98 protein-coding genes and 1 pseudogene (2 of these 99 running past the window's edge) are annotated in these 115343 nt (G+C 71.4%); 33 read left to right on the forward strand and 66 right to left on the reverse strand.

What is annotated here, in order from left to right; translation table 11 throughout:
• From rsfS to ACF08B_RS10310, 5 genes are all read right to left on the reverse strand, one after another.
• Window positions 1-190, reverse strand: partial view of a ribosome silencing factor gene (rsfS, locus tag ACF08B_RS10290; RefSeq protein ID WP_392316950.1) — the 5' end (the start) only. Its footprint begins 254 nt before the window's first position; 190 of the gene's 444 nt are visible here — the first part of the coding sequence; it begins with the start codon at window positions 188-190; the stop codon falls past the left edge of the window.
• Between the two features lie 99 nt (window positions 191-289).
• The gene (locus ACF08B_RS10295; protein ID WP_392316951.1) at window positions 290-2017 is read right to left on the reverse strand and encodes an LCP family protein; all 1728 of its coding nucleotides are present in this window, start codon (window positions 2015-2017) and stop codon (window positions 290-292) included.
• A gap of 16 nt (window positions 2018-2033) precedes the next feature.
• Window positions 2034-2720: a nicotinate-nucleotide adenylyltransferase gene (nadD, locus tag ACF08B_RS10300; RefSeq protein ID WP_093477721.1), complete on the reverse strand. Its 687-nt coding sequence runs from the start codon at window positions 2718-2720 to the stop codon at window positions 2034-2036.
• Window positions 2721-2776: 56 nt separating this feature from the next.
• The gene (locus tag ACF08B_RS10305) at window positions 2777-2941 is read right to left on the reverse strand and encodes a hypothetical protein (protein WP_392162285.1); all 165 of its coding nucleotides are present in this window, start codon (window positions 2939-2941) and stop codon (window positions 2777-2779) included.
• 165 nt (window positions 2942-3106) lie between these two features.
• Window positions 3107-3271 (reverse strand): hypothetical protein, encoded by a 165-nt coding sequence (locus tag ACF08B_RS10310; RefSeq protein WP_392316952.1) that lies wholly within the window; start codon window positions 3269-3271, stop codon window positions 3107-3109.
• Between the two features lie 100 nt (window positions 3272-3371).
• Between ACF08B_RS10310 and ACF08B_RS10315 the strand changes: the two genes are divergently transcribed.
• Window positions 3372-4457, forward strand: a complete 1086-nt coding sequence (locus ACF08B_RS10315; RefSeq protein ID WP_392316953.1) for a M48 family metallopeptidase — start codon at window positions 3372-3374, stop codon at window positions 4455-4457.
• Window positions 4458-4490: 33 nt separating this feature from the next.
• On the opposite strand, the gene ACF08B_RS10320 is transcribed toward ACF08B_RS10315, so the two are convergent.
• From ACF08B_RS10320 to ACF08B_RS10405, 18 genes are all read right to left on the reverse strand, one after another.
• Window positions 4491-5558 carry a hypothetical protein gene (locus ACF08B_RS10320; RefSeq protein ID WP_392316954.1) on the reverse strand — a complete coding sequence of 356 codons (1068 nt, stop codon included), beginning with the start codon at window positions 5556-5558 and terminating at the stop codon, window positions 4491-4493.
• Window positions 5559-5624: 66 nt separating this feature from the next.
• Entirely contained in the window at window positions 5625-6251 is a 627-nt protein-coding gene (locus ACF08B_RS10325) for a hypothetical protein (protein ID WP_392316955.1), read from the reverse strand.
• Between the two features lie 94 nt (window positions 6252-6345).
• Window positions 6346-7632 carry a glutamate-5-semialdehyde dehydrogenase gene (locus ACF08B_RS10330; RefSeq protein WP_392316956.1) on the reverse strand — a complete coding sequence of 429 codons (1287 nt, stop codon included), beginning with the start codon at window positions 7630-7632 and terminating at the stop codon, window positions 6346-6348.
• A gap of 121 nt (window positions 7633-7753) precedes the next feature.
• Window positions 7754-8179: a hypothetical protein gene (locus tag ACF08B_RS10335; RefSeq protein ID WP_392316957.1), complete on the reverse strand. Its 426-nt coding sequence runs from the start codon at window positions 8177-8179 to the stop codon at window positions 7754-7756.
• Window positions 8180-8347: 168 nt separating this feature from the next.
• Window positions 8348-9481 (reverse strand): glutamate 5-kinase, encoded by a 1134-nt coding sequence (proB, locus tag ACF08B_RS10340; RefSeq protein ID WP_392317281.1) that lies wholly within the window; start codon window positions 9479-9481, stop codon window positions 8348-8350.
• Between the two features lie 117 nt (window positions 9482-9598).
• Window positions 9599-10759, reverse strand: a complete 1161-nt coding sequence (locus tag ACF08B_RS10345; RefSeq protein WP_392317282.1) for a glycosyltransferase family 2 protein — start codon at window positions 10757-10759, stop codon at window positions 9599-9601.
• A 315-nt stretch (window positions 10760-11074) separates the two neighbouring features.
• On the reverse strand, window positions 11075-13165 hold the full coding sequence (locus ACF08B_RS10350; RefSeq protein WP_392317283.1) for a hypothetical protein: 2091 nt from the start codon (window positions 13163-13165) through the stop codon (window positions 11075-11077).
• A 212-nt stretch (window positions 13166-13377) separates the two neighbouring features.
• Complete coding sequence (locus tag ACF08B_RS10355) at window positions 13378-14874, reverse strand: D-ribitol-5-phosphate cytidylyltransferase (protein WP_392316958.1); 1497 nt, start codon at window positions 14872-14874, stop codon at window positions 13378-13380.
• Between the two features lie 1071 nt (window positions 14875-15945).
• A complete protein-coding gene (gene obgE, locus ACF08B_RS10360) occupies window positions 15946-17394 on the reverse strand; it encodes a GTPase ObgE (protein ID WP_392162295.1) in 1449 nt (482 codons plus the stop codon).
• A gap of 122 nt (window positions 17395-17516) precedes the next feature.
• Window positions 17517-17771: a 50S ribosomal protein L27 gene (gene rpmA / locus ACF08B_RS10365; RefSeq protein WP_093477705.1), complete on the reverse strand. Its 255-nt coding sequence runs from the start codon at window positions 17769-17771 to the stop codon at window positions 17517-17519.
• 14 nt (window positions 17772-17785) lie between these two features.
• Entirely contained in the window at window positions 17786-18106 is a 321-nt protein-coding gene (rplU, locus tag ACF08B_RS10370; RefSeq protein WP_030653874.1) for a 50S ribosomal protein L21, read from the reverse strand.
• A 229-nt stretch (window positions 18107-18335) separates the two neighbouring features.
• The gene (locus tag ACF08B_RS10375) at window positions 18336-22511 is read right to left on the reverse strand and encodes an Rne/Rng family ribonuclease (protein WP_392316959.1); all 4176 of its coding nucleotides are present in this window, start codon (window positions 22509-22511) and stop codon (window positions 18336-18338) included.
• A gap of 262 nt (window positions 22512-22773) precedes the next feature.
• On the reverse strand, window positions 22774-23550 hold the full coding sequence (locus ACF08B_RS10380; RefSeq protein ID WP_392316960.1) for a TIGR03936 family radical SAM-associated protein: 777 nt from the start codon (window positions 23548-23550) through the stop codon (window positions 22774-22776).
• Between the two features lie 46 nt (window positions 23551-23596).
• On the reverse strand, window positions 23597-24709 hold the full coding sequence (locus ACF08B_RS10385) for a hypothetical protein (RefSeq protein ID WP_392316961.1): 1113 nt from the start codon (window positions 24707-24709) through the stop codon (window positions 23597-23599).
• A 100-nt stretch (window positions 24710-24809) separates the two neighbouring features.
• Window positions 24810-25307, reverse strand: coding sequence for a hypothetical protein (locus ACF08B_RS10390; protein WP_392316962.1), 498 nt, complete (start codon window positions 25305-25307; stop codon window positions 24810-24812).
• Window positions 25308-25373: 66 nt separating this feature from the next.
• On the reverse strand, window positions 25374-28013 hold the full coding sequence (locus ACF08B_RS10395) for a SpoIIE family protein phosphatase (RefSeq protein ID WP_392316963.1): 2640 nt from the start codon (window positions 28011-28013) through the stop codon (window positions 25374-25376).
• A 150-nt stretch (window positions 28014-28163) separates the two neighbouring features.
• Window positions 28164-28883: a hypothetical protein gene (locus tag ACF08B_RS10400; protein WP_392316964.1), complete on the reverse strand. Its 720-nt coding sequence runs from the start codon at window positions 28881-28883 to the stop codon at window positions 28164-28166.
• Between the two features lie 160 nt (window positions 28884-29043).
• Window positions 29044-29607 (reverse strand): ATP-binding protein, encoded by a 564-nt coding sequence (locus ACF08B_RS10405; protein WP_392317284.1) that lies wholly within the window; start codon window positions 29605-29607, stop codon window positions 29044-29046.
• Between the two features lie 183 nt (window positions 29608-29790).
• Between ACF08B_RS10405 and ACF08B_RS10410 the strand changes: the two genes are divergently transcribed.
• Window positions 29791-30390 carry a TetR/AcrR family transcriptional regulator gene (locus ACF08B_RS10410; protein ID WP_392316965.1) on the forward strand — a complete coding sequence of 200 codons (600 nt, stop codon included), beginning with the start codon at window positions 29791-29793 and terminating at the stop codon, window positions 30388-30390.
• Window positions 30391-30457: 67 nt separating this feature from the next.
• On the opposite strand, the gene ACF08B_RS10415 is transcribed toward ACF08B_RS10410, so the two are convergent.
• The 3 genes from ACF08B_RS10415 to ACF08B_RS10425 are packed head-to-tail and all read right to left on the reverse strand — an operon-like array spanning window position 30458 to window position 34995.
• Window positions 30458-31243, reverse strand: a complete 786-nt coding sequence (locus tag ACF08B_RS10415) for a ribonuclease BN (protein ID WP_392316966.1) — start codon at window positions 31241-31243, stop codon at window positions 30458-30460.
• A complete protein-coding gene (locus ACF08B_RS10420; RefSeq protein WP_392316967.1) occupies window positions 31240-33969 on the reverse strand; it encodes a cation-translocating P-type ATPase in 2730 nt (909 codons plus the stop codon). The genes ACF08B_RS10415 and ACF08B_RS10420 overlap by 4 nt, the downstream gene beginning before the upstream one ends.
• Window positions 33970-34014: 45 nt before the next feature.
• Entirely contained in the window at window positions 34015-34995 is a 981-nt protein-coding gene (locus ACF08B_RS10425) for a polyphosphate kinase 2 family protein (RefSeq protein ID WP_392316968.1), read from the reverse strand.
• A gap of 174 nt (window positions 34996-35169) precedes the next feature.
• Here ACF08B_RS10425 and ACF08B_RS10430 point away from each other — a divergent pair, with 174 nt between their 5' ends.
• Entirely contained in the window at window positions 35170-36312 is a 1143-nt protein-coding gene (locus ACF08B_RS10430) for a PP2C family protein-serine/threonine phosphatase (RefSeq protein WP_392316969.1), read from the forward strand.
• 27 nt (window positions 36313-36339) lie between these two features.
• Here the strand turns inward: ACF08B_RS10430 and ACF08B_RS10435 are convergent, their stop codons facing one another.
• A complete protein-coding gene (locus ACF08B_RS10435; protein WP_392316970.1) occupies window positions 36340-37299 on the reverse strand; it encodes a DUF4331 family protein in 960 nt (319 codons plus the stop codon).
• A gap of 180 nt (window positions 37300-37479) precedes the next feature.
• On the opposite strand from ACF08B_RS10435, the gene ACF08B_RS10440 reads away from it, so the two are divergent.
• Complete coding sequence (locus ACF08B_RS10440; protein WP_392316971.1) at window positions 37480-38163, forward strand: DUF899 domain-containing protein; 684 nt, start codon at window positions 37480-37482, stop codon at window positions 38161-38163.
• 59 nt (window positions 38164-38222) lie between these two features.
• Here ACF08B_RS10440 and ACF08B_RS10445 read toward each other — a convergent pair whose 3' ends face one another.
• Entirely contained in the window at window positions 38223-38900 is a 678-nt protein-coding gene (locus ACF08B_RS10445) for a GAP family protein (protein ID WP_392316972.1), read from the reverse strand.
• A gap of 409 nt (window positions 38901-39309) precedes the next feature.
• Between ACF08B_RS10445 and ACF08B_RS10450 the strand changes: the two genes are divergently transcribed.
• The 4 genes from ACF08B_RS10450 (at window position 39310) to ACF08B_RS10465 (ending at window position 43597) form a co-directional block, all read left to right on the forward strand.
• A complete protein-coding gene (locus ACF08B_RS10450; RefSeq protein ID WP_392316973.1) occupies window positions 39310-39537 on the forward strand; it encodes a ferredoxin in 228 nt (75 codons plus the stop codon).
• Window positions 39534-40928, forward strand: coding sequence for an NAD(P)/FAD-dependent oxidoreductase (locus ACF08B_RS10455; RefSeq protein WP_392316974.1), 1395 nt, complete (start codon window positions 39534-39536; stop codon window positions 40926-40928). Before ACF08B_RS10450 ends, ACF08B_RS10455 begins: the two co-directional genes overlap by 4 nt.
• A gap of 13 nt (window positions 40929-40941) precedes the next feature.
• Window positions 40942-42162, forward strand: a complete 1221-nt coding sequence (locus ACF08B_RS10460; RefSeq protein WP_392316975.1) for a cytochrome P450 — start codon at window positions 40942-40944, stop codon at window positions 42160-42162.
• Window positions 42163-42232: 70 nt separating this feature from the next.
• A complete protein-coding gene (locus ACF08B_RS10465) occupies window positions 42233-43597 on the forward strand; it encodes an FAD-binding oxidoreductase (RefSeq protein ID WP_392316976.1) in 1365 nt (454 codons plus the stop codon).
• Window positions 43598-43644: 47 nt separating this feature from the next.
• Here the strand turns inward: ACF08B_RS10465 and ACF08B_RS10470 are convergent, their stop codons facing one another.
• Window positions 43645-45102: an APC family permease gene (locus ACF08B_RS10470; protein ID WP_392316977.1), complete on the reverse strand. Its 1458-nt coding sequence runs from the start codon at window positions 45100-45102 to the stop codon at window positions 43645-43647.
• 255 nt (window positions 45103-45357) lie between these two features.
• Between ACF08B_RS10470 and ACF08B_RS10475 the strand changes: the two genes are divergently transcribed.
• Window positions 45358-47118: a SulP family inorganic anion transporter gene (locus tag ACF08B_RS10475; protein WP_392316978.1), complete on the forward strand. Its 1761-nt coding sequence runs from the start codon at window positions 45358-45360 to the stop codon at window positions 47116-47118.
• Between the two features lie 26 nt (window positions 47119-47144).
• On the opposite strand, the gene ACF08B_RS10480 is transcribed toward ACF08B_RS10475, so the two are convergent.
• Entirely contained in the window at window positions 47145-48761 is a 1617-nt protein-coding gene (locus ACF08B_RS10480) for an MFS transporter (protein WP_392316979.1), read from the reverse strand.
• A 178-nt stretch (window positions 48762-48939) separates the two neighbouring features.
• Between ACF08B_RS10480 and ACF08B_RS10485 the strand changes: the two genes are divergently transcribed.
• Window positions 48940-49389 carry a VOC family protein gene (locus ACF08B_RS10485; protein ID WP_392316980.1) on the forward strand — a complete coding sequence of 150 codons (450 nt, stop codon included), beginning with the start codon at window positions 48940-48942 and terminating at the stop codon, window positions 49387-49389.
• Window positions 49390-49483: 94 nt separating this feature from the next.
• Here ACF08B_RS10485 and ACF08B_RS10490 read toward each other — a convergent pair whose 3' ends face one another.
• Complete coding sequence (locus ACF08B_RS10490) at window positions 49484-50758, reverse strand: vanadium-dependent haloperoxidase (RefSeq protein WP_392316981.1); 1275 nt, start codon at window positions 50756-50758, stop codon at window positions 49484-49486.
• 319 nt (window positions 50759-51077) lie between these two features.
• Between ACF08B_RS10490 and ACF08B_RS10495 the strand changes: the two are divergent.
• The 3 genes and pseudogenes from ACF08B_RS10495 to ACF08B_RS10505 form a co-directional block, all read left to right on the forward strand.
• Window positions 51078-51473 (forward strand): annotated as a pseudogene (locus ACF08B_RS10495) (ferric reductase); the annotation flags it as partial.
• Window positions 51474-51517: 44 nt separating this feature from the next.
• A complete protein-coding gene (locus ACF08B_RS10500) occupies window positions 51518-52120 on the forward strand; it encodes an FMN-binding protein (RefSeq protein WP_392316982.1) in 603 nt (200 codons plus the stop codon).
• Between the two features lie 485 nt (window positions 52121-52605).
• Window positions 52606-54267 carry a SpoIIE family protein phosphatase gene (locus ACF08B_RS10505; RefSeq protein WP_392316983.1) on the forward strand — a complete coding sequence of 554 codons (1662 nt, stop codon included), beginning with the start codon at window positions 52606-52608 and terminating at the stop codon, window positions 54265-54267.
• A 291-nt stretch (window positions 54268-54558) separates the two neighbouring features.
• On the opposite strand, the gene ACF08B_RS10510 is transcribed toward ACF08B_RS10505, so the two are convergent.
• The 5 genes from ACF08B_RS10510 to sigE form a co-directional block, all read right to left on the reverse strand.
• Complete coding sequence (locus ACF08B_RS10510; RefSeq protein ID WP_176985585.1) at window positions 54559-55224, reverse strand: hypothetical protein; 666 nt, start codon at window positions 55222-55224, stop codon at window positions 54559-54561.
• 259 nt (window positions 55225-55483) lie between these two features.
• Window positions 55484-55915, reverse strand: coding sequence for a sec-independent translocase (locus ACF08B_RS10515; RefSeq protein WP_093474954.1), 432 nt, complete (start codon window positions 55913-55915; stop codon window positions 55484-55486).
• 84 nt (window positions 55916-55999) lie between these two features.
• Window positions 56000-57982, reverse strand: coding sequence for a trypsin-like peptidase domain-containing protein (locus ACF08B_RS10520; RefSeq protein WP_392316984.1), 1983 nt, complete (start codon window positions 57980-57982; stop codon window positions 56000-56002).
• Between the two features lie 134 nt (window positions 57983-58116).
• Complete coding sequence (locus tag ACF08B_RS10525) at window positions 58117-59139, reverse strand: anti-sigma factor family protein (RefSeq protein ID WP_392316985.1); 1023 nt, start codon at window positions 59137-59139, stop codon at window positions 58117-58119.
• Window positions 59136-59843, reverse strand: coding sequence for an RNA polymerase sigma factor SigE (gene sigE / locus ACF08B_RS10530; RefSeq protein ID WP_073889272.1), 708 nt, complete (start codon window positions 59841-59843; stop codon window positions 59136-59138). The genes ACF08B_RS10525 and sigE overlap by 4 nt, the downstream gene beginning before the upstream one ends.
• Window positions 59844-60077: 234 nt before the next feature.
• Here sigE and ACF08B_RS10535 point away from each other — a divergent pair, with 234 nt between their 5' ends.
• The gene (locus tag ACF08B_RS10535) at window positions 60078-60776 is read left to right on the forward strand and encodes an O-methyltransferase (RefSeq protein WP_073889271.1); all 699 of its coding nucleotides are present in this window, start codon (window positions 60078-60080) and stop codon (window positions 60774-60776) included.
• A gap of 87 nt (window positions 60777-60863) precedes the next feature.
• Here ACF08B_RS10535 and ACF08B_RS10540 read toward each other — a convergent pair whose 3' ends face one another.
• The gene (locus ACF08B_RS10540) at window positions 60864-61031 is read right to left on the reverse strand and encodes a DUF3117 domain-containing protein (protein WP_018544333.1); all 168 of its coding nucleotides are present in this window, start codon (window positions 61029-61031) and stop codon (window positions 60864-60866) included.
• 372 nt (window positions 61032-61403) lie between these two features.
• On the opposite strand from ACF08B_RS10540, the gene ACF08B_RS10545 reads away from it, so the two are divergent.
• Window positions 61404-62207 (forward strand): enoyl-CoA hydratase/isomerase family protein, encoded by an 804-nt coding sequence (locus ACF08B_RS10545; protein WP_392316986.1) that lies wholly within the window; start codon window positions 61404-61406, stop codon window positions 62205-62207.
• Between the two features lie 20 nt (window positions 62208-62227).
• On the opposite strand, the gene ACF08B_RS10550 is transcribed toward ACF08B_RS10545, so the two are convergent.
• Complete coding sequence (locus tag ACF08B_RS10550) at window positions 62228-62827, reverse strand: DNA-3-methyladenine glycosylase I (protein ID WP_392316987.1); 600 nt, start codon at window positions 62825-62827, stop codon at window positions 62228-62230.
• Complete coding sequence (locus tag ACF08B_RS10555; protein WP_392316988.1) at window positions 62824-63177, reverse strand: DivIVA domain-containing protein; 354 nt, start codon at window positions 63175-63177, stop codon at window positions 62824-62826. The genes ACF08B_RS10550 and ACF08B_RS10555 overlap by 4 nt, the downstream gene beginning before the upstream one ends.
• 137 nt (window positions 63178-63314) lie before the next feature.
• Between ACF08B_RS10555 and folP the strand changes: the two genes are divergently transcribed.
• On the forward strand, window positions 63315-64175 hold the full coding sequence (gene folP, locus ACF08B_RS10560; protein ID WP_392316989.1) for a dihydropteroate synthase: 861 nt from the start codon (window positions 63315-63317) through the stop codon (window positions 64173-64175).
• Between the two features lie 28 nt (window positions 64176-64203).
• On the opposite strand, the gene ACF08B_RS10565 is transcribed toward folP, so the two are convergent.
• Together ACF08B_RS10565 and dapE are read right to left on the reverse strand one after the other, a co-directional pair.
• Window positions 64204-64962, reverse strand: a complete 759-nt coding sequence (locus ACF08B_RS10565) for a TIGR00730 family Rossman fold protein (protein WP_392164995.1) — start codon at window positions 64960-64962, stop codon at window positions 64204-64206.
• 102 nt (window positions 64963-65064) lie between these two features.
• Window positions 65065-66144, reverse strand: coding sequence for a succinyl-diaminopimelate desuccinylase (gene dapE / locus ACF08B_RS10570; RefSeq protein ID WP_392316990.1), 1080 nt, complete (start codon window positions 66142-66144; stop codon window positions 65065-65067).
• Window positions 66145-66238: 94 nt separating this feature from the next.
• On the opposite strand from dapE, the gene ACF08B_RS10575 reads away from it, so the two are divergent.
• Both ACF08B_RS10575 and ACF08B_RS10580 read left to right on the forward strand, forming a co-directional pair.
• Window positions 66239-67231, forward strand: a complete 993-nt coding sequence (locus tag ACF08B_RS10575) for a heavy metal transporter (RefSeq protein WP_392316991.1) — start codon at window positions 66239-66241, stop codon at window positions 67229-67231.
• Window positions 67232-67516: 285 nt separating this feature from the next.
• Complete coding sequence (locus tag ACF08B_RS10580) at window positions 67517-67969, forward strand: ATP-binding protein (RefSeq protein WP_073889257.1); 453 nt, start codon at window positions 67517-67519, stop codon at window positions 67967-67969.
• 88 nt (window positions 67970-68057) lie between these two features.
• Here ACF08B_RS10580 and ACF08B_RS10585 read toward each other — a convergent pair whose 3' ends face one another.
• Window positions 68058-69149, reverse strand: coding sequence for a bifunctional succinyldiaminopimelate transaminase/glutamate-prephenate aminotransferase (locus ACF08B_RS10585; protein WP_093697449.1), 1092 nt, complete (start codon window positions 69147-69149; stop codon window positions 68058-68060).
• Between the two features lie 125 nt (window positions 69150-69274).
• Complete coding sequence (gene fdxA / locus ACF08B_RS10590) at window positions 69275-69595, reverse strand: ferredoxin (RefSeq protein ID WP_018561461.1); 321 nt, start codon at window positions 69593-69595, stop codon at window positions 69275-69277.
• A 140-nt stretch (window positions 69596-69735) separates the two neighbouring features.
• Here fdxA and ACF08B_RS10595 point away from each other — a divergent pair, with 140 nt between their 5' ends.
• Both ACF08B_RS10595 and ACF08B_RS10600 read left to right on the forward strand, forming a co-directional pair.
• Complete coding sequence (locus ACF08B_RS10595; RefSeq protein ID WP_392316992.1) at window positions 69736-70800, forward strand: GNAT family N-acetyltransferase; 1065 nt, start codon at window positions 69736-69738, stop codon at window positions 70798-70800.
• A 29-nt stretch (window positions 70801-70829) separates the two neighbouring features.
• Window positions 70830-71696 (forward strand): tetratricopeptide repeat protein, encoded by an 867-nt coding sequence (locus ACF08B_RS10600; protein WP_392316993.1) that lies wholly within the window; start codon window positions 70830-70832, stop codon window positions 71694-71696.
• Window positions 71697-71699: 3 nt separating this feature from the next.
• Here the strand turns inward: ACF08B_RS10600 and ACF08B_RS10605 are convergent, their stop codons facing one another.
• The 8 genes from ACF08B_RS10605 to ACF08B_RS10640 form a co-directional block, all read right to left on the reverse strand.
• Window positions 71700-72314, reverse strand: coding sequence for a response regulator transcription factor (locus tag ACF08B_RS10605; protein ID WP_093474974.1), 615 nt, complete (start codon window positions 72312-72314; stop codon window positions 71700-71702).
• A complete protein-coding gene (locus ACF08B_RS10610; protein WP_392317285.1) occupies window positions 72311-73504 on the reverse strand; it encodes a sensor histidine kinase in 1194 nt (397 codons plus the stop codon). Before ACF08B_RS10610 ends, ACF08B_RS10605 begins: the two co-directional genes overlap by 4 nt.
• Before the next feature lie 5 nt (window positions 73505-73509).
• Window positions 73510-74250 carry an ABC transporter permease gene (locus ACF08B_RS10615; protein ID WP_392316994.1) on the reverse strand — a complete coding sequence of 247 codons (741 nt, stop codon included), beginning with the start codon at window positions 74248-74250 and terminating at the stop codon, window positions 73510-73512.
• Window positions 74247-75176: an ABC transporter ATP-binding protein gene (locus ACF08B_RS10620; RefSeq protein WP_392316995.1), complete on the reverse strand. Its 930-nt coding sequence runs from the start codon at window positions 75174-75176 to the stop codon at window positions 74247-74249. Before ACF08B_RS10620 ends, ACF08B_RS10615 begins: the two co-directional genes overlap by 4 nt.
• 138 nt (window positions 75177-75314) lie before the next feature.
• Complete coding sequence (locus tag ACF08B_RS10625) at window positions 75315-77705, reverse strand: hypothetical protein (RefSeq protein WP_392316996.1); 2391 nt, start codon at window positions 77703-77705, stop codon at window positions 75315-75317.
• Window positions 77706-77901: 196 nt separating this feature from the next.
• Window positions 77902-78318, reverse strand: a complete 417-nt coding sequence (locus ACF08B_RS10630) for a DUF6113 family protein (RefSeq protein WP_392316997.1) — start codon at window positions 78316-78318, stop codon at window positions 77902-77904.
• Window positions 78315-79169 (reverse strand): N-acetyl-1-D-myo-inositol-2-amino-2-deoxy-alpha-D-glucopyranoside deacetylase, encoded by an 855-nt coding sequence (mshB, locus tag ACF08B_RS10635; RefSeq protein WP_392316998.1) that lies wholly within the window; start codon window positions 79167-79169, stop codon window positions 78315-78317. The genes ACF08B_RS10630 and mshB overlap by 4 nt, the downstream gene beginning before the upstream one ends.
• Window positions 79170-79204: 35 nt before the next feature.
• Window positions 79205-79399, reverse strand: a complete 195-nt coding sequence (locus ACF08B_RS10640) for a hypothetical protein (RefSeq protein ID WP_031163587.1) — start codon at window positions 79397-79399, stop codon at window positions 79205-79207.
• A 165-nt stretch (window positions 79400-79564) separates the two neighbouring features.
• Between ACF08B_RS10640 and ACF08B_RS10645 the strand changes: the two genes are divergently transcribed.
• Complete coding sequence (locus ACF08B_RS10645; RefSeq protein WP_392316999.1) at window positions 79565-81697, forward strand: alpha/beta fold hydrolase; 2133 nt, start codon at window positions 79565-79567, stop codon at window positions 81695-81697.
• 110 nt (window positions 81698-81807) lie between these two features.
• Here the strand turns inward: ACF08B_RS10645 and ACF08B_RS10650 are convergent, their stop codons facing one another.
• The 5 genes from ACF08B_RS10650 to ACF08B_RS10670 are packed head-to-tail and all read right to left on the reverse strand — an operon-like array spanning window position 81808 to window position 87401.
• Window positions 81808-82902 carry an ABC transporter ATP-binding protein gene (locus ACF08B_RS10650; protein WP_093474984.1) on the reverse strand — a complete coding sequence of 365 codons (1095 nt, stop codon included), beginning with the start codon at window positions 82900-82902 and terminating at the stop codon, window positions 81808-81810.
• On the reverse strand, window positions 82886-83869 hold the full coding sequence (locus ACF08B_RS10655; RefSeq protein WP_392317000.1) for an ABC transporter ATP-binding protein: 984 nt from the start codon (window positions 83867-83869) through the stop codon (window positions 82886-82888). The genes ACF08B_RS10650 and ACF08B_RS10655 overlap by 17 nt, the downstream gene beginning before the upstream one ends.
• Window positions 83870-83876: 7 nt before the next feature.
• Entirely contained in the window at window positions 83877-84857 is a 981-nt protein-coding gene (locus tag ACF08B_RS10660) for an ABC transporter permease (RefSeq protein ID WP_392317001.1), read from the reverse strand.
• Window positions 84850-85773, reverse strand: a complete 924-nt coding sequence (locus ACF08B_RS10665) for an ABC transporter permease (protein WP_392317002.1) — start codon at window positions 85771-85773, stop codon at window positions 84850-84852. The genes ACF08B_RS10660 and ACF08B_RS10665 overlap by 8 nt, the downstream gene beginning before the upstream one ends.
• 5 nt (window positions 85774-85778) lie before the next feature.
• Window positions 85779-87401 (reverse strand): ABC transporter substrate-binding protein, encoded by a 1623-nt coding sequence (locus ACF08B_RS10670; protein ID WP_392317003.1) that lies wholly within the window; start codon window positions 87399-87401, stop codon window positions 85779-85781.
• Window positions 87402-87908: 507 nt separating this feature from the next.
• Between ACF08B_RS10670 and ACF08B_RS10675 the strand changes: the two genes are divergently transcribed.
• From ACF08B_RS10675 to ACF08B_RS10700, 6 genes are all read left to right on the forward strand, one after another.
• Window positions 87909-88937, forward strand: coding sequence for an ABC transporter permease (locus ACF08B_RS10675; protein ID WP_392317004.1), 1029 nt, complete (start codon window positions 87909-87911; stop codon window positions 88935-88937).
• A gap of 80 nt (window positions 88938-89017) precedes the next feature.
• Window positions 89018-90775 carry an ABC transporter substrate-binding protein gene (locus ACF08B_RS10680; RefSeq protein ID WP_093697440.1) on the forward strand — a complete coding sequence of 586 codons (1758 nt, stop codon included), beginning with the start codon at window positions 89018-89020 and terminating at the stop codon, window positions 90773-90775.
• A 95-nt stretch (window positions 90776-90870) separates the two neighbouring features.
• Complete coding sequence (locus ACF08B_RS10685) at window positions 90871-91851, forward strand: ABC transporter permease (protein WP_093474995.1); 981 nt, start codon at window positions 90871-90873, stop codon at window positions 91849-91851.
• Between the two features lie 46 nt (window positions 91852-91897).
• The gene (locus ACF08B_RS10690; protein WP_392317005.1) at window positions 91898-92935 is read left to right on the forward strand and encodes an ABC transporter ATP-binding protein; all 1038 of its coding nucleotides are present in this window, start codon (window positions 91898-91900) and stop codon (window positions 92933-92935) included.
• Between the two features lie 23 nt (window positions 92936-92958).
• A complete protein-coding gene (locus ACF08B_RS10695) occupies window positions 92959-94002 on the forward strand; it encodes an ABC transporter ATP-binding protein (RefSeq protein ID WP_392317006.1) in 1044 nt (347 codons plus the stop codon).
• Between the two features lie 257 nt (window positions 94003-94259).
• Window positions 94260-95000, forward strand: coding sequence for a class I SAM-dependent methyltransferase (locus tag ACF08B_RS10700; protein ID WP_392317007.1), 741 nt, complete (start codon window positions 94260-94262; stop codon window positions 94998-95000).
• Window positions 95001-95035: 35 nt separating this feature from the next.
• Here ACF08B_RS10700 and ACF08B_RS10705 read toward each other — a convergent pair whose 3' ends face one another.
• Window positions 95036-95464: an ankyrin repeat domain-containing protein gene (locus ACF08B_RS10705; RefSeq protein WP_392317008.1), complete on the reverse strand. Its 429-nt coding sequence runs from the start codon at window positions 95462-95464 to the stop codon at window positions 95036-95038.
• 336 nt (window positions 95465-95800) lie between these two features.
• Here ACF08B_RS10705 and ACF08B_RS10710 point away from each other — a divergent pair, with 336 nt between their 5' ends.
• Window positions 95801-97246 (forward strand): hypothetical protein, encoded by a 1446-nt coding sequence (locus tag ACF08B_RS10710; RefSeq protein WP_392317009.1) that lies wholly within the window; start codon window positions 95801-95803, stop codon window positions 97244-97246.
• Between the two features lie 29 nt (window positions 97247-97275).
• On the opposite strand, the gene ACF08B_RS10715 is transcribed toward ACF08B_RS10710, so the two are convergent.
• From ACF08B_RS10715 to ACF08B_RS10745, 7 genes are all read right to left on the reverse strand, one after another.
• Complete coding sequence (locus ACF08B_RS10715; protein ID WP_392317010.1) at window positions 97276-98418, reverse strand: ABC transporter ATP-binding protein; 1143 nt, start codon at window positions 98416-98418, stop codon at window positions 97276-97278.
• A gap of 19 nt (window positions 98419-98437) precedes the next feature.
• Complete coding sequence (locus ACF08B_RS10720) at window positions 98438-99502, reverse strand: ABC transporter ATP-binding protein (protein WP_392317011.1); 1065 nt, start codon at window positions 99500-99502, stop codon at window positions 98438-98440.
• A 10-nt stretch (window positions 99503-99512) separates the two neighbouring features.
• Window positions 99513-100493, reverse strand: coding sequence for an ABC transporter permease (locus ACF08B_RS10725; RefSeq protein ID WP_392317012.1), 981 nt, complete (start codon window positions 100491-100493; stop codon window positions 99513-99515).
• Window positions 100494-100580: 87 nt separating this feature from the next.
• Window positions 100581-102389 (reverse strand): ABC transporter substrate-binding protein, encoded by a 1809-nt coding sequence (locus ACF08B_RS10730; RefSeq protein WP_392317013.1) that lies wholly within the window; start codon window positions 102387-102389, stop codon window positions 100581-100583.
• Window positions 102390-102514: 125 nt separating this feature from the next.
• Complete coding sequence (locus tag ACF08B_RS10735; protein WP_392317014.1) at window positions 102515-103549, reverse strand: ABC transporter permease; 1035 nt, start codon at window positions 103547-103549, stop codon at window positions 102515-102517.
• Window positions 103550-104117: 568 nt separating this feature from the next.
• Entirely contained in the window at window positions 104118-106025 is a 1908-nt protein-coding gene (gene typA, locus ACF08B_RS10740; protein WP_392317015.1) for a translational GTPase TypA, read from the reverse strand.
• A 141-nt stretch (window positions 106026-106166) separates the two neighbouring features.
• Window positions 106167-108359, reverse strand: coding sequence for an ABC transporter family substrate-binding protein (locus ACF08B_RS10745; protein ID WP_392317016.1), 2193 nt, complete (start codon window positions 108357-108359; stop codon window positions 106167-106169).
• A gap of 314 nt (window positions 108360-108673) precedes the next feature.
• Here ACF08B_RS10745 and ACF08B_RS10750 point away from each other — a divergent pair, with 314 nt between their 5' ends.
• The 4 genes from ACF08B_RS10750 to ACF08B_RS10765 are packed head-to-tail and all read left to right on the forward strand — an operon-like array spanning window position 108674 to window position 112535.
• A complete protein-coding gene (locus ACF08B_RS10750; RefSeq protein WP_073889206.1) occupies window positions 108674-108964 on the forward strand; it encodes a hypothetical protein in 291 nt (96 codons plus the stop codon).
• A gap of 27 nt (window positions 108965-108991) precedes the next feature.
• A complete protein-coding gene (locus tag ACF08B_RS10755; RefSeq protein WP_392317017.1) occupies window positions 108992-109813 on the forward strand; it encodes a hypothetical protein in 822 nt (273 codons plus the stop codon).
• A 23-nt stretch (window positions 109814-109836) separates the two neighbouring features.
• Window positions 109837-111768 (forward strand): fumarate reductase/succinate dehydrogenase flavoprotein subunit, encoded by a 1932-nt coding sequence (locus ACF08B_RS10760; protein WP_392317018.1) that lies wholly within the window; start codon window positions 109837-109839, stop codon window positions 111766-111768.
• Window positions 111765-112535, forward strand: coding sequence for a succinate dehydrogenase/fumarate reductase iron-sulfur subunit (locus ACF08B_RS10765; protein WP_392317019.1), 771 nt, complete (start codon window positions 111765-111767; stop codon window positions 112533-112535). Before ACF08B_RS10760 ends, ACF08B_RS10765 begins: the two co-directional genes overlap by 4 nt.
• Window positions 112536-112823: 288 nt before the next feature.
• On the opposite strand, the gene ACF08B_RS10770 is transcribed toward ACF08B_RS10765, so the two are convergent.
• Entirely contained in the window at window positions 112824-113798 is a 975-nt protein-coding gene (locus tag ACF08B_RS10770) for a phosphotransferase (protein ID WP_392317020.1), read from the reverse strand.
• Window positions 113795-114916 (reverse strand): hypothetical protein, encoded by a 1122-nt coding sequence (locus tag ACF08B_RS10775; RefSeq protein WP_392317021.1) that lies wholly within the window; start codon window positions 114914-114916, stop codon window positions 113795-113797. Before ACF08B_RS10775 ends, ACF08B_RS10770 begins: the two co-directional genes overlap by 4 nt.
• An 80-nt stretch (window positions 114917-114996) precedes the next feature.
• Between ACF08B_RS10775 and ACF08B_RS10780 the strand changes: the two genes are divergently transcribed.
• Window positions 114997-115343, forward strand: the start of a protein-coding gene (locus tag ACF08B_RS10780) for a hypothetical protein (protein ID WP_392317022.1). It continues 1252 nt past the right edge of the window; only the first 347 of its 1599 coding nucleotides appear in the window; it begins with the start codon at window positions 114997-114999; its stop codon lies off the right edge, out of view.

Raw genomic sequence — 115343 nt, forward strand, 5'->3', positions numbered from 1 at the left:
GGAGGCGCTCCTCGATCTCGTCGACGATGGCCCTGACCTGGCGGTCGTTGGGCGCGGAGGCCAGCAGGAAGGCGTCGGTGATCGACAGCACGTCGCTCACGTCGTAGGCGATGACGTCATGGGCGAGCTTGTCGGCCGCCGCCTGCGCGGCGGTGTGGATGAGCTCAAGGGAACGGTCGGTGGCGGTCACTGCGTGGCTTTCCGTCGGCGGTCGTTAGACCTCAAGGGTCTCACGGACCGCCCTGGGCACCCCACGCGATTACGGCGGCGCGGGGTGCCCGGGCCGCCGTCAGGAGGCGGCGGGGGCGTAGTCGGCGCCGAGGACGACCGAGACGTCGGCCCCGGAGGAGACGGTTCCCTTGGCCACGGAGCCCGCGGGCAGGCCCAGGGTCTTGGCGACCTCGGTGGCGTCCGCCTTGTGGGAGGCGTCCGCGTAGGTCACCTTCGAGACGGGCCGGGTGCCGTCGGCGGTGCCGCCCTCCAGGAAGGTGAAGCCGCCGTTCAGGAGCGCCACGCGCGCCTTGCCGCTGTCGTCCTTCACGCCGGTGGCGTTCTGGACGGAGACCCGGACCGCGGAGCCCGCGCCGGGGCTCTTCGCGGTGCCGCCGAGGATGCCCTTGACCACGCTGTCGCCTGTTTGGGCGCTCAGCGTGCCGTCCGGCTGCACGGGCAGCAGGGCGGTCCGGTAGTCGCCGCTCTTGGCGAGGTCGGCGAGCCTGGCCAGGAAGGTGCCGAGGTCCTTGTCGGTGAGCGGCGGGTCGAGGATCTGGGCGAGGGTCTGCACGGTCACGGTGGCCGAGGAGGGCTCGGAGGACATCTTGCGCAGGACGCCCTGCATGACCTGGCCGAACCGCTCCAGCTGGGCGGTCTGGGACTCGCCGGCGCCGCGGTGGGTGGCGTAGGCGACGGCCATCTTGCCGCTGAGGGTCTGGTCGGAGCCCTTGTGCACCAGGGGCTCGCCGCCCTTCTTCTTGGCGTCCGGGTCGGGCACGTCGGTGTCGGTGTCGATCTCGATGTTCCCGACCAGGTCGACGAGGTTCTGCAGGTACGGGGTGTCGAGGCGCCAGCTGCCCTGGATGTCGGTGCCGAGGACGGTGTCGAGCTGGTCGCGGGTGCCGGAGGAGCCGTCGGCGTCGACCGACTTGGCGAGGGTGGTGGTGGAGCCGTCGTCGCCGCTCAGCGCGAGGGAGTTGGGCAGCAGGACGGTGGTGCCCCGTTTCGTGGTGGTGTTGTCCACGAGCAGGACCGTGGAGGTGCCGCGCTTGCCGGTGTTGTGCAGGTGGACGACGATCACGTCGCGTTTCTGGGCGGCGGTGGGCGTGGCCGTGCCGGTCTTCCCGTCGGAGGAGGACAGGCCGGGCAGCTTGCCGGCGTACCAGAGGTAGCCGACGCCGCCGGCGGCGAACACGGCGAGGACGACGAGCAGGGCGACTATCCGGCCGCGGGCGCGGCGGCGGGCCTCCTCGCGGCGTTCGGTCCGGTTCTCGGTGAACTTCAGCCAGTCGATGACGTCCTCGGAGTCGCCGGTCGGCTCCTCCACGAACGCGAACTGCTCGGTGCGGTAGTCGGGTTCGTCCGTCCCGGCCCGGTGGTCGACTCCCGCCGGGGAGTGGGTGTCCTCCGCCGGGCCGGCCTGCTGCGGGATGTGGGCGGTCTGCTCGGCGACCCGGGGCTGCTGCCCGCTGCTCGCCGTCTGCCCGTAGGGGTCGTAGGCAGCGGTGCCGTGCGAGCCGGTGCCGTACGGGTCGTACCCGGCCGGGGTGCCGTAGGGGTCGTGGGCGGCCTGCTGCCGGCCCGCGCCGTGGTCGGGGCCGTAGGAGGAAGCCGGCGGCTGCTGGCCGGTGGCGTACGGGTCGTAGCCGTAGCCCTGCTGCTGGGCGTACGGGTCGTAGGCCGTCCGCGGCGTCTGCTGCGCCGGGACCTGCCGGTACACGGGCTGCCCGTACTCGTCGTAGCCGACGAGTTCGTACGGGCCGGCGCCGTGGCCGGCCTCACCCGCGTCGTATCGGTCGTTCACCGGTGCCCCTCTCGGCTCACTCGCCGCGGTACAGCTCGCGCTTGTCGATGTAGCGCACGACTCCGTCCGGCACCATGTACCAGATGGGGTCTCCCTTGGCGACTCTCGCCCGGCAGTCCGTGGAGGAGATGGCGAGCGCCGGCACCTCCACGAGGGAGACGCCGCCCTCCGGCAGGCCCGGGTCGGCCAGGTGGTGGCCGGGGCGGGTGACGCCGATGAAGTGGGCGAGGGAGAACAGTTCCTCCGAGTCGCGCCAGGTGAGGATCTGGCCGAGCGCGTCGGCGCCGGTGATGAAGAACAGGTCGGTGTCGGGGTTGAGGGCGCGCAGGTCCCTCAGGGTGTCCACGGTGTAGGTGGGGCCGCCGCGGTCGAGGTCGATGCGGCTGACGGAGAACTGGGGGTTCTCGGCGGTCGCGATGACCGTCATCAGGTAGCGGTCCTCGGGCGGGGACACCGAGCGGTGGGACTTCTGCCACGGCTGGCCGGTGGGTACGAAGACGACCTCGTCCAGCTGGAACTGCGCGGCGACCTCGCTGGCCGCCACGAGGTGCCCGTGGTGGATCGGGTCGAACGTTCCGCCCATGACGCCCAGGCGTCGCTTGCCCGGGTGGGCGGGGCCGTTGCCCGGCCGGTGCTGTGGGTGCTTCACCGCGTCGTCGGCGCTCTCGTGTGCCGGACCGGTAGGCATGTCCTGCTCTCCCATGCGTGCAGACCCTACCGGCCCGGTCTCCGAGGTCCGGCCGGGGACCGGCTCCCTGCTCAGCGGTCGCGGTTGAAGCGGGTGGTGATCCACAGCAGCAGGAGCAGGATGAACAGGGCACCGCCGCCGGTGAGGGCGGGGTTGAGGCTGTCGTGGTTTCCGCCGTGCTCCCCGCCCTCTGCGGCGAGGGTGACCAACTGGGCTGCGGTGTGGTGGAGGCTCATCTTCGGCAGGACCTAACCGTGTGGGCGGGATAAAGATGTCGGCTCATCGTAAGCGGGCGGGCTCGCGGCGATCACGCCGACTCCGCCGTTGGGAACGGGCGGTGGCGTGCCGGGTGCCGTCGGCGGGAGCGTCCGCGTCCGCCGGCGGGGAACCTTCGCCGTCCGTCAGTCGTCCTTCCGCTTGTAGCCGCGCAGCAGGAACCACGCGGTCAGTGCACAGCCGACGAACATCACGACGATGACGACGCGGAGGAGATTCCCCGCCCCGTGCTGCTGGACGGCGCTCGTGGCGGCCTCGGTCAGCCGGGCGGCTGCGGGGTGGTGCTCCATGGGGGACTCCTTCGGCTGTACTGCCCGTCCACGGTATCTCCGCCTAGGCTGGGCCCTGCCTCGGGGGCACAGTGGGCACTCACACGCATGGGGGATGGACATGTCCGACGACGGCCAGCAGGGCACGGGGCACGAGCGGGTGCCGAGCCGGCAGCGCAAGCGGTTCCCCGGGATCTCCTCGCGTGCCTACGAGCACCCGGCCGACCGGTCGGCCCTGGTCGCGCTGCGCAAGCTGAGCGGGTTCGACACCGTCTTCAAGGCGCTGAGCGGGCTGCTGCCGGAACGGAGCCTCAGGCTGCTGTTCCTGTCGGACTCGGTGCGCGTCTCCGAGCGGCAGTTCGCGCACCTGCACGACATGCTGCGGGACGCCTGCTACATCCTGGACCTGGAGAAGGTCCCGCCGATGTACGTCGCGCAGGATCCGCAGCCGAACGCGATGTGCATCGGTCTCGACGAGCCGATCATCGTGGTCACGACCGGGCTCGTCGAGCTCCTCGACGAGGAGGAGATGCGGGCCGTCGTCGGGCACGAGGTGGGGCACGCGCTGTCCGGGCACGCGGTGTACCGCACGATCCTGCTGTTCCTGACGACGCTGGCGCTGAAGGTCGCCTGGATCCCGCTGGGCAATCTCGCGGTCATGGCGCTGGTGACGGCGCTGCGGGAGTGGTTCCGCAAGTCGGAGCTGTCCGCTGACCGGGCGGGTCTGCTGGTCGGCCAGGACGTGAAGGCCTCGATGCGCGGCCTGATGAAGCTCGCGGGCGGCAACCACCTGCACGAGATGAACGTGGACGCGTTCCTGGAGCAGGCCGAGGAGTACGAGGCCGGGGGCGATCTGCGCGACTCCGTGCTGAAGATCCTGAACGTGCTGCCGCGGTCGCACCCGTTCGCCACCATCCGGGCGGCCGAGCTGAAGAAGTGGGCCGAGTCCCGGGACCACCAGCGGATCATGGACGGTCACTACCCGCGCCGCAGCGAGGACAAGGACACCTCCGCCCGGGAGTCCTTCCGGGAGTCCGCGGCGAGCTACGCCGACGACGTGAAGAGCTCCAAGGATCCGCTGATGAAGCTGGTCTCGGACCTCGCGGGCGGCGCGGGCGACCTGGGCGGCCGGGTCCGGCGGGGCTTCGACGGCTTCCGCAGCCCGCCGCAGTCGGGCGAGGGCCCGAAGGACGCGCCCCAGGACTAGGGCGACGCCCCCCTGGACGCCGGTCCGGGCCGGTCACACGTCCGGCTCGGCCTGGGTGGCCAGGGTGCCGCACAGGGCCGGGGTGTTGTCCGTCTCGTAGGGGTTGGTGCCCGCGGGGCCGCCCGCCTTGGCCGTCTGCCCGGCGAGCAGGGGGTGCAGGTAGGCGCTGGAGTCCTCGGCGCAGGACAGCGGGCCGGCCTGGACGTACGACGTGACGAGCTGGACCTGGTGAGTGCGCAGGTCGTCGCGGCTGAAGCGGAAGGTCACCTCGCGGCGGACCGTGAAGAGGGAGACGGGCGCGTCGGCGGCTCCGGTGGGCCGCAGGGCGTAGACGAAGGTGTGGTCGGCGGTGACCTCGAGGGTGGCCGAGTCGGCCTCGGTGACGTTGAGGCTGCCCTGGACGCGGATCCGGTCGCCGGCGAGCTGGGCCCGGGAGGGATCGATGCGGACCAGCCAGCCGGTGGGGGCGTGCCGGCCGTCCGCCGCCGGGTGGTCGAAGCTCTGGTCGAACTGGTCGAGCTGGTCGGGGTCGAGGAGCGCCCGGGCGGGGTTGACCTCCCGCTCGGTGAGGACCTCGGGGTAGAGGGACGAGCGGACGATGTAGTCCTTGGCGGTGGTGAGGGCGGTGACGACCTGGCTGTCCGAGAAGTGGGCGGTGCTGTGCGTGGCGGGCAGCGGTACGCCTTCGGCGCCGATCGCGAACTGGGCGGCGCGGCTGTGGCCGTAGAGGGTCTCGGCGTCGTCGGCGCCGGGCACCTTGCCCTGCGGGGCGAGGGGGATGACGGTCATCCGCAGGGGCTCGACGGGCCGCCGGGCCTGCGGGGAGCTGTAGGGGTGGCGGACGCCCATGTAGATGGCGGTGCCGAAGGCGACGGCGATCAGCACGACGAGGATCAGGGCCTGGCGGCCGAGTCCCCGGTGCAGGGGCGGACGGCGGCGTACGGCGGGCGCGTGGTCGGTCATCCGCTCCTCGGCGGAGTACTCCTGGAGGCGGGCAGCGCGGATGAACGATTCGTCGAACACGACGGATCGGTATTCGTCCTCCGCACCTCCGGGGCCGCCCTCGGGTGTCCCCTCCGGTGGGTCTCCAGGCCCGCCCATACTTTCAGGGTAGGTCTCGGGGGCCTCGGGTAAACGCACTGCCGTACGACAACTTCTGACGGTTTCTCACCCGGGGCGGACGGCTGTGCTCAGGGGGAGCGCGGGCCGGCCGGGAGTAGTCGGCCGGGAGTAGTCGGCGGAGACCGAGGGAGCGGCCGCGCTGCCCTGTTCCAGGCCGGTGGATGCGGGCGCGGGCACCCGGTCCCGGGTGTTCGAGGAGGCGCCCCGGTAGACCGCCGCGAAAGCCAGGGCGACCATGCCGATGCCCATCACCACGGCGAGCACCCAGGCCACCGGGCGGTGCCAGCGGACCTGCTTGCCGTAGGCGCCGAAGGGGCCGCGGTGGTCGCCGAGGACGTCGGAATCGTCCAGCTCGTCGTCGTCCGGATCATGTCCGGGATCGGCGTCGTCGGGGCCGTAGGCGTCGTCGAAGCGGTCGGCGGCGAGGTGGGCGCGGCGGGCCGCCTCCGCCTCGGAGGCCTCGGCCCGGGCCTGTGCGGCGGCCAGGAGGCGCTCGACGGCGGTCGGCTCGTGGACCGTGGCCGCCCGGACGAACGCCTCGTCGAAGACCACGGAGGCGAACTCTTCGTCCGGCACCCCGTGGTCGTGGTCGTCGTCGGGCTCCCAGCCGTCAGGGAACGGCGTGCCCCCCACGTCCTCCGGCACGGGTCCAGAGTAGACCTGGGGGGTCAATTTGGGCAGACGGTATGGAAATTCATCCGCCTGATGAGACGCCTTTTTCGGCCGTGCGCGGGCGTTGCCGGACGTACGGCCGAGCGGGTGAACCTCAGCGGCGGACGTGGCCGTCGCCGGTGACGATGTACTTCGTGCTGGTCAGCTCCGGCAGGCCCATCGGGCCGCGGGCGTGCAGCTTCTGGGTGGAGATGCCGATCTCCGCGCCGAAGCCGAACTGGCCGCCGTCGGTGAACCGGGTGGAGGCGTTCACGGCGACCGTGGTGGAGTCGACCAGTCGGGTGAAGCGGCGGGCGGCCTGCTGGGAGGTGGTGACGATCGCCTCGGTGTGCCCGGAGGTCCACAGCCGGATGTGCTCGACGGCCTTGTCCAGCGAGTCGACGACGGCGGCGGCGATGTCGTACGACAGGTACTCCGTCTCCCAGTCCTCCGGGGTCGCCTCGACCACGGTGGCCTTGGAGTCCTTGCCGTAGGCGAGTACGCGCTCGTCGGCGTGGACGGTGACGCCGGCCTCGGCGAGGGCGTCCAGGGCGCGCGGCAGGAACTCGGCGGCGATGTCCTGGTGGACCAGGAGGGTCTCGGCGGCGTTGCAGACGCTGACCCGCTGGGCCTTGGAGTTGATCAGGATGTCGACGGCCATGTCGATGTCGGCGTGGGCGTCGACGTAGACGTGGCAGTTGCCGGTGCCGGTCTCGATGACCGGGACGACGGACTCGGCGACCACGGTCCGGATGAGGGAGGCGCCGCCGCGCGGGATGAGGACGTCGACGAGGCCGCGGGCGCGCATCAGCTCCCGGACGGACTCGCGGCTCTCGCCGGGCACGAGCTGGACGGAGTCGGCGGGGAGCCCGGCGCCGCCGACGGCGTCCCGGATGACCCGGACGAGGGCGGTGTTGGACTCGTAGGCGGAGGCGGACCCGCGCAGCAGGACGGCGTTGCCGGACTTCAGGCAGAGGGCGGCGGCGTCGACGGTGACGTTTGGGCGGGCCTCGTAGATGATGCCGACGACGCCGAGCGGCACGCGGACCTGGCGCAGGTCGATGCCGTTGGGGAGGGTGGAGCCGCGGACGATCTCGCCGACCGGGTCGGGCAGCTTCGCGACGTCGCGGACGTCGGAGGCGATGGCGCGGACCCGCTCGGGGGTGAGGGTGAGCCGGTCGACGACGGACTCGCTCGTGCCGTTCTCCCGGGCCTTGGCCACGTCGCGGCCGTTGGCCTCGACGATCTCGGCGGTCCGGACCTCCAGGGCGTCGGCGATGGCCAGCAGCGCGTCGTCCTTCTCGGCGCGCGGGAGCGGCGCGAGGTCGGCGGCGGCGGCCTTGGCCCGGTAGGCGGCCTGGGTGACCGGGGACATCGAGTCGTACGGCGAGAGCGTGGTCATGGGGTGAAGGGTAGTGCGCGGCGCCGGGCCGTTCAGCGGGTGTCCCACACCCCGAGACGCCGCAAAAGGGACAGCCGGCCGACCCCGGGGCCCCCGCGCCGGGAGTCCGGGCACGGGGGTCTCAGAAGGGGTGCACGCCGACGGGCGCCGCCGGCGCGGGGCCGTAGCCCTCGGCGATGCGCTGGTGGTAGGTCTCGCGGTCGATGACCTCCAGGCCGACGATCTCCCAGGAGGGCAGTCCGGCGCTCTGCCGGTGCTCGCCCCACAGGCGCAGCGCGACGGCGGCGGCGTCGTGCAGGTCGCGGGCCTCCTCCCAGTACCGGATCTCGGCGTGGTCGGTGGCGTATCTGCTGGTCAGCAGGAAGGGGTGGTCGTGGGCGAGCTGCTCGAGGGCCCGCCGCAGGTCCGGCAGGGGGACCTTCTGTCCGGAGACGCTGAGGGTGACGTGCCACAGGCGGGGCAGGTCCTTGGGCTCCTCGTAGGTGTCCCCGGCCGCGACGCTCGTCAGAGCCCCGCGGGACACCGCCCCAGGGCGCACTCGTCTCACGACGGCCTCCTTCGCGCATGCCTCGCCCGACCCCTTGACGGAACGTGTCCTTTCAACATGTCCCAGAGACAAAGTTGAGCAGGCCGCAGGGCTCCGCGTGGCGGTTTTACGGAACGTCCCCCACCGGGGGCCGTCCTCGTCTCCCGTTTACGAGCGGTTTTGCGAGTGTCACGCGTGCAGGAGCACCAGGTCGTCCCTGTGTACGACCTCGCGTTCGTACGCCGGGCCGAGCTCGCGGGCCAGCTCGCGGGTCGAACGCCCGATCAGCCGGGGGATCTCCTTGGCGTCGAAGTTGACGAGTCCCCGGGCCACGGGCCGGCCGGCCGCGTCCCGCAGTTCGACGGGGTCGCCGGCGGTGAACTCGCCCTCCACGGCGGCGATTCCGGCGGGCAGCAACGACTTGCGTCCCTTCACGACGGCGTCCACCGCGCCGTCGTCCAGGGTCAGCGCCCCCTGCGGGGTGGAGGCGTGCTGGAGCCACAGCAGCCGGTCGGCGGAGCGCTTGCCCGCCGGGTGGAAGTAGGTGCCGGTGTCGCCGCCGGCGAGCGCCTCGGCGGCGTGGACGGCGCTGGTCAGCACGACCGGGATGCCGGCCGCGGCGGCGATGCGGGCGGCCTCCACCTTGGTGACCATGCCGCCGGTGCCGACGCCCGCCCTGCCCGCACTGCCGATCTCGACGCCCGCGAGGTCCTCGGGACCGCGCACCTGCGCTATCCGCGAGGTGCCGGGCTTGCTCGGATCGCCGTCGTAGACGCCGTCGACGTCGGAGAGGAGGACCAGCAGGTCGGCGTGGACGAGGTGGGCCACGAGGGCGGCGAGACGGTCGTTGTCTCCGAAGCGGATCTCGTCGGTGGCGACGGTGTCGTTCTCGTTGACGATCGGGCAGGCGCCCATCGCGAGCAGCTTGTCGAGGGTGCGGGAGGCGTTGCGGTGGTGGGCGCGGCGGCTCATGTCGTCGGAGGTGAGCAGGACTTGGCCGACGCGGACGCCGTAGCGGGCGAAGGACGCGGTGTAGCGGGCGACGAGGAGGCCCTGCCCGACGCTGGCGGCGGCCTGCTGGCGGGCGAGGTCGCGGGGGCGGCGGCGCAGGCCCAGCGGGGCGAGTCCGGCGGCGATGGCGCCGGAGGAGACGAGGACGATCTCCCGCTCTCCCCCGTTGCCGCCGCGGGCGGTGCCGTCCCCGCCACGGCTCTTGGCGAGGACGTCGACGAGCGCGTCGACACGGTCGGCGTCCAGGCCGCCCGCTGCGGTGGTCAGCGACGAGGAGCCCACCTTGACGACGATCCTGCGGGCCTCGCCCACGGCCTGTCTTGCCCTTGCCACGTGCTGTCTCCACTCCCTCGCGCGTGGCATCAATCTACGCGAAGGGGACCGCCGGGCCGGGCGGCGGTCCAGTGCGCGGACAGGGGGCGGAGCGGCTCAGGCGGCCGCCGCGCCGAAGCCCCCGGACGGCAGCATCCGCCGCGCCTTGCGCAGGGCGCGGCGCAGGAAGGTGTTGGCGGCGGCCGCGCGGTAGCCCTCGAACGCGCGCGCCTCGCGGGCCTCGGCGAGGTAGATCTCGTCGGGGACGCCGGCCGCCCGGGAGCGGAAGTGCGGGTAGATGAGGTACAGGCGGGTGCCGCGCTTCTCCAGGACGGCGGGGGCCTGCTTCTTGGCCTTGACGAACCGCACGACGTCCAGCAGCAGTTCGGAGCGTCCCATGGCGACCAGGTGCAGCCGCAGCCGTTCGTGGACCTTCAGCAGGCGGGCGACGCCGGGCGTCCAGTGGGCGTCCATCAGCGGCCCGGCCAGCTCGAACTTGTGCCGGCGGACGTCCTCGTCGTCGCTGAGGAACGCGGGCCCGAACTGCGGCAGCAGGGTGATGAGGAAGGGCCGGACCATGAGGGCGTCGCGCCGGTCGCCGGCCGGGACCATGTCGGCGATCAGCTTCATCAGGGCGCGCGCGGAGTCGAAGCGGAGCGTGTAGCCGCCGGTCTTCGTCACGTGCTTGCCGTCCTCGCGGCCGACCAGGTAGTAGCAGGTGTAGTCGGCGAGGACGGAGACGCCGTCCGCGCGCAGGTACGCCTCCAGGGTGAACAGCGCGTCCTCGCCGGTCCACAGCGACTCGTCGAACCGCATGCCGTGTCTCTCCAGCAGTTCGCGGCGGAACAATTTCTGCGCGCTCAGCGTGAACTTGATGTTGGAGGAGTGGACGTCGGTCCGGCCGAGGGTCTTGCCGAACATGGACTTCGGCGCGGTGCGGTTGACGCCCTCGACGCGGCCGAGGACGACGTCCGTGCCGTTCTCGTCGGCCATGGCGACCATGCGCTCCAGGGCCTCGGGGCCGAGCCGGTCGTCGGCGTCGAGGAAGAAGACGTAGCGTCCGGCCGCCTTGCCGAGGCCGACGTTGCGGGGGCCGCTCGGGCCGCCGGAGTTGTCCTGGCGGACGACGGTGACGGGCATGGCCGCGCGGGCCGCGAACTCCTCCAGGCACTCCCCCGTGCCGTCGGTGGAGCCGTCGTCGACGGCGATGACCTCCAGGCGTGCCGGGGCGATGGTCTGCGCCTCGACGGACGCCAGGCACTCCACCAGGTACGGCATGGCTTCGTACGCCCCGATGATCACGCTGACGTCAGGCTGCGTCACGGCGCTCACTCTTCCCCCCAGTCACGGAACATTCACCCCGTATCGCCTCAATATCAACGTGTTAGACGGACACCCGCAGGACGCGGTTGCTTCCCCCTGGGCGCCAAGTGGCGCAGGTCACAGGCGTGCGCACGCTCACCGGAAAGGTACGCAGCGGCGGTAAGAGTTGCTCAGGGCGGATTAAGAGCGAGGGAAGACCCGGTCGGGGCCGGACATGACGAGGGCCCCGAAGGAATGCTCCTCGGGGCCCGGCGCCGGGCGCGGGGGCGGTCAGCCGGCGGTCACGCCGTCCGTGTCACCGGCCGACGCGGAGCGCTGGCCCGGCACCGCGTTGGTCAGTTCGGCCGCCTCGGCGGGGTCGGCGTTCGCGGCGCCCGCCCGGGACTCCTGGCCGACGTTGCGGGCGCCGGCCTTGAGGGCCAGATCGGCCACCGCGCCGTTGAACCGGTCGATCGACGCGGGCTCGTCCGGACCCAGCAGGTAGCGCTTCAGCTCCGCGCGGGCGCCCGCCAGCGGGTCGCCGGCCGGGTCGCGCACGGCGTCCAGCAGGGTGCCCAGGCCGTCCGCGGCGTTGGTGAGGATCGTGGCGGCGCGGACGGCCGTGTTCTGCCGTCTGAACTCGTCGGCGCCCAGTTCCGCGGAGTCGGTGACGGCGTACGGCTTGCCGCTGGCGATGAAGTCGGAGACCACCGAGGAGATGTCGGACACCATCGCGTCGGAGACGTTGAAGCAGTCGTACAGGCGCGGCTCGGCGCCGGTGACGACCCGGTGCTCGTACGCCGGGAAGGAGCGCCAGTAGGCGTCGTTCCACTCGGCGCGCAGCCGGGCTGTCTCCTCGTGCCTGCGCACGTCGACGACGCCGTCACGGGTGGCCTCGGCCTCGTCGCCCCGCTCGCCGCCGGGGCCCGCCAGCTCGGCGAGCCGGGCCTCGATCCGGGTCAGCTCCTCCTTGGCGCGTTCCGTGGTGTCGCCGTCGGCGGTGAAGCGGGGGTCGGCGGCGCGTTCGGCGGCGGCCTGCTCCACCAGGGCGGTGATCCGCCGGTGGGCCGCACCGGCCTCGGGGCTGACGGTGCCGGTGAAGGGGTGCGGCTTGTACAGGACGCGGACCGGCGGGTCGGCCGCGATCAGCCGGTTCACGATGTTCTCGCCGGCGAGCACGAGCGAGGTGTTGCCGGGGTTGCCGTCCCAGCCCTCCCAGGTGGGCGCGTACAGGACCGTGGGGACGCCGCCCTCGGGCAGGTCGCGCCGGGTCATGATGGGCGCGAGCTGCGGCCGGCCGACCTCGACGATGTCCTCGTCGCGGACGCCGACGTCGGCGATGGCGTAGCGGTCGCGGCCCGCGCGGCCGGCGGTCCACACCTCGTCGTAGACCTTGCTGTACGGGTTGACGCTGGCCAGCTTGTCGCTGTCGCCGTGGCCGATGAAGACGTGCTTCATGGTGGGCACGCGCAGCAGGTGGATGTTCTTGCCGACGTTCGCCGCGTACAGGGCGACCCGCACGGTCGACAGGTCCAGGTTCATCAGGTGCACCCCTCCGGGCACGCAGACGACGGGGACCGTGGTGGGTGCGAGGCCGGCCAGGAGGACCCGCTCGCGCAGGATGATCAGCGGCCGGGTGTCCAGCCGCTCCATCGTCTCCAGCCACATGTTGACCTGGTACGCGGAGTCCTTGGAGCCGGAGAAGTACAGGACGGTCTCGGGCCGGTAGGCGGTCAGCCAGTCGCCCATGGCGGCGAGCACGGCGTCGGCCTTCGGCGGGATCCGCGTGCCGCGCACGTACGGCACGAGCACGAGGACGTACAGACAGCCGAGGCCCACGGTGAGGCCGATGCCGACGAAACCGGCGACGGCGGAGCCCAGCTCGGCGGAGAGCAGGATGCCGGCGACCGCGAACAGGTCGAGGTGGAGGATCTTCTCGGCGGAGCGGTGCAGCAGGCCGCGCGGCGGGGCGTCGGGGATGCGGATGCGGGCCTTGAGGTCGATGTTGCGGGTGGCGACCGGCATCCGGCGGCGGTTGCGGATCAGGGTGACCAGTGCGCCGTGCGGGGCCTGGAGTCCGTAGAAGGCGATGAAGCAGGCGACCGCGCCGTAGAAGACCAGGTGCGTGGAGAGCGACAGCCGGGCCAGCAGCAGGATCAGCAGCAGCTGCCGGATCAGGAAGCGGATGGACAGACCCGCCCGGACCTTGCTGAGGCGGTTGATCAGGTAGCTGCCCTTGTGGTGCAGATAGTGGTCCGCCAGGTACGTCACTGCGGCCACGGCCGCGAAGGCGGGAACGCTCGGGACCAGCGCGGCCAGCATGAGCGCCGGGAAGCCCAGCATCACGAGGACCGCCGCGGCCAGCTCGGACGCGCTGCCCACCCGGGCGACGCGAATAGCGGTGGATATCACGGAGAAACCTGCTCTGGGAGGGGAGAGTGCCGGTTCTGACGGGAAATGCCGGGAAATTCCGGTGGTGCGCCTACGGTGCGGGCTGCTGCGCGGGGTACGGATTCAGGCCTCTGCGCATACCCGGCGATCGGATACCCGCAGAGGCCTGAATTCAACAGAGCGCGCACCGTCGTCCGGTTGTCCTACATGTCGTCCTGGCGGTCCAGCACCGAGGCCAGCGCCTGCTCGAAGCCGGAGGCCTTGGCGGCACCCGCGGTGGGGTCCTGCTGGCGGACGTCGATGACATGGCCGGTCAGCTCCGACAGCAGCACGTCGAGAGAAGTCCGGGCCACCGCTTCGGAGGAGAGCAGCGAGCCTGCGGGCTCCTCGCCGAACGCCTTGGTGCGCATGGGGGTCGCGGTGCGCTCGGGGTTGATGCAGTTGACCCGGACGCCGTCGCCGGCCCACTCGTCGGCCAGCGCCTGGGTGAGGTTCACCATGGCGGCCTTGGTGGAGGAGTACAGGGAGTACTCGGCGCGGCCGCGGGTGTAGCTGCTGGAGGTGTAGAGCAGCAGCTGGCCCTTGCTCTCCGCCAGGTACTTGTAGGCGGTGCGCGCGATCTGCACCGGCGCCAGGTAGTTGACCTGGAGCGCCTCCGCGATGGTGGCGTTGTCGGTCTCGGCGAGCTTGCCGATGCGCAGCACGCCGGCGGTGTTGACCACGTAGTCGATCCGGCCGGTCTCCGCGTACGCCTTGGACAGCGCGTCGTCGACCTCCTCCGGGTTCTCCACGTGGGTGCCGGTCGTGGAGCGGCCGAGGGCGTAGACCTTCGCGCCGTGGGCTTCGGCGAGTTCGGCGATGTCCTTGCCGATGCCGTAGGAGCCGCCGAAGACGACGACGGTCCGGCCGGCCAGCAGTTCGCGGTACGCCTCCTCGCCGTTCTGCTCGGGCGCGGCGGTGGTGCCGAGCTGGAACAGCTTGTCGGCGATGAAGACGTCGACCGGCTGCGTCACCTTCATGTTGTACTCGTCGCCCGCGACGACGTGGATCGGCACGTCCGGCAGGTACTTGAGCACGACGGAGCAGTCGTCCGTGGCCTGGAAGTTGGGGTCGCCGGCGGCGGCCTCGTAGGCGTGCCGGATCGTGGACAGCTTGAAGGCCTGCGGGGTCTGGCCGCGGCGCAGCCGGGAGCGGTCCGGGATCTCGGTGATGAACTCGCCGTCCTCGCCGTGCGTGCGGGTGACGATGACGGTGTCCGCGGACGGGATGGCCACGTCCACGGCCTGGTACCGCTCCAGCGCCGCCACGCAGTCGTCGATGACGCGCTGCGAGAGCAGCGGGCGTACGGCGTCGTGGAACAGGACGTTGCGGTCCTCGCCCTCGGCCAGGCCCTCACCGAGGGCCGCGATCGCGCGCTCCGTGGTCTCGTTCCGGGTGGAGCCGCCCTCGATGACCCTTCTCACCTTGGTGAGACCGGCCTTGGCCACGATCTTCTCGACGTCCGGCACATAACCGGGCGTCATCAGCACGATGACGTCGTCGATCGACTCGGCGTTCTCGAAAGTGGTCAGCGTGTGCTCGATGACCGCCTTGCCGGCGATCTTCAGCAACTGCTTGGGAATCGACAGACCGACCCGCTGACCGGTGCCACCGGCCAGGATCACTGCGGTGGTACGGGGCTTGGCTATGTGCTGTGACACAGATGACCTACCTCGGGACGACAGGGAACCGTGAAAGGCTCCCACTTACGGTAACCGCAGTGCAAGATGAGTGACCTTCGCTTCATATGTGCGCGCAACCTCTCATTCACCTGCTACCCCAGCTGATTGGAGACAGGCCGCTCCAAGTTCCATGAATTTGCTGTGAGTAAGTCCACAGGCTTTCCTGGAACGCCGTTCAGCGGTCCCATCTGCCGCTTCGGGCACGGGCGTACGGGTGCGCCCGGGGGTTGCTCCGGCGACGTCCGGCGTCCGTTGTGCGCAAGGCGGGGCCACTGGAGCGGGTTCGCTTCGGCTCCCGGCAAGATCCTTGTCCCGTACGGCACTTGATCGAACCGGTCGGTAACAGCCGTCGGCCACCGCGGATTCCCGCGCGACTGCCGTCACCTCACCGGGCCGCACGGCACACGGCTTCCCATATGCGCGTTCCGGCTGCACCGAATCGGTCACCCGCCCGGACCGGTACCGGAATACCCGGCAATACCGAAGATGAATTCCACGACAATGCGCCGGGCGGCCACCCGCATTGCCGACGGGTGCCGCGGTGGCTCCGTGCCGTGCGGCGGAGATTAATCGGCGAACCGGTCTGCGGTTGTAAGGAGCGCATAAGCAATTTCCGTGGTGGCCGTTCCGACGCGGTCGTACTCTACGTTTCCCGGGTGAACGAAAGGTAAGACCTCTGCCTGAGACAGGACTGAATGCGACGCCCTGCTGGAGGAACTCCGCGAGGTCCGCAACTCCCCCTCGCCCTCGTGCCGCCGTACGGCCCTCCGGGAGGCCGCGGCGGGTGATCCGGTGGAACCGCTCGTCCTCGGCCAGTTCCCACTCCACCGGGCCGGAGGTGACGCCCCGGGTGAACACCCCGTCGGGCAGCGCAGAGGCCCCGTGACGACACGGCAACACCCGTGCGCGAAACGGCCCCTGACGACACATCGGCGGTGCGGAGCCGGCCGGCGAGGAGTACGGCGGCATACGAAAGCGGCGCGCAGAGGACCGGGATCCTCTGCGCGCCGCTCGGCCCGGGCCGGGCGCGTGCCCGGCCCGGAGGGGCCGCTACTCGAACGGGTCGAAGTCGTCGTACTCGCGCAGCGCGTCGTCCCGCTCCGCGTCCTTGTCCCGGCGGCGCTGGGCCGCGGGCCGGGGCGCTTCGAGACGGTGGTCCTCGCCACGACGGCCCAGCATCTCCGCGCCGGCCATCACCGACGGCTCCCAGTCGAAGACGACCGCGTTCTCGTCGGGACCGATGGCCACGCCGTCGCCGGACCGGGCACCCGCCTTCATCAGCTGCTCTTCCACCCCGAGGCGGTTGAGGCGGTCGGCGAGGTAGCCGACGGCCTCGTCGTTGTTGAAGTCGGTCTGGCGGACCCAGCGCTCCGGCTTCTCGCCCCGCACCCGGAACAGCGGCTCGCCGCCGGACTCCTCACGGGTGACGGTGAAGCCCGCGTCGTCCACGGCCTGGGGCCGGATGACGATGCGCGTGGCCTCCTCCTTCGGCTTGGCGGCACGCGCCTTGCCGACCAGGTCGCCGAGCGCGAACGACAGCTCCCGCAGCCCGATGTGGGCGACCGCCGACACCTCGAAGACGCGGTAGCCGCGGGCCTCCAGGTCGGGGCGGACCATCTCGGCGAGGTCCTTGCCGTCGGGGACGTCGACCTTGTTCAGGACGACGAGCCGGGGCCGGTTGTCGAGGCCGCCGTACTGTCGCAGCTCCTCCTCGATGATGTCGAGGTCGGAGACCGGGTCGCGGTCGGACTCCAGGGTGGCGGTGTCCAGCACGTGCACCAGCACGCTGCACCGCTCCACGTGCCGCAGGAACTCGAGGCCGAGGCCCCTGCCCTGGCTGGCGCCGGGGATGAGCCCGGGCACGTCGGCGATGGTGTAGACGGTCGAACCCGCCGTCACCACGCCCAGGTTCGGCACGAGCGTCGTGAACGGGTAGTCGGCGATCTTCGGCTTGGCCGCGCTCAGCACCGAGATCAGAGAGGACTTGCCGGCGCTCGGGTAGCCCACGAGGGCCACGTCGGCGACGGTCTTCAGCTCCAGGACGATGTCGTGCAGGTCGCCGGGCACACCGAGCAGCGCGAAGCCGGGCGCCTTGCGGCGGGCGGAGGCCAGCGCCGCGTTGCCGAGCCCGCCCCGGCCGCCCTGGGCGGCGATGTACGAGGTGCCGTGGCCGACCAGGTCGGCGAGCACGTTGCCCGCCTTGTCCAGGACGACCGTGCCGTCCGGCACGGGCAGGATCAGGTCCTGGCCGTCCTTGCCGGAACGGTTGCCGCCCTCGCCGGGCTTGCCGTTGGTGGCCTTGCGGTGCGGCGAGTGGTGGTAGTCGAGGAGCGTCGTCACGGACTGGTCGACGGTCAGGATGACGTCACCGCCACGCCCGCCGTTTCCGCCGTCCGGGCCGCCGAGCGGCTTGAACTTCTCGCGGTGGACGGAGGCACAGCCGTGACCTCCGTTACCCGCGGCGACGTGCAGCTCGACGCGGTCCACGAAGGTGGTCATGGTGGGGTGCCTCCAGAAACGATGCGGGTTGTACCTGTGTTAACACGCGAAAGGCGGACCCGCCTTCCCGAACGGGAAGTGAGGTCCGCCTCGCGAATGCGTTCGGTGCCGAATCAGCTGATTCAGGCAGCCGGAACGATGTTCACGACCTTGCGGCCACGGTGGGTACCGAACTGGACCGCACCGGCCTGCAGGGCGAACAGCGTGTCGTCGCCGCCACGGCCGACACCGGCGCCGGGGTGGAAGTGGGTGCCGCGCTGGCGGACCAGGATCTCACCCGCGTTGACGACCTGACCGCCGAAGCGCTTCACGCCGAGCCGCTGGGCATTGGAGTCGCGACCGTTCCGGGTGGACGATGCGCCCTTCTTGTGTGCCATTTCTCCTCAGTCCCTTACTTCGCAGCCGCGGGAATCGACGTGACCTTGATCGCCGTGTACTGCTGGCGGTGGCCCTGACGACGGCGGTAGCCGGTCTTGTTCTTGTAGCGCAGAATGTCGATCTTCTGGCCCTTGTGGTGGTCCACGACCTCGGCCTGGACCTTGATGCCGGCCAGCACCCACGGGTCGCTGGTCACGGAGTCGCCGTCGACGACGAGCAGGGTCGAGAGCTCGACCGTGTCGCCCACCTTGGCGGTGGAAATCTTGTCAACCTCAACGATGTCGCCGACAGCAACCTTGTGCTGGCGACCACCGCTGCGCACGATGGCGTACACGCGGATCTCTCTTTCGCTCGAAGAAACGGCACCCCCGAAGGCCAGCCGCCCAGGAACACAGGGGCGACCTCTCCCGGCCCGACTTGCGCCCGGGAGGAGAAGGTTTACGGGGATGTGGCGTGTTCAGTGGACACGCCGACGGTCCAGGTTACGGGGCACGGCCGAGGGGGTCAAACCGGGCCCCACGGGTGTGCGCCCGGTCACTCGGACCGGGCGCACACCCCGGGTGTCAGCCCTCGTCGGCGGCGGTGGAGACCGTGGTGGTCTTCTTCGCCGTCGCCTTCGCGGCGGCCGTCTTGGCGGTCTTGGCCGCCTTCTTGGCCGTCGTCTTCTTCGCGGCCGTCTTCTTGGCCGCGGTCTTCTTGGTGGCGGCCTTCTTGGCCGTCGCCTTCTTCGCCGCCTTGCGGGCGGTCTTCTTGGCCGTGGCGACCGCCTCGGCGAGTTCCTCGCCGGCCTGCGCGGTCTCCTCGGTCGCGGCCGCGGGCACGACCACGACGGCCGTCTCCTCGGACGCGGTCGGCGCGGTGGCCTTGCGCACGGCACGGCGGCGCGGGCGGGCCGGGGCGGCGCTCTCGGCGGGCGCCTCCTCGGCCGGGGCCGCCGGCTGCTCGGCCGGTGCCTCGGCCGCGGGCGCGGTCTCGGCCACCGTCAGGACGGCCGCCTCGGCGCCCGCGGGGGAACCGGCCGGGGCCGACACCTTCCGGGTCGCCCGACGGCGCGTACGGCCCTTCGGCGCGGCCTCCTCGGGAGCCTCGGCCTGCGGGGCCGGGACCACCTGGTCCTCGGCGGCCGCGGGCTCGGCCAGCGCCTCGGCGGCCGGCTCCGGCCGCACCGGGCGCGCCGCCGCCTCGTCGGCGGTGACGTCCTGCGCGGTCGGGGCCTGCACGGCGGCCTCGGGCTCCGCGGCCTCCGGCTGCGGGGCCTCGGCCTTCCGGTCCTTCGCCCGCTCGGCCTTCTCCGCCTTCGGCGCACCGGCCGGAGCGGACGCCCGGCGGCTCGCGCGGCGGCGCGAACGGCCACGGCCGGCCGCCGCCTCCGCCTCGGCGACGCTGCTGTACAGCTCCTCGTCGGGCGCGAACTCGGGCGCGGGCAGGGCCACGGGCTCGGCGAACTCGGCGGCCACCTCGACGGCGGTCTCCGTCTCCGGCTCGACGGCCTCGCCGGTCTCCACGGCCACCGCGGCCGTCTCGTGCACGTGCTCCTGCGTGTCGCCGCCACGGCCGCGCTTCTTGCGCTTGCCGCCGCCACCGCCACCACCGCCGGAGGCCGGCTGCTCCATGTGCACGATGACACCGCGGCCGTTGCAGTGGACGCAGGTCTCGGAGAAGGACTCCAGCAGGCCCTGTCCGACCCGCTTGCGGGTCATCTGGACCAGGCCCAGCGACGTCACCTCGGCCACCTGGTGCTTGGTCCGGTCCCGGCCCAGGCACTCGAGCAGGCGGCGCAGCACCAGGTCGCGGTTGGACTCCAGGACCATGTCGATGAAGTCGATCACGATGATGCCGCCGAGGTCGCGCAGCCGCAGCTGGCGCACGATCTCCTCGGCCGCCTCCAGGTTGTTCCTGGTGACCGTCTCTTCCAGGTTGCCGCCCTGGCCGGTGAACTTGCCGGTGTTGACGTCGACGACGACCATCGCCTCGGTCCGGTCGATCACCAGCGAACCGCCGCTGGGCAGCCAGACCTTGCGGTCCAGCGCCTTGGCGAGCTGCTCGTCGATCCGGTAGGTGGCGAAGACGTCGACCTCGGAGGTCCACTTCGACAGGCGGTCGGCCAGGTCCGGCGCGACGTGCGAGACGTACCCGTGGATGGTCGACCAGGCTTCGTCGCCGCTGACGACGACCTTGGTGAAGTCCTCGTTGAAGATGTCGCGGACGACCCGGACGGTCATGTCCGGCTCGCCGTACAGCAGCGTCGGCGCGTTGCCGTTCTTGGACTTCTTCTGGATGTCCTCCCACTGCGACTGGAGCCGCTCGACGTCGCGGCGCAGCTCCTCCTCGCTCGCGCCCTCGGCGGCGGTGCGCACGATGACGCCGGCGTCCTCGGGGACGATCTTCTTGAGGATGGTCTTCAGCCGGGCCCGCTCGGTGTCGGGCAGCTTGCGGCTGATGCCGGTCATGGAGCCCTCGGGGACGTACACGAGGTAGCGGCCCGGCAGGGAGACCTGGCTGGTCAGGCGCGCGCCCTTGTGGCCGATCGGGTCCTTCGTCACCTGGACGAGGACCGACTGGCCCGACTTCAGGGCGGCCTCGATACGGCGCGGGCCGTTGGCCATTCCCAGCGCCTCGAAGTTGACCTCACCGGCGTACAGCACGGCGTTGCGGCCCTTGCCGATGTCGATGAAGGCGGCCTCCATCGAGGGCAGGACGTTCTGCACCTTGCCGAGGTACACGTTGCCGACGTAGGAGGTCGACTGCTCCTTGTTGACGTAGTGCTCGACGAGGACGTTGTCCTCCAGGACGCCGATCTGGGTGCGGTCGCCGTGCTGGCGGACCACCATCACGCGCTCGACGGCCTCACGGCGGGCCAGGAACTCGGCCTCGGTGATGATCGGGACGCGGCGGCGGCCCTGCTCGCGGCCTTCCCGGCGGCGCTGCTTCTTGGCCTCCAGGCGGGTGGAGCCCTTGATGGACTGCACCTCGTCGGACGGCTCGCTGGGCTTGCGCGGCTCGCGGACCTTGACGACCGTGCGCTCGGGGTCGTCGGTGGACGTCTCGGAGTCCGGGCCGCTGTCCCCGGCGCGCCGGCGACGGCGGCGCCGGCGGCGGCTGGAGCTGGAGCCGCCGGACTCGTCGCCACGAGCGTCCTCGGCGTCCTCCTCCTCCTGCTCGGCGGTGTCCTCGGCGTCCTGCTCGGCCTGCTCGGCGGCCAGTTCGTCGCCCTCGCCGTCCGGGCCCTCGCCGTCACCGGCGTCACCGCGGCGACGGCGGCGTCCGCCACGACGGCGGCGGCGGCGCGAACCGGACTCCTCGTAGCCCTCGGCCTCGTCGCCGTCCTCGGACTCCTCGCCGTCGGCGAGGTCCTCGGCGGACTCGGCGGTGGGCTCCTCGGCCTCCTCGGTCTCCTCGTCCTCGGCGGCGGTCTCGACGGCCTGCGTCTCCTCGGCGCGGTCGGCGCCCCGGCGGCGACGGCGACGGCGCGAACCGGCGTCGGCGCGCTCCTCCGCGTGCTCCTCGGGCTGCTCCTCCACGGCCTCGACGGCCTCCGCGGCGGCCTCGGCGGCGGCTCGCTCCGGGGTCTGGAACTTGGGCTCGGCGAACACCGGCGCCTGGAAGACGGCGACGGAGGGGCGGGCCGGGCGGCGCCGGCCCTCGCCCTCGGCGGCCTCGGCGGCGGGCTGCGCCGGCTCGGAGAAGCCGAAGGTGGGACGCACGGCCCGGCGCCGGGCGCGGCGCGGGGCGGCCTCCTCGACGGGGGCGGTCTCGGCCGGGGCCTCGGCCGCGGCGGGAGCGGCGGCGGGCTCGGCGGTCTCGGCGGCAGGGGTGTCGGCGGGCGCGGCCGCCTGGCGGGTCGCCCGGCGCCGGGTGCGGCGCGGAGCGGCGTCCTCGACGGCGGGCGCGGCCTCCTCGGCGACGGCCGGAGCGGTCTCCTCCGCCTGCTCGGCGGCCGGGGTCTCCTCCACGGACGCGGTCTCGGCGGCCTCCGGCGCGCCGGCGGGCGCGGCCGCGCGGCGGGTGGCCCGGCGGCGCGGACGCGCGGCGGGAGCGGCCTCCTCGGCGGCGGCGGCCGTCTCGGCGGCGCCGGTCTCCTGCGGGGCCTCGGTCTGCTGGACCGTCTCGGCCGCGACGGCCTCGGGGGCCCCGGCGGGCGCCGCCGCGCGGCGGGTGGCCCGGCGGCGCGGACGCGCGGCGGGAGCGGTCTCGGCGGGGGTCTCCTGGGCGGGAGCCGCGTCGTCAACGGGAGCGGCCGTCTCCTCGGCGGAAGCGGTGCCACCGGTGGGCGTCGCCACGGTGCGGGTGGCACGGCGGCGGGTGCGGCGCGGGGCGGCCTCCTCGCCGACGACGACCTCGCCGCCCTCGGCGACGGCAGCGGGCGTCTCCGCCTCGGCGGCGGCCGGTACGACGGTCTCGGCGCCCCCGGCGGCCGTCGGGGCCCCGCCGGGCGCGGACGCACGGCGGGTGGCCCGGCGGCGCGGACGTGCGGCGGGAGCGGTCTCCTCGGGGGCCTCTTCGGTCCCGGTGGTCGCCGCTGTCTCCGCTGCCTCTTCGGCCACCTCGGTCTCGACGACCTCGGTGACCTCGTCGGCGTCGGCGGCCGGTATGGCCGGCACGGTGACCTCGGCGGGCGCCTCGGCCGCGACGGGCGGACCCGCCGGGCGGGAGGCGGCACGGCGACGCCTGCGCGGCGGCAGGGTGTCGCTGGGGGTGTTCAGTTCGGAACCCTCGTTGGGTTCGGTCGGCTCGAGCATGCGGGCGTTTCTCCCGTCAGGCCCCCGGGCGCCGCGCCTGGACCGGCGCCGGTCTCTGGAGACCGGCCGCCGTTGACGTCCGCGGCCCGCGCGATGCGCGATGGCCGCCGTCCGGGGCGCGGGCGCCGCACGGGAGCACTCTGTGTCCTGTCTCGCCGGTTCCGTACGCCTTGTCGGTACGGCCTGGCGAAAGTCTTCTGGTGGGTGCGCTGCCCGACCCAGATGGCTCCCGAGTACGAGGGCTGCGCTACGACGTCCGTCCCTACGCGGGACCTTCCGGCGTCGGCGCCGTCGCGGCGGCAGCAGATGCGGCCGTCATGGCCTCGGCTGCCTCGCGGTCGGGCGCGAGCGGGTCGGTCACCGTGCCGGTCTCTTCATCGAACAGCCCCTGCGCCAGCCTGGTCACCGCTGCGGGGACCGGCGGCGCCAGGTCGGCCACGGCGCGGAGACCGGACAGGACGTCGTCGGGTCGTACGGCAGGCGTCACGTGCCGAACAACCAGCCGCAGTATCGCACAGGGCCGGTCGGTCGGCCTATCAGCCGGTGAACCGTGCGTTTCCAGGCTCACCACGGCCGGGCGGGCGTCGAAGGTGCGGACGCCGTTCTTGGTCATCCGCTGCACCTCGACGGTGTCGGCCCCGGTGAAGGCCTCGACCGCGCGCTCGGCGTCGGCCGGGTCGACGCCGTCCAGCCGCAGCTCCCATACGGAGGCCGTCAGCCGGTCGGCGAGACCCGAGGTCCGCGCCTCCACCGCGTCGACGACGTCGAGCCCGGGGGGCAGCGACTCGTCGAGGAGGACGCGCAGCTTCTCCGGATCGCGCGTCGCGGTGAGCGCGATCTCCAGGTACTCCGCCTCACTGCCCGTGCCGGTGGGTGCGGCATTGGCGTACGACACCTTCGGATGCGGCGTGAAACCGGCCGAGTACGCCATGGGCACCTCGGCGCGGCGCAACGCACGCTCGAAGGCGCGCTGGAAGTCTCGGTGGCTGGTGAACCTCAGGCGGCCGCGCTTGGTGTAGCGCAGTCGGATGCGCTGCACCGCGGGTGCGGGCGGCGGGCCTTCGGGCTGTCGCTTGCCCAGTGTCCTAGTCCTTCGTGAGAGCGGTCGTACTGCTACCAAGAGTACGTGTCCCGGGGCCCGGAGGTTCCCTCCGGTCCACGGCGGCCGGCGGCCGGGGCTCGCCGAGGAGCATCCGCCGGAAGTCGGCGCGGGCCTGCCGCACGGTGGCGCGGGCAGTGGTCAGCGCCTCGCGGGTGACCCGGCCGACCGCGCGCAGGCCGGCCGCGGCGGGCCGCAGGACGGCGTCCCGGACGACGTGCCCGACCGGGGTGAGGACGGTCCGGTACACCCAGCGCAGGGGCTCGACGAGGATCCACCGCAAGAGGGTCGCCAGGGCCCGTCCGACGGCCGACGAAATGCGTCCCGCGATCCGCCAGGCGTGCCCGAGGGCGTCCCCCACCTCCCGCGCGACGAGGGCGAGGAACCGGCCGGCGGGTGCCAGGACCCAGCGCCACAGGGCGAGCGCGGGCAGGACGAGCAGGACGCGGACGGTCCAGTACAGGGCCAGCCCGATCCCGGTGGCCAGCAGCCCCAGCAGCCGGCCCAGTCCGCGCACGCACCAGGCGACGGCGTGCCCCACGGGGGTGAGGATCCAGGTGTACAGCCAGTGGGCGGGCAGGGCGATCAGGTGGCGCGCCAGCCAGGCGAGGGCCGTGTACACCGCGAGGCCGATGGCGGCGAGGACGGCGCCGACGCCCTTCAGCAGCCGGGCGAGCGCATGCCCGAACGGGGCGAGCACCCGCGCGTACAGCCAGGAGAGCCCGGCGAGCACCCCGCGCGCCAGCCGGACGACGACGTGGCCCACGGGGGTGAGCACCCGGCGGTACAGCCACACCGCCGGGACGACGAGGAGGACGGTGGCGAGCAGAGCGAGGGCCTTGCCGACCGGGACGACGACGTAGCGCCACAGACCCACCAGCGGCCACACGAACAGAGCCTTGCCGGCCCACAGCAGGGCCCGGCCGAGCGGTCGGAGCACGGTGTCACGCAGAAACCTTCCGGCGACGACGAGCGCGTCCCACGCCATGCGCACCGGCACGACGACCACGAGTACGACGATCCGCACCGGGATCCGGATGGCGACGACGAGGCACCCCTCGGGCTGCCGGGGCGCGGGCAGCGGCTTCTGCGGTTCCATACCCGCAAGGACGCGCGGGCGGCCGGTCCGGGTTCGGCTCCCGGATTGCGATGCCGTCACGGCTCACGGCGGGCCGTACGGCCTTGTCCCGCCAGGTGGTTCAGCCCCGGCCTTCGCCCACGTCGGCGCGCATCGCCGCGCGCAGAGCGGCCAGCGCGTCGATGTACCCGCCGCGGACGTCACGCGGCCCGGCGGGGCCGGGGTGAGAGTCCGGTGTCCCGGAGTCGCCGGCGGTGGCGCCGGCCGCGCCCAGGGCGTTGCGTGCCGCCCGCAGCGCCCGGTACGCCGTGTCGGCCGCGCCGGTGACCGGCGGCGGGGCGACCAGCCCGATCTCGTAGTGCAGGGCGAGCAGGGAGTGCCCGCGCCAGGCGGCCCGGAGGTCGGTCTCCGCGACCGGTGCCCGCTCGCGGACGGCGAGCAGTTGCAGGTCGCTGTCGGTGCTGGTGAGGGCTTCGAGATAGCGGGCGTACAGCTGGCGCCTGAGCTGGTGCGACTGGTTCCCCCGGTCGCGCCTGGCGCGCACGCTCTCGCTCAGCAGCGTCGATCCGACCCCCACCAGGGCGCCGATCAGCGTGCTGAGGGGCGTAGTCCAGTCCATGGGGCGCAACCGTATGCCGACGGCGCCCGCCGGCACCACGGGCCCCCGGCCGCAAGGGAGTTGCCCCTAGATGCCGTCCTCCGGTGAGAGGTCCTGCTCGGTCCAGATCGTCTTGCCGGTGGGGGTGTAGCGCGTGCCCCACTGGTGGGTCATCTGGGCGATGATGAACAGGCCCCGGCCGCCCTCGTCGTCGCTCGCGGCGTGCCGCAGGTTGGGCGTCGTGTGGCCGGTGTCGGAGACCTCGCAGATCAGCGTCCGGTCGCGGATCAGGCGCACCTGGACCGGGCCGCCGACATAGCGGATGGCGTTGGTGACCAGTTCGCTGATGATGAGCTCGCTGGCGAACGCCAGGTCCTCCATGCCCCAGTCGCCCAGCTGCTTGCCGACGGCGGTGCGGATGCCGCCGACCGCGGCCGGGTCCGGGGGCAGTTCCCACTGGGTGAACCTGTTCCGGTCGAGCAGACGGGTGCGGACCACCAGCAGCGTCGCGTCCTCGTCCACCGGCCCGGGCAGCAGGGTGGTGACCGCCCGGTCGCACAGCTCCTCCAGGGGGGTCCGGTCGGTGCCCGCGAGGATGCGGGACAGCTGTGCCAGTCCGGCGCCCCAGGTGTCGGCCGCCTGGAGGAGGCCGCCCGTGAGGAGGGCGACCGTGCTGCCCGGCGCCAGCTGGATCTCCGTGGTCCGGTACGGCGGGCCGCCTACGCCCAGCGGCGGTCCGGTGGGCAGGTCGGGGAGGTCGACGGCTCCCGTGTGCGGTGCGACGACGGCCAGCACCGGCTCGCCCGCCCGGGCCAGGCTGCACCTGCCGGTGAGGGGGTCGTACACCGCGTACAGGCAGCTCACGCCCAGCGCCTCGTCGGCGGGTGTCCGCGGGCGGCCCGGGTCGCGGGCCGCCGCGCTCTCCCGCGCGGTCTGCTCCAGCAGGTCGGCCAGGCGGGACAGCAGCTCGTCCGGGCTGAGGTCCAGCCGGGCCAGCACCTGGACGCCGGTGCGCATGCGTCCCATGGTGGCCGCGGCCCGCAGGCCGTGACCGAGCACGTCCCCGACGACCAGGCCGACCCGGGTCCCCGACAGGGGGATGACGTCGTACCAGTCGCCGCCCACGCCGGATCCGCTGTCGGCGGGCAGGTAGCGGCTCGCCGAGTCGACGGCGACGTGCGGGGGCAGCCGGCGCGGGAGCAGGTTCCGCTGGAGCTTGAGGGCCACCGTGTGGCCGCGGGTGACCACCGGCATCAGCAGCAGCCCGATCAGCAGGGCACCCAGGCCCAGCACGGTGACCCCGCCGATCGGCCCGATCAGCGGCACGTCGACGCTGGTCGCGCCGTACTCGGGGTTCGCGTAGACGCCGAAGGCCGCGTACAGGAACAGCAGGGCCATGATCAGCCCGCCGAGCGCCGGGAACACGCCCTTGAGGACGAGGTCCCGGAAGGTGCGGGTGAGCACCCTGCGGTAGTACCAGAGGCAGGCGAAGCCGGTCACTCCGTACTGGAACGCGATGGCGAGTCCGACCGATTCGATCGAGTCGGCCACGATGTTCCGGCTGAACGAGGACAGCAGGACCAGCAGCACGATCGACGCGGCACCCATGCCGAGGGTCCCCCAGGTCGGCGTCAGGTACCGGCGGTGGATCCGGGCGAACCGGGCGGGGACGGCCTTGTGGACCGCCATGGAGAAGACGGTCCTGGCCAGGGGCAGGATGGTGGTCTGCGCGGAGGCCAGCGCGGACGTCAGCACCATGAGGAGCAGCACCCGGGAGAGGATCAGCCCCGTGGCCTGACTCCCGAACACGGCCTCGCCCAGACCGGAGAACACGTCGTCCCAGTTCGCCGGGTTGCCGAGCCCGATGCCCGAGCCGCCCACTCCGGCGAACGCCTGCGCCGAGGTGGACACCAGCCCGTACATGATCAGGAGCAGTACGATCGACGTCACCGCGGCGCGCCCCGGGACGCGGGTGCTGTCGACGGTCTCCTCGTTGACCGAGAAGGCGGTGTCCCAGCCCCAGTAGATGAAGACCCCCGCGAGGAGGCCCGAGGTCAGGTCCCTCATCGACGGGACCTCGAAGGGGTTGAACCAGGTGGCGGAGACGTGGATCGCCGTCGGCGGGGGGTCGGTGTACACCCGGACCAGCGCGGCGGCGGCGAACAGGACCAGGATCAGCATTTCCGCGCAGAGCAGCCAGCGCTGGACGGTCGCCGAGAACTCGATGCCGACGTAGCAGACCGCGGTCATCACGGCGATCCAGACGATGCCGGCCACCGTGACCCAGAGCCGGCTCTCCCCCATGCCGTCGAGGCCCACCAGGCGGAAGCCGTAGATGCCGGCGATCTCGGCGAGGTTCACCATGACGACGACGTTGGCGACGATGAGGGCCCAGCCGCCCATCCAGCCGGTGCGCGGCCCGAAGGCGCGGGTGCCCCAGGTGAAGGTCGTCCCGCAGTCGGCGTCGCTCGCGTTGAGCTCCCGGAAGGCGCACGCGACCAGCAGCATCGGGACGAAGGCCAGCATGGTGACGATCGGGGCCTGGAGTCCGACCCCCGCCACGATGATGCCCAGGGTGGCGGCGAGGCTGTACGCCGGGCCGGCGGAGGCCAGCCCCATGACGACCGAGGAGAACAGGCCCAGGGCGTCGTTCTTGAGCCCCTTCCGGCCGACTGCGGTGCCGGGAGCGGGGCGGTCGGCGGACACGGCGCTGCCGAAGAGCCTCACACTTGATTCCACGCCGGGCCGCCGCGCCGCGCAACAGCGCGGCAGCCGATGGGCGTTCCCGCTCGCGGGCCGCGTCGACGGTCGCCCGAGGGGCGGCCCCCGCCCTGCCCGGCCGGCGGGGACCGCTTCCTTCATCGGTTACGGGTGGGGCTAGGGGGTCGGCTGCGGCGAGACCGCGGTCCACTGCGACTGCGGGTCGTTGCCCTGCGCCGGGGCGGGACAGACCAGGGAGGTGCCGTTGGCCGCGCAATGCAGGGTGTAGACCGAGCCACCCTGAGTGATGATCTTGAAGAACGCGTCACTGCCGTTGCCGTCGACCGAGACGTCGCAGACCGGGGAGTTCGTCGGGAAGCCGGTGATCGTGCTCAGGTTGGTCCAGCCGGCGGTGTTGGCCGGGCCGGACACGATGTTCGGACTGTCGGGGGCCGTGTTGATGCCGGGACGCCGGCCCGCGAACGGCACTCCGTCGACGAGCGCGGCGATGAACTGCTCGTTGCCGTTCGGCTGTGTCGAGTCGACGCCCGTGCCGCACGCCGTCGCGGTCGCCGTCACGGTGGCGGTCGCGGTCACCGTCTGGGTCGCGGTCGCCGTCGCGGTGACCGTTCTGGTCACCGTGACGGTCGGCTTGGGGTGCTGCGAGTCGCATTCGTCGCCGTCACCGCCCCCTCCACGCGGCTTGTCGTGGTCGCAGTGCGGGTCGGTGGTGTACGTCGTGCCCGACTGCGTGGTGACACCGGCGGCCACCGCGACCGCGGGGGTCCCCACCGCGACGGTCACCGCCGTCGCGATCGCGGCCAGCCTGCGGATCCCCTTCGCCCCGATGCGGGCCGTCGGCTCCTGACGTGAGGTCGTCCTGTGCTCAGGACTCATGTGGATGCTCCTTGTCCTTGGAGTCCCGGGGCGTTCCCCGAGTCTGAGCGCGAGCGTGACCCGGGAGGCCGGAGCACCGGTGCACCGTGGAGCAAACACGCCTGTAGATCAGTAAATCGGACCAGTGGGAGTCTGCCGGCCGGAGCAGCCCGCGCGCGGATCAGCGGGCGGGGCCCGCCGCGCCGGCGGAGCCGTCCTCGCAGTGCAGTTCGAACCAGACGCTCTTGCCGGTGGCGGTCCGCTCGGTGCCCCAGGCGCCGGCGAGCACGTCCAGCAGTTCGGTCCCGCGTCCGCCCTCGGCGTCCGGGCCGACGACATTGCGCACGGGGCCCGCGGACTCGGTGTCCTCGACCTCGCACATCAGGCGGGAGTCGCGCAGCCGCAGGTTGAGCCGGAGCGGGCCGCGCGTGTGCCGCAGGGCGTTGGTGACCAGTTCGCTGACGAGGAGTTCGGCGGTGTCGGCCAGGTCGGCCACGGCCCACTCCGCCAGCTGGGCGGTCACCAGGCGCCGGGCGCGGCGCACCGAGACCGGCTCCTGGGCCAGGGGCCAGGAGGCGTCCCAGTCGGTGGCACGGCCGCGCGGCGCGTCCAGCGGCCGCAACGGCGAGAGCATGCGGGACCACAGGGCCCACTGCCTGACGGCCCAGGAGTCCGCGGCGGCACGCTTCGGCCGGCCTCGACGCAGAGCGACGACGGGGCGGCGACCGATGGCCAGAGCGGCCATGGGAATCAGTCCTCTCATATATGGACGGTTTGCCGGGAAGTGCGCCGGGTAAGCACCAGGGCCTGTACACGTAGCGGTCGCTACACCAAAAAATATACACGTAGCGCTTGCTACAGTAAATACCTGCCCAAAAGTTCTCGTACCGGACAGATCCGTAGCCTCCGTTCGCCGACAGGAGCTTTCATGCCTCGCCCGCCCGATCCGGCCAAGCGGCGCGACCTTCTCGACCGGGTCCGCGCGTACGTGCTGCGCAACGGCCTGGCGGACCTCTCCCTGCGACCGCTGGCCAAGGACCTCGGCACCAGCGACCGCATGCTCCTCTACTACTTCGGCACCAAGGAGCGCATGGTCGCCGAGGCGCTCGCCGTCTACGAGCGGCGCCCCCTGCTGCGCACCCGCGAACTCCTGGAGAGTGTCGGCTCGCCCACCACCCCTGCGGAGCTGCGGCGCTTCATGGAGGAGGTGTGGCGGCAGTTCCGCGACCCCGGGGTGCGGGCCGCGCTCCCCCTCCACCTCGAGATCATGAGCGCCGGTGTCCTGCACCCGGACCGCTACGGGCCGCTCGTGCGCGATGTCGTCGTCGCGTGGACGGACCTGCTGACTTCCTTCCTCCGCGACCTCGGGATGGATCAGGACCGGGCCCGCACCCAGGCCACCCTCCTGACCGACGCCTGTTTCGGCCTTCTGGCCGCCCCGCTCGCGGACGGCCACTGGGACCGCGCCGACAAGGCCTTCCACGCCCTCCTCGACAGCCTGGAACCCGGGTGGCGGACCCCGGAGTGACCGCCGGGACGGGCCCCGGCGGGAGTCACGGGCGCGAAATCACCCCCTGAGTCGGGCGCGCGGCCCCTCACCGCCAGGCGCGCCCCACGATCGCGCCCAGGTGGATGACCACGCCGACGGCGACCAGCCACGACAGGATGACCATGACGACGCCGATGGGGCCGTACTTCTCCTCGTTCGCCACGACGGCCGCCGAGAAGTAGTGGGCGGAGAAGACCCCCAGGCCGGTCCAGCACACGCTGGTGACCAGCGCCGGAGGGAAGAGGACGCGCCAGCGCACCGCCCCGGCGAGCAGGACGTACATGCTGCCCCACCAGAAGGCGGCCGCCCACAGGAAGCCGGCCAGGCCGGGCAGGAGCCATCCGCCGAGCACCCTGCCGAGCGCGGCCTGCACGGCGACGTAGACGAACAGGCCGATGAGCCAGGCGAGTCGGGCCGCGGTGTTCCGCGTGACGCTCCCGGGAGCGTCGAACAGCATCAGGTACCAGCTCTGGAGGGTGCCTGCCACGGCCATGACGCCGAGCAGCAGCAGGACGGCGCTGGTCCCGGTGAGGGTGTACGAGTTCGTCGTGGGCGCGAACAGGGTCGACAGGGCCTCGGCGGCCTGCTGGTCCAGTCCCAGCCAGCCGGCGACCACCTCGGCCGCCTCACGGCCCGACGCCGCCGTGATGATGATCAGGAACGGGAAGAAGCACAGGAGTGCCAGGGCGGCCAGCTGGAAGGAGTGCCCGAAGAAGTCGACCGCGGCGAGGCGCCCCCACAGCCGGCCCGGACCGCTCTCGTCGAACCGGCGGCCCGCCTCCCGCCATCGCCGGTCCGCCTGCCGCCACAGGGCACGCCACGACCGGCTCACTTCCGTACGCTCGGCCCGCCGGTCCATCGCACGAGCCACTTGCCGAGCTCCCACAGGACCAGCAGGACCAGTGGCGCCACCAGGGTCCAGGCGAACTCCGGGAGGTCCAGCCGGGTCGTGCCGAGCAGCCGGCGGAAGGCGTCCAGCTGGGTCACCAGGACGGCGAGGACGAACTCGACGAACATGGCCCAGTTCATCTGCTTGCTGTCGAAACTGGCCGTCGTGAGCACGGTCTCCGTCTCGCTGCGGCACTCCAGCGCGGCCACGACGAGGCACAGCGCGAAGGAGGTGAACGCCATCGACTGGCCCACCGCGACGCTGCCGAAGCGGTCCTCGCCGAGCTTGATCAGGGACAGCAGGGCGATGGTGATCACCAGGCCGGAGAGTCCGACCGTGACCATCACGCTCCTGGTCAGCACGGGCATGCCGCGGGGGCGGGGCCGGCGCCGCATCAGGCCCGGGCTCTGCCGGTCGAAGCCGAGCGCGAAGCCGAAGGCCGCGTTGACGAAGAAGTGGATCCACAGCACCTGTGCCGGGGTGAAGGGCTCCCCCGCGGCGATGTTGAACACCGAGGCGCCCAGGAACGTCAGGACGAAGATGACGAGCAGCACCAGCACGAAGCGGATGTACTTGGTGAGGTTGTCGTAGATCTTCCGGCCCTGCTCGACGGCGAAGACGATGGTGGCGAAGTTGTCGTCGGAGAGCACCATGCGCCCGGCGTTCTTGGCGACCTCCGTGCCGGAGCCCATGGCGATCCCGATGTCCGCGGCCTTGATGGCCGGGGCGTCGTTGACGCCGTCGCCGGTCATGGCCACCACATGGCCCCGCTGCTTCAGGGTGTCGGCGAGCAGCACCTTGTGCTCGGGGGCGACCCGGCCGACCACGCCGATGCCGTCGATACGGGCGAGCCGCTCGCTCTCCGGCAGGGCCGCGAAGTCCGCGCCGAGCATGGCCTCGCCCTCGATCCCGAGCTGCCGGGCGATGGCGGCACCCGTGACGACGTCGTCCCCGGTGACCATCCGGACCCGGATGTGCGCCGCCTGCGCGTCGGCCACCGCCGCCCGCGACTCCCCCCGCGGCGGGTCGACCATTCCCACCAGGCTCGTCATCTGCAGCCCGGTGACGTACCCGAGCAGGTCGCCCTCGGGGTCGAAGTCCGCGGGGTCGAGGTCGCGCCGCGCGGCGGCCATCACCCGCAGGCCCGCGCCGCCCATGCGCTCGATGTGCTCCTGGGCCCGGCGGCGCGCCTCGGCGTCCCACGGCACGGCCGTCCCCTTGGCGAGCGCGGTGGCGGCCCGGGCCGTCACCGCGGGCGCCGCCCCCTTCACGAAGCACCGCACCACGGGCCGGCCGGCCTCGTCCGTGGCCGGGGTGAACGTCGCCATCAGCTTGTACGCGGGGTCGAACGGCAGGGTGGCCAGCCGCGGGAACCGCTCCCTGGTGGCGTCCATGTCCAGTCCGGCCTTGTGGCCCAGCACCAGCAGGGCGCCCTCGGTGGGGTCCCCGACCACCTTGCCGTCCACGAGCCGGGCGTCGTTGGCGATCAGATACGGCAGGATCGCGTCCTCGATGCCGGGCGAGCTGCCCACCGCGTGGTGGACCTTGCCCTCCAGGCCGTACCCGGTGCCGGAGACGGTGTAGCGGTCGCCCGGATCGACGACCTCCACGGCCGTCATCTGGTTCATGGTGAGCGTGCCGGTCTTGTCGGAGTTGATCGCCGAGGTGAACCCCAGCGACTCCACCGACGGCAGGTCCTTCACGATCGCCTCGCGCCGGGCCAGATCGACCCCGCCCAGCGAGAGGATGGTCTGGGTCACCGTGGGCAGGGCCTCCGGGATGGCGGCGATGGCCAGGGAGACCGCACTCACGAACAGGGCGTCCCACGCCTCACCGCGGCTCCGCCCCAGGACGAACATCACGATCATCGTCGCTCCGGCCGCACCCGTGATCCACAGGGTGAGCCGGTCCAGTTCCCGGGTCAGCGGCGAGGGCTCGCGCGGCGTCGCCGAGAGCATCCCGGATATCCGGCCGAGTTCGGTGTCCGCCCCCGTCCCCGTGACCACCACCGTCCCGCTGCCGTGGGTGACCGGGGTGTTCATGAACGCCATGTTCGTCCGGTCCCCGGGGCCGAGGCCGGCCCCTGCCAGTACGCCGGACCCCTTGGCGACCGGCACGCTCTCGCCGGTCAGCGCCGACTCGTCGATCTGCAGCGCGTGGGCCTCGACGATGCGGCCGTCGGCCGGCACCTCGTCCCCGGCGGCGATCAGCACGACGTCGCCGACGACGACCTCCTCCGCCGGGATCCGCGACTCCGCACCGTCCCTGCGCACCCGGGCGGTCGCCTTCATCATCGACTTGAGCGCGTTCATGGCGCTCTCCGCCTTGCCCTCCTGGCGCATCCCCACCACCGCGTTGAGGACCGTCAGCACCAGCAGCAGCACCCCGGTGGCCCACTCCGCGATCACCAGGGACACCACGGCCGCGCTCACCAGGACCAGTTGCATGTAGCTGCGGTACTGCGCCAGGTAGCGGCGCCAGCCGGGCAGCGGCTTCTCCTCCGGCAGGGCGTTCGCGCCGTGGAGGCGCAGGAGTTCCGCCGCCCGCGCCGACGACAGCCCCTCGGCCGTGTCCACCGCGAACGCGGCGGCGACGTCCCGCGCCGGAAGTCCGTACCACTCCCGGCCCTGCTCGGCCTTCCCCTCCAGGGCATCCTTCTGCACGGTCATGACACGTCCTTCCGGTCCGCCGTCACCCGCTCGGCATCCCGGCCGCTACCCCTTGCCGCCGGGACGCCCGCTCTTCCTCCTGGCCTTCGTGCCCGAGGCCGCGTACGGGTCGGGCGCCGCCCCCTCGGGCGCCTCGGCCTCCAGCTCCTGCCGGACCCCGGCCAGTTCCCGGCGGGTCTGCTCGCTGACGCGCGGGTACTGGGGATCGATGTCCATCAGGGTGTGCACCAGCACCGAGGAGGCGCACAGCCGCGCGAACCACTTGTGGTCGGCCGGAAGGACGTACCAGGGCGCCCATTCGGTACTGGTGGCCGACAGCATCTGCGAGAAGGCGCGCTGGTAGTCGTCCCAGCGGGCGCGTTCACGGACGTCCGCCGGTGAGAACTTCCAGTTCCGCTCGGGCACGTCGATGCGCTTGAGGAACCGCAGGCGCTGCTCCTCCTTCGACAGGTTCAGGAACAGCTTGACGATCCTGAAGCCGTTGTCGCTGAGGTACCGCTCCCAGTCGTTGATCTCGCGGTAGCGCCGCGCCCACACGTCCGGCCCGCGAGCCGACTCGGGCAGGTTCTGCCGGGTCAGGTTCTCCGGGTGCACCCGGACCACCAGGACCTCTTCGTAGTGGGAGCGGTTGAAGATGCCGATCTCGCCGCGCCGGGGCAGGCGGCAGGCGTAGCGCCACAGGTAGTCGTGGTCGAGTTCCTCGGACGAGGGGACCTTGAACGAGGACACGGTCACGCCCTGGGGATTGACCCCGCTCATCACGTGCCGGATCGTCCCGTCCTTGCCGCCGGCGTCCAGCGCCTGGAGGCACACGAGCACCCCGTAGGTGTTCTGGGCGGCCAGCCGCCCCTGGTAGTCGGCGAGCAGCTCGGTGCCCGTCCGCAGCAGCTCGACGCCGTCCTTCTTCTTGTGGACGCCGGCCCGGTAGCCGGGGTCGAAGTCCGTCGTCAGGTCGACGCTCCGGCCGGGCTCGACCCGAAGCGGCTGGATGAACTCCGCCATGCGGGCAGCTCTGTCGTCGGCCATCCGTCGCTCCCCTTCCCACACCCGGCCCACCGGCCGCACCTCGTGCCCCGTCACCGTGCACCCGCAGAATCGCCCCGCCCGCCGGTGACCGCCTCACCCCCGGGGGGTGGTTCGGGCCCCCCGTGGCGCGGGGCGCGAGTGGAGCCGCGGGGCCGGGCGAGGCAGGCTGGGGGCATGAAGTCGCTCCTGCGCGCGCCGGGAGCAGGCGGCCGGGGCCGGATCCTGTTCACGCTGATGCAGTGCGTGCCCTTCGCGATCGCGCTGGCCGTGCTGGTCATCGAGCTCACACCCGCGCACTTCATCTACACCGGCCCGCTGCTCACCGCCGTACCGGCGCTGGCGGCCGTGACGCTCGGGCCGAGGGGCACGGCCGCCGCCGCGGCGCTCGCGCTGGCCATCAGCGTGGCCACCGCCGCCTACAACAGCGCCTGGGGCACCTTGCAGGTCTACACCAATTTCCTCGCCCTGGGCCTGGTCACCACGGCCGGCTTCATCACGAGCAGCGCCGTGCAGGCGCGCAGACAGCGCGAGCTCGACCAGGTCCGCCGGATCGCCGTGGCGGCCCAGGACGTCGTACTGCGGCCCGTGCCCGCGCGGCTGGGCCCGGTGGCGGCGGGCAGCCTGTGCCTGGCGGCGGGGACGGGCGCGCGGGTCGGCGGGGACCTGTACGAGGCCGTGGAGACCCCGTTCGGCGTCCGGATGATCGTGGGCGACGTCCGGGGCAAGGGACTGTCCGCGATCCGGGCCGTGGCCGTGGTGCTGGGCGCGTTCCGGGAGGCCGTGCACTACGAGGACGAGCTCGTCGAGGTCATGAACCGCTGCTCGGCCGCGCTGCGCCGGGAAGTCGCCAAGCCGGGCGCGTACGACGAGGAGGTGCTGCTGGAGGGGTTCATCACGGCGCTCGTCGCACAGGTGCCGAACGAGCCCGTGGTGCAGGTGGTCAACCGGGGGCACCCGCCGCCGCTGCTGCTCCACGAGGGCAGGACGACGCCACTGCTGCCGCCCTCGCCGCTGCCGCCGCTCGGCCTGGAGGACCTGGTCGCCGACTTCCCCGACAAGCCCGACAGCTATCCGTTCGCCCCGGGCGACCGGCTGCTGCTGTACACCGACGGCGTCATCGAGGCGCGCGACGGGCAGGGGGAGTTCTTCGCCCTGCCGCGGGCCATGGAAGGGATCGGCGGCGGCACCGCCCCGCAGGCGTTCCTGGAGCAGCTGCACCGGGCGCTGGTCCGGCACACCGGGGGCGGCCTCGCGGACGACGTGGCGATGATCCTCGCCGACCGGCGGGCCGGCGAAGACCGGCCGAACTCCCGTTAGCCGCGGTCGTGTCGGAGACGGCCCGGGTCAGGAGACGGGGTGCGGGTGCCCGAGGTACGGGAACTCCGCCAGCAGGTCGGTGTGCGGGCCGATGTGGTCGTCGGTGACCTTCCCGCCCGAGACCATCGCCAGCCGCGCGGAGGTGACGTCGTCGGTGAGCGTACGGCCGTTGGGATAGGCGGCGGGCTCGGTCCGGTCGTACCGCAGCACGTCCGGCAGGACGGTGCGCAGCGCCTTCTCCGCCTCCGCGGGGCCGTAGCCACCGGTGTGGGCGAGAACGGCGCTCCACGGCTCCCGGTAGGTGTCCCAGTCGTCGGCGGGCTCCCCCTCGTTGTACTTCTCCTTGGCGTCCTCGGCGTTGAAGTACGCGGTCAGCGACGGGTGGGCGCCGCGGTCGACGGAGACGAGCCGGCCGTCCTGCCGGAGGCTGACGCGCGCCCACACCCCGATCGGCCCCTCGCCGAGTTCGGTGTCGGGCACCTCCAGCACGATCCCGAAGACGTTCTTGTCGATTCCGAAGTCGTTCCCGGTCCACTGGAAGCCGGCGACGATGCCGTCCAGGTCGGCGAAGAAGGGATCGCTGCGCAGCCCGGCGGAGAACCGGAGGCCCTCCCCCGACACGACATGGGGTTTCGCCCCGAAAGCGACCTCGGCGCCGGAGACGACGGCCTCACCGCCGGGTTCGTGGTCCCGGGCGGCGGCGCCCGTCGCGCGGTGGACGGTGACCGTCTGCCGGCCGTCCGCGGGCGCCGAGAAGACGAAGCTGTAGGCCAGGTCGGCGACGTCGTCCCCGTCGAGGTCCACGTCGATCCGGTACACCGCGTCCGGATGGAACGCCTCTCCCTGGGTCGGCGCGAACGGATTGACGTTCATGATCAGAACGGTGCGCCCGCTCTCCGCCGCCGGGAAGACGAACACGTCCGTGAGGTCGAGGCGGGCGTCGCCCTTGGGCGAGCGCAGATCCGGTCCGCTGAGATGGTGCGACATGGTGGCCTCTCGGTGAGCGTGCGACCCCCCTGACACCGCCCGGGCAGCATCAGGAAAACACAGCTCCGAGGCCTCGGCACCCGGGCTTCGCGTCCCCTCGGCCGGCGACCGATGAGTTCCGGAGCCCGGCGGGGTCCACCCTGGGCAAGCGAAGTCCGCGCACGAGCTCTGTGAGGAACCATGACCGACCGAGCACTGCCGCCCGTCGTCGACACCGCGACCTGGAACCGCGAGCTGCGGGCACTGCGTGCCCGGGAGAAGGCCGCGACCCGGGAACTCGACGCCGTCGCCGCCGCACGCCGCCGCCTGCCGATGGTCGAGATGCCCGACTACGTCCTCGAAGGCGAGGACGGCCCCGTCCGGCTGGCCGACGTCTTCGGGGGCAGGAGCCAGCTCATCGTCTACAGCCACATGTGGTCCGCCGGCAAGGAATGGCAGTGCCCCGGCTGCACGGGGTTCACCTCGCAGTTCACCCGCCTGGAGTTCCTGGACGACTACGACGCGCGATTCGTCGTCGTCACGCAGGGCCCGATCAAGGAGGCGCTCGCCTACCGGCAGCGGGTGGGCAACCGGATGACCTGGTACTCGACCGCCGGCAGTTCCTTCGGTGCCGATGTCGGCGCGCCGCCCGACGGAGGATTCGCGGTCAACGTGTTCCTCCGGGACGGCGACACGGTCTACCGCACCTGGCACACCGACGGCCGGGGCACCGAGCAGCTCAGCCACACCTTCGCGCTGATCGACCTCCTGCCGTACGGACGCCAGGAGCAGTGGCAGGACTCCCCCGAGGGCTGGCCCCAGTCGCCGACGTACAGCAGGTGGCCGGCCTCCGAGGACATCGCCGCGCGCTACGGGACGCCGTAGGACCGGGGCCTCGCGCCGCGCGCCGGCCTGCCGAACGGGACCGGCCGGCCCGGCACCGGTCAGGAGACCAGCACGTCGATGCCGTCGCCCAGCAGCTTCAGCCCGAACACGAAGAACAGGACGGCCATGACAGCCGTGTTGTGCCGCGCCGCCCACTCCTTCCAGTTGCCCAGCGTGCCCCGCGCCCGCTCCCGCATGACCAGGTAGACCACGAGGGGGGTCAGCAGCCCCACGGAGGCGATGACCACGAAGATCGCCAGTGCGGCGATCTGCTGTCCCACGGGCAGCCCGGACGAACTGATGGACGCCGCCGCGGCGATGGTCAGCGGGGCGTTCTTCAGGTTCCCCGCCGACAGCAGGAGGGCGAGGAGGAAGATCTTCACCGGTGTGAAGCGGTCGATCGTGGCCATCCACGCGGGCAACTGCGCCTGCGTGACGTCGGCAGGGCGGTGACGCCACAGCTTCACGCCGAACAGGGCCAGCGCCAGACCCAGCGCGAGTTTGAGAGCCCCCACCCACACGGCCGGCTGCCCGTCGCTCTCGGCGTCCCCCTGACCGCCGATGGCCAGCATCACCCCGCCCAGGACCGAGAGCCCCACCACCCAGCCCGCGGTGAACACCAGCCCGTTCACGCGTCCGTGGGGCGTCGCCAGCACGATGATGAGGGCGACGATCGGAAGGGGGCTGACGGCGACACCGGCCGCCAGGCCCAGCACATCGCCCAGCACTTGTCCCATGCGAACCTCCGGCACATCGAGGAGCCGCGCCGATCGCAGCCGTCGTGGAGGACCGACGACCGGACGTCGTCCCGGCCGCGTGCGCACGCGGCCGGCGAGAGAGCCTCCCTCGCCTGGAGTGCAGGCGATATGGGCGAGGGATACGCTTTTCTCACAACAAGGTCTGGTTCTCCGGGCTCACGTCTTCCGGGCCGGGGTTCTCCGGGCTCAGGTTCCCTGGGCGGTTCCGCGGACGCCGGTCACCTCGTACGCGGCGATCGATCTCCTCCGCGGAGACCCGGCGAAGGCGGTGCACTTCCTCTCACCGCGGCCGGGTGGCCTTCTGCCTCATCTTCTCACCGAGGCTCGCCGCGCGCCGCGTCGGCGCCGGCTCCAGGGCCCACGACTCGCAGTGCATGTGGAGGTCGGGATGAGAATTGTCGTTGATCTTTCCCGGTGTCAGGGGTACGCGCAGTGTGCGTTCCTGTCTCCGGACGCGTTCCGGATGCACGGCGAGGAAGCGCTGATGTACGACCCGACCCCGGACGACGCCCGACGTGACCAGGTCCTGCGCGCCGCGGCGGCCTGTCCGGTCCAGGCCATCCTGGTCGACCGGTTGGAGGGGCGGGACGTACCGGCGGAGGCATCGCGATCATGACCAGCGCCGACAATCTCCAGGCGTTCAAGCGCGACGGCCGCATCGTGATCGTCGGGGCGTCGCTGGCGGGGCTCCGGGCCGCGGAGACCCTGCGCGAGGAAGGGTTCACCGGATCACTGACCATGATCGGCGACGAGCTGGGCGAACCCTACGACCGGCCGCCCCTGTCCAAGCAGGTCCTGACCGGCTGGGTGCCGGCCGACGGCACGACCCTGCCCAGGCGCCGGGACATCGACGCGGAGTGGCTGCTGGGCGTTCCCGCCAGTGGGCTGGACCTGGCCGGCAACCAGGTGCGGCTCGCCGACGGACGCGAGATCCCCTTCGACCGGGTGCTGATCTCCACCGGGGTGCGGGCCCGGCCCTGGTTCGTGGAGAGCGAGGCGGCCCTGGACGGCGTGTTCGTCCTGCGTACGCGGGAGCACGCCGAGGGCCTGCAACGGGCCATCGCCGCCGGCCCCTCCCGGGTACTGGTCATCGGTGCCGGGTTCACCGGCTCCGAGATCGCCTCCATCTGCCGCGAACGCGACATCGCGGTCACCGTCGCCGAACTGGCGCCGGCCCCGCTGGTCGGCGCGCTCGGTGCCATGATCGGTGAGGTCGCCTCCGACATGCAGCGCGCCCACGGGGTCGACCTGCGCTGCGGGGTCAAGGTCACCCGGCTGGAGGGCGACGCCCAAGGACACTTCCGCCGCGCGCACTTCGACGACGGCAGCACCGTCGACGCCGACGTGGCCGTGGTGGCACTCGGAGGCATCCGCAACACCGAGTGGCTGCGCGACTCGGGACTGGCGGCCGGAGTCTGGGGCATCGCCTGCGACACGGGCTGCCGGGCCCTCACCCTCGACGGCCTGATCACCGACGACATCTTCGCCGCGGGAGACGTGGCACGCTGCCCGAACCCGGTCTACGAGTACCGGCTCATCTCGCTGGAGCACTGGGCCAACGCCGTGGAGCAGGCGGAGGTCGCGGCGCACAACATGGTCAGCGGCCAGGCCGACCGCTGGCCCCACCTGACCCTCCCGGTGTTCTGGTCGATCCAGTTCGGCGTCAACATCAAGTCCGTCGGCGTACCGACCTTCGCCGACGAGGTGGCCGTCACCCAGGGATCGGTGGCCGACCGCCGCTTCGTCGCCGCGTACGGCTACCGGGGCCGGGTCACCGCCGCGGTCTGCTTCAACAACGCGAAGTGGCTCGACCACTACCGGGGGCTGATCGAGACCGCCGCCCCCTTCCCACCGCCCAACCCCACTCCCGACCAGCCCGTCGACATGAAGCCGGTGCCCGTCGACTTCCCCGGACCCCAACTGCTCGCCCAGGGCGCCACGGTGGTCGTCACCGGTCACGACCCGGGCGAACGACGGGTCACGGCCGCGCAGCAGCACCACCGGTAGGAGGGAAGGCGAGATGACCACGACCGAGATGCCCGACACCCTCCACCGGATCCTCGACTACTCCTCCAGGTCCGACCCGTACCCGCTGTACGCCGAGCTGCGCAGGACACCGGTGGCGCGGCAGGAGGACGGCAGCTACGTCGTCAGCACCTACCGGGAGATCGCGGACCTGCTGCACGATCCCCATCTCAGCTCCGACGTGCGCAACTTGTCGCACCCGATGCCCGGGGCGGCGGACCGCGGCACGCCGTCGTTCATCAACGTCGACCCGCCCGAGCACGACCGCCTGCGCCGCCTGGCGATGCGTCACTTCGGCCCCCCGCACACCCCGGGACTGGTGACCGGGCTGGAACCCGACCTGACCGCCACGGTCGGCAGCCTGATCGACGGCTTCGCGGGCAAGGAACGGATCGACGTCGTCGACGACTTCGCCTACCCGTTCCCCGTCACCGTGATCTGCCACCTGCTCGGTGTGCCGCGCGAGGACGAACCGCGGTTCCGGCTGTGGGTGAACGACCTCATCGACGCGATCGCCTACGACCCGAAGACCGACCCGAAGGAGATCCTGGAGAAGGGCGTGCAGGCCCGCAAGGACCTGCGCGACTACCTCGGCGGGCTGCTGGAGCAGCGCCACGGCAAGCCGGGTGACGACCTGTTGACGGGGATGGCCAACGACGACGGGCCGGACGGGCGGATGACCGACGAGGAGATCGTCGCCACCGCCAACCTGCTGCTGATCGCCGGCCACGAGACCACCGTCAACCTCATCACCAACGGCATGCTGACGCTGCTGCGCCACCCGGAGGTGCTCCAGCGGCTGCGCGACGACCCGGACCTGGTCGTGCCGCTGGTCGAGGAACTGCTGCGCTACGAGCCGCCCGTGCACATCATTCCCTGGCGGGCGGCGTACAGCGACATCACCGTCGCCGACACCGTCATCCCCAAGGGCTCCCAGATCATGCTCATGCTCGCCTCGGGCAGCCGCGATCCGGGCCACTTCCACGAGCCCGACCGCTTCGACCCCGACCGGCGGGACAACGAGCACCTGGGGTTCGGCAGCGGCATCCATCTGTGCTTCGGCGGCCCGCTGGCCCGCCGGGAGACCCAGATCGCCCTCACCGAACTGGTACGCCGACTCGACCACCCCCGACTGGTCACCGACCCCCCGCCGTACCGCCGCAGCCCCATCCTCCGCGGCCCGATCCACCTGACCGTGGAACAGGGCACCGGCTGACTCCGAGCGGGCCCCCGCCGGTCGAGGGACGGGGGTGCCTCGGTCGGGTCATCGCGAAGGAACCGAGAGCGTGGAGTGTTCACCGGCGAGGCTGACCGGTCGTGTCGTACGTCCCGGCGATCCCGGCTACGCCGGGGCGAGCGCCGGCTGGGACGAGCTGTTCGTCCACTACCCGTTGGTCATCGTCTACGTCCGGACGACGCAGGACGTGGTCAACGCCCTCACCTGGGCGAGGCAGCACGACATGGCACTGCGGGTGCGGAGCGGCGGCCACAGCCTCGAGGGCTGGTCGAACGTGGACAACGGCATGGTGATCGACGTCAGCGAACTGAAGTCGGTGCGCATCGACCCCGCCGCCCGCACCGTGACGGTCGGCGCCGGGCTCACCCAGCTGGAAGCGGTGACCGCGCTCGCGGCGGAGAATCTCGCGGTGACCACCGGAACGGAAGGCAGCGTGGGCCTGGCAGGCGCGACGCTCGGAGGCGGCTTCGGCTTCCTCACCCGCTACCTCGGCATGGCCTGCGACAGCCTGATCGGCGCCGAGATCGTCGTCGCGGACGGCACGGACGGCGCCGAGGTGATCAACACCGACCTGGAGAACCACTCCGACCTGCTCTGGGCCCTTCGCGGTGCGGGCAACGGCAACTTCGGGATCGTCACGTCCCTGACCTACCGGGTGACTGCGCTCAGGAGCGTCACCCATGTGCAGGCGGCCTGGGACGGCACCGGGGACATGCACGGGGTCTTCGAGGCCTGGCAGCGCACGGCACCGTTCGCCGACGACCGCCTCGGCACCCAGCTCGAACTCCGCAGGAACCGGACCCTGCTGTTCGCGGTCCTCGCGGAAGGGACACCGGCGGAGGCGAGGAAGCTGCTGGCTCCGATCCTGTCGGTCGGTGACCCGGACCTCACGGTGCAGGCCGGCAACTGGGGCGACGTGTATACGGCGTTCCAGATCCCGGCCGAGGAGGATCCCGCGAACTGGAAGTTCTGCTCGCAGTTCACGAGCACACCGTTCCCGAGGACGGCGATCGGCGTGATCGCCTCGTTCGTGCGCGACGCGCCCACGGACGACAGCAACTTCTTCACCCAGGCCTTCGGCGGGGCCGTCAGGAAGAGCCCCCGCGGTGGTACGTCGTTCCCCCACCGCGACGCGCTCTTCTACTCGGAGCCCGGTGCCGGCTGGGGACGACGCGAAGTCCCGGGCAGCGGCGACGGACTGACTCCGCGCGCCCAGGCCTGGATCGCCGAGTTCGGCCAGGCACTGCGGCCCTACGTGAACGGCGCCTACGTCAACGTTCCGAACATCGGCGTGCAGAACTGGGAGACCGCCTACTGGGGCGACAACGTCGAGAGGCTGCGGGAAATCAAGGCACGGTACGACCCTCGGAACGTGTTCCGGTACGAGCAGAGCATCCCGCCCGCACTCCGCTGACCGGCGACGACCGGCATGGCGGGCGGGCTTACCGCGGGAACACCGGGTCAGTGCTCGAAGACACTCACGTCTCCGGGCTCGGTCTCCAGCGCCGGGCGGTTGAACAGCAGCAGGCCGAGGAAGAACAGCCCACCCGCGACGAGCAGGCCCACCACGATCAGCACCGGCACGAGCGCCTCGGCCGGCGACACCAGGACGACCAGGGACGCCAGCGTCCACACCAGCGCGCAGACCGCGACCGGCAACTCGAACCGCCCGAGGTCGAACGCGCCCTTCCTGCGGTCCAGTCGGCGGCGCACCGCCAGGTAGAGGACGATCGTCGCGCCGTAGATGACCGCAGGAAGGATCGTGGACGCCGTGATCAGCTTCAGCAGCGCGGCGCCCGGCAGCGCGGCCATCAGGACGACGCCCACGACGAGGATCAGCACCGTCGCGGGAACCGGCGTCCGGGTACGGGGATTGACCCGGCGCATGAGTCGGTGGGCGGGGAAGCGCCCGTCGCGCGCCATCGCGAAGACCATCCGGGAGCACGCGGTCATCACCACCGTCCCGGCGCCGAAGAACGCGACGGTGATGGCCACCAGGAGCACGCTCTCCATCGGCGGCCCCAGCTGCTCACGCATGATCGCCGCGACCGGCGACTCGCTCGCGGTGACCCGCGGGATGTCCTCGATCGCGATGGTGAGACAGATCAGGAACACGATCCCCAGGACACCGGCGGCCACGACGGACCCCACGATCGCGCGCGGCACGGTACGGAAGGGGTCCTTGGCCTCCTCGGCGAGGTTCGCCGCGGAGTCGAATCCGACGAGCGTGGCGAGCCCCATGATCATCGCGATCATCAGCCCGCCCCCGACGTCGAAGTAGTGCGGGGCGTGCTCGGTGACGCCGCGCGAGGTGAGGTTGCCCACCGCGCCGTGCCCGGTGACCGCCACGGCGATGGCGAGGGCGAGCGCCACCACCACGACCAGAGCCAGCTCCAGGCCCACCGCGGCCGTGTTGATCACGCTGACGATGCGGGTGGAGGCCACCACGATCACGGCCTGGACCAGCAGGAGCACCAGGGTGATCACCCGCGCGGTGTCCTCGTCCGGCCGCATGCCCACGAGCGGCATGAACGCCTGACTGGCGAGGGCGTTGTCGATCGCCACCACCGCGATGGCCAGATAGCAGAAGCTCAGCCAGCCGAACCCCCAACCGACCTTGGGGTTGGCCAGCCGCGAGGCCCACTGGTACGACGAGCCGCTGAGCGGGATGCGTCCCGCGAGCTGCGCCACCACCAGGGCCACCAGCACCTGCCCGACGGTCGCGACGATCCACAGCCAGATCCCGACCGGCCCGGCGTTCTGCAGCACGTCGTCGTAGGTCGAGAAGATGCCGACCGCCACCGAGATGAACGCGAACGAGATCGCGAACACCTGGAAGGGGCCGAGCGTCCGCTTCAGCTCCTGCTGATAGCCCCCGAGGGCAGCGGAGTCCTCGTCCCTCTCCGAGCCCGCCTCCACCACTCCGGCACCCGCCTTCCGCCCATGACCGCACTTTCGTACATCTAAGGCATATGCGGAGCACTCGCGCACGCGGAAGATCGGCGCCGACCCGCCGGCCGAGGACATGCCGGACCCGGTGAACCACCCGCTGGGGGTGAGGCCCCGCCGGCGGGTCCGGCGGACGATGTCGGGACGCGCAAGCGGCGGGATCCGACCCCGCCACGCGGGGGTGACCGGTCCCGCAGCCGTTCGGCCAGAGGAGAACGACGACCCATGCCAAGCGGTCACCTCCGCCCGCGCGGCGCCATGATCCGGCTACGGGCCGTACCCGGAGTCCGCGCGATGTCCTCCTACCGGCGCGAGTGGCTGGTCAAGGACGTGATCGCGGGGATCGTCCTCACCACGCTGCTGGTACCGCAGGGCATGGCCTACGCGGAACTCGCGGGTCTCCCGCCGATCACCGGTCTGTACACGTCCATCCTGTGCCTGCTCGGCTACGCGGTCTTCGGGCCCTCGCGCATCCTCGTTCTCGGCCCGGACTCCTCGCTCGGCCCCATGATCGCCGCCACCGTTCTGCCGCTGGCCGCCTCGGACGGAGACCCGGGCCGGGCGGTCGCCCTGGGCTCGATGCTGGCGGTCATGGTCGCGGCCGTGATGATCCTGGCCTCGGTGGCCGGCCTCGGCTTCATCGCCGACCTGCTCTCCAAACCCACGGTGATCGGCTACATGAACGGCCTGGCGCTGACCATCCTGATCGGTCAGCTGCCCAAGCTGCTGGGCTTCAAGGTCGAGACGGGCAGTCTGGTGGAGGAGTGCGTCGGCCTGGTCCGGAAACTGTCCGCCGGCGCCCTGGTGCCCGCCGCGGCCGCCGTGGGGATCGGCGGCATCGCGGTGATCCTGGTGCTCCAGCGCCTGCTGCCGAAGATCCCGGCGGTCCTGGTCATGGTGGTGCTGGCCATCGTCGCCACCACCGTCCTCGGCCTCGGCGCGCACGGCGTGAGCGTCGTCGGCGTACTGCCGCAGGGCCTTCCGCCCCTCACCCTCCCCCACGTCCGGCTCGGCGACCTGGCGCCCCTGGCCGGCGGCGCCCTGGGTATCGCCCTGGTGTCCCTGGCCGACACGATCTCCAACGCCTCCGCCTTCGCCGCCCGCACGGGACAGGAGGTCCACGGCAACCGGGAGATGGCGGGCATCGGCGCCGCCAATCTGGCGGCCGGGCTGTTCCAGGGATTTCCCGTCAGCACGAGCGGCTCGCGCACCGCGGTGGCCGAACGGGCCGGCGCGAAGAGCCAGCTGACCGGAGTCGTCGGTGCCGTGCTGATCGCCGTGATGCTCGTGCTGCTCCCCGGCCTCTTCCGCAATCTCCCCCAGCCCGCCCTCGCCGCCGTCGTCATCAGCGCGTCGCTGTCCCTGGCCGACGTGCCCGCGACGGTACGGCTGTGGCGGCAGCGCCACGCCGAGTTCTTCCTGTGCATGACCGCGTTCCTCGGTGTGGCGCTGCTGGGTGTGCTGCCGGGCATCGCCGTGGCCGTCGCCCTGTCGGTGCTCAACGTCTTCCGGCGCGCCTGGTGGCCCTACGAAACCGTGCTGGGCCGCGTGCCGGGCCTGGAGGGCTACCACGACGTGCGCTCGTACCCGCCGGCGGAGCGACTGCCGGGCCTGGTCATCTACCGGTTCGACGCCCCCCTGATCTTCGCCAACGCCAAGACGTTCCGGGAACGGGTCCTGCGGCTGGCACGGACCGACCCTCCACCCCGCTGGATCGTCGTCGCGGCGGAGCCGATCACCGACGTGGACACCACCGCCTCCGATGTCCTCGAAGACCTCGACGAGACTCTCAACGCCGAACACGTCCACCTGGTGTTCGCCGAGCTGAAGGACCCGGTCCGCCGGAAGATCGAACGGTACGGACTCACCCGGACGGTCGACCCCCGCCACTTCTTCCCCACCCTCGAGGCCGCCGTCACCGCCTTCCGCCGCCGGACCGGCGCCCGCTGGACCTCCGATCCGCCTCACCCGCCCGGCGATCGGTGAACGGCGTCAGAGCGGCGGCGTCCCGGTCAGGGCCGCGTCGAGCGGGGCTGGGACGTCGGGAGCCGCGAGGTGAAGTACAGCGCCAGGGCGGAGGAGAACGCCAGGATCGCGAGCGTGGCGCGCAGGCCGTCCAGCCGGGCGTCGGCGTTGGCCTCCAGTGCCGCCCGGGCCACGCTCTCACGTGTACCTGCTTCGTCGAGGGCGCTCTTGAGCTGCGCGTCCGACAGAAACGTCGCGCCACTTCGCAGTTCGACCGCCGCCTCGTTCTTCACCCTGGCCGGGATCGCCGGATCCTGCTCGACGCTCGCCAGGAACGACGAGGTGAGTACGGCGAGCAGAATCGATCCCGCCAGTGCCGTGCCGAGGGAGGAACCGAGGTTGGTCACGGCGTTCTGCACGCCGCCGACTTCCGCACTCTGCTCGTCCGGCACCGCGGAGACGGTGACGGAGCCGAGCTGGGACGCCAGCGCGCCCATACCGCTGCCGACGAGCAGGAGAGGGACCGTGACGATCTCCGCTCCGGCGCCCGAGTCGAGGGCGGCCATGAGCGTCACGGCGCCCGCGAACACCGCGACGATCCCGACGCGCACCACCCGTCTCGGTGAGACGTCCGGGAGGAGGCGCGGGACGAGGGTCGCGGCGGCCACCAGCGTCAGGGACAGCGGCAGAAGCCGCACGCCGGTCGCGAGCGCGGAAAGGCCCAGAGCGACCGACAGATAGAGCGGTACGACGAAGAACACGCCCATCAGGACGAGGTACTGGAAGAAGAACATCGTCAAACCGCCGGTGAGCTGCTCGTTGCGCAGCAGGGCCGGGGCGATGAGCGGTTCCCGGTGCCGCGCCACGAGGCGGGCCTCCCAGGCGAGGAAGAGCCGGATCAGCAGCACTCCCGCCAGCATCAGCCAGATGACCAGCGAGACGCCGAGCCACGACGGCGCCTCGGGCTTCGGCCGGAACCAGCCCCATTCGTCCGAGCGGAGCACACCGTAGACGAAGGTCCCGAGCCCGAGCGCGGACAGCACGGTGCCGACGAGATCGATGTGCGGACGCCTGCCGCTCGGTACGTCGGCGAGACGGCGAGCCGGCAGCAGGATCGCGATCACCACCAGGACCTCACCGGCGAACACCCATCGCCACGAGAGGTACGTCGCCGCGAAACCGCCGATGAGCGGTCCGAGCGCGATCGCCGCGGCACCCGCGGCCGCGACGAGTCCATAGGCGGCGGCACGTCGTTCGGTGGGGAAGTTGCCGGCCACGAGCGCCACGACCGCGGGCAGGATGAGCACCGCCCCGATGCCCTCCAGGAACGACCAGCCGACCAGCAGCACGGGGAGATTCGGCGCGAACGCCGTGATCAGAGACCCGCATCCGTAGACGCAGCAGCCCATCATGAACGCGCGCCTGCGGCCGATCAGCGCCCCGACCTTGCCGCCGGGGATCATGAACATCGCCATCACGAGCGTGTATGCCGTGATGGCACCCTGGATCCCGGTCACCGTCGTGCCGACGTCGGCGGCCACCGCCGCGATCGAGACGTTCATGACGGAGCTGTCGAGCGCCATCAGGAACTGACCGGCGGCGAGTGTCAGCAGGACGAGCCGCGCCCGTGCCGGGCTCTCGGCGGTGCCGGTCCCGGGAGTCATGCGCGCAGCATCTCAGCCGCCCGGAGGACCGGTCCCCGACCCCACCAAGGAAGTCAACCGGTCGGAGGGCACGAAGTCCGTCAACCGGCCCAAGCGGAACACGGAGGGCCGATGAGTTCCGGCGGACGGGCCGGTCTACCCAGCCGTACGCCGTCGAGCCACCGACTGGAGACCCGCCATGACCCACCCCGCACACCCCGGCCGCATGCTGTTCGTGAACATCCCCGTGGCGGACCTGGAGCGCAGCAAGGCGTTCTTCGCCAAGCTCGGGTTCGGCTTCAACCCGATGTTCACCGACGAGACCTCCGCCTGCATGCTGGTCGGCGAGCAGGCCTTCGTCATGCTGCTCAGCCGCGAGAAGTTCGCGGAGCTCTCGAAGCTGCCGATGGCCGATCCCACCACGCACGCGCTGACGCTGTACTGCTTCAGCGTGTCGTCCCGCGACGAGGTCGACGCGGTCAGCGCCGCCGCGCTCGCGGCGGGCGGGGTGGAGGCGGACGGCGCCGAGGACCACGGCTTCATGTACGCGCGCAGCTTCTTCGACCTCGACGGCCACGGCTGGCAGGTCATGTGGATGGACCCGGCGGCGGTTCAGCAGGGCCCCGAGGCGTTCACGGCGTCGGAGTAGGACGCCGACGCGTGAAGGCGACCGGGGTGGGCGGACACCCGCACTCCGCCCACGACCCGGTCAAAGCGTTACGGGCAGCTCCTGATCCGTGGCTTCACGCGGATCGGTCGTGGGCGGTGCGGTCCCCGGGGACAGGCTGGAAGTAGTGGTCCAGCGCCCAGGCGGCCACACGGGTGCCGGCCCGGGAGCCGGCCGTGTCGGCCGTACGGGAGTGGACGCCGCCCCACACCCGGGCGTCTTCGACGTCCCGGTCGAAGTCGTCGGCGGAACCGTAGAACCGCGTGGTGCCGGTGACGTCGGAGGGCACGTAAAGGTCGATGCGCGAGGTGCCGAGGACGCCGGTCAGGGCGCGTGCCACGGCGGCGGCGACGGTCGTGTGGCCGGCGACGTAGTCCGGGTGGGGTGGAGTGAGGAGCAGCGGCTCCCAGGCCGGGTCCGCCGTCGTCGCGGGGTTGCCGTCGGTGTCGGCGAGGCGGATGGCGGTGATCGGCCGCCAGGAGCCGTAGTGGAGCTTGGCGTCCCACGCGGTGATGACGGCGTCGGTCGCCGACGCGTTCACCGCGGCGAACAGCCGGGCCGTCTCCGCGATGCCGAGCCGATGCCGGGCGGCATGGTCCCGCACGGCCGTCTGCACCTGTTCCACGAGGTTGCCGCTGAAGAAGAGGGCGGTCTCGGTCTGCTGCGCGTTCCGGCCCGAGCCGGTCTTCGCGCCCATGGCCTTCAGCTCCTGGACGTCCGCGGCGTAGGCGGCCGAGGAGAGGGCGGGCGGCGCGCCGGGGCGGAACTGCTGCGGAGAGGCGAGCACGAGGGGACGGAGCCTGGCGAGCCAGGTGTCGATGAAGGGCTGGAACGCGGGCGGGGTGGGCCGCCAGACCCCCGGTGCCGGGGCAGCGGTGAACGGAACGTCCGCGAACCTGCCGTCCCCTTCCCGGAGTTCGACGATGCGGGCGGCGGCGCGCTTGCCGTAGCCGACGCCCAGGTCCCTGGCCCGGCCGGCCGGAAGAGCGGCGAGCGAGTCCGCGTAGGCGGTGTCGAGCCGCTCCTTGAAGGCGGGGAAGTAGGTGAGCAGCACGTCATGGGCGGCGGTGGCGGCGGCCGCCGCGGAGGACGCCTTGGCCGGACCGCGCTCGTGCCACTGGTACAGGGCGTAGCCGCCTTCGATCCCCACGACGGCGTTGTACACGGCGACCGAGACGAACCCCTCCCAGATCGCCCCCTGCCCGGAGGGGCGCGGGCCGAGACTGGCCTTGATCGTGTCGGTGGCGACGGCGTTCCACTCACGGACCACGGCGGCCGGGTCCGCCGCGGTCCGGGTTTCCGTGTCGGGGGGACTCGTCGCGGCGCTGAGCGTCACGAGGGCGACGGCCACGACGGCACAGGCGAATGCCCGGACGCGCGAACGCGGAGGGACGGGCAGAGGGGGCTCTTGAGGCACGACGGGCTCCCTGGAGTCGAGTGCCCCAGGCTTAGCAACGGCCCCCTCGCCCGAGCAAGACAACGCGCCGCGAAGCTACTCCGACCAGCACAAAGCCCCCTCCCTGCCGGGGAGGGGGCTCGGCTGTGCAAGCTCTCCAGGAGCCGGCGGCCGCGTACGCCTCAGTGCGAGTGACCGCTCGATGCCGGTGTCGGGCCCGTGTTCTTCACCGTCAGGGGCAGCAGCTTCTTGCCCGTCGGGCCGATCTGGATGTGGGTGTCCATCTGCGGGCAGGCGGCACACAAATATGGTTGCGCGGTTGTGGGGCGCCGGCGTCACACCCCTGCGGGCCCTGCTCGAGACGCTACCCGGCGCACCCGGCGACCTGACGCTCCTCTACAGGGCCCGCACGGCCCAGGAACTGGCCTTGCGGGACGAACCAGAGGAGATCGCGGACGAACGCGGGGCCCAGCTGCTGTACGCGGTCAACGGTCCGGGCGGGCGACGGCCCGCGATCACCGCGAAGATGCTGCGCAGGATCCTGCCGGACATCGCCAGTCACGACGTCTACCTGTGCGGTCCTCCGGGACTGGCCGAGTAGTCCTACGCCGCACTCCGCGAGGCAAGGGCCCCGCACCGCCGCATCCACCATGAGTCCTTCGAGTTCTGAGGCAGAGCTGTGACGCTCCATATCACTGACGCGCTGGGAGTCTCATGAAGAAGAGGCATCCGCTCCGTCACGCGCTGCTGGCCACCGTCGGCACGGTCTCCGGCATTGTGCTGCTGCTCGCGCTCAAGCCGACCACTGACCCCTCGCTGGCACAGGCCGAGCCCGCGATGACGTCGAACGCCACCGTGTCCCTGTCTCCGTCGGTGTCCGCGCACTCCGTGTCCGCCTCGCCGTCCCCGTCGAGGACACCGAAGAAGAGGCACACTCCCCCCTCTTCCCCCTCCGCGAGCACGTCGCACGCGGCATCGTCCGCCCCCACGAGAACCAGCAGCGCTGCCTCCGCCCCGAAGACCACCTCGGCCGCCCCCACCACTCGTACCGTCGCCGGCGCCACGGCTCAGACGAAGTACGGCCCGGTCCAGGTGCGGATCACCCTCACCGGCAGCAAGATCACCGGAGCGAGCGCCGTCCAGTCTCCCGATGAAACGGCGCGCAGTAGGGACATCAACTCCACGGCCGTCCCCAAGCTCAATCAGGAGACGCTGCAGGCGCAGAGCGCGGACATCGACACGGTGTCCGGCGCCACGTACACCAGCGCGGGCTACAAGCAGTCCCTGCAGAGTGCCCTGGACCGGGCCGGCGGCTGAGCCGGGCAGCGCACTCGGCGGAGTGGCCGCCGCGGCGGTCCCGAGCCGAGCCGTCGGTGTGCTCGGCCTGGACAAGACCCAAGGCGTCCGGGAACGGCACGCCGACAGCCCACCAGTGCCGCGCGTCAAGCGACCGGCATGGTCCGGGCGGAAGAACCCCCTTTGCACGCCTGGCCGACGCGGTCTGCCAGCTGGGGTGTCTGGCACAAGATCCGTAAAGTCACTACCATGCGCACGATCCGGCCACACCCGGCTCGCTCAGGCGATCTTCCCTGGAAGAGCGGGAGCGCATTCAGCTGCGAGCCCCCCGTTCACCTATTGGAGGGGATAGTGTCGCAGTCCCGTAAGGTCTCAAGTCGCCTCACTGGCTGGTTTCCATCGGCCACCCACTACAGTGCGTGGCCGATCCGGTTGAGCACCGTTGATCCCTCAGAGGGAAGTAGTTCACGCCGCGGCAGGGAGATCTAGTGAAAGACGTCGGGTCGGTGCGTACTGCCGTATTCCGGGAAGACGAGTCTGATTCCGGCGCCTTCCAGGCCAGCGCGAGCATCGTGCAGGCGGGCTTCTACTGCTGGGAGATCGCCACAGGCGAGGTGAGCTGCGATCCGCTCACCCTCGCGCTGCACGGCATGCCCGAGAACGGCCCGTCGGACATCACGAGCTTCCTGGCCGCCGTGCACGAGTCCGATCTGGCCGATGTGCGCGATGCCTTGGGTCTGATCGCGGAATCCTGCGGCAACTACCAGATCGAGTACCGCGTCACCTCCAACGACGGCCGGCACAGGTCCCTGGAAGCCCGGGGCCGCGTCCTGCCCGGCGCTGACGGGCTGCCGGCCCGCATGGTCGGAGTGGTCATGGACACCACGGCCGTCCATGAACGCCACGAGGCGGAGAAGCGGCGGTTGTACGAGCGCGCCACCCGTGACCGCTGGATGCGGGAGCTGACCTCGGCTCTGGCCGCCGCGGTGACGGTCAAGGACATCATGACCGCCGCACAAGCAGGATTGCGTACCTTCGGAGCGGACGCACTTGCGGTGATCGCCCCGGTAGGGAACCGGTTGACCGTCGTCGCCTCGTGCGCCGACGACGAGCAGAAGGAGGACTCCCTTCGAGACCTCGACGCCACGGCCCGCACACTCGTGGAGGAGTCACTCGACCGGAGGGCGCCCGTTCTCGTTGGCTCCGCGGACGCACTGATCACCGGTCATCCGCACCTGGCACCGCTCGCGCAGTCGGCCCCGCAGGCATGGGCGGCAGTGCCGCTCACGGACTCGCGCGGCCGCGCCAGCTCCTGCCTCGTCAGTTTCCCTGAGCCGCAGGAATTTCTGACCGAGGAGCGGGCCCTCCTGGTCGCCGCCATGGGACTGCTCGCCCAGTCACTGGAGCGAGCCGGCATGTACGAGTCGGAACATGCACTCGCCACCGAGCTCCAGCGTGGCATGCTGCCGCGCGGGCCGCTCACCGTGCCGGGTGTGACCATCGCCGCCCGCTACCAGGCTGCCACCTCCGGCATGTGGATCGGTGGCGACTGGTACGACGCCATCAGCCTGCCCGACGGTGGCGTGGCTCTGGTCATAGGAGATGTGCAGGGACACAGCGTTCACGCCGCGTCTCTCATGGGGCGGCTGCGTACCGCCGTGCATGCCTACGCGAACGAAGGGCACCCGCCCGCGGCCGTCCTGGAACGAACCAACCGCCTGCTGGCCGAGCTGAACACCGACCCGGACATGGCCCTGTTCGCCACATGCTGCTACATAGCACTCAACCCCTTCGACGGAACGCTCCGGATGTGCCGGGCTGGTCATCCGGCCCCAGCGCTGATCACGCCCCGCAAACCGCCGCGCCTCCTGGAGGTCCCCGGCGGCCTCCCTCTGGGAATCGACCGGGAGCAGCGGTACCCCACCACCCGCCTTCGCATCGCTCCCGGCAGCGTGCTCGCACTGACCACCGACGGCCTGCTCGAGGCCGTGAACAAGGACATCGACCAGGGCACCGAGAGGTTTCTCCGAGGTCTGCGAGGCGCTCCCACGGCGGACCTGGAGACCGTTGTCGACGACCTCCTCGACGGTACGCAGAAGGCTCACGGCCTGGGCGACGACGTCGCTCTGCTCCTGGCTCGTCTGAATCGGCCCGGCCACCGCAGCTGACCCCGTCTGCTCACAACGGCCCTCGATCGCTGAGCACTTGTGTCAGCGGCCGACCGAGTTCGCCCGCGCCATGGTGCTGCCCGAGCAAGGCAACGAGCACCAAAGAAAAAAAGACCTCTGTCGAACGCCGTCAACAGGCAGGGTAATTTACGTCGGTGGCTGGGTCTGCCTGGTCATGCTCCATGCGGGCCTTGAGCATGCCGCATCGGCAATGTCGCTGGATGTTCTGAGGCACCGCACTCGAACGCCGTACGGCGAAGGGGGCGCCGCGTACCGCCGGCGCCCCCTTCGTCATGCGTAGGCGGCGACGTCCTTCACCACGGCGAAGCCGAGCCCGTACGCGCTCATCCCCCGCCCGTACGCCCCCAGGTGCACGCCCGCCCCGGTCGTACCGGCGAGCACCCAGCCGAACTCCGACTCCCGGTAGTGGAACGGCACCGCCACCCCGTCCACCGGCAGCGAGAGCGTGGACCACTCGGAGCCGTCCAGATCGTCGGCCAGCGCCCAGGCGGTCTCCGTCTGCTGGTCCAGCCAGTCGTCCCGCAGGGTGTGGTCCATCTGCCCGGGCCAGGTGAAGGACAGCAGTCCCACCCCGGCCAGCCATGCCGCCGAGGACACCGAGGTCGCCTCCAGCAGCCCCGTGCCGTCCGCGCTCCTGCGGGACGGATGCTCGGCGACGGTGACCACGACGGCGAACTTCTCCCGGGTCTCACCGGCCGCGAGGGCCTCGCCCCGCACCGAGGGCTCGTCACCGTGCCCGATCGAACCGTGCTCCACGGCGCCGTCGGCCGCCGTACCGACCTGCATCAGCCAGCGCGGCCCGGTGAACGCCTCGTCGAGGCCGTACCACGGGAAGGGCGCCAGCAGGTAACCGTCGACCGTACGCCGGGCGGAGGGGAGCTGCTGTCCGCCCTCCGCGGCCGGCGTCTGCGCGCCCACCCGACTCGTCGTCTCCATCTGCCCGGACGCCTCCTCGCTCTCGTCGGACCGGCGTGGCCCGCCCCCCTTCGGGCGTACGCGTCCGGTCCGCACAACAACTCGGCAGCATATCCACACCTGTGCGGGCCGCAGGGCAGGTGCTGGAGGCGTGGGTCGGGCGAACGGCCTGATCAGGCCGTGTGCGACGGGTGCGCGCTATGAGACGCGTCACGTGCGCGGGATACGCCGACGCCCGCGTGTCGACACGCGGGCGCGGAAGGGCGGGAGGAGGCGGGGGTCAGGTGGCGTCCGCGTCGAAGGGGGGCCGGTGGTCCTCGCCGGGTTCCTCGGGCTTCTTGGTCATGTCGATACGCCCGCCCGAGGAGGAAGAGCCCGCGGACCCGTTGTCCCGGCTGTTGACGGCATCCGTGACCTCGGCCATCTCCTTCTTCAGGTCGAAGCCGTTGCGGATCTCCTTCAGCCCGAGGTCCTCGTTGTCCAGCTGCTTGCGGATGAACGTCTTGGGGTTGAGGTCCTCGAACTCGAAGTCCTTGAACTCCGGGCCCAGTTCGGTGCGGATGTCGTCCTTGGCGCTCTCCGAGAACTCGCGGATCTTCCGGATCGTGCGCGTGACGTCCTGAATGACCTTCGGGAGCTTGTCCGGACCGAAGACGAGCACGGCGAGCACGACGATCGTCACCAGCTCGAGTGGTCCTATGTCATTGAACACCTGACGCTCCTTGCGATGTCCTCGGTCGCTCAACGGTACCCGGCGTTCCCGTCCGACCGGTACCGTCCCGAGGTGAGACTTCTGTCAGTTCTGCTCCGAGGCGCCCAGGACGAGTGAGACCTCCCGGTCGGTCCCCCCGCGTTCGACCGTCAGGCGCAGCCGGTCGCCGGGGCGGTGGGCGCGGATCTTCACGATCAGCTCCTCGCCGCTGTGCACGCGCTCGCCGCCGACCTCGGTGATGACGTCGCCGCCCTCGAGACCCGCCCGTTCGCCGGGGCCGCCCTTGATGACGGCGGGTCCGCCGCCCGCGCTCTTGTCGTCGATGCGGGCGCCGTCACCCGTGTAGCCCATGTCGAGGGTGACGCCGATCACCGGGTGGGTGGCCCGGCCGTCGTTGATCAGTTCCTCGGCGACCCGCCTGGCCTGGTTCACGGGGATGGCGAAGCCGAGTCCGATGGAGCCGGCCTGGCCGCCGCCCGACCCGGAGCCGCTGCCGGCGGAGCGGATGGCGGAGTTGATGCCGATGACCCGGGCCCGGGAGTCGAGCAGCGGGCCGCCGGAGTTGCCCGGGTTGATGGGCGCGTCGGTCTGGAGGGCGTCGACGTAGCTGACGTCGCTGCCGTCGCCCTTCTCGCCGCCGGCCGTGATGGGCCGCTCCTTGGCGCTGATGATGCCGGAGGTCACGGTGTTGGCCAGGTCGAAGGGGGCGCCGATGGCGACGACGGGATCGCCGACCCGGACGTCGTCGGAGTTGCCGAGGGGCAGCGGGGTGAGGCCGTGCACGCCGTGCACCTGGACCACGGCGAGGTCGTAGCCGCTGTCACGGCCGACGACCTTGGCCTTGACGGTGTCGCCGGTGCTGAACGACACGGATATCTCGCCGCCGGATCCGGCGGGCTCGACGACGTGGTTGTTGGTGAGGATGTGCCCCTGGCCGTCGAGCACGAAGCCGGTGCCGGTACCCGCCTCGTCGGCGCCGGTGACGTGCAGGGTGACGACGCTGGGCAGGGCGCGGGCGGCGATCCCGGCCACGCTGTCCGGCGCGCGTCCGGCGGGCACGCTCCCGGCCTGCGGCAGGTGCACCTCGCCGCCCAGTCCCTCGCGCTCGACGTACGCGCCCGCGACGCCGCCGACGGCCGCGGAGACACAGGCGACCAGCAGCGTCCACCCCACCGCCAGCCGCCTGGCCCGTCGGCGCCGCTGCCCGGCCGTCGCCACGGCGGCACCGGTCTGCTGCAGCGGCCCGTGCCCGGCCGGCTGCTCCTCGGCCGCACCGGCGGCCCAGGGGTCGTACCGCCCCCAGGGCCCCTGTCCCTCCGGCTCCGAGGCGCCGGGAGCGGGTACGGCTGTGGCGTGCGCCGCCTCGGGCGCCACGGGAGCGGCGCCCCTGGGCGCGGGTACGGCGGTGTCGTGTGCCGTTCCCGGAGCCACCAGCCCTGGCGGGGAAGCCGACGGCGGCGCCGCGGGCATGCCCGGCGGAAGGATGTCCGTGCCCTGCGCCGGTTCAGGCGCAACCGGCACCGGCGCGGGAGCCGCGGGCATCGTCGCGGGCATACCCGGCGGGAGGACGGCCGTGCCGGGAGCGGGTTCAGGCGCCACCAGCCCTGGCGCGGAAGCCGACGGCGGCGCCGCGGGCATGCCCGGCGGAAGGATGCCCGTGCCCTGCGCCGGTTCAGGCGCAACCGGCACCGGCGCGGGAGCCGCGGGCATACCCGGCGGAAGCACGGCCGTGCCCTGCGCCGGGGTGGTCGAGGGGTGTTGTACCGGCGGGGCCGGGGCCCATGGGCCGGGCTCACCGTACGGAGGGGTGCTGTAGGGGTCGGGGTCGTGCAGCGGCCTGGGCCGCTCGGCGGCCGCCGACCAGGCGGATTCCCCCGTGCCGGCCTCCCCGGCGGGCGCGCAGGCGTCCGCCGGGACCCGCACGGGACGCGCCAGTTCGAAGTCCCCGGCGCCCTCGGCCGCGACGTCGGGCGCGGTCGCCGGACGGACCGACTCGAAGTCGGCCGGCGTCGTCCCCGCCGCTCCCGCCGGATCCGGCTCCGGCGGGACACGGTTCCCCTCGTTCATGCTCTCCCCACGGCTGGCCGCGACCGCACGCTCGCACGGCGGCCGCGGAAAGTCGACTGCGCCCCCGGGTCATCGCCGCGGGCACGGCCCTCACCGGATTCAACCAGGTTCGCGGGCCGTGGCGCAGGGGCCGGTCAGGGGGTTCGCTGAGGTGTGGCGGGAGACACCGAGGGAACGGAGGCGTTGTCGGGGACGGGGGCGGACAGGAGACCGGAGCCGGTGGCGCCGGGAATCGTGGACAAGTCGGTGAGCGGGAGGGCCACCGTCTTGTCCAGCGGGCGTATGAGCGGGGACACGGCTGCCGCACCGGCCATCACCGGCGTGGTCAGGCCGCGCACCAGGTCGCCCTGGTCCTGCCCCGCGGCCGGGGAGGCCACGCCGGGGACCAGGGGGGCGGACATGGCGGTCGGCGCCGCCGGCGTCCGGCCGAGCTGCCCGCTGCCCGGGGCCGGGGCGAGCAGCGGTCCGACCGCACGACGGCGCTGGGTGTCGGGCGTGGCCGCCCCGGCACCACCGCCTGTCCCCGAACCCGTGCCCGCCGAGCGCGCGGGCACGACGTTGCTGCCGGTGCCGGAGCCGCGGGCCTCGCCGGTCAGGTCGCCGGGAAGGGCGGTGGTCACGCCGCCGAGGGCGACCGCGGCCAGCGAGACCGCACCGGCGGCGGCGACTGCGAACCGCATCCCGCGCGAGGCGGAGCGGCCGTCGTCCGGGCGGCCGACGGGATGTATGCGGAAGCCTCGCTCCTCCGGGACGGTGGCGGCGTGGCCGGGGCGGGCCGGGACGTACCCGAACGCGAAGCGCTCGTCACGGCTCACTCCGAAGACTCCCGGGGTCCCGGTGCCCGGGGCCCCGCCGAGAAGTCCTCCCCCGGGCGGCGGCGTGCCGCCGCCGTCGAGGTCACCTCCTCCGGGAAGGCCCTGGAGCCGGGCCAGGAAGCTCTCCGAGAGCGGAGGCGGGGCCGCCTCCGCGAACACGTTCTTCAGCCGGCGCTGTGCGTCCGCCTCCGCCCTGCACCGGGCGCAGGTGGCCAGGTGCGCGAGGACGCGTTCACGCGTCTCATGACCGAGCTCTCCGTCCACCAGGGCGGAGAGCCGGTCTCCCAGGTGCTGCTCTGCGAGGTGTGCCTCCTCGACAGGTTTCGGTCGAGATCCACTCACGCGGTCGCGCCCCCTCCCCCCAGAGCGGGGACACGGGCCATGAAGGAGCGCCGCTCGGCCGCGCGGGCCTCCGGGGAGCGGTGCGCGAGGGCCTTGCGGAGCTGCGAGCGCCCGCGGTGGATACGGGAGCGGACCGTGCCGAGCTTGACGCCGAGGGTCGCGGCGATCTCCTCGTAGGACAGTCCCTCGATGTCGCACAGGACGACCGCGGCGCGGAACTCCGGCGCCAGGGTGTCGAGTGCCTGCTGGACGTCGGCGTCGAAGTGCGCGTCGTTGAAGAGCTGCTGCGGGGTGGGCTCGCGGCTGGGCAGGCGCTCGGCCGCGTCGTCGCCGAGGGCGTCGAAGCGGATGCGCTGCTTGCGCCGGACCATGTCCAGGAAGAGGTTCGTGGTGATGCGGTGCAGCCAGCCCTCGAAGGTGCCCGGCGAGTAGGTCGAGAGGGAGCGGAAGACACGGACGAAGACCTCCTGCGTGAGGTCCTCGGCGTCGTGCTGATTGCCCGTCAGACGGTAGGCCAGGCGGTAGACGCGGGCGCTGTGCGTACTGACGATCTCGTCCCACGTGGGCGGAGTCCACGCCTGCCCGTCCGCGTCGGTGGAGAAGGTCGCGGTCTGGGCGTCGCCTGCGGCGGCGGCGCGGCTGTCAGCAGCGGTGTCGGTCACGGATTTCGGCCTGCCCGCCGATCCGAGGAAGCGCCGTAGCACTCCGCCCCGATCCCCAGGCGTAGCCGCACCTCCCCTGTCGGCTCTGGTGGTGTCCAGTGGAGCCCCTACCATAGCCACCTCGCCCGTTAGCTCCGGATAAGCGGTTTTACGAGAATTTGATACACGCTGATACGGCTCATACGGCTGCGTCAGCAGTTGCTCGGCGTCCTGATCCACCTCTTACCCCCCGTCGGGTCCCGGGCCACCGGCTCAACCCTCTAAACGTCCGGCCTCATCTGCGGGTTCCCGAGGCCAACGGATACAGTCACGCCCAGGCAACCACGGGGACGGGAGAGGGTCATTACCGCCAACCGGCAGACGAGCTGGGCGTTCGCCGACGCCTTTGTCGCCGAGGACGAAGCGCTGCGCTGGGCCCGCGACCGGGCCCGCGAGGCAGGGCTGCGCTCGGTGTCGCCCGGCGCGGGCGCCGCGCTGCGACTGCTCGCCGCCTCCGTGGACGCGAAGGCGGTCGCCGAGATCGGCACCGGCTGCGGTGTGTCCGGAATCCATCTGCTGCACGGCATGCGTCCGGACGGGGTGCTCACCACGGTGGACCCGGAGCCGGAGCACCAGCAGTTCGCCCGGCAGGCCTTCCGCGCCTGCGGCTTCGCCAGCAACCGGGCCCGCTTCATCCCCGGCCGCGCGCTGGAGGTACTGCCCCGGCTCGCGGACGCCGGCTACGACCTGGTCTTCTGCGACGGGGACCGGCTGGAGTACCTCGACTACCTCGCTGAATCGTTGCGCCTGCTGCGGCACGGCGGCCTGGTGGTCTTCGAGGGGGTCTTCGCCAACGGCCGTACCGTCGACTCGGGACCGCAGCCCACGGAGGTCCTGCGGCTGCGGGAACTGCTGCGCGCGGTGCGCGAGAGCGGGGAGCTGATCCCGTCGCTGCTGCCGGTCGGCGACGGGCTGCTGTGCGCCGTCAAGCGGTGACCCGCCGGGCGCGGGGCTCGCGGAACGCGGCTGCCCCGACACCGCGTACGATGCCGGGGCAGCCGGAAGGTCAAGAGCGCTGGGTCGTCAGACGACGACCTTCTTGAGGGCGTCGCCGAGCGCCTCGGCCTCGTCAGGGGTCAGCTCGACGACGAGTCGACCGCCGCCTTCGAGCGGAACGCGCATGACGATGCCCCGCCCCTCCTTGGTCACCTCGAGCGGGCCATCACCCGTCCGCGGCTTCATGGCCGCCATGCTCGTTCCCCTTCCTGAAACCCAGCTCATCGTCTACCGCCGGCCCAGGCAGGGCCCCCGCGGTCCGAAGCGGACACGCGACACCGGCATCGAACACATTGCTTCCCAGCCATTATCCCGCATCGCAGGACCCGATGACCAACATCAGTCGGCATCGCTTGGGCAACGCGCGCGAGCAAAACCACCCAATTCGGCGATGTGGCTGCGATACTGCGCCACCGCACGGACCTTTGTCCGCCGGCTCCGCTCCGGATTTCTTTGACGCAGGTCACACGTCCGCTCCGACCCCCGGCCGCCGATCTCCGCCATGCTGTCCTCAGACAGGGGCGTACCGAGCGGTACGTCACCAGCCGCGACCGGAGGGGATGCGCCATGGCCGACACCGTGCTCTACGAGGTGAGCGACGGACTCGCGACGATCACGCTGAACCGCCCCGAAGCGATGAACGCGCTGAACATCGCGACCAAGTCCGCTCTCCGGGAGGCGGCGGAATCCGCGGCCGGGGACACGGCCGTACGGGCGATCCTGCTCACCGCGGCCGGGGAGCGGGCCTTCTGCGTGGGCCAGGACCTCAAGGAGCACATCGGGCTGCTCGTCAGCGACCGGGAGGCCGGGACCAGGCACACGATGAACACGGTCAAGGACCACTACAACCCGATCGTGCGGGCCCTCGCCGGGGCGCCCAAGCCGGTGGTCGCCGCGGTCAACGGCGTCGCGGCCGGCGCCGGCTTCGGTTTCGCGCTCGCCGCGGACCACCGCGTCGTGGCGGACACCGCGTCCTTCAACACGTCGTTCGCGGGCGTGGCCCTGACCGCCGACTCCGGCATCTCCTGGACGCTGCCCCGGGTGATCGGCCCGGGCCGCGCCGCCGACCTGCTGCTCTTCCCGCGCAGCATCAGCGCGCAGGACGCGCTGGAGCTGGGGATCGCCAACCGGGTCGTCCCCGCCGCCGAGCTGCGCGCCGAGGCGGAGCGGACGGCGCGGGCGCTGGCCGAGGGGCCGACGGTGGCGTACGCGGCGATCAAGGAGGCGATGGCCTACGGGCTGACGCACTCCCTGGCGGAGACGCTGGACAAGGAGGACGAGCTCCAGACGCGCGCCGGTGCCTCCGAGGACCACGCGATCGCCGTGCAGGCGTTCGTGAACAAGGAGAAGCCGAAGTACCTGGGCCGCTGACGGTCCCCTCCGGCCCGTCCTCAGCCGCCGGACGGGCCGGACACCCGCGCCACGCATGTCTCCAGGTGGTCGTTCACCAGTCCGCAGGCCTGCATGAGCGCGTACGCCGTCGTCGGGCCGACGAATCTCAGGCCCCGCTTCTTCAGGGCCTTCGACAGGGCCGTCGACTCCGGGGTGACCGCGGGGACGTCGGCGAGGGTCTTCGGGGCGGGGCGGCCGGCCGGCTCCGGGGCGTGCGACCAGATCAGCGCGTCCAGCTCGCCCTCCGCCCAGTCGGCGAGCACGCGCGCGTTGGCCAGCGTCGCGTCGACCTTGGCGCGGTTGCGGATGATGCCCGGGTCGGCCAGCAGGCGCTCGCGGTCGGTGTCGGTGAACGCGGCGACCTTCTCGACGCGGAAGCCGGCGAAGGCCGCGCGGAAGCCCGGGCGGCGGCGCAGGATCGTGATCCAGGACAGGCCCGACTGGAAGGCCTCCAGGCTGAGCCGTTCGAAGAGCGCGTCGTCGCCGTGGACCGGGCGGCCCCACTCCTCGTCGTGGTACGACACGTAGTCGTCGGTGGACAGGGCCCACGGGCAGCGCAGGGCTCCGTCCGGCCCGGCCACGGCGTCCCCGGCGCTCATCGCCGGTCCTCCGGTCCCGGCTTGTCCAGGCGGGTGTGCGCGACGGCGGCCCGGGCCCCGGCCAGCGCGGACTCCAGGTCGGAGATCCGGGCGTCCCGCTCGGCGAGCTCGGCGGCGAGACGGCCCAGCGCGTCGTCGACGTCGGACATGCGGTAGCCGCGCGGGGCCACCGGGAAGCGCAGGCTCTCCACGTCCGCGCGCCCCACCGGGCGGTCCGCCGGCAGCGGGTCGCGCAGCCGCTCCGGGGCCGCCTCGGGCAGCGGGCCGCTCTCCCCGCCGCCCACCACCGCGAGTGTCACCGCGGCGACCACGACGGCCAGCGCGACGACCAGGAACAAGAACATCACCATTGCCAGGGGTCCCCACGCTCTGTGCCGGACGCTGTGCCGGACGTCGTAACTGTCAGGGTCCGATCGTGCCATGCGAGTCTGACGGTTAGGGTCACAGGCGGCCGTACTGCGGGACGTACTAGGAGAGGTCACAGCGGATGCTCAGGCTGGGCAAGCGGGAATTCGGGCCCCACGAGCCGGTGATCATGGCGATCGTGAACCGGACGCCGGACTCCTTCTACGACCGGGGGGCCACGTTCCGCGACGAGCCCGCCCTCGCGCGCGTCGAGCAGGCGGTGGCCGAGGGCGCCGCGATCATCGACATCGGCGGGGTGAAGGCCGGGCCGGGCGAGGAGGTCACCGCCGAGGAGGAGGCGCGCCGGACGGTGGGCTTCGTCGCGGAGGTGCGGCGCCGCTTCCCCGACGTGGTCATCAGCGTGGACACCTGGCGGGCCGAGGTCGCCGAGGCGGTGTGCGAGGCGGGCGCGGACCTGCTGAACGACGCGTGGGGCGGGGTCGACCCGGCGCTCGCGGAGGTCGCGGCGCGCCACCGCGTGGGGCTGGTGTGCACGCACGCCGGGGGTGCGCGGCCGCGGACCCGGCCGCACCGGGTGTCCTACGACGACGTCGTGGCCGACATCCTGCGGGTGACCGTGGGGCTGGCCGAGCGCGCCGTGTCGCTGGGGGTGCCGCGGGAGTCGGTTCTCATCGACCCCGGGCACGACTTCGGGAAGAACACCCGGCACAGCCTGGAGGCGACGCGGCGGCTGGACGAGATGGTCGGCACCGGGTGGCCGGTGCTGGTGTCCCTGTCCAACAAGGACTTCGTCGGCGAGTCGCTGGACCGGCCGGTGAAGGAGCGGCTGATCGGTACGCTCGCGACGACCGCCGTGTCCGCGTGGCTCGGGGCGCAGGTGTACCGGGTGCACGAGGTGGCCGAGACCCGGCAGGTGCTGGACATGGTGGCGTCCATCGCCGGCCACCGGATCCCGGCGGTGGCCAGGCGGGGCCTGGCCTGACCGCCGGGGGCTCCGGCCGGGGGCGGCGCTAGCGGGCCGCCTCCTTCGAGACCAGGGCCACCGCCTCCTGCACGTCGTCCGTCACGTGGAAGAGCAGCAGGTCCTTCTCCGCGGCCTTGCCCTGGGCGATCACCGTGTCCCGCAGCCAGGACACCAGGCCGCCCCAGTACTCGCTGCCGAACAGGACGATCGGGAAGCGGGTGACCTTCTGGGTCTGGACCAGGGTGAGGGCCTCGAAGAGCTCGTCCAGGGTGCCGAGGCCGCCCGGGAGGACCACGAACCCCTGCGCGTACTTCACGAACATCATCTTGCGGACGAAGAAGTAGCGGAAGTTCAGCCCGATGTCGACGTAGGAGTTCAGCCCCTGCTCGAAGGGCAGTTCGATACCGAGCCCCACCGAGGTGCCGCCCGCCTCGCACGCGCCTCTGTTGGCCGCCTCCATCGCGCCCGGACCGCCGCCCGTGATCACCGCCCAGCCGGCCTCCGCCAGCCCCCGGCCGAGCCGGACGCCCGCGTCGTACTCCGCCGAGTCGACCGGGGTCCGCGCGGAACCGAACACGCTGATGGCGGGGGGGAGTTCGGCGAGGGTGCCGAAGCCTTCGATGAACTCCGACTGGATGCGAAGGACCCGCCAGGGGTCGGTGTGGACCCAGTCCGAGGGCCCACCCGCGTCCAGCAGCCGCTGGTCCGTGGTGCTGGCCGTCACCTGGCCACGCCGTCGGAGGACCGGTCCGAGCCGCTGCTCGTCCGGCGGCTGCTTCTTCCCGTGGGGGTCTCCGGTCGCCATGTGCGCTCCCTCCGCTTGCCGGTGGTTCGAGCTCAGCCTAGATCTACGCGGGTTACAGAGGGGGGAAGTGCGCGTGTCCGGCGCGCGGCCGGGCCCGCCGCGCTACGCGGTGAGCCAGTCGCGCAGGCGCTCCTCGCCCGCCAGGATCTTCCCGGTTGCCACGCGCTCGTCACGCTTGTGGGCCAGGTGCGGATTGCCCGGTCCGTAGTTCACCGCGGGGATGCCGAGCGCGGAGAAGCGTGAGACGTCCGTCCAGCCGTACTTCGGCTGCGGGGTGCCACCGACCGCCTCGATGAAGGCCGCCGCGGCCGGGTGGGAGAGGCCGGGCAGCGCGCCGCCGCTGTGGTCGTCGACGACGAACTCCTCGACGCCGCAGTCCGCGAACACCTCGTGGACGTGGGCGATCGCCTCCTCCTCGGTGCGGTCGGGGGCGTAGCGGAAGTTGACCGTGACCACGCACTCGTCGGGGATGACGTTGCCGGCGACGCCGCCGCCGATGCCCACCGCGTTCAGCCCCTCGCGGTACTCCAGGCCGTCGATGACCGGGTAGCGGGGCTCGTAGGAGGCCAGCCTGGCCAGGATGGGGGCCGCCGCGTGGATGGCGTTGGAGCCCATCCAGCCGCGCGCCGAGTGGGCCCGCTCGCCCTTGGTCCGCAGCAGCACCCGCAGGGTGCCCTGGCAGCCGCCCTCGACCTCGCCGTCGGAGGGCTCCAGCAGGACCGCGAAGTCGCCGGCCAGCCACTCCGGGTGCGCCTCGGCCACGTGCTTGAGGCCGTTGAGGTCCGCCGCGACCTCCTCGTTGTCGTAGAAGACGAACGTGAGGTCGCGGTTGGGGGCCGGGACCGTGGCCGCGATGCGCAGCTGCACCGCCACGCCCGCCTTCATGTCGCAGGTGCCGCAGCCCCACAGCACGCCGTCCTCGTCGAGGCGGGAGGGCACGTTGTCCGCGATCGGGACGGTGTCGATGTGGCCGGCCAGGATCACGCGCTCGGCGCGGCCCAGGTGGGTGCGGGCGATCACGTTGTTGCCGTGGCGGTCGACCGTGAGGTGCGGAAGGGCGCGCAGGGCGGTCTCGATCGCGTCCGCGAGCGGCTTCTCGGTACCGCTCTCGGAGCGGAAGTCCACGAGCTGCGCGGTGAGCCGGGCGGCGTCGAGCGAGAGGTCAAGCGAGGTGTCGGCCATGGTCCCGACCCTAGCGCGCCATCTCCGCGGGCCCGCCCGCCGCGCTTTTCGGACCCACGGCCGGGCCCCCGGGGGGCTCCAGTACCTTGTACGCGTGTCAGAGCCGTCTCCCACCCGTCCCAAGCGTCGCGGCCGCCTCCTGCGTTCCCTGGCGGCCCTGTTGGTCCTGTGCGGCGTCGTCGCCTACCTCGTGGTGCAGTACGTCACCGGGGGCGGCGCGGCGCGCGGCTGCACCGTGGTGTCGGCGTCCGGTGCCGGGGCGTCGTACGACTTCACTCCGGAGCAGGCGATGAACGCGGCGACGATCGCCGCGGTCGGCACCGGGCGCGGGATGCCCCGGCGGGCGGTGACGATCGCCCTCGCGACCGCTCTGCAGGAGTCGGAGCTGCGCAACATCGAGCACGGCGACCGGGATTCGCTGGGTCTGTTCCAGCAGCGCCCCTCGCAGGGCTGGGGCACCGAGGGGCAGATCATGGACCCCACCTACGCGGCGGGCATCTTCTACGCGCACCTGGCGAAGGTGCCGGACTACGCGGGCCTGCCGCTGACGGTGGCCGCGCAGCGGGTGCAGCGCAGCGGCTACCCGGAGGCGTACGCCAAGCACGAGCCGGACGCCACGCTGCTCGCGGCGGCGCTGACCGGGCAGGCCGCGGCCACACTGACCTGCGACGGGCGCCCGGAGCGCACGGCGGAGGCGACCGGTCCGGACGCGGTACGGGCCGCGCTGGTACGGGACTTCGGACGGGACGCGCTCCAGGAGACCGGTGCGGTGGTGGGCGGTACGCCCGTGCCGTCGCCGTCCCCCTCGCCGAGCGTGACCGCGACCGCGCACGGGCGGACGGTGACGGTTCCGGTGGCCGAGGGCACCCGGGCCGACGCGGCCGGGCGCGGCGAGCGGCAGCGGGGCTGGCAGCTGGCGCAGTGGGCGGTCGCCAACTCCTCGGCGCTGCACATCGAGCGGGTGTCGTACGCGGGGCGGGAGTGGACCGCCGGCCTGCACGGCGACGAGTGGCGGACGGCGCGGCCGGGCGGCACGGCCGGCGCGGAGAAGTCCCTGGGGGCGGTCCGGATCGTCACCGGACAGTAGTGCGGCGCCTCACCCCTCGGGGTTGTGCGGGCCCGGTCGGCCGAGCGTTCCGCGTGGGTGGCGGTCCGGGTTCCGCAACCCTTGGGAATTCAGGGCCGGAAGGATTCTGCGAGCTGTCCGGCGGATCTTGTTTGCCCGTTTTTATCCACACCTGATAATGCGATGCGTTATCCATTCTTTACCTGGGGCGTCCGCAACCTTCGCGGACTTCGAGCGGTAGTCACGGCGTCCGAGCGCGGAGACGAGCCCGGACACAGACCGTTCTCTCCCGTCGAATGGAGCATCATGTCCCTCCCTCTGACCCGCCGGATCGCCCGTGCCGCGCTGCTCGTCGCAGCGGGAGCGGCAGCCGGGGTCGGTGCGGCCGGCTCCGCCGGTGCGGCCACGAACCTGCCGGCGGCCACCCCGAACCTGGGCGGCCTGACGGCCCTGGACGGGGCGCACGTGGGCAACACCGTCGATGGTGCCGCGCAGAACGCCTCCTCCCTCGTGGGCGACACGGGCGGCAAGGCCGTCAAGCAGGCCGTGCCGGCCGCGGGCAAGACCGGCGGCGGTGCCGTGAAGAAGACGGCGCCCGCGGCGCAGAAGGCCGCGGGGGACGCGGCTGGCGCCGCCGGGGGTGTCCTCGGGGACGCCGCCGCCGGGGCGACGAAGGGCGGCCTGCCGACGGACGCGCTGGCCAAGGGCGGCCTGCCGACGTCGTCCCTGCCGACGAAGGGTCTCCCGCTGGGCGGCTGACCCCCACCGCACGACCGCCGACGGGCCCGGAGTTCCCTCCGGGCCCGTCGGCCTTGGCCCGCGTGCGCGCCGGCGGTGGCGCGGGGTGTCACAGGCGGGCGGCGGCCGCCCGGATCCGTTCGTCCGTCGCCGTGAGGGCCACGCGGACGAAGTTCCGGCCCGCCTCGCCGTAGAAGTCGCCGGGGGCCACGAGGATGCCCAGGCCGGCCAGGTGGGCGACGGTGTCCCAGCAGGACTCGTCGCGGGTGGCCCACAGGTAGAGGCTGGCCTCGCTGTGCTCGATGCGGAAGCCGTGACCGAGCAGCGCGGTCCGCAGGGCCTCCCGGCGGGCCGCGTAGCGCTCGCGCTGGACACGGACGTGTTCGTCGTCGCCGAGGGCCGCCACCACGGCCGCCTGGGTCGGCGCGGAGGTCATCATGCCGCCGTGCTTGCGGATCTCCAGCAGGGGGCCGAGGACGGCCGGGTCGCCGGCGACGAAGGCCGCGCGGTAGCCCGCCAGGTTGGAGCGCTTGGAGAGGGAGTGGACGGCGACGATGCCGTCGTAGGAGCCGCCGTTCACGTCCGGGTGCAGGACCGAGACCGGGTCGGCCTCCCAGCCCAGCTCCAGGTAGCACTCGTCGGAGACGAGCAGCACGCCGTGCTCGCGGGCCCAGGCCACGATGCCGGTCAGGTCCTCCTTGGAGAGGACCTTGCCCGTGGGGTTGGACGGCGAGTTCAGCCAGAGGAGCTTCAGGCCCGCCGGGTCCAGTTCGCGCGGGTCGTCGTAGACCTCGTAGCCGGCCCGGGCCAGCCGGGCGCCGACCTCGTAGGTCGGGTAGGCGAGGCGCGGGTAGGCCACCTTGTCGCCGGGGCCGAGGCCCAGCTGGGTCGGCAGCCAGGCCACCAGTTCCTTGGAGCCGACGACCGGCAGGACGTGCCGGTGGGTGACGTCACGGGCGCCCAGCCGACGCTCCAGCCAGCCGGTGATCGCGTCGCGCAGCGCGGGGGTGCCCCACACGGTCGGGTAGCCCGGGGAGTCGGCCGCGTCGATCAGGGCCTTCTGGATCAGCTCGGGCACCGGGTCGACCGGGGTGCCGACGGAGAGGTCGACGATGCCCTCGGGGTGGGCCGCGGCGGTCTTCTTGTACGGCTCCAGCTTGTCCCAGGGGAACGCGGGAAGGCGGTCGGAGACTGCGGACACGGTCAGTGGCTCACTTTCGTCTGGTGCGGCGAAAACGCCTCGGTCCCGTACGGCGGCGATCGGGGCGATCGGGCCGTACGGGACCGAGGCGGCGCGAAGTGGCGGGCCGCTTGGCGCCTAAACGGTCACTCGCCCTGCGGCGGCAGCGCGGCGATGAAGGGGTGGTCGCGCTCGATCAGCCCCAGCTTGCTGGCACCGCCGGGAGAGCCCAGCTCGTCGAAGAACTCGACGTTCGCCTTGTAGTAGTCCTTCCACTCCTCCGGAGTGTCGTCCTCGTAGAAGATCGCCTCGACCGGGCAGACCGGCTCACAGGCACCACAGTCGACGCATTCGTCCGGGTGGATGTACAAGGACCGCTGGCCCTCGTAGATGCAGTCGACCGGGCACTCCTCGATGCACGCCTTGTCCTTGACGTCGACACAAGGCTGCGCGATGACGTAGGTCACGCTGTCGTTCCTCCTCGATAGGGCGCTGGCGGGCCTCCTCAGGCTCCGCCGCCTGGCGCGCGGGAGCGCGGCGTCGTCGATGCCCGCCCCTAGTATCTCCGTTCCGGAGCATGATCCGAACAGGAGGGGTGAACTGACCAGTGGAAATCTCGGCGGCAGGACGTCTGGAAGTCCGCATCACCCCCGATGACGTGGGAAAACGGGTGTCGGTTCGGTGCCGATACGAACACGGCTCGGCACAGGAGAAGTTCACCGACACGGTCGGTGTTCTCACATCATGGGATGATGGCGTGCTCATGATCACACGCCGGGACGGGAAAAGCGTCCGGATCCCGGAATCGACGCTGGTCGCGGGCAAGGTCGTGCCGGCCGCCCCGGCGCGGCGCCGCGGGCCCGCCGCCACCTACACCGAGCTGGCGCACGTCGCCTCCCGCGCCTGGCGGCCGGTGGAGAGCGAGCGGCTCGGCGAGTGGGAGCTGAGAGCGGCGGCCGGATTCACCCGACGGGCCAACAGCGTGCTGCCGCTCGGTGATCCCGGGCTTCCGCTCGACGCGGCCCTGGAGGCCGTACGACGCTGGTACGGCGAGCGTGGCCTGCCCGCCTACGTGCAGACCGCCACCGGAGCCGAGGGCACGCAGGAGCTGCTGTGCGCGGAGCTGGAGCGGCGCGGCTGGGAGCGGGAGGTGACCGCCGAGCTGTGGACCGGTGCGCTGGCGCCGGTCGCGGACCGGGCCGAGGGCGCGGGTGTGGTCCTGTCCCGGGAGGCGGACGAGGCGTGGCTCGCCCGGTACCGGCGCAAAGGGGTGAGCGAGGTGGCTCTGCGGGTGCTCGGCGGCGGGCCGTCGGTGTGGTTCGCGACGGTGCCCGGCGCCGCGGGCGAGGCGCCGGCGGCGATCGGGCGGTGCGTCGTGGACGGCCGGTGGGCCGGGTTCGCGGCGGTCGAGGTGGATCCCGGCCGGTGGCGGGAGGGGCTTGCCACCGAGGTGATGGCCGCGCTGGCGCGGCGCGCGCTGGACGAGGGAGCGTCGGCGGGCTGGCTCCAGGTCGAGACGGACAACGACGGCGCCCGGGCGCTCTACGCCGCCCTGGGCTTCGCCAAGCACCACGCCTACCACCACTACCGGGCGCCCGGCGGGCGTGACGCTCCCGAGTCGGCGCAGGACGGCCCGCGGGGGGACACGGCGTCCGGTCCCGGACGGTCGTAGGAAGCGCCGTGGAAGGGCAAGAGCCAGTCATGGGTCACCCGTATCTGCCGCCCCCGTACCCGCCCCCGCCGGAGCGGTCCGCCGAGCTGCGGCAGCGGTTCGCCGAGGAGGCCCGTTCGGAGCGGCCGGACCTGTCGGGGCTGTGCCTGCTGATCGGCGCGGAGGCGGACGGCTCGCTGGACGAGAGGGGCATGGACGAGGCACAGCTGGAGCTGGACCGGCTGGCGGGCGCGCTGCCGTACCGCCCGGGCGGGCCTCGCGCGTGGGCGGAGGCCGTACGGCGGCTGCTCGGCACGGAGCACGGCTTCCACGGGACCCCGGCCGACTACCAGCGGCTGGAGTCCTCGCTGCTGCACGAGGTGCTGCGGCGGCGGCGCGGGCTGCCGATCCTGCTGTCGGTGGTGTGGATGGAGGTCGCCCGCCGCGCGGGGGCCCCGGTGTACGGCGTCGCGCTGCCGGGGCACTTCGTGGTGGGCTTCGGCCCGGCGGAGGAGCAGGTGCTGGCCGACCCGTTCGACGGGGGGCGGCTGCTGACCGGGACCGACGCCGAGCTGCTCGTCGCCGGAGCCACCGGTGCGCCGCTGGACGCCTCGATGCTGGAGCCGGCGGCGCCCCTGGAGGTCGTCCAGCGCATCCTGAACAACATCCGGGCGTGGGCGGCGGCCCGGCCCGAGCGGTCCGACGTGGCGCTGCGGGCCGTGGAGCTGGCCCTGCTGATCCCCTCCCATCCGGCCCGGCTGCGCTACGAACGCGGGCAGCTCCTGGTGCAGCGCGGCGAGTTCACCGCGGGCGCCGAGGAGCTGGACACCTATGCCGAGCTGATCGAGGTCGTCGACGAACCGGCCGCCCGCAAGGTGCGGCAGCAGGCGCACACCGCCCGGGCGATGCTCAACTGAGCCTCACAGCCAGCCCTTCTCCCGTGCCGTCCGCACCGCCTCAGCCCGGTTGCGCACCGCCAGTTTCTGGATGGCGGTGGAGAGGTAGTTGCGGACCGTGCCCTGGGAGAGGTGCAGGATGCCCGCCAGTTCCGCGTTGGTGGCGCCGTCGGCCGCCGCACGGAGCACCTCGCGTTCGCGTTCGGTGAGCGGGTTGGCGCCCTCGGCGAGCGCGGCCGCGGCGAGCGTGGGGTCGATGACCCGCTCGCCGGACAGCACCTTGCGGATCGCCTCGGCGAGCTGGGCGGCCGGGGCGTCCTTCACGAGGAAGGCGTCGGCGCCCGCCTCCATGGCGGTGCGCAGGTAGCCGGGCCGGCCGAACGTGGTGAGGACGACGAGCTTGACCGCCGGGTGCTCGCGGTGCACCCGGGCCGCCGCCTCGATGCCGGTGCAGCCGGGCATCTCGATGTCGAGCAGCGCCACGTCCACGTCGTGCGCGGCGACGGCCGCGAGCACCTCGTCCCCGCGCGCGACCTGGGCGACGACCTCGATGTCGTCCTCCAGCCCGAGCAGGGCGGCCAGCGCCTCGCGGACCATCGACTGGTCCTCGGCCAGCAGGACCTTGATCGTGCTCGTCATGCCCCGGATCCTACGTCCCCCGAAGGGGGCGTGGGCACGCGGGCGACCAGCCGGAACCCGTGCCTGACCCGGCCCGCCTCCAGGGTGCCGCCGGCCTTCTCCAGACGCTCCGTCAGTCCGGTCAGGCCGTTGCCGGGGCCCCCGCCCGCGCCCCCGGATCCGTTGTCCTCGACGACGAGTTCGAGGACCGGGCCGTCCAGGGTCTGGCGGTGCGCGAGCCGGATCAGGCAGCGGTCGGCGCCGCTGTGCCGGACCACGTTGGTGACCGCCTCGCGCAGCGACCAGGCGAGCGCGGACTCGGTCTCCTCGGGGACACCGGCCGTCTCCGGTTCGGCGGGCACCTCGGCGGTGACGCCGGCCGCGGTCAGGGCGACGTGGGCGCCGGCGAGTTCGGCGGCGAGGCGGGGGCGCCGGTAGCCGGTGACGGCCTCCCGGACGTCCACCAGGGCCTGGCGGCTGACCTGTTCGATGTCCGCGACCTGCTGGGCGGCCTTGTCGGGATGGTCGGGCAGCATACGGCCGGCCAGTTCGCTCTTCAGCGTGATCAGCGACAGCGAGTGGCCGAGCAGGTCGTGCAGGTCGCGGGCGAGCCGCAGCCGCTCCTCGTTGGCGGCCAGCTGCGCGACGGTCGCCCGGGCCTTGCGCAACTCCACGGTGGTGCGGACCAGTTGCCCGACGCCGACCATCGCGAAGCCGATGAGCAGCACGAGGAGCAGTTCGACGTCCACCTCCCGCACGCCCCAGCGCAGCCCGGTCAGGTAACTGAGCGCGGCCGTCGCCGGGATCGCCCAGTAGGCGGCCCGCACCGGCAGGGTCGCGCCGCAGGCGACCGAGACGTAGACGAACAGCCCGAGCCAGGAGGTGCCGAGGGAGGCGGCCAGCGCGGGGGCGAGGACGGCGAGGACCGCGAGCAGGGAGACGACGGTCCTCGGTGCGAAGGGCCGGCCCATGTTGCGGAAGACCAGCGACAGGTAGGTGGCGACGAAGAGGGTGAGGCCGGCCGCGCCGGCCACGGTGGCGCCCGTCGTGTGGTGGCCGCCCGCCAGGTCCTGGACGGGGTTGCCGAGGAAGATCAGCCAGACGCCGATCCACAGCAGCTTGACCATCAGCTCGCGGCGGTTGCGGGGCCCCTGGCCGATCCGCACCTGGGGGTCCGGCCGGCTCTCACAGGTCCGCGGGTCTTCCGTCATGGTGCTCACGCCTTCAGCGTGTCCTTCCGGTACAGCCAGGCCGCGCCGCCCGCGAAGAGGACGAAGTAGACGGCGAGGATCGCGACGTCCGTCACGCTCGGGGCCTGGCTCTGTTCGATCGACCGCCCCAGTGCAGCGTACGCGTGCGTGGGCAGCCACTTCGCGATGTCCTGGAGGATCCGCGGGAAGGTGGTGGACGGCATCCACAGACCGCCGAGGATGGACAGACCGAAGTAGATGATCATCGTGATCGGCCGGACCGCGTCCCCGGAGGCCAGGTACCCGATGGCCACGCCGAGCGCGGCGAAGACCAGGCTGCCGGCCCAGATCACCCCGGTGAGGGCGAGCCACTGCCAGGCGTCCAGGTGGACGTGCTTGATCGCGGCGGCGGCGAGGAAGACCACGACGACCGACGGCAGGCTCACCACGGCGGCGCTGGCGATCTTGGCGAGGACGTAGCCGCGTCCGGGCAGCGGGGTCAGCCGCAGCTGCCGTACCCAGCCGTTCTCGCGCTCCTTGGCGATGCGCTCGCTGTTGCCCATGAGGACGGCGGTCAGGGCGCCGAAGGAGGCCATGGAGACCATCAGGTAGGTGGCGACGGTCAGGCCCGTGCCGTCGATCCTGTCCTCGGAGCCGGCGCTGCTGGCGAAGATCAGGAACAGGAACGAGGGGTAGAGCACCGAGAAGAACAGGAACTTCTTGTTGCGCAGGGCGCGGGTGAGTTCCAGCTTGATGAGCGCGTTCATGACTGCTTGGCCTCCTCGGCCTCCGTGATGGCGACGAAGGCCTGCTCCAGACCGAGGCCGGCGACTTCGAGGTTGCGGGGGTAGACACCGAGGCCGTACAGGGCGTGGACGGTGGCGTCGGCGTCGGAGGACTGGATGCGCACGGTCTGACCGGACACGTCGATCGAGGTGAGGAAGGGCAGGGCGCGCAGGGCCGCCTCGTCGGGTGCGCCCTCCAGGTCGAAGGCGATCCGCCGGGCGCCCGCCGTGGCCTTGATCTCGGCGGCCGTGCCGTCGGCGAGGAGCCGGCCGCGGTGCAGCACCAGGACCCGGTCGGCGATGGCGTCGGCCTCTTCGAGGTAGTGGGTGGCGAAGAGGACCGTACGGCCCTGGTCGGCCTGCTCGCGCATGGTGGCCCAGAAGGCCTGGCGGGCGGAGACGTCCATGCCGGTGGTCGGCTCGTCCAGGAGGATCAGGTCGCTGTCCCCCGCGGTGGCGAGGGCGAAGCGGACGCGCTGCGCCTGGCCGCCGGAGAGCTTGTCGACCTTGCGGTCGGCGATCTGGGTGACGCCGGCCCGGGCGAGCACGTCGGACACCGGGTACGGCCGCGGGTGGAGGGAGCAGGCCAGCTTCACCATCTCGGCGACGGTGACCTCGTCCATCAGTCCGCCGCTCTGCAGCATGGCGCCGACCCGGCCGGCGACGATCGCCTCGCGCGGGCTGGTGCCGAACACGCTCACCGTCCCGGAGTCGGGCTGCTTGAGCCCGAGGAGCAGGTCGAGGGTGGTGGACTTGCCGGCCCCGTTCGGGCCGAGGAGCGCGACGGTCTCGCCGGGGTTCAGCCGGAGCGAGAGCCCGTCGACGGCCCGGACGCTGCCGTATGTCTTGGTCACCTGGTCGAACCCGACCACCGGGGTGGTCGTGGCCGGTGCCGCTGTCGTCGTCATGCCGTCCATGCTGGCCGAACGGCCCCGGGGCCCGGCAGTGTCGGCGGTCCTGACCACCGGATGACAGATGTCATGCCGGCCGGGTGACGGGACGCGGCAAAGGGGGGCGCCCCGTGGACGCCCCCCTTGTGCGGCGGGCTAGTTCGGGTCGGTCTCGATGACCGCGACCCGGTTCGTCCTGCTGGTGAGTGCCTGGCGCAGGGCGAGGTAGACGTCGTTCGGTGTCACGGGCGTCTTCTTGCCGTTGCCGCGGGCGATCAGGACCCCGTCGAAGGTCTGGCCGTACAGCTGCTGAAGGGCCTTCAGATCGGGCTTGTCGACCAGCTTGCCGTTGACGGCCGTCACCCTGAGGAACTTCCACAGCGAGTTCTCGGGGCTCAGCGGGACCGAGTGCGCCGCGTCCGTCTGCACGGTCACCTTGCCGGACATCGCCGGGTTCGCGAAGTCCTTCATCATCCGGTCGACCTCGGCGTTCGAGACCGTCGGCTGCCGGGTGGTCGTCGGCACGGTGACCGGGGTGGGCGTGCCCGTCTCCACCAGCGTGCGGTAGGCCCGTTCGACCGCCGGCCCGGACCGGGCCGCGTCGACGGCCTTGCCCGCCTTGCCGTAGACGGCCACGGCCTTGCCGGACTGGAACCTGACGGTGCCGTCGGTGACCGAACCCGCGCCCGAACCGCCGCCGGCCTGCTGGAGGGCGGCCTGCAGCTTCTCCTCGTCCACCGGCATGACCGGCTCGACCACGCGCTTCTGCCCGAACAGGGAGCCGACGACGTTGACGGGGTTGTAGTCGCTCTTCGCGGCCTCGCTCACCGTGGCCTGGTAGTCGAACTGCAGACCGGCGTTCTCCGGCGTGAGGGTGACCGTCCGGCCGCCGACGGCGAGCTTCAGCGGCTTGTTCACCCGGCTGCCGAACGCGTCGTCGAGCTTCTTGACCGCGTCGTCGCGGGTGCCGCCGCCGATGTCGACGCCGAGCACGGTGGTGCCCTTGGGCACGTCCGTGCGGTTCATCAGCAGTCCGGCGCCGTAGGCGCCGCCCGCGAGGACCACCACGACGGCGCCGAGCAGCACCAGCTTGCTGCGGCCCTTCTTCTTCGGCTTCGGCGTCGCCTTGGGGGCGGCCGGCGCCGGCGCGGACGGCGTGCGCGAGGCCGGGCCGTCGGTGTGCGCGGCGGAGCCGAACGGCGGGGTGCCGGGGCCGGGGACGACCGGGATGCCGCTGGTGACGGTGTGGCCGGAGACGTTGTCGGCGACCGGCGCGCGGTAGCCGGGGCCGGTCGGTTCGGGGGCCGGCTTCTGCGGGGTGAGGATCGCGGTGTCGTCGCTCAGTCCGCCGCCGGGACCGCGGCCGGCGGGGCCGGCGCCCGGAGCGCCGGGACCGCTGAGGTCGGCGATGTCGGCGAGGGCACTGCGCGCCGGCGGGGTGTTCCGCCCGCCGGGACCGCCGTAGCCGCCCGTGCCGGGCGGACCGGCGGGGCCGTCGAAGGGCTCGCCCCGCTCCATGCCGAAGGGGCCGACCGGCGGCGGCAGAAGGGTGCCGTCCCCGGTGACCGGGCCGCCGGTGGGGCCGGCCGGGCCCTGCGGGCCGCCGTGGCCGCCGGGGCCGCCCGGTCCGCTGTAGCCGCTGGGACCGCCGGGACCTCCGTGCCCGTTGCCGCCGTTCGCCCCGGCACCGCCGAAGCCGTCCTGGCCGTGGGTGCCGGTGCCGTCGAGGGCGTCGCCGCCGTTCTCCGCGAAGTACGGCAGGTCGTCGCGGCGCGGTTCGCCGGCGCCGCTCGCACCGGGGCGGGGACCGCCGCCGCGGGAGCCCGCGGCCAGTGCCTCGGTCACGTCGAAGGAACCGGTGCCACCGCCGTGTCCCGGGGCGACCGGACCGCCGGTGGCGCCGGGCAGGCCCTTGCCGTTCGTGGCTCCGGGACGCGGGGCGCCCGGCACGCTCATGGAGCCGACGACACCGCCGGGACGGCCGCCGCTCGGGCGCGCGCCGGTGGTACCGGCCGCGCCGGACGCTCCGGGACCACCCGGACGGGCCCCCGGCGCGCCGGGGGCCACCGGGGCCGCGGGCGCGGCGGCGGAACCGCCGGGCGTCCCGGCCCCGTTCGTGCCGCCGCCGGCCGGACCGGCCTTGCCGGCGGAGGACTTGCGGGGCGCGAACCAGTCGCTGGTCTTCTCCTCGCCCCCGGCCGGGGCCGGGGACGCGGGCTCGGCGGGGGCCTCGGCGGCGCGGGGTGCCGGCCGCTCGGCCGCGGGCCGCGGCTCGGCGGCGGGTGCTTCCTCCACGGCGCCGTCGGTGTCCCCGACGGGCTTGCGTACGACGACCGGCGGGATGGGCCGCGAACCGGGGATGTTGATCCGGATCCGCGTCGTCAGCGTCGTCTCGGTCTTCTTCTCCTCCGACCGCGCGCCGGAACGACCCGTGTCCGTACCGGCGTCGGAAGCCATGGGGGTCCCGTACGGCGGCGTGCCGGAGGGGTATGCGGCTCCACCGTGCCCGTTGGGCCCGGGGGACGGAGTGTCAGTTTCACGACTCAAGGCAGGTTCTCCCAGTTGGCTCCACCGCCCGTTTCGACCTCACTGCTCTGAGGTCCCCCCGACTCGCGCCAGGTCGAGAGCTTGGGGGAGGCTCGGCGGCGCGCACCACCATACTGGCCGCTTCTGGCGCTTATCCCATGACCGCCGAGGAAACCCACACCGGACTCGCACGCGCGCCGTACGGCGAAGTGGTACGTCACTTGCCAAGTCGGGCGGAGCCGCCGCCGGGTTGCCGTCCGGCACCAAGGGTGGCACAGATCACAGCGACGGCCATGCCACCGAGCAGGAAGAGATAGGAACCGGCTCCCGCGCCGAAGAAGAAGTCGCCTTCGGGACGGGCGGTGGTGAGCAGGATGACGGCGACGATCCAGCCCGCCGCGGGCGCCACCGCCCCGCCCCGTCCGCCGGTGGCGTAGGACCCGCCGAGGAAGGCGCCGGCCGCGCCCGCGAGGGCGAGCAGCAGGCCGCCCGGGAACCAGCCGCCCTGGACCAGGGTTCCGGCGAACGCGACGACCGCGCCCAGCAGGAACAGGCCGACGTAGGCGACGGCCCGTCCGGCGGAGGGCGCTCGCAGGGGCTGGGTGAGCAGCGAGCCCGGTGCGTCCTTGCTCATGACGCCTCCTCGAGGCCGCCGAACAGGTCGGTCCCCGCGCCCTGCGCCGGACCGCGCACCAACTCGTAGTACTCGGTGGTGAACAGCGGCTGGGCGAGTTCGTTGGAGAGCGCGAAGTACGGCTCCGCCACCTCGATCTGGGTGGCGTGGGCACGCATCGCGGCGGCCTTGGCGGAGGCGTGGGCGGCGCCGTCGATCGTGGTGGTGATCCGCTCGTCGTCCACCACACCCGGCACGTCGTCCACGGACGCGCTCTTGTCGAACGGCAGTGCGGACAACTCGTCCTGGAGGCGGCTGAAGGCGGCCTCGGCGACGGACCGCGGGACGCGGTTCCAGTAGACCCGGTCGACGCGGTGGCCGCGCTCGGCCGCCAGGTCGACGGCGCGCATGGCGACGCGGTGGGCCTGGATGTGGTCGGGGTGGCCGTAGCCGCCGTGGTCGTCGTAGGTGACGACGACCTGGGGGCGGACCTCCAGGATCACCTCGGCGAGCCGCCCGGCGGCCTCGTCCACGCCGGCCTGCCAGAAGCAGCCGGGGTCCTCGTTGTCGGGGATGCCCATCATCCCGGAGTCGCCGTACCGCCCGGCCCCGCCGAGCAGCCGGCCGTCCTCGACGCCCAGCGCGCGCAGGGCGGCGGCCAGCTCGCCGCGCCGGTGCGCGCCCAGTGCCGGGCCCGTCAGATGCCGCAGCTCCGGCGGGATGACCTCGCCGCGCTCGCCGAGGGTGCAGGTGACCAGCGTCACATGGGCACCCTCGGCCGCGTACCGGGCCATGGTCGCGCCGTTGTTGATCGACTCGTCGTCCGGGTGCGCGTGCACCAGCAGCAGACGCCGGGCTGGCAGTTCCGTCATGGGACCACCCTACGAGGTCGCCGCGACGGCGCCCGTCAGAACTTGATGCTGCCGATCATGCTGGCGACGTTCGTCGTCAGCTCGCTGATCGTCGGCGCGACCGTCGAGGAGGCGAGATAGAAGCCGAGCAGGACGCAGATGACCGCGTGCCCGCCCTTCAGTCCCGACTTCTTGATCAGCAGGAAGACGATGATCGCCAGCAGCACCACCGCCGAAATCGAGAGTGCCACGGCGGCTCACCTCCAATAGATCGCCAGATCCGGAACAGTCGAGCAAATCCATGCGGACGCCAGCAGGTTCATACCCACACAGCGGTAGTGATCATAACTATCCGTGCTCGCGCATCGCTCGGCGCACGGCCGCACAAGGGGGCGCATGGCCAATATGGTCGGGGTATGACGACCGAGCCTGACTCCTTCCCCCGTCGGCACGCCCGGACCCAGCGGTTCACGCTCGGCGCGCCGCGTGCGTTCACCGTGGCGCCCGACGGTTCACGTGTCGCGTTCCTGCGTTCCGGCTCCGGCACGGACCGGGCCAACTCCCTGTGGGTGCTGGACCTGCCGGAGGGCGGTGAGCGCCTCGCCGCCGACCCGGGCGCCCTGCTCGCCGGCGCCTCGGAAGAGCTCTCAGCCCAGGAGCGGGCGCGCCGGGAGCGCAGCCGTGAGGGCGGCGCCGGCATCGTCGGCTACGCCACCGACGCCACCGTGGAGTTGGCGTCTTTCGCCTTGTCAGGGCGGCTTTTCACGGCCGAGCTGCGGGCCGGAACGGCACGTGAACTCCGGGTTCCGGGGCCGGTGATCGACCCGCGTCCGGCCCCCGACGGCCGGCACATCGCGTATGTCGCGCGGGGTGCGCTGCGGGTGGTGGGCGCGGAGGGCGAGGGCGACCGGGTGCTCGCCGAGCCGGAGTCGGAGCACGTCACCTACGGCCTCGCGGAGTTCGTCGCGGCCGAGGAGATGGGGCGTTCGCGGGGCTTCTGGTGGGGTCCCGACGGGCATCGGCTGCTCGTCGCGCGGGTGGACGACACGCCGGTGCGGCAGTGGTGGATCGCGGACCCGGCCAACCCCGGAAGTGAGCCGAACCACGTCAGGTACCCCGCGGCGGGCACTCCGAACGCCGACGTACGCCTCTTCGTGCTCGGCCTCGACGGGGAGCGCACGGAGGTCGCGTGGGACCGGTCCCGCTATCCGTATCTGGCCCATGTGCACTGGTCGGAGGCGGGTGCGCCGCTGCTGCTGGTGCAGGCGAGGGACCAGCGCAGCCAGCTGTTCCTGGCGGCGGACCCGGACACCGGTGCGACCCGGATGGTGCACGCCGACGAAGATCCAACATGGCTGGAACTTTTCCCTGGAGTGCCCTGCTGGAGCCCCTCCGGGCAGCTCGTCCGGATCGCGGACGAGGGCGGCGCACGCCGTCTCGCGGTCGGGGAACGGCCGTTGACCAGCGGCCAGTTGCACATTCGTGCGGTACTGGACGTGGGTGCGCACGACGTACTCGTTTCCGCCTCGGCGGGAGAGGACGCGGAGACCCCCGAGACCGGCGAGATCCACGTGTACCGGGTGAACGAGCTGGGCGTGGAGCGCGTGTCGCAGGAGCCCGGTGTCCACACGGCGGTCCGGGCCGGGGAGGTGACCGTGCTGCTGTCCGCGACCCTCGACAGGCCGGGCACCGGTGTCCAGGTGCTGCGTGACGGAAAACCGGCGGCCGCTGTCCGCTCGTACGCCGAAGATCCCGGTATGTCCCCCCGGGTGACCCTCACCGAGGGGGGCGCACGCCGAATTCCGTGCGCCGTGCTTATGCCACGGGACTACCACGGAGACACTCCCCTGCCGGTACTCCTCGACCCCTACGGCGGTCCGCACGGCCAGCGGGTCGTCGCCGCCCACAACGCCCATCTGACCTCGCAGTGGTTCGCCGACCAGGGCTTCGCGGTGATCGTCGCCGACGGCCGGGGCACCCCGGGCCGTTCACCGGCCTGGGAGAAGTCGATCCGGGACGAGGTCGCGGCCACCGTCCTGCAGGACCAGGTCGACGCCTTGCACGCCCTCGCCGACCGGTACCCGCTCGACCTGGACCGGGTGGCCGTACGGGGCTGGTCCTTCGGCGGCTACCTGGCCGCGCTCGCCGCGCTGCGCCGCCCCGACGTCTTCCACGCGGCGGTGGTCGGCGCGCCCGTCACCGACCTGCGGCTGTACGACACCCACTACCAGGAGCGCTACCTGGGCCACCCGGAAGAGCAGCCGGAGGTCTACCGCCGCAACTCGCTGATCGACGACGCCGGCCTGGTCGATCCCGCCGAGCCGCACCGGCCGATGATGATCATCCACGGTCTGGCGGACGACAACGTGGTCGTCGCCCACTCCCTGCGGCTCTCCTCGGCCCTGCTGGCGGCCGGCCGGCCGCACGAGGTCCTGCCGCTGTCCGGGGTGACGCACATGACCCCGCAGGAGACGGTCGCCGAGAACCTGCTGCTGCTCCAGGTGGACTTCCTGCGGCGCGCACTGGCACTGCCGGGCACACCCGGGTGAACCGCGTTTACACGCAGGCAACTTGACGGAAGCGGTACCGATATACGGACACGGAAGGCTGTCCAGCGTACGGCCGTGCGGGTGCCGTGGGCGGGCCGGGATGCACCATGTCATCCCGGCCCGTCGCCGTTCCCCCGGCCCGGGGTGCCCGACGGCCGCGGCGGCCCCTCCTCGGGCGGCACCACCCGCTTCTCCTCCGCGAAGTGGCAGGCCGAGTCGTGCGCCGCGGGCCCCCCGGTGTCGCGGAAGACGGCGGGCACCGCGAGGGCCGGCACCTCCCGCGCGCACCGCTCCTGCGCCTTCCAGCAGCGGGTGCGGAAACGGCAGCCGGAGGGGACGTTCGTCGGCGAGGGCACGTCGCCCGCGAGGAGGATCCGCTCGCGGTGCTCCCGGGCCTCCGGGTCGGGGACCGGTACCGCCGACAGCAGCGCCTGGGTGTACGGATGGGTGGGGTGGTCGTAGATCTCGGCGTCCCTGCCGATCTCCACGATCCGGCCGAGGTACATGACGCCGACCCGGTCCGAGATGTGCCGGACGATCGACAGGTCGTGCGCGATGAAGACGTAGGAGAGGTCGAACTCCGCCTGGAGCCGGTCGAGCAGGTTGACCACCTGGGCCTGCACCGAGACGTCCAGGGCGGACACCGGCTCGTCGGCGACGATGACCTCGGGGCGCAGCGCCAGTCCCCGTGCGATGCCGATGCGCTGGCGCTGGCCGCCGGAGAACTGGTGCGGGTAGCGGTTGATGTACTCCGGGTTGAGGCCGACCACGTCCAGCAGTTCCTGGACCCTGCGACGCCGCTCGCCCTTGGGTGCCGCCTCGGGGTGGATGTCGTACGGCTCCCCCACGATGTCGCCCACCGTCATCCGGGGGTTGAGCGAGGTGTAGGGGTCCTGGAAGACCATCTGGATGTTGCGGCGCACGGCCTTCAGAGCCCGGCCGGACAGCCGGGTGATGTCCTCGCCCTTGAACCGGATGACGCCCGCCGTCGGCCGCTCCAGATGGCAGAGCAGCTTCGCGACCGTGGACTTGCCGCAGCCCGACTCCCCGACGATGCCGAGGGTCTCGCCCCGGCCGAGGGTGAAGTCGACGCCGTCGACCGCCTTCACCGCTCCGACGTGCTTGCGGAACACGATGCCGCGGGTCAGCGGGTAGTGCTTGACGAGGCCGCCGACCTCCAGGATCGGCTCAGTGGTCGGCGCCATCGAGGCACTCCCTCCAGAAGTGGCAGGCGCTGCCGCGCACTTCGGACACCTCGTACAGCGCGGGCTCGTCGGTGCGGCACACGTCCCGGGCCATCGGGCAGCGCGGGTGGAAGGAGCAGCCCGGCGGGATGCGGGTCAGGTTCGGCGGGAGTCCCTTGATGGCGTACAGCTCCTGCCCCTTCTGGTCCAGGCGCGGGATGGAGTCCAGCAGCCCTCGGGTGTAGGGGTGGGCCGGGGCCTTGTAGATGTCGTGCACGGGCGCGGACTCGACGATCTTCCCCGCGTACATCACCGCGATCCGGTCGGCGACGTCCGCGACCACCCCGAGGTCGTGCGTGATGAGGATGAGCCCCATGCGGTACTCGCGCTGCAACTCCGCGAGCAGGTCCATGACCTGGGCCTGCACGGTGACGTCCAGGGCGGTGGTGGGCTCGTCGGCGATGACGAGCGCCGGCTCCAGGGCCAGCGCCATCGCGATCATGATGCGCTGACGCATGCCGCCGGAGAACTGGTGGGGGTAGTCCCGCGCCCGCTGGGCGGCGGCCGGGATGCGCACCCGGTCCATCAGCTCGACGGCCCTGGCCCGGGCGTCCTTCTTCGACGCCCCCCGGTGCACGACGAACATCTCCGCCAGCTGGTCCCCCACGGAGAGCACCGGGTTGAGGGCCGAGAGCGCGTCCTGGAAGATCATCGCCATCTGCGCGCCGCGGATCCTGCGCCGCTCCTCCTCCTTGAGCGTGAGCAGGTCCTGCCCCTGGAAGAGGATCCGCCCGCCGGTGATCCGCCCGGGCGGCATGTCCAGGATCCCCATCACCGCCTGCGCGGTCACCGACTTGCCGGAGCCGGACTCGCCGAGCACCGCCAGCGTCTCCCCCGCGTCCACGCCGTAGCTCACCCCGTTGACGGCGTGCGCGACGCCGTCCCGGGTACGGAACTCCACCCGCAGATCGCACACTTCGAGCAGCACGGCACCATCACCTCAGCTTCGGGTCGAGGGCGTCGCGGACCGCGTCGCCGAGCATGATGAAGGCCAGGACGGTGACGGCCAGGGCCCCCGAGGGCCACAGCAGGGCGTGCGGGGCGTTGCGGATGTACGGGGACGCTGCGGAGATGTCGATCCCCCAGGAGACGCTGGGCGGCTTGAGGCCGACGCCGAGGTAGGACAGGGTCGCCTCCAGGGCGATGTAGGTGCCGAGGGCGATGGTCGCCACGACGATCACCGGCGCGACGGCGTTCGGGGCGATGTGCCGGAGCAGGATCCGGGAGTCCGAGGCGCCGAGGGCGCGGGCGGCCTGCACGTAGTCGTTCTGCTTGGCGGTGATGACCGAGCCGCGGGCGATGCGCGAGATCTGCGGCCAGCCGAGCAGCACCATGAACCCGATGACCGGCCAGACCGTATTGCTGGTCACGACGGAGAGGAGGACGAGACCACCGAGGACGACCGGGATGGCGAAGAAGACGTCGGTGACGCGGGACAGGAGCGAGTCCCAGATCCCGGTGAAGTAGCCCGCGAGTCCGCCGAGCACCGAACCGAGGACGGCCACGCCGAGCGTGGCCAGCACACCGACCGTGACCGAGGTGCGGGCGCCGTACACGGTGCGCGTGTAGACGTTGCAGCCCTGGCCGTCGTACCCGAAGGGGGCACCCGGCCCCGGCCCGTCCTGGGCCTTGGCGAGGTCGCACTGGAGCGGGCTGCCGGAGGCGATCGCCGACGGCCACAGGGAGATGAAGACCAGGAACAGGATGACGAGGCCGGAGAGGATGAAGACCGGGTTGCGCCGCAGGTCCCGCCAGGCGTCGGACCACAGCGAGCGCGGCTTGCCCTGCGCTCCCGTCCCCTCGCGTCCTCCCGGCGCCCCTTCGAGCGTGACCGCCTCGCTCGCCCCGAGGTCCATCGCGCCGCCCATACCGGTCCCCGCGATCGCGCCCTCGGGCTCGTACGGCTGCTCAGGCATAGCGGATCCTCGGGTCGAGTACGGCGTAGAGCAGGTCGACGAGCAGGTTGGCGACGAGGAAGACCAGGACGAGCACGGTCACGAAGCCGACGACCGTCTGGGTGTTCTGCCGCAGGATGCCCTGGTAGAGCTGGTAGCCGACGCCGTGGATGTTGAAGATCCGCTCGGTGACGATCGCGCCGCCCATCAGCGCGCCGATGTCGAAGCCGATGAAGGTGACCACCGGGATCAGGGAGTTGCGCAGCAGGTGCCGGGTGATGACCCGGTGGCGGGGCAGGCCCTTGGCGGTCGCCGTGCGGACGTAGTCGGCCCGCTTGTTCTCGGCGATGGAGGTACGGGTGAGCCGGGTGACGTAGGCGAGCGAGACGGAGGCGAGGACCAGGCCGGGCACGATCAGCTCGTCGAAGCTCGCCGCCGGCGAGACGGAGGGCTTGATCCAGCCCCACTCGACGCCGAGCAGCAGCTGGAGCAGCAGGCCGGTGACGAAGGTGGGGACGGAGATGACGACGAGGGTCAGGACGAGGACCGAGGTGTCGACGGGCCGGCCGCGCCGCAGTCCGGTCACCACGCCGAGGGCGATGCCGACGACGATCTCGAAGAGGATCGCGACGATCGTGAGCCGGATGGTGACCGGGAACGCCGTGGCCATCAGCTCGGTGACCGGCTGGCCGTTGAACGCCGTCCCGAAGTCCCCGGTGAAGACGTTCCCCATGTAGGTCAGGTACTGCTGCCACAGCGGCTTGTCGAGGCCGAACTCCTTCTTCAGCTGGGCGGCCGTCGCCGGGTCGCAGGAGCGCTCACCGCACAGCCCGGCGATGGGGTCGCCCATCACGTTCACCATGAGGAAGATCAGCAGGGTGGCCCCGATGAACACCGGGATCATCTGGAGCAGCCGCCTGGCGACGTAGCGTCCCATGCCGCTCAGCCGACCTTGATCTCGTTGTAGACCGGCACGCTGAAGGGGTTCAGGGCCACGTGGGACAGCCGGGCGGAGTAGCCGGCGCTGCCGTTCTGGTACCAGAGCGGGACGGCGGCCATGTTGTCCCGCACCACGCCCTCGGCCTGCTGGAAGAGCGCGATCGCCTTGGGGGTGTCGCTCTCGGCGTTGGCCTCGTCGACGAGCCGGTCGAACCGCTTGTCGGACCACTTGCCGTCGTTGGAGGAGGCGCCCGTGTAGTACAGCGGCTGCAGGAAGTTCTGGATCAACGGGTAGTCCATCTGCCAGCCGGCCCGGAAGGGACCGGACATCCTGTGCTGGGTGATCTGGTTGCGGAAGTCGGCGAAGGTGCCGATCGGGTTGCCGACGCAGGCCGTGTCGTTGCCGAGCGCGTTGTTGATGGAGTTGCACACGGCGTCCACCCACTGCTTGTGCGAGCCCGAGTCCGCGTTGTAGGTGATCTTCAGCCGGCCGCCGGGGATGCCGCCGCCCTCCTCGATCAGCTGCTTCGCCCGGACCGGGTCGTACTCGCAGGCGGGGCCGCACAGGCCGGCCTTGAAGCCGCCGTCGACGCCGAGGACCGGGGAGGTCCAGTCGGTGGCCGGGGTGCGGGTGCCGCGGAAGATGGTCTCGGTGATCTGCTTCCGGTTGATGGCCATCGACAGGCCGGTGCGGACCTTCCGGGCGCCGGCGGTGTTCCACTTCGGGTCGTAGAACGGGAAGGCGAGGGTCTGCAGGATGCCGGCCGGGGTGTTGATGTAGCGGCCGTCCAGGTCGGTCTCGACGTTCTTGAGCTGGGCGGCGGGCACGTCGTCCACCAGGTCGAGGTTGCCGGCCAGCACGTCGGTGTACGCGGTGCTGGTGTCGGTGTAGACCAGCAGGCTCACGCCGTCGTTGCGGGCGCGGTCGGGGCCCGGGTAGGCGCTCCACTTCCGCAGGGCCATGGCGGAGCCCTTGGTGTACGACTGGACCTGGTACGGCCCGTTCCCGACCGGCCTGCTCACCCAGGCCGCGTGATCGGTGAAGAACGTGCGCGGCAGCGGGGCGAAGGCGACGTAGCCGAGGGTGTCGGGGAAGCTGGAGAACTTCTGGTTGAGCCGGACGGTGAACGTGCGCGGGCCGGTGACCTTGAGCCCCGAAAGGGTGTCGGCGGTCTGGGCGCCGCTGTCGGGGTGGACCTTGTCGTAGCCCTCGATGTAGCCGAAGAAGTAGGCGTTCTTCTGGTTGTTGCGCAGGCTCGCGCCGTAGTTCCACGCGTCGACGAAGGAGCTCGCGGTGACCGGCTCCCCGTTGCTGAACCGCCAGCCGTCCTTGACGGTGACGCTGAAGTTCCGCGAGTCGGTGGTGTCGATCCGCTCGGCGAGCATGTCGGTGGCCTTGCCCGTCCTCGGGTCGTACCGCTTGAGGCCGCGGAAGATCATGTCGAGCACCTTGCCGCCCTGCACCTCGTTGGTGTTGGCGGGCTCCAGCGGGTTCTGCGGGTCGCCCCAGGAGGAGGTCAGCGTGCCGGGACCGCCGACGCCGCTCGCGCCGCTTCCGCAGGCGACGGCCAGGAACACCAGGGCGAGCGCGCCGGCGGTCCGCCCCACAGGCCCGGTTCCCCGCATGGCGTGCCTCCTCCGTGACTATTGGTCCATTAACGGTCAATATCACGAATAAGGGACAGAATGGTATGTTCCGATGGGTCGACGGGCCGGAACTCAGCCGGATGCACGCGCGGCGGTCCACCCCCGGCGGGAAATCGGACACCCTCACCGACCGACAGGGGCCACATCCGGTGGATCTTGTTCCGGATGCGCAATAGATCTTCGGGCAACGATGCCGAAACGTTGGATTCCGACGCGTCGATGTACGCATTTCGACATACCACCGTCCGTATATCGAACTTCTTGCCCGAATAGTCCAGTTGGTCCGATGTGAAGCACGGATTGATTACAGGGCGCTACCCGCGTAGCTACGGAACAGTCAAGCGTGAGCAAAGAAGGTAAATAGACAACCAAGCCGACCGAGAATTTATTGACCTTGAATGAATTGCGTTGAAAAAGTCCGGCGTAGCCCGTAGGGGAGCGCCCTGCGGAGTCATCTCTGACCCACCCTTGGGCCGCAGGAGCACCATGACCCTCCCAACTCCATCTACGGCTGTCCCCCTCGAGGTGACCGACGAGTCCGCCGCGAAGTCGATCGCTTCCGGTGACTCGAAGGGCAGCGAGGGGCGTTCTCCGGGACGACTTGCCTGGAAGCGCTTCAAGCGCGACCGGACGGGTGTCATATCCGCCTGCATCGTGATCTTCTTCTTCGTGATCGGCATCGCTGCGCCGCTGATCTCGAAGCTGTACGGCAAGGACCCGTACACCACCTACGCGAGCCAGGACCCGAGCCTGCTCGACGCCTTCTCGTACCCCGCGGGGCCCAACGGAGGCATGAGCTCCGACTTCTGGTTCGGCATCGAGCCGCAGCTCGGCCGGGACGTCTTCAGCTTCCTGCTGTACGCGATCCGCAACTCGCTGGGCATCGCGGCCGCGGCCACGGTCCTCACCACGGTCGTCGGCGTCGTGGTCGGCGTCACGGCGGGCTACCTCGGCGGCAAGACGGACTACCTCGTCGGCCGGGTCATCGACATCCTGCTGTCGTTCCCGTCGACCCTGTTCTTCATCGCGTTCATGCCCGTCGTCTACGGCATCTTCGTCAAGCCGGACGACAACATCCCGACCGGACTGGTCGTCCTCTCCCTGATCGTCGTGCTGTCCGCCTTCGGCTGGGCGTCCATCGCCCGACTGCTGCGAGGCCAGGTACTCGGTCTGCGCGAGCGTGAGTTCGTCGAGGCGGCGAAGGTCACGGGCGCATCTCCGATGCGCATCGTGTTCAAGGAGTTGCTGCCCAACCTGTGGACTCCGATCATCATCCAGTCCACGCTCATGCTTCCGGCGTACGTGACCGCCGAGGCCGGTCTGGCCTTCCTCGGCGTCGGCGTCACCGACCCCACCCCCGACTGGGGCGTGATGATCGGCCGCGGCGCCACGTTCTACACCGAGGACATCACCTTCATGCTCTTCCCGGGCCTCGCCATGGTGATCTTCGTCCTCGCCTTCAACCTGCTCGGCGACTCCGTGCGTGACGCACTCGACCCGAAGTCGAAGCGGTAGCAACGCAGTTCCACCCGGCCCGGGGCGGTGACACCCGGCTGGTCCCGTCTGTTCCGATCAATCCTCTAGGCAGGCTCAGCATGTCCTTTTCTCGTCGAAACTTCCTGATCGCCACCGGTGTGGTGGCCGCCTCCTCGTCGGTGCTGAGCGCCTGCAGCAGTGGCTCGAAGAGCTCCGGCCACGACAACGTGCCCTCGGTGAGCGACTCCAAGGCCGTCAACATCCCGGTCGGCACCAAGGCCGACTCGACCGGCCCGGCTCCCGAGGTCAAGGACGCGGTCAAGGGCGGGACCATCTACTCGCTCGACCAGTTCGACATGGACCACATGGACCCGGCCCAGATCTACGTCTCGACCGAGGGCGCCATCACCGTCCCGATCATGCGTGGTCTGACCGGCTACAAGCTCGACGAGAAGGGCGGCTGCACCCTCGTCGGTGACGCGGCCACGGACGCCGGCACCATGAAGAACGGCGGCAAGACCTGGTCGTTCACCCTCAAGGACGGCATCAAGTGGGAGGACGGCTCCGACCTCTCCATGGACGACGTCCGCCACACCTTCGAGCGCCTCTTCGCGTCCTTCGTGACCGAGGGTCCGCGCTACGTGCAGCAGTGGCTGGTCGGTGGCGACAAGTACAAGGGCCCGTACAGCGGCAAGGAGCTCGACTCGATCGAGGTCTCCGGCAAGACGATCACCTTCCACCTCACCGAAGCGCGCGCCGACTTCAACTACACCCTGGCGATGCGCGGCTACTCCCTGGTGCCCAAGAAGCACGACACCAAGGAGAAGTACGACAAGCGCCCGTTCTCCTGCGGCCCGTACAAGATCGGTGACCGCAAGATCGGCAAGTCGCTGACCTACGTGCGCAACGACCACTGGGACGCGAAGACGGACCCGATCCGCAACGCCTACCCGGACAAGTACGTCTTCCAGTTCGGCTTCGAGCTGATCGCCTCCACCGACCGCTACATGGCGGACAAGGGCAACGACCAGTACACGATGTCGATCTTCAACGAGGTCGCCCCGGAGCGCATCGCGCAGGTCCTCACCAACGCGAAGCTCAAGGAGCGCGTCCTCACCCAGGTCGACACGGTCACGTACTACTGGCCGATCAACATGACCCGCATCAAGGACGTCAAGGTCCGCCAGGCCATCAACTGGGCGTGGCCGCACCAGCAGCTGCAGACCATCCGCGGCGGCAAGGCGTCCAGCGAGCTGGCCACCACCATCCTCTCCCCCGTGACCCCGGGTTACGAGAAGTTCGACCTCTACGGCACGGACAAGAAGCCCGGTGGCGACCCGGTCAAGGCCAAGGCCCTGCTGAAGGAGGCCGGCAAGGTCGGCCAGAAGCTGGTCATCGCCTACCAGCACTCCGACAACGCGGTGAAGTCCGCCGTCGCGATCAAGAACGCCCTCGAGGCCGCCGGCTTCCAGGTCGTCAACAAGCAGGTCGACAAGTCGACCTTCTACACGCAGATCGGCAAGGTCGACAACGACTTCGACCTGTTCGCGGCCGGCTGGAGCCCGGACTGGCCGAACGGCTACTCGGTCTTCTACCCCTGCTGGAGCGGCAAGAACATCGGCGACGGCCGCAGCAACTACGCCCAGCTGAACGACCCGAGCGTCAACAAGGCGATCGACGCCGCGTCGAAGATCGCCGACCCGGACAAGGCCAACAAGGCCTGGGGCAACGTCGACCGCCAGATCATGGAGCTGGCGGCGGTCGTCCCGGACTACCACTCCATCCGTAACTGGATGTACGGGTCGAAGGTCGGCAACGTCGTGTTCGACGCCGGCAACACCTGCATCGCGCTCTCCAAGCTCTACGCCAAGAAGTAAGAGCGCACGACCCCTGGGGGCGGCCATGACCTGGCCGCCCCCTCCGGCCCACCCCTCACCCCGGCGACGGCGCCCCGTCCGGAAAGTCACGCCCCATGTTCCGCTTCCTTGTCCGCCGAGTCCTCGGCGCGCTGGTCATCCTGTTGATCATCAGCGCAGTCACCTTCTGGCTCTTCTACGCCATCCCGCGTGACCCCGCCATGATGTCCTGCGGCAAGAACTGCACGCCTGACATGCTCAAGCAGGTGCGGCACAACCTGGGCATCGACCACCCGGTCCCCGTCCAGTACTGGTACTGGCTGAAGGGCATCTTCGTCGGACGCAGCTACGGCGACTTCGGCGACTGCAGCGCGCCGTGCCTCGGCTACTCCTTCGCCAACCGCGAGCCCGTCCTCGGCACGATCCTGGACCGGCTTCCGCTGACGCTCTCCCTCGCCTTCGGCGCGGCCGTCGTCTTCCTCGTCTTCGGCGTCGGCGCCGGCATGATCGCCGCCCTCAAGCAGGGCAAGTGGCAGGACAAGGCGGCCAGCTCCGCCTCGCTGGTCGGCTCCTCGCTGCAGATCTACTTCGTCGGGTACATCGCGATGTACTTCCTCGTGTTCAAGCTCGGCATCCTCGACAACCCGTCGTACACGCCGATCACCGAGGACCCGGCGTCCTGGGCCTCCGGCCTGCTGCTGCCGTGGCTGGTCCTCGCGATCATCTTCACCGCGAACTACACGCGTATGGCCCGCTCCCAGCTCGTGGAGCAGCTCACCGAGGACTACGTCCGCACGGCCCGCGCCAAGGGACTCTCCCGCCGCAACGTCTTCTTCCGCTTCGCCTGGCGTGGCGCGATGGGCCCGATCGTCACCATCTTCGGTGTCGACCTGGGCACCCTGATCGGCGGCGCGATCATCACCGAGTCCGTCTTCAGCCTCCAGGGCGTGGGCCGGCTCGCGCTCGACGCCGTGAACAAGAGCGACCTGCCCATGGTGCTCGGCGTCACCCTCCTGTCGGCCGGCGCGATCGTGATCTTCAACATCATCGTGGACGCCGTCTACGCCCTCATCGACCCGCGGATCCGGCTCGCCTGACCTCCGCCGCACCCCCTACCCCTCGCATCACCCCAGGAGCGTCCCCGTGACGAGCACCGATCAGCAGCCGTTCCTCTCCATCAGGGACCTCAAGGTCCACTTCTCCACCGAGGACGGCATCGTCAAGGCCGTCGACGGGCTCAGCTTCGACCTGATCAAGGGCAAGACCCTCGGCATCGTGGGTGAGTCGGGCTCGGGCAAGTCCGTGACGAACCTGACGATCCTGGGCCTGCACGACCGCGACCGCACCGCCATCGAGGGCGAGATCCTCCTCGACGGCAAGGAACTGCTCACGGCCACCGAAAGGGAGCTGGAGCGGCTCCGCGGCAACAAGATGTCCATGATCTTCCAGGACGCGCTGGCCTCGCTGTCGCCGTACCACACCATCGGTACGCAGATCGGCGAGACCTACCGCAAGCACACGGGCTGCTCCAGGTCCGAGGCCCGCAAGCGCGCGATCGAGATGCTGCGCCGGGTCGGCATCCCGCAGCCGGACATGCGGGTCGACGACTACCCGCACCAGTTCTCCGGCGGTATGCGCCAGCGCGCGATGATCGCGATGGCGCTGGTGTGCGACCCCGAGCTGCTGATCGCGGACGAGCCGACGACCGCGCTGGACGTGACCGTGCAGGCCCAGATCATGGACCTGCTCAAGGACCTTCAGCAGGAGTTCGGCACCGCCATCATCTTCATCACCCACGACCTCGGCGTCATCGCCGACATCGCGGACGACGTCCTGGTGATGTACGGCGGCCGGTGCGTGGAGCGCGGCACGAAGAAGGAGGTGCTGGGCGACCCGCAGCACCCCTACACGGTGGGCCTGCTCAACTCGATGCCCAGCCTGAACGGGTCGGTGGACGTCCCGCTGACGCCCATCCCGGGCTCGCCGCCCTCCCTGCTCAACCCGCCGACCGGTTGCCGCTTCCACCCTCGCTGCGCCTTCGCGGAGAAGGTGGAGGGCGGTCTGTGCTCCACCGAGCGCCCCCTGCTCGAGGTCCTGGAGGGCCGTGGCTCCGCGTGCCACCTCACGCCGGAGCAGAAGCAGGAACTCTTCGCCGACTTCGCCGCGACCCCGCACAACTGACGGACTGACGGGACTTCACGATCATGAGCAACACGAACCCCCTCCTGGACGTCTCCGGGCTGACCAAGCACTTCCCGATCAAGGGCGGTTTCCCGATCCGCCGTACCGTCGGCGCCGTCCAGGCCGTCGACGGCCTGGACTTCCAGGTCGGCGAGGGCGAGAGCCTGGGCCTCGTCGGTGAGTCCGGCTGCGGCAAGTCGACCACCGGCCGGCTGATCACCCGGCTGATGGAGCCCACGGCGGGCAAGATCAGCTACCGCGGGCAGGACATCACGCACGCGGGCCGCAAGGACCTCGCGCCGATCCGGTCCGAGATCCAGATGATCTTCCAGGACCCGTACGCCTCGCTCAACCCGCGGCACACGGTCGGCAAGATCATCTCCGGTCCGATGGAGATCAACGACATCAACCCGGCCGGCGGCCGCGAGGCGCGGGTGCGCGAGCTGCTGGAGATCGTCGGTCTCAACCCCGAGCACTACAACCGCTTCCCGCACGAGTTCTCCGGTGGCCAGCGTCAGCGCATCGGTGTGGCCCGCGCGCTGGCCCTGGAGCCGAAGCTGATCGTCGCCGACGAGCCGGTCTCCGCGCTCGACGTGTCGATCCAGGCCCAGGTCGTCAACCTGCTCCAGAAGGTGCAGAACGAACTCGGCATCGCGTTCGTGTTCATCGCTCACGACCTCGCGATCGTGCGGCACTTCTCACAGCGCGTCGCGGTCATGTACCTGGGTAAGATCGTCGAGATAGCAGACCGCGAGGACCTGTACGACAACCCGCGCCACCCGTACACGCGGGCCCTGCTGTCCGCCGTGCCCGAGGCCACGGTGGACGAGGAGCCCCGTGAGCGCATCCGCCTGACCGGTGACGTGCCGTCGCCGATCAACCCGCCCTCCGGCTGCCGTTTCCGTACCCGCTGCTGGAAGGCGACGGAGAAGTGCGCGACCGAGGCACCGCCGCTGGTCCAGGTGGACGGCAACAAGCCGGGCCACCTGACGGCCTGCCACTACCCGGAGACGGCGGACCTCATCCCGGCGCAGCGCCTGTCCAAGGACCCCGAGGCGGCGGCCTGACACACCCCTTTTCGTCAGCCGCCCCCTTGCGGAACGGACCTTCTCGGCCCATTGACCCGAGCCCATGAAGTCCGATCCAGGGGATGAAGGCCCGCGTCCACCCCGGATGCGGGCCTTCGTCGTTCCTCCGCGCCGATCCCACCCCGCGGTCACGTGTCACCGACCCAAACTCCATACAGTCGTTCGGAGTTGAGAACCCCTCAAGAACTGGGCCGGAAACTGACGCGCCGTTCAGCATCGTGTGTCAGACTGCCGCGGTGGTAGATCACTCGTTCGCCGATCTCTCGCTCGCCGCACTGTACGACGGCCTCAATCCCTGGGGGCCGAGTGACGACTTCTACCTCGGTCTGGTGAGAGACGCCCGTTCCGTGCTGGACATCGGCTGTGGCACCGGGCGGCTGCTGCGGCAGGCCCGGTCCGAGGGGCACGGGGGCCGGCTGATGGGACTCGACCCGGCCGCCGCCATGCTCGTCCAGGCGCGCCGGGCCCGGCCCGACGTCGAGTGGGTGCTCGGGGACACGCGGGTACGGCGCTGGGAGGCGGACTTCGACCTCGTCGTGATGACCGGGCACGCCTTCCAGGCGCTGGTCCGCGACCAGGACATCCGGCACTGCCTCGGCGGCGTCCGCGCGGCCCTCGCGGACGACGGGAGGTTCGTGTTCGAGACCCGGAACCCGGCCGCCCGCGGCTGGGAGCGCTGGACTCCGGAGCGGGTGCACGACATCACCGCGGACGACGGCACACCGGTGCGGGTGTGGCACGAGGTGCAGGACGAGGACCCGGAGCGGGGCCTGGTGCGGTTCACGGAGACCTTCTCCGGCGACGACTGGCCGGCCCCCAGGGTCAGCCGCACCACCCTGCGTTTCCTGGACGCCCAGACCCTGGAGGGCTTCCTCACGGAGGCCGGCCTGGCGGTCGTCGAACAGTACGGCGACTGGAGCCGGGGCCCCCTCACCTCGACGGCCCCCGAGATCATCACAGTGGTCCGCCGGGCCTAGGGCCTGTCGTTTGGATCATGCCCGCGTCGCGGGGCCTAGAGAGCTCCGGCCACCGCTCCCGCCGCGGCCAGCAGTCCGGCGGTTCCGGGATGGGGGCCGGCGAGCGCCCAGTCCAGCGGGGCGCGGCCCGTTCCGCGATCCTCTCGCAGGCCCGGATCGGCTCCGTGCTCCAGCAGCGCGCGCACGGTCTCGGTGTGCCCCCAGCACGCGGCCGCGCACAGGGGCGTCCCGTCCATGCCGGGCCCGCCGCTCTCGGTGTCCGGGCACGCACCGGCCGCCAGGAGCAGGCGCACGATCTCGGCCTCCCCGGTGACGGACGCCAGGTAGAGGGGAGTCGCACCGTCCCGGTCGGCCCGCTCGGCATCCGCGCCGGATCGCAGCAGCGAGCGCACCCGGGCGGGGTCGCCCGTCAGGATCGCGCCGAACAGTCGCCGGGAGAGTTTCTTGCGCTGCCGTCGGTTCATGGGCGGCGAGACTAGCGGCCGGGCAGGAGAAGGGCCCGCGGATTTCCCAGTGCTGCTGATGGTCCGCCACTTTCGCGACATGGCAAGCAATTCGGTCACCGCACGCCGCCGAGGTTCCCCGCACCGAGCGTGATTGTGATCATGGACTTGGTCACTGGTTGTCCCCCGCGCGCCCCAGGTAGGTTTTCGGCATGCCCACCCGGTCGGCCGACCTCCGACAGTGCGGTGGAGCCAAGGGGGTGGCTGACGGCGGCAGCCGGGACGAGCACACGCGGCTCTCGACAGGCGCGTACCCCGGTGGCGTGGACGTCGACAGCTTGGAGCCCGAGCCTCCCCATGAACTGCCGTTCGTCCCGACCCCGCTTCCGGCTGCCCGTATGGCTGATCCCGGTGCCCTGGACCGTCGGTCTGGGTGTGTGGGGACTGTCCCGGCAGCACAGCGTGTGGCGGGACGAGGCCGCGACCTGGATGGCGGCCCAGCGGTCCCTGCCCGAACTCGAGCACCTGCTGGGGCAGGTCGACGCCGTGCACGGGCTGTACTACCTGCTGATGCACGGGCTGTTCAGCTGCTTCGGGCCGAGTATCACGGTCCTCAGGCTGCCCTCCGTACTGGCCATGGCCGTGGCCGCGTCCTGTGTCACGGCCGTCGGCCACCGACTGGCCGGTGCCGGCGCCGGTGTCGGCGCCGGGCTGGCGTTCGGGCTCCTTCCCGCCGTGCAGTTCTCCCTCCAGGACGGCCGCCCGTACGCGTTCGTGTGCGCGGGGGCGGCGATCTCGACGCTGCTCCTCGTCGGCGTGCTCCAGGGGCGCGCACGGACCGGGCACTGGGTGGCGTACGGCGGCACGGTGCTGGTGTGCGCGCTGCTGAACTGGCTGTCGCTGCTGATCCTGCCCGCCCATCTGGCGACCGTGGTGTGGACCGGGGCCGGGCGCGGGACCCGGACGCGCTGGACGGTCACCGCGTCCGCCGTGGTCGCGGGTGCGCTGCCGCTGGTCCTGTTCAGCCGGGGTCAGGCACACCAGGTGGCCTGGATACCGCCGCTGACCCGGCACACGCTGATCGGCCCGGCCGTCCTGCTGACGCTCGGCGGTCTCCTGGCCCTGCCGGGCCGGCCGCGGGCGGGCCGTCTGTCGGTGGCGGCCGTCGGACTGCCGCTGCTGGCACTGCCGTTGCTCGGCCTGCTCGGTGTGTCCCTGGTCCGGCCGCTGTATCAGGAGCGCTATGTCCTGTTCGCCATGCTGGGCCTGGCGCTGCTGATCGGAGGGGCCCTGGCGGCGGCGGTCCGGTCGGCGGCCCGCCGGCATCCGCGCGCCGCGCGCTGGCTCGTCCCGGTGGCGGTCGTGACGGCACTGGCGGCGCTGTCACCGCAGTTGCTGGCCAAGCGGTCCCCGGCCAGCCGCGTGGACGACGTCCTCGCGGTGGCCGGGGACGTCCGGAAGCTGAAGAGGACCGGGGACGCTGTCCTCTTCATCCCCGCGGACCGGCGCGACACCGCCGAGGTCTCCCCCGACGACTTCGCCGGGCTCCGGGACATCGCGCTCGTCAGGGGCCCCGTGGAAGCCGGGAACCTCAAGGGCGAGGAGGCCCCGCCGCACCGTATCCGGGCCGCGATGCTGACGCAGCGCCGCATCCTGCTGGTCACCGACGCACCGGAGGTGGCCCCGCCGGTGTCCGCCGAGCGGGACCGGGCGAAGACCGCCGTGCTGCGGCGGTACTTCACCGCGGTGGCGGAGGAGCGGGTCCGCGGCCGGCGGGTCACGTTGTACGCGCGTCGCCCGTGACCGCCTTCACGGCCACGGGCGGCGCCTCGCTACGCGTCCTCGGTGGGCGCCGCCTGCGAGGTCCCCTCCTCCAGTGCCGCCAGCGCCGGGTCCAGGACGATGTCCTCGTCGCGGGCCTCGATCGTCGGCTCCTCCGGGAAGTGGCAGGCCGTCAGGTGACCGGCACGGTTGCCGGCGATCTGCACCAGCGGCGGCTCGTCCGTGGCGCACTTGTCCTGCGCCTTCCAGCAGCGGGTGCGGAACCGGCAGCCGGAGGGCGGCGAGATGGGGGACGGCACGTCGCCGGCCAGCCGGATGCGCTCGCGTGCCGGCGCTCCGCCCACCTCCAGGCTCACCTCGGGGACGGCGGAGAGCAGGGCGTGGGTGTACGGGTGGCGCGGCCGGGTGTAGATGGAGTTGCGGTCACCCACCTCGATGATCTTGCCGAGGTACATGACGGCCACGCGCTGCGAGAAGTGCCGTACCACCGCCAGGTCGTGGGCGATGAAGAGGAACGCGATGCCGAGTTCGTTCTGCACCTTCTGGAGCAGGTTGACGACCTGGGCCTGGATCGACACGTCGAGCGCGGAGACCGGCTCGTCGGCGACGATCAGCTTCGGCTCCAGGGCCAGCGCGCGGGCCACACCGATGCGCTGACGCTGACCACCGGAGAACTCGTGCGGGAACCGGTTGTAGTGCTCGGGGTTGAGACCGACGATCTCCAGCAGCTCGCGGACCCGCGCCTCGCGGCCGCCGGCCGGGTTGATGTCGTTGATCTCCATCGGACCGGAGATGATCTTGCCGACCGTCTGCCGCGGGTTCAGCGACGAGTACGGGTCCTGGAAGATCATCTGGATCTCGGAGCGGATCGGCGCCAGTTGGCTGCGCGAGGCATGGCTGATGTCCCGGCCGCGGTAGCTGATCGAACCGCTGGTCGGCTCCATCAGCCGGGTGATCAGCCGGCCGGTGGTCGACTTGCCGCAGCCCGACTCGCCGACCAGGCCGAAGCTCTCGCCCGCGTGCACGGTCAGGTCGATGCCGTCCACGGCCTGCACCGCGCCGATCGTGCGGCGGATCGGGAAGCCGCCCTTCACCGGGAAGTGCTTGGTGAGCCCCGCGACCTTCAGCAGCGGCTCCCCGTCCGCGCCGGTGCTCTGCTCCCGCGGGACCGGGAGGACCAGGTCCTCTTTCATGACGGTGTCCTCCTATGACCTAGCCCAGTCGGGGCTTGATCTCCTCGATGAAGATGGTCCGCTTCTGGTCGGCGGTGAGGTGACAGGCCGACGCGCGGTCGGGGGCCAGCAGCGGGCGCTCCTTCACACAACGGCCCGAGCCCTCCACCCGCTCCTGGAAGGCGCAGCGGGGATGGAAGCGGCAGCCGGACGGCGGGGTGAGCAGCGAGGGCGGGGCGCCGGGGATCGGGGACAGCTGGGCGCCGAGGTCGGAGTCGAGGCGCGGCATCGAGTTCAGCAGGCCCCAGGTGTAGGGGTGCTGGGGCGCGCGCAGCACCTCGTCGGTCGTGCCCCGCTCCACCGCGCCGCCCGCGTACATCACCATGATGTCGTCGGCCATGTCGGCGATCACCCCCAGGTCGTGGGTGATGAAGACGATGCCCGAACCGAACTCCTGCTGGAGGTCCTTCAGCAGATCCAGGATCTGGGCCTGCACGGTCACGTCCAGCGCGGTCGTCGGCTCGTCCGCGATCAGCAGGTCCGGGTCGCACACCAGCGCCATCGCGATCATCGCGCGCTGACGCATACCGCCGGAGAACTGGTGCGGGTAGTCCTTCGCCCGCTCCCGGGGGTGGGGGATGCCGACCTTGCCGAGCATCTCCACGGCCCGCTCCCAGGCCTGCTTCTTCGAGGCCCCGGTGTGCTTCATGTACGGCTCGGCGATCTGCCGGCCCACGGTGTAGTACGGGGAGAGCGCGGTGAGCGGGTCCTGGAAGATCATGGCGACCTTGTTGCCGCGCAGCTTCTCCAGATCCGACTCGCGCGCCGTGGTCAGCTCCCGCCCGTCCAGCAGGATCTCGCCCTCGACCGTGGTGAACATGGGGTTGTGCAGGCCGAGGATGGTCAGGTTCGTCACCGACTTGCCCGAGCCGGACTCGCCCACGATGCCGAGGGTGCGGCCGCGCTCCAGGTCGAAGGAGAGCCCGTCCACGGCCCGTACGATGCCGTCCTCGGTCTTGAAGCTCACGTGCAGGTCCCGCACCGAGAGCAAGGGCCCGGTGCCGGCCGGGGTCGGAGCACCGGCTTCCTTGGTCAAAGTGGTCACGACAGTGCTCCTAGGCCAGCCGCACGCGCGGGTCGATGAAGGCGTACGCGGCGTCGACGATGATGTTGAACAGCAGGATCATGCTGGCGGAGAACAGCATCACGCCGAGCAGCAGCGGCAGGTCGCTGAAGAACACGGACTGGACCGCGAGCTGTCCGAGGCCCGGCAGGCTGAACGTGAACTCGGTGATGATCGCGCCGCCGAGCAGGGCGCCGAGGTCGATGCCGAAGATGGTGACGATCGGGATCAGCGAACCGCGCCAGGCGTAGCGGAAGAAGACGTACCGCCGGGACATGCCCTTCGCGCGGGCGGTGCGGACGTGTTCCTCCTGGAGCTGTTCGATCATCGAGGAGCGCGACATACGGGTGTACTGCGCCGCGAAGATCGTGGAGAGGACCACCCAGGGAATGATCAGACCCGAGAACCAGGCCACGGTGTCCTGGGTGAACTCGTTGTAGGCCGGCTTGTCGAACCAGTGCGTCTGGTAGACGAGGATCGCCAGGGCCAGCGGGCCGAGGAAGTAGATCTGCAGGGAACTGATGACCATGGCACCCGCGGTGGCCGTCTTGTCGATCATGGTGCCGCGCCGCCAGGCGGCGAGCAGGCCGGTACCGAGACCGACGACAAGGAAGCACACGGCCGCACCCAGGGTGAGCGAGACGGTGGTGGGCAGGCGGTCCATCAGCGTGCCCCAGACCTGCTCGTTGGTGTGGTACGAGTAGCCGAAGCACGGTGCCGGGCACGGGCCCTGGGCGAACTGGTCGCTGCCCAGGACGAGATTGTGCAGGAAGATCCCGTACTGCTCGGGGATGGACTTGTCCAGGCCGAGCACGTGGTGGATGTTCGCGATGCTGTCCGGATTGCAGGTCTTGCCGCACATCAACAGCGCCGGGTCCCGGGGCACCCCGAAGAACAGCACGAACGTGACGATGCTCAGCAGGAACAGAATGACGACGGCACCGATGATCCGGCGGACGAGGAAGCGCAGCATGACAGGGCAGCTCTCAGACGTCGGCGGTCCGGGCGGTACCCGGCGCACCCCCTGTGCGGGAGCGCGCCGGGTACCGGACGGGGACGGTTACTTGATGTAGAGGCGACGCGGGTCGATACCGCCGAGCACGTCGTCGTAGACGAGCCCGCCGACCTTCGAGCCGGCGATCTGGGTCTGCTTGTAGTACGCGGTCGGGACGACGTTCACGACGTCCTTGACGAGGTACTGGTCGAGCTTCTCCCACTCGGCGGCGGACTTGACCGGGTCGGTGATCTGGTTGATCCGGTCGATCTCGCTGTTGACCTTGGGGTCGTTGACCTGCGAGTAGTTCTGCGCGCCGTCGGCGATCACGCGGCCGTCGTACAGCGGCGGGATCACGGTCGAGGAGGACGGCCAGTCGGCGCCCCACGCGGTGTGGAAGATGTCGTAGTTGTTGTTCAGCTTGGAGACCTGGTCGTAGTAGGTCTCGGCCGGGATCTCCTGGCGCTGGACGTTGAAGCCGGCCTTCTTCAGGCCCGCCGCCATGGCGGTGGAGTACTGCTGGCCCTCGGGGGTGTTGATGTAGCCGAAGGTCAGCTTCATGTTGAGCTTGCCGGCCTTCTTCAGCAGCTCCTTGGCCTTGGCCGGGTCACCGGCGGGCTTCTTCTTCTTGCCCCACGGGTCGAACGCCGCGTCGTAGCCGGAGACGGTCGGGGAGATCAGGCCGCCCGCGACCTCCATGGCGTCGGTGCCGCCGTAGGCGCGGACGAACGGGGTGATCGGCAGGGCGTAGGCGATCGCCTCGCGGATCGTCTTGTCCTTCATGGCCGGGTGGCTCATGTTGATGTTCATCTGGCCCACGTACGGCTGGTAGCCGGAGACCGTGCGCGACTTCATCTTCGTGTCACGCAGCACCTGGGACAGGTTGCCCGCGTCGACCTGGTTGTTGAAGCTGACGCCGGCCTGGTCCGCGCCGCTGTCGGCGAGCAGGGCCTTGGTGGACGTCTCGTACTGCTGGTTGAACGTGATGTTGAACTGGTCCACGTACTGGTGGCGGATCGGGTCCGTCTTCGGGTCCCAGTTGGTGTTCTTGACCAGCACCATCGACTTGCCGGACTTGAACGACTGGATCTTGTACGGGCCGGTCACCACCGGTGCCTTGTCGTACTTGACCTTGGTGTCGCCCTTCTCCGAGACGACCGCGTAGCCCGCCATCGCCATGGCGTAGGGCAGGTCGGGGTGCGGCGTCTTGAAGTGGAAGATGATCGTCTTGTCGTCCGGCGTCTCCAGGACGGAGCTCGGCAGGTGCTTGCCCTTGTACGGGCCGTCCTTGAGGAGCTTGCGGTACTCGGTGCCCGGCTTGTCGGCCAGCCACTGCTGGAGGTAGGTCGGGCCCTGGTTGACGAACGACGCGAAGAGCCGCTCGACGCTGTGCCGGACGTCCTTGGACGTGATCGGGGACCCGTCCTGGAACTTGATGCCGTCCTTCAGCGTGTACTTCCAGGTCTTGCCGCCGTCGGTGGTGGTGCCGGAGTCGGTGGCGAGGTCACCGACCACCTCGTGCTTGCTGCCGTCGTTGCTCGTGGCCTTGTAACCGGTCAGGCCGCGGTGCAGCAGCGAGGCGAGCGAACCCTCGTCGGAGACGTAGATCTGCGCCGGGTCGAGGTGGGCGTAGCTGTCTCGCTGCAGCACCTCCATCGTGCCGCCGGTCTTGGCGCCGGGCACGTCCGCGGCCGGGCCCGTGGAGGCCGCCGCGTCGCCGAACTTGATGGACGCCTGCTGACGCTGGGCGTTCTCCTTGTCCTTCTTGCCGTCGGTGCCGCCGTCGCTGCCGCCCTTGCTGCAACCGGTGAGCACAAGAGCTCCGGCCGCGAGCACGGAGAGTGCGCCGTATGCGTGGCGTCCGCCCCTACTCATCACGAAGATTCCCACCCATCTGTGTGTCACCAGTGCGTTCTGTGTGTCACCAGTGCGAAAGAGAACTGCTGGAAGTGCAGTGAGATGCAACGGAACTGACGTTCCGTGCGGTGGCCGTGCTTGGGTCAGCGCGCGGTCTTGGGATCGAATGCGTCTCTGACCGAGTCCCCGAGCAGGTTGAACGCGACGACGAAAATGATCATCGAGATGCCGGGGAAGAACATGTAGGTGATGTCGTTCTGCATCACCAGTTCGGTGGACGCCTTGGAGAACATCTGTCCCCAGTCGGGCGTCGGTTCGACGATGCCCACGCCCAGGTAGGACAGGCCGGCCTCGGCCGTCACGAATCCGGGCAGCAGGTACGTCGACTGCACCAGGAGCGGGGTGACGATGTTCGGCAGGATCTCCTTGCGGATGATCCGCCACGGCTTGGCCCCGCTGACCTTGGCCGCTTCGATGAACTCCCGTTCACGCAGGGCCAGCGCGGTACCGCGCAGGATGCGGCCGAGTCCCATCCAGCCCAGGAACCACTGGACCAGGATGAGCGCGATCACCCGGACGTACGTGGGCGTCTCGTCACGGGGGCTGACGAACAGGGAGACCACGACGGGCATGCTCGCGATGAAGAACAGCTGCGCGGGGAACGCCAGCAGGAAGTCGATGACGCGGCCGAGGAAGTAGTCGGTCTTGCCACCGATGTAGCCGGCGGTGACACCGAGCAGGATGCCGGTCACGACGACCGCGACGGTCACGGCGACCGAGATCATCAACGAGGTGCGGATGCCGAAGATCAGCTTGGTGAAGACGTCGTAGCCGTTGCCGGGTTCGAGGCCGAACCAGAACTCGCCGCTGATACCGCCGTTGGGCTGGATGGGCACGCCGGCGCTGTCGAACAGTTCCGGACGCTCGTCGGCGTAGACCGTGTACGGGTCCTTGCCGTAGAGCTTGGAGATCAGCGGGGCGAGCAGGCCGATCAGGAAGAAGAAGCCCACGACGTAGGCCGAGATCACGCCGGTGCGGTCGCGCTTGAAGCGCATCCACATCAGCTGGCCGGGAGACCGGCCTTCGAGCTTGACGGCCTCGCTCTTCGTCTCCGGCCCTGGTTCGCCGTCGACGACGACCGAAGTTCCGCCGCCCTCAATGTCGATAGGACTTGTCACGGTTCGTCCGTTTCACAGATATGAGTGTGAGAGGTGCCCGGGTACTCCGAGAACGCGCGAATCCGCAGTCGGACGCGCGTAGTTCTACAGCCGAATCACACTGCTGGAAGTGACGAACTGGCCCACTTGGTGTTTGTGACACCGCGCATGGGGGTTCCTCCTCATGACTTCACGTGTTCACCAACAGGAGAGGGTTGACGTCTTCCCTCCGACACCCCTGACGGAGGGTCAGACACCCCCTGGTGCTCGTGAGTCACCGCGCTGTCCCCACAGCACGAGACCCATTGACCCGAGCGCTACGCGGCTAACTATCTGCCATGAGCCAGGTGGCGACCACCGTCTTTAAATCTCAATTCAGTCACAGCTGGCGTGTAGAACTTCCAAAAACTGGACAAACTGTTCGCGGCGAGAAGGCCGCGAAACGGACGTGTTACATGGCTATCGGTCGAGGATCTCCGCAATGCGGACACCGGATCCCGTCTCGTGGATCACCGGCCGCCGGAAAACGGGTTGCAAAAAGCCCGGGTCCCCCCATCCTTGGGGGAACCCGGGCTCAATTGCCGTCGGGTCAGCCGTGCTTGGCGCGGCTCGCGGCGCGGGCGCGCTCGCGGGCGTCCAGGTTCACCTTGCGGATGCGAACGGCCTCCGGGGTCACCTCGACGCACTCGTCGTCGCGGCAGAACTCCAGCGACTGCTCCAGGGAGAGCTTGCGCGGCGGGACGATGGCCTCGAACGAGTCGGCCGACGAGGACCGCATGTTCGTGAGCTTCTTCTCCTTGGTGATGTTCACGTCCATGTCGTCGGAGCGCGAGTTCTCACCGACGATCATGCCCTCGTACACCTCGGTGCCCGGCTCCGTGAAGAGCACGCCGCGCTCCTGAAGGTTCGTCATCGCGAACGCGGTGACGGCGCCGGAGCGGTCGGCGACGAGAGAACCGTTGTTACGGGTCTGCAGGGTGCCGAACCACGGCTCGAAGCCCTCGTGGATGGAGTGGCCGATGCCGGTGCCGCGGGTCTGGGTCAGGAACTCCGTCCGGAAGCCGATCAGACCGCGCGAGGGCACCACGAACTCCATGCGCACCCAGCCGGAGCCGTGGTTGGACATGTTGTCCATCCGGCCCTTGCGGACACCCATGAGCTGGGTGACGGCACCCATGTGCTCCTCGGGCACGTCGATCGTCATGCGCTCGACCGGCTCGTACGTCTTGCCGTCGACGTCCTTGGTGACGACCTGCGGCTTGCCGATGGTCAGCTCGAAGCCCTCGCGGCGCATCTGCTCGACCAGGATGGCGAGCGCCAGCTCACCACGGCCCTGCACCTCCCAGGCGTCCGGACGATCGGTGTCCAGGACGCGCAGCGAGACGTTACCGATCAGCTCACGGTCCAGGCGGTCCTTGACCTGGCGGGCGGTGACCTTGCGGTCCTTGACCGCCGCCTTCGCGTCGGCGCCCTTGCCGGTGCCGCCGCGGCCGACCAGCGGGGAGGTGTTGGTGCCGATGACCATGGAGATGGCCGGCTCGTCCACCGTGATCAGCGGGAGCGCGATCGGGTTCTCGGTGTCGGCGAGGGTCTCGCCGATCATGATCTCCGGGATGCCGGCGACGGCGCAGATGTCACCCGGCCCGGCCTTCTCGGCGGGCTTGCGGGTGAGCGCCTCGGTCATCATCAGCTCGGTGATGCGGACGTTGCCGATGGAGCCGTCGCGCTTGATCCAGGCGACCGTCTGGCCCTTGCGCAGCTCGCCCTGCTCGACGCGGAGCAGCGCGATACGGCCGAGGAAGTTGTCGGCGTCGAGGTTGGTGACGTGGGCCTGCAGCGGCGCGTCCTCCTCGTACGTCGGGGCCGGGATGTGCTCCAGGATCGTGGAGAAGAACGGCTCCAGGCTGTCGCTGTCGGCCGGGACCGTGCCGTCGGCCGGCTTGGTCAGCGAGGCGACGCCGTCACGGCCGCAGGCGTAGACGATCGGGAACTCGATCTGGTCCTCGTCCGCGTCCAGGTCCAGGAACAGGTCGTAGGTCTCGTTGACGACCTCGTCGATCCGGGAGTCCGGGCGGTCCGTCTTGTTGATGCACAGGATGACGGGCAGGCGCTGCTGGAGGGCCTTGCGGAGCACGAAGCGGGTCTGCGGCAGCGGGCCCTCGGAGGCGTCCACCAGCAGCACGACACCGTCGACCATCGACAGACCGCGCTCGACCTCGCCGCCGAAGTCGGCGTGGCCGGGGGTGTCGATGATGTTGATCGTGATCGGGTCCCCGCCGTCCTTCGGGTGGTACTTGACCGCCGTGTTCTTGGCGAGGATCGTGATGCCCTTCTCACGCTCCAGGTCGTTCGAGTCCATCATGCGGTCGTCGACGCCTTCGAGCTGGTGGGCGGCGAAGGCGCCGGCCTGCTTCAGCATGCCGTCGACGATGGTCGTCTTGCCGTGGTCGACGTGGGCGACGATGGCGACATTGCGGATGTCGTGGCGCGTGGCCATATTGCGACGTACTCCCGGGGTGTGAGGAAGGCCCTCTGCGTACGTCCGTGTGACGCGGGCCCTGCCGGGCTTGACATGCCACGGCCTCACCCCATGTTACGTGGCCCTGAGGGGGTCGGCTTCCTCAGGGCCTCAGGGGCCTCAGCTCGCGGACGGCGCCGGGGCGACCTTGGCGCCCTTCTTCAGGTAGCCCATGTCCTCGTAGACGGGTGTCTGGAAACCGAACGCCCCGGCGTTGACCAGCGTCTTCCGTGCGCCCACGAGCTGCGGCCGCTGGTAGAGCGGGATGGAGCCCGCCGCCGCCCAGATGCGCGCGTCGGCCTTGCGGATCAGCGACCGCTCCTCGTCCTCGTCGAGGGTCGCCACCGCCTCGTCGAAGAGCTGGTTCACCTGGTCGGTGCCGACCCTCGTGTAGTTCTGCTCGACGTTCACCGACCCGTCGGCCGCCGCCACCGGCTTGGCGTAGATGGGGCGGGCGTCGGTCGCGGGGAAGGCGGAGGCCGGCCACGAGTACAGGGCCAGGTCGAAGTCGCCGGAGGCGATGTGGTCCTTGAAGTAGCTCTCGTCCGGGACCCTGCTGATCTCCGTGCGGATGCCGAGCCGCTCCAGCATGGCGGAGATCCGTCCGGCGACCGTGTTCAGGCTCTCCGAGCCGGGACCGGAGGGCAGGACGAAGCGGAGCAGCAGCGGCTTGCCGTCCTTGGCGAGCGGCGCGGCCGGCGCGGCGGCCGGGGCGGCCGTGCCCTTGGGGGCGTAGGCGCCGGGCGCGCCGCCGTGCTTGCCCTCCTGGGCGAGGTGCCGGCCGTTCTCCTCGCCCTGCTCGTGCGTGCCCTCGGCGGACTCGTGGTGCTTGCCCTTGCCGTCGGGGCCGTCGTCATGGCCCTTGTCGTCCTCGCCGACGATGTACTCGCCGTCCTCGCCGCCGTCGGACTCCTCGCCCTTCTGCTTCTTCTTCTCGGGGCCGGCGGCCTTCTCGGCCTTCTTCGGCTCCGTGACCGGGCCGCCGGGCACCCAGCCGGCGTCGGCGAGCAGCGCCTGCGCCTCCTTGGCGTCCTGGCCGCCGATCGCGCCGCTGTTGTCGGCGTAGGCGGGCTGCCCGGAGAGGGCGAGGTGGCTGCCGACCGGGACGGCGGGCAGCCCGAGGGGCGTGAGGACCAGCTTGGCGAGCTCGTCGCGGTTCAGGGCGCGGGCGACGGCCCGGCGGACCCGGTCGTCGAGGAGGGGGCCGGTGGAGCCGTTCAGGGCGAGCTGGGTGTAGGCCGGCTCCAGGGACTTGCGGACCTCGAACCCGGCCAGCGCCTGCTGCTCCTCCAGGTACTCGGCGATGGACTTGCGCAGCTTCTTCTTGCCCGCCTTCACCTCGTCGGAGTCGAGGCCGTGGGCGAGCGCCCAGGCGCGCAGCTTCTTCACGGAGGTCTTCCCGCTGCCCTGGAGGGGGGTCCCGGTGCCCTTCTCACGGCCGGCGAGCCCGATCCGCTGGGCCTCGACCGAGTCGACCTCGGCGAGGTCCACGCTGCCGTCGGCGAGGGCCACGGCCCGCTGGTCGCGGGGCACGGCGTGCAGCACGATCTCGTTCAGCTTGGCGGGCTTGCCCCACCAGCGGGCGTTGCGGGTGAGGACCACGTCCTTCTTGGCGGTGTCGACCTTCGCCACCTTGAAGGGGCCGGCGGTGACCTGGAGCTTGCGGCGGGCGCCGTCGTTGAAGGCGTCCGGGGTGCCCATGACGTTCTTCGGGTACAGCGGGGAGAACAGCGACCTCCAGTCCGCGTAGGGCTTGGAGAAGGTGACCTGGACCTGGAGGTCGTTGGCGCCGCGCTCGATCTTCTCGATGCGGTCGTAGCCGGCGTTGCGGGCGGTCCAGTAGGCGCTGTTCTTCCCCGACAGGGCGCGCCACTGGGCGACGAAGTCGGCGGCGCCGATCTCCCGGCCGTCGCTCCAGACGGCCTGCTGGTTCAGTTTGTACTGCACGACCTGGCGCGGCTCGGTCTCGATCACCTTGGCCGACTCCAGGTAGGCGGGATTCGCCACCGGGCGGCCGTTCGCGTCCAGCCGGAACATCGAGGGGAGCACGGCCTGGGCGACGCGCGCGGTGCCCGCGTCGGCGTCGGCCTGGAAGGTGTTCAGTGTCTCCGGTACGGCGTCGACGGCCCACTTCAGAGTGCCGCCGTCGGCGACCTTGTCGCGGGCGACGAGCGCGATGTCCTGCGGCGCGGCGGGGGAGGTGGCCTCGTCGTCGGAGCCGCAGCCGGCGAGGAGCGGCACCGCGAGCGCGCCCGCGGTGAGGAAGACGACCGAGCGCTTGACCGCGCGCGGGCCGACGCCGTCGTGGGACATCTCTGCTACCTCCATGAAGCCGCGGGCTTTATGCTCGCTTTTGTCGGTATATGGAGCTGATCACTATTGGCGGTATATGGAGCTGATCAGATCTATGCGGCCACTGAAGAGGAAAGGATCCGGCCACTGCGGGCGACACGGCGACGACGGGCGGTAACCCCACCCGTGCGGCGCAACACACCGGCAGATGCATCCGTACGCCTCCGCCAATCGCTGCACATGCCTTCACACCGGCGTGTGCGGCGCGCAACACTCCAAGGCGCATGAACGTTGCCGCCCAGGGTCCGCCGGACCCACGGAAGTGAGGGCAAGTCATGTCCGTGCACGACGACATCACCTCGGTCCAGCGTTCTCTCGACGATCTGTACCGGTCGCTGGGACGGCTGGAGAACCACCTCGGCAGCGGCGGCCTGGAAATGCGCCGCGTCCGACTGGACGCCGACCATCTGCGGGAGAGCGTGGCGCTGCTGCGGGAGGCCGCCGCCTCCCCGGACGCGGCCCGCCGCCCCGACCTCGTCACCATCTCCGACACGCCCTACGACATCAGCCTGTGGACGGACTCGGACGACGAGGGCCTCGGCGCCCGCGACCGCCGCGCCCCCTGACACCCCCGAACCGACCGGAGTCCCCCTTTGGCTACTGGTACGGAACCCCAACAGAACAGCGGCGGCGTACATACCCGTACGCGCGCCGCGATCGCCGCGAGGCATCTGCGGACCGACCGCTGGTGGCTGGCGCCCGCCGTCACCGCGGCCGGTCTGTTCGCCTTCGTCGTCTACTCGACCTGGCGGGCCTTCGCGAACGCCGACTACTACGCGGCCCCGTACGTCTCGCCGTTCTACTCGCCGTGCCTGGCGGAGAACTGCCAGACGATGCACGCCGGGCCGAACGCCGACCTCTTCGGGAGCTGGTGGGGCATCTCGCCCGCGATCATCATCCTGATCTTCCCGCTCGGCTTCCGCCTGACCTGCTACTACTACCGCAAGGCGTACTACCGCAGCTTCTGGGCGTCCCCGCCCGCCTGCGCGGTGGCCGAGCCGCACCGGAAGTACACCGGTGAGACCCGCTTCCCGCTGATCCTGCAGAACGTCCACCGGTACTTCTTCTACGCCGCCCTGCTGGTCGCCTGCGTGCTGACCTACGACACGGTGCTGGCCTTCCGGGACCCGCAGTACCGCTGGGGCCACATGGGCCTCGGCACCCTCGTGTTCCTGGCCAACATCGTGCTGATCTGGGCGTACACCATCTCCTGCCACTCCTGCCGGCACATCGTCGGCGGCAAGCTCAAGCACTTCTCCCGGCATCCCGTGCGCTACAAGGCGTGGCAGTTCGTGGGCAGGCTCAACGCCCGGCACATGCAGCTGGCGTGGGCCTCGCTGCTGAGCGTGGCGCTCGCGGACTTCTACGTCTACCTGGTCGCGTCCGGGGTCTTCGACGATCCGCGCTTCTTCTAGAGATTCCAGTGAGGGACTGACTGATGTCCGTGGTGGACCGGCAGGAGTGGGACGTCGTCGTGGTCGGTGCCGGGGGCGCCGGACTGCGGGCCGCGATCGAGGCGCGCGAGCGGGGCGCCCGTACGGCGGTGATCTGCAAGTCCCTGTTCGGCAAGGCGCACACGGTGATGGCCGAGGGCGGTATCGCGGCGGCCATGGCCAACGCCAACGAGCACGACAACTGGCAGGTCCACTTCCGCGACACCATGCGCGGGGGCAAGTTCCTCAACCAGTGGCGGATGGCCGAGCTGCACGCGCAGGAGGCCCCGGACCGGGTGTGGGAGCTGGAGACCTGGGGCGCGCTGTTCGACCGTACGAAGGACGGCCGGATCTCCCAGCGCAACTTCGGCGGCCACGAGTACCCCCGCCTCGCGCACGTCGGCGACCGCACCGGCCTGGAGCTGATCCGCACCCTCCAGCAGAAGATCGTCGCCCTCCAGCAGGAGGACCACCGGGAGACGGGCGACCACGAGTCCCGGCTGAAGGTCTTCCAGGAGTGCACGGTCACCAGGATCCTCAAGGACGGGGACCGCGTCTGCGGTGTCTTCGCCTACGACCGCGAGACCGGCCGCTTCTTCGTCCTGGAGGCCCCCGCCGTGGTCGTCTCGACCGGCGGCATCGGCAAGTCCTTCAAGGTCACGTCGAACTCGTGGGAGTACACCGGGGACGGGCACGCCCTCGCCCTGCTCGCGGGCGCGCCGCTGCTGAACATGGAGTTCGTGCAGTTCCACCCGACGGGCATGGTCTGGCCGCCGTCGGTGAAGGGCATCCTCGTCACCGAGTCGGTGCGCGGCGACGGCGGGGTGCTGCGGAACTCCGAGGGCAAGCGGTTCATGTTCGACTACGTCCCGGACGTCTTCAAGGAGAAGTACGCCGAGTCGGAGGAGGAGGGCGACCGGTGGTACGAGGACCCGGACCACAACCGCCGGCCGCCCGAACTGCTCCCCCGCGACGAGGTGGCCCGCGCGATCAACGCCGAGGTGAAGGCGGGCCGGGGCTCGCCGCACGGCGGTGTCTTCCTCGACGTCTCCACCCGCATGCCCGCCGAGGTCATCCGGCGCCGGCTGCCGTCCATGTACCACCAGTTCAAGGAGCTGGCGGACGTCGACATCACGGCGGAGGCGATGGAGGTCGGGCCGACCTGCCACTACGTGATGGGCGGCATCGCCGTCGACTCGGACACGGCGGCCGCGCGCGGGGTGCCGGGGCTGTTCGCGGCCGGTGAGGTGGCCGGCGGTATGCACGGCTCCAACCGGCTCGGCGGGAACTCGCTCTCCGACCTGCTGGTCTTCGGCCGACGGGCGGGCTGGCACGCGGCCGAGTACGCCCAGGGGCTCGCCGGGGGGCGCCCGCCGGTGGACGACGCCCAGGTCAACACGGCCGCCGCGGAGGCCCTGCGGCCCTTCTCCGCGGAGACCGAGGGCGAGGCGGGACCGCCGGAGAACCCGTACACCCTCCACCAGGAACTCCAGCAGACCATGAACGACCTGGTCGGCATCATCCGCCGCGAGGGCGAGATGGAGCAGGCCCTGCACCGGCTCGCCGAGCTCCGCGTACGGGCGCGCCGGGCCGGGGTGGAGGGGCACCGCCAGTTCAATCCCGGCTGGCACCTCGCCCTGGACCTCAGGAACATGCTGCTCGTCAGCGAGTGCGTGGCGCGTGCCGCGCTGGAGCGCACCGAGTCGCGCGGCGGCCACACCCGCGAGGACCACCCGACGATGGACCGTGCGTGGCGCAACGTGAACCTGCTCTGCGCCCTCGCCGACCCCACCGGCGGCCTCGCGGCGACCGACCCCGCCCGCGGCCAGATCCGCCTGACCCGTGAGACCACCGAACCCGTCCGCCCCGACCTGCTCGCCCTCTTCGAGAAGGAGGAGCTGGTCAAGTACCTCGCCGAAGAGGAGCTGTACGAGTGAGCAGCTACGAGGCCCGTTTCCAGGTGTGGCGGGGTGATGAGCGGGGCGGCGGCCTGGCGGACTTCACCGTCGAGGTCAACGACGGTGAGGTGGTCCTCGACATCGTCCACCGCCTCCAGGCCACCCAGGCGCCCGATCTCGCGGTCCGCTGGAACTGCAAGGCGGGCAAGTGCGGTTCGTGCTCGGCGGAGATCAACGGCCGCCCCCGGCTGCTGTGCATGACCCGTATGTCGGTGTTCGACCGCGCGGAGACGATCACCATCACTCCGCTGCGCGCCTTCCCGGTGATCCGGGACCTGGTGACGGACGTCGGCTTCAACTACCAGAAGGCCCGGGAGGTCCCGGCGTTCGTACCGCCCGCCGGCGTGGGTCCCGGCGAGTACCGCATGATGCAGGAGGACGTGGACCGCTCGCAGGAGTTCCGCAAGTGCATCGAGTGCTTCCTGTGCCAGGACACCTGCCACGTGGTGCGTGACCACGAGGAGAACAAGACGGCGTTCGCCGGTCCGCGCTTCCTGATGCGGGTCGCGGAACTGGACATGCACCCGCTGGACTCGGCCGCGGAGGCGGGCCTGGACCGCAAGCGGACGGCCCAGGACGAGCACGGTCTCGGCTACTGCAACATCACCAAGTGCTGCACGGAGGTCTGCCCCGAGGGCATCAAGATCACGGACAACGCGCTGATCCCCCTGAAGGAGCGGGCCGTCGACCGCAAGTACGACCCGCTGGTGTGGCTCGGCTCGAAGATCGGACGGCGGTCTTCGTAGCCTCGCGGCCGGGGCGCTGGGCCAGCATCTGGAGGCCCAGCCCGGCCATGAGGGCGAGCCAGCCGAGCCGGGGCAGCGGCCCGTACGCCCCGGCGAGCGGGCCGAGGAAGACGAAGAACGTCCCTCCGGCCGCACTCAGCAGCGCGCCGTAGCCCCAGAGTTTCGGGCGCACCACCCGGCTCCGGCCCCACGGCACGACCCAGCCGGCCGTGACGGCCGCGATGCCGGCCCCGGCGAGGAGCGCCATGGCCACCGCGGCGGCCACCACCACGTACATGTGCATGACCGTCAGGGTCTCACCAGGGCCAGGGCCCGCGCCAGGTTGTGGTCCGCTATGCCCCGCATGAATTCCGGGTCGGGGAAGTCCCCGTCGAGCAGCCGCAGCGGGCCGGCGACCAGGTTCAGGTGCATCGCCAGCCGGTACAGGCGCAGCCGGTCCGGGTCCAGACCGGGGGCGCGCAGGCCGTCGTAGTGGGGGCCGAAGCGGAAGCTCAGGAAGACGTGCTCCCACTCGGCGTCGAAGTACATCAGCCCCTCGATGTCGATCAGGGCGGGATGCCCGCCGGCGTCCAGCAGGACGTGGTCGGGGCCCAGTTCGCCGTGGACGAGGCTGTGCGCGGCGCGGGGGCGCACCTCGGCGGCGAGCGCCCGCACGCTCTCCTCCAGCCGTGCGCGGTGGGCGGCTGCCCGCGGTTCGCGTACGGCGGTCTCGGCGATGTCGGACAGCGCGCGGCCGGCGACCAGCCGCGCGCAGGAGCCGCCGTACGAGGAGACCCCGCCGTCGGCGACGGCGACCTTGCCGAACCTGTCGGAGCGGCACTCGCGCAGGGAACCGAGGGCCTCGGCGAGTTCGCCCAGGGCCGGCCGGGCCGTACCCGGGTCCCGCCGCAGGGCCTCCTCCAGGCTGCCGCCGGGCAGGTCCTCGACGACGGCGGCGCCCGCCTCCCGGTCCACGTGCAGCAGGCGGGCGGTACGGACACCGGCGGCGGTGAGCCGGTCGTGCGAGGCGGTGAACAGATCGAGGCCGGAGGCGTGCGAGAAGGGATCGCGGGGGTCGGCGTCGGGCTGCTCCCAGTAGTCCTCGTCCGGGGCCCAGACGTAGGCGATCGCGGTCGTGCCGTCGTCCGCCAGGAGACGGTAGGCGCCCTTCTTGGACCCGCCGCGCAGCCGGGTGACGGCCGTCAGGGTGCGGTGGGCGCCGAGGGCGGCCCGGGCGAGGGGTGCGAGGTCGGCGGCCGTGCGGTGCCGCCGGGCGGGTGTCATGCGGCCCAGTCCTTCCGGTAGGCCCGCCAGTCCGCCTCCGTCGCCGCGAAGTCGACGTACAGGGCGACGCCGAAGCGGGCGCGGTCCGCGTCGGTCCGGGACAGGCCCAGCCGCACGCCCCGCACGGCCGCCGGGACGGTCTCGGCGTGGGCCCAGTGGCCGAACCGGTTCTCGTGGTAGAAGGGCAGGCCCATCAGGAGGTCCGTGGAGTCGGGGGTGACCTCCAGGGCGAGGCTGGTCTGCTGGGCCACGTACCCGCCGTAGAGGCTCTCCAGCGGCTGCATGGTGTCGTACGACATGACGGCGATCTGGTCCACCCGGCGGGCCACCTGCCCGAAGTAGGCCTGCGACCACCACTTGGGGTGGCCGGTGGTCGTGCCCCAGAAGGAGTGGAAGGCCGGCAGCGGGTCGATCTGGTGGGCGGCCACGGACAGCAGGGCGTGGTGGGCGTGGGTGAGGGCGCGCAGGTCGTCGAGGAGGTCGAGGTAGTCCCGGTCGCCCGAGTGGAGCGGCTCCAGGTCGAAGTGGGCGCCCTCGAACCCGGCGTCCAGGACGCGGCGGGTGGAGGCGACGATCGCGGCCCGGGTGGAGGCGCGCTCCAGACGCAGCCCGTCGGGGCTCTCGGTGGCCAGCTTGTCACCGAGCCAGGCCTGCACCCGGACCCCGGGCAGTTCCCGGTGGACGGCCGAGATCAGCCAACGCGCCCGCGTGTACGCGGACTCGGGCAGGGTTCCGTCGTGCTCCAGCGGACCGGAGTGGACGTACAGGTCCCGGATCCCGGTGCCCCGCAGCCGTCCGGCCAGCGCCTCGACGTCCTGGTCCGTCTTGCGGCCGTCCACCCACGCGTGGCCCAGCCAGAGGGCGTCCCGGTGGCGCGTGCGGGTCCCGGCGGCCGGGTCACCCGTGTAGTTGACGCGCAGGGCGGTCTCGGCGGTGAGGAGGGGGACGAGAAGGAGGGCGAGCACGAGGAGGGCGTAGCGGCGCGACCGCCGGAGCCCGCGCCCGGCGGGTTTGCGCGGCGCACCGGCGCCGACGGGTTCGGTCGTGTCGCCGTCCGGCCGGGCCGCGTCCCCCTGCGGCTGTTCGGCTTCCGGCTGGTTCGTCCGTTCGGTGTCCATCCCGCCCCCCTGTCCGCCTCGTCCCCCACCCGTGTCCATCCCGCTCGCGAAGCTGTCTACCTGCCCATACGCTCCGAAATGTGACGTCCTCCCTCATCCGGGGCCGGCCCCGGCGCGCCGAGGCGCACATACGGGTGCGGGTGACGCATGCCGTGCTGGGTGCCGTGGCCGCGACCGGGTGGCTGGTGCTGCCCGTGATGACGATCAACGCCGGGCAGCCGGTTCCCGGGGCCCCCACCGGGCCGGTCGCGAGTGCCGCCGCGCCGCAGGACGAGACGTCCCCCGCCGACCTCGTCCTGCCGCTGGTGGCGGGTGGCGCGGCCGTGGTCCTGGCCGGATACGGCTACCTGCGCCGCACCCGGCGGGCCCGCTCCCGGACGACCCCGGGCATCGTCTCCGTCACCCCGGCCGCCCCCACCCCGGCCGA

The organism is Streptomyces sp. NPDC015139, from assembly GCF_043079785.1.
Classification (GTDB): Bacteria; Actinomycetota; Actinomycetes; order Streptomycetales; family Streptomycetaceae; genus Streptomyces; species Streptomyces albidocamelliae.

Coding starts and splice junctions, on each gene's coding strand:
- ACF08B_RS10745 (WP_392317016.1), bottom strand. CDS start 108,359: ATGTCCCACGACGGCGTCGGCCCGCGCGCGGTCAAGCGCTCGGTCGTC.
- ACF08B_RS10660 (WP_392317001.1), bottom strand. CDS start 84,857: ATGCCTGAGCAGCCGTACGAGCCCGAGGGCGCGATCGCGGGGACCGGT.
- ACF08B_RS10305 (WP_392162285.1), bottom strand. CDS start 2,941: ATGAGCCTCCACCACACCGCAGCCCAGTTGGTCACCCTCGCCGCAGAG.
- ACF08B_RS10345 (WP_392317282.1), bottom strand. CDS start 10,759: ATGCCGTACCTGGTGGAGTGCCTGGCGTCCGTCGAGGCGCAGACCATC.
- ACF08B_RS10440 (WP_392316971.1), top strand. CDS start 37,480: ATGACCGACCGAGCACTGCCGCCCGTCGTCGACACCGCGACCTGGAAC.
- folP (WP_392316989.1), top strand. CDS start 63,315: ATGCTCAGGCTGGGCAAGCGGGAATTCGGGCCCCACGAGCCGGTGATC.
- ACF08B_RS10770 (WP_392317020.1), bottom strand. CDS start 113,798: ATGACACCCGCCCGGCGGCACCGCACGGCCGCCGACCTCGCACCCCTC.
- ACF08B_RS10540 (WP_018544333.1), bottom strand. CDS start 61,031: ATGGCGGCCATGAAGCCGCGGACGGGTGATGGCCCGCTCGAGGTGACC.
- ACF08B_RS10390 (WP_392316962.1), bottom strand. CDS start 25,307: ATGGACTGGACTACGCCCCTCAGCACGCTGATCGGCGCCCTGGTGGGG.
- ACF08B_RS10320 (WP_392316954.1), bottom strand. CDS start 5,558: ATGGGCGGGCCTGGAGACCCACCGGAGGGGACACCCGAGGGCGGCCCC.
- ACF08B_RS10665 (WP_392317002.1), bottom strand. CDS start 85,773: ATGGGACGCTACGTCGCCAGGCGGCTGCTCCAGATGATCCCGGTGTTC.
- ACF08B_RS10475 (WP_392316978.1), top strand. CDS start 45,358: ATGCCAAGCGGTCACCTCCGCCCGCGCGGCGCCATGATCCGGCTACGG.
- ACF08B_RS10645 (WP_392316999.1), top strand. CDS start 79,565: ATGACGACCGAGCCTGACTCCTTCCCCCGTCGGCACGCCCGGACCCAG.
- nadD (WP_093477721.1), bottom strand. CDS start 2,720: ATGGGAGAGCAGGACATGCCTACCGGTCCGGCACACGAGAGCGCCGAC.
- ACF08B_RS10630 (WP_392316997.1), bottom strand. CDS start 78,318: ATGAGCAAGGACGCACCGGGCTCGCTGCTCACCCAGCCCCTGCGAGCG.
- ACF08B_RS10715 (WP_392317010.1), bottom strand. CDS start 98,418: ATGAAAGAGGACCTGGTCCTCCCGGTCCCGCGGGAGCAGAGCACCGGC.
- ACF08B_RS10500 (WP_392316982.1), top strand. CDS start 51,518: ATGAAGAAGAGGCATCCGCTCCGTCACGCGCTGCTGGCCACCGTCGGC.
- typA (WP_392317015.1), bottom strand. CDS start 106,025: ATGGCCACGCGCCACGACATCCGCAATGTCGCCATCGTCGCCCACGTC.
- ACF08B_RS10760 (WP_392317018.1), top strand. CDS start 109,837: ATGTCCGTGGTGGACCGGCAGGAGTGGGACGTCGTCGTGGTCGGTGCC.
- ACF08B_RS10425 (WP_392316968.1), bottom strand. CDS start 34,995: ATGGCCGACGACAGAGCTGCCCGCATGGCGGAGTTCATCCAGCCGCTT.
- ACF08B_RS10430 (WP_392316969.1), top strand. CDS start 35,170: ATGAAGTCGCTCCTGCGCGCGCCGGGAGCAGGCGGCCGGGGCCGGATC.
- obgE (WP_392162295.1), bottom strand. CDS start 17,394: ATGACCACCTTCGTGGACCGCGTCGAGCTGCACGTCGCCGCGGGTAAC.
- ACF08B_RS10550 (WP_392316987.1), bottom strand. CDS start 62,827: ATGAGCGCCGGGGACGCCGTGGCCGGGCCGGACGGAGCCCTGCGCTGC.
- ACF08B_RS10775 (WP_392317021.1), bottom strand. CDS start 114,916: ATGGACACCGAACGGACGAACCAGCCGGAAGCCGAACAGCCGCAGGGG.
- ACF08B_RS10750 (WP_073889206.1), top strand. CDS start 108,674: ATGTCCGTGCACGACGACATCACCTCGGTCCAGCGTTCTCTCGACGAT.
- ACF08B_RS10410 (WP_392316965.1), top strand. CDS start 29,791: ATGCCTCGCCCGCCCGATCCGGCCAAGCGGCGCGACCTTCTCGACCGG.
- ACF08B_RS10400 (WP_392316964.1), bottom strand. CDS start 28,883: ATGAGTCCTGAGCACAGGACGACCTCACGTCAGGAGCCGACGGCCCGC.
- ACF08B_RS10420 (WP_392316967.1), bottom strand. CDS start 33,969: ATGACCGTGCAGAAGGATGCCCTGGAGGGGAAGGCCGAGCAGGGCCGG.
- ACF08B_RS10485 (WP_392316980.1), top strand. CDS start 48,940: ATGACCCACCCCGCACACCCCGGCCGCATGCTGTTCGTGAACATCCCC.
- ACF08B_RS10450 (WP_392316973.1), top strand. CDS start 39,310: ATGAGAATTGTCGTTGATCTTTCCCGGTGTCAGGGGTACGCGCAGTGT.
- ACF08B_RS10435 (WP_392316970.1), bottom strand. CDS start 37,299: ATGTCGCACCATCTCAGCGGACCGGATCTGCGCTCGCCCAAGGGCGAC.
- ACF08B_RS10555 (WP_392316988.1), bottom strand. CDS start 63,177: ATGGTGATGTTCTTGTTCCTGGTCGTCGCGCTGGCCGTCGTGGTCGCC.
- mshB (WP_392316998.1), bottom strand. CDS start 79,169: ATGACGGAACTGCCAGCCCGGCGTCTGCTGCTGGTGCACGCGCACCCG.
- ACF08B_RS10445 (WP_392316972.1), bottom strand. CDS start 38,900: ATGGGACAAGTGCTGGGCGATGTGCTGGGCCTGGCGGCCGGTGTCGCC.
- ACF08B_RS10385 (WP_392316961.1), bottom strand. CDS start 24,709: ATGGAACCGCAGAAGCCGCTGCCCGCGCCCCGGCAGCCCGAGGGGTGC.
- ACF08B_RS10520 (WP_392316984.1), bottom strand. CDS start 57,982: ATGAACGAGGGGAACCGTGTCCCGCCGGAGCCGGATCCGGCGGGAGCG.
- ACF08B_RS10710 (WP_392317009.1), top strand. CDS start 95,801: ATGAACTGCCGTTCGTCCCGACCCCGCTTCCGGCTGCCCGTATGGCTG.
- ACF08B_RS10725 (WP_392317012.1), bottom strand. CDS start 100,493: ATGCTGCGCTTCCTCGTCCGCCGGATCATCGGTGCCGTCGTCATTCTG.
- ACF08B_RS10330 (WP_392316956.1), bottom strand. CDS start 7,632: ATGACCACGCTCTCGCCGTACGACTCGATGTCCCCGGTCACCCAGGCC.
- ACF08B_RS10650 (WP_093474984.1), bottom strand. CDS start 82,902: ATGGCGCCGACCACTGAGCCGATCCTGGAGGTCGGCGGCCTCGTCAAG.
- ACF08B_RS10315 (WP_392316953.1), top strand. CDS start 3,372: ATGTCCGACGACGGCCAGCAGGGCACGGGGCACGAGCGGGTGCCGAGC.
- ACF08B_RS10510 (WP_176985585.1), bottom strand. CDS start 55,224: ATGGAGACGACGAGTCGGGTGGGCGCGCAGACGCCGGCCGCGGAGGGC.
- ACF08B_RS10480 (WP_392316979.1), bottom strand. CDS start 48,761: ATGACTCCCGGGACCGGCACCGCCGAGAGCCCGGCACGGGCGCGGCTC.
- ACF08B_RS10405 (WP_392317284.1), bottom strand. CDS start 29,607: ATGGCCGCTCTGGCCATCGGTCGCCGCCCCGTCGTCGCTCTGCGTCGA.
- ACF08B_RS10565 (WP_392164995.1), bottom strand. CDS start 64,962: ATGGCGACCGGAGACCCCCACGGGAAGAAGCAGCCGCCGGACGAGCAG.
- rpmA (WP_093477705.1), bottom strand. CDS start 17,771: ATGGCACACAAGAAGGGCGCATCGTCCACCCGGAACGGTCGCGACTCC.
- ACF08B_RS10695 (WP_392317006.1), top strand. CDS start 92,959: ATGAGCAACACGAACCCCCTCCTGGACGTCTCCGGGCTGACCAAGCAC.
- ACF08B_RS10615 (WP_392316994.1), bottom strand. CDS start 74,250: ATGAACGCGCTCATCAAGCTGGAACTCACCCGCGCCCTGCGCAACAAG.
- ACF08B_RS10310 (WP_392316952.1), bottom strand. CDS start 3,271: ATGGAGCACCACCCCGCAGCCGCCCGGCTGACCGAGGCCGCCACGAGC.
- dapE (WP_392316990.1), bottom strand. CDS start 66,144: ATGGCCGACACCTCGCTTGACCTCTCGCTCGACGCCGCCCGGCTCACC.
- ACF08B_RS10685 (WP_093474995.1), top strand. CDS start 90,871: ATGTTCCGCTTCCTTGTCCGCCGAGTCCTCGGCGCGCTGGTCATCCTG.
- ACF08B_RS10545 (WP_392316986.1), top strand. CDS start 61,404: ATGGCCGACACCGTGCTCTACGAGGTGAGCGACGGACTCGCGACGATC.
- ACF08B_RS10455 (WP_392316974.1), top strand. CDS start 39,534: ATGACCAGCGCCGACAATCTCCAGGCGTTCAAGCGCGACGGCCGCATC.
- ACF08B_RS10600 (WP_392316993.1), top strand. CDS start 70,830: ATGGGTCACCCGTATCTGCCGCCCCCGTACCCGCCCCCGCCGGAGCGG.
- ACF08B_RS10675 (WP_392317004.1), top strand. CDS start 87,909: ATGACCCTCCCAACTCCATCTACGGCTGTCCCCCTCGAGGTGACCGAC.
- ACF08B_RS10670 (WP_392317003.1), bottom strand. CDS start 87,401: ATGCGGGGAACCGGGCCTGTGGGGCGGACCGCCGGCGCGCTCGCCCTG.
- ACF08B_RS10705 (WP_392317008.1), bottom strand. CDS start 95,464: ATGAACCGACGGCAGCGCAAGAAACTCTCCCGGCGACTGTTCGGCGCG.
- ACF08B_RS10620 (WP_392316995.1), bottom strand. CDS start 75,176: ATGACGACGACAGCGGCACCGGCCACGACCACCCCGGTGGTCGGGTTC.
- ACF08B_RS10605 (WP_093474974.1), bottom strand. CDS start 72,314: ATGACGAGCACGATCAAGGTCCTGCTGGCCGAGGACCAGTCGATGGTC.
- ACF08B_RS10680 (WP_093697440.1), top strand. CDS start 89,018: ATGTCCTTTTCTCGTCGAAACTTCCTGATCGCCACCGGTGTGGTGGCC.
- ACF08B_RS10610 (WP_392317285.1), bottom strand. CDS start 73,504: ATGACGGAAGACCCGCGGACCTGTGAGAGCCGGCCGGACCCCCAGGTG.
- ACF08B_RS10730 (WP_392317013.1), bottom strand. CDS start 102,389: ATGAGTAGGGGCGGACGCCACGCATACGGCGCACTCTCCGTGCTCGCG.
- ACF08B_RS10460 (WP_392316975.1), top strand. CDS start 40,942: ATGACCACGACCGAGATGCCCGACACCCTCCACCGGATCCTCGACTAC.
- ACF08B_RS10580 (WP_073889257.1), top strand. CDS start 67,517: ATGTCCCTCCCTCTGACCCGCCGGATCGCCCGTGCCGCGCTGCTCGTC.
- ACF08B_RS10375 (WP_392316959.1), bottom strand. CDS start 22,511: ATGCTCGAGCCGACCGAACCCAACGAGGGTTCCGAACTGAACACCCCC.